The sequence below is a fragment of the Georgenia alba genome (assembly GCF_042665525.1).
GTDB classification, from domain to species: Bacteria; Actinomycetota; Actinomycetes; order Actinomycetales; family Actinomycetaceae; genus Allobogoriella; species Allobogoriella alba.
In genome coordinates, this window is the sequence record NZ_JBHTCQ010000001.1 from 1,067,422 (window position 1) to 1,180,127 (window position 112,706).

General features: G+C 72.6%; 102 protein-coding genes and 1 tRNA gene (2 of these 103 only partly in view). 52 read left to right on the forward strand and 51 right to left on the reverse strand.

Going from position 1 to position 112,706, the window contains the following annotated elements; translation table 11 throughout:
• Positions 1-329: the final stretch of a hypothetical protein gene (locus ACFQQL_RS05065; RefSeq protein ID WP_382391889.1), read on the forward strand. 541 nt of this gene lie to the left of the window's left edge; the window shows 329 of its 870 coding nt (coding positions 542-870); its start codon lies off the left edge, out of view; it ends in the stop codon at positions 327-329.
• A gap of 6 nt (positions 330-335) precedes the next feature.
• A complete protein-coding gene (locus tag ACFQQL_RS05070) occupies positions 336-1,226 on the forward strand; it encodes a sulfotransferase domain-containing protein (protein ID WP_382391891.1) in 891 nt (296 codons plus the stop codon).
• Positions 1,227-1,241: 15 nt separating this feature from the next.
• On the opposite strand, the gene ACFQQL_RS05075 is transcribed toward ACFQQL_RS05070, so the two are convergent.
• The 5 genes from ACFQQL_RS05075 to ACFQQL_RS05095 all read right to left on the reverse strand — a co-directional run bounded on the left by ACFQQL_RS05075 (position 1,242) and on the right by ACFQQL_RS05095 (position 8,702).
• A complete protein-coding gene (locus tag ACFQQL_RS05075) occupies positions 1,242-2,213 on the reverse strand; it encodes a hypothetical protein (RefSeq protein WP_382391893.1) in 972 nt (323 codons plus the stop codon).
• Between the two features lie 309 nt (positions 2,214-2,522).
• Positions 2,523-5,579 carry a glutamate-1-semialdehyde 2,1-aminomutase gene (locus ACFQQL_RS05080; protein WP_382391895.1) on the reverse strand — a complete coding sequence of 1,019 codons (3,057 nt, stop codon included), beginning with the start codon at positions 5,577-5,579 and terminating at the stop codon, positions 2,523-2,525.
• A gap of 18 nt (positions 5,580-5,597) precedes the next feature.
• Positions 5,598-6,623: an NAD-dependent epimerase/dehydratase family protein gene (locus ACFQQL_RS05085; RefSeq protein WP_382391897.1), complete on the reverse strand. Its 1,026-nt coding sequence runs from the start codon at positions 6,621-6,623 to the stop codon at positions 5,598-5,600.
• Between the two features lie 49 nt (positions 6,624-6,672).
• On the reverse strand, positions 6,673-7,455 hold the full coding sequence (locus ACFQQL_RS05090; protein ID WP_382391899.1) for a sugar phosphate nucleotidyltransferase: 783 nt from the start codon (positions 7,453-7,455) through the stop codon (positions 6,673-6,675).
• On the reverse strand, positions 7,452-8,702 hold the full coding sequence (locus tag ACFQQL_RS05095) for a methyltransferase domain-containing protein (RefSeq protein WP_465254022.1): 1,251 nt from the start codon (positions 8,700-8,702) through the stop codon (positions 7,452-7,454). Before ACFQQL_RS05095 ends, ACFQQL_RS05090 begins: the two co-directional genes overlap by 4 nt.
• A gap of 455 nt (positions 8,703-9,157) precedes the next feature.
• Here ACFQQL_RS05095 and ACFQQL_RS05100 point away from each other — a divergent pair, with 455 nt between their 5' ends.
• From ACFQQL_RS05100 to ACFQQL_RS05110, 3 genes are read left to right on the forward strand one after another with little or no spacing between them, the layout of a single operon-like run.
• Positions 9,158-9,832: a response regulator transcription factor gene (locus ACFQQL_RS05100; RefSeq protein ID WP_382391903.1), complete on the forward strand. Its 675-nt coding sequence runs from the start codon at positions 9,158-9,160 to the stop codon at positions 9,830-9,832.
• A gap of 11 nt (positions 9,833-9,843) precedes the next feature.
• Positions 9,844-11,208 (forward strand): sensor histidine kinase, encoded by a 1,365-nt coding sequence (locus ACFQQL_RS05105; protein ID WP_382391905.1) that lies wholly within the window; start codon positions 9,844-9,846, stop codon positions 11,206-11,208.
• On the forward strand, positions 11,205-12,170 hold the full coding sequence (locus ACFQQL_RS05110) for a TAXI family TRAP transporter solute-binding subunit (protein ID WP_382391907.1): 966 nt from the start codon (positions 11,205-11,207) through the stop codon (positions 12,168-12,170). The genes ACFQQL_RS05105 and ACFQQL_RS05110 overlap by 4 nt, the downstream gene beginning before the upstream one ends.
• A 14-nt stretch (positions 12,171-12,184) precedes the next feature.
• Here the strand turns inward: ACFQQL_RS05110 and ACFQQL_RS05115 are convergent, their stop codons facing one another.
• Positions 12,185-14,461: a S8 family peptidase gene (locus ACFQQL_RS05115; RefSeq protein WP_382391909.1), complete on the reverse strand. Its 2,277-nt coding sequence runs from the start codon at positions 14,459-14,461 to the stop codon at positions 12,185-12,187.
• Between the two features lie 104 nt (positions 14,462-14,565).
• Between ACFQQL_RS05115 and ACFQQL_RS05120 the strand changes: the two genes are divergently transcribed.
• Positions 14,566-14,958 carry a PPOX class F420-dependent oxidoreductase gene (locus tag ACFQQL_RS05120; protein ID WP_382391911.1) on the forward strand — a complete coding sequence of 131 codons (393 nt, stop codon included), beginning with the start codon at positions 14,566-14,568 and terminating at the stop codon, positions 14,956-14,958.
• A 6-nt stretch (positions 14,959-14,964) separates the two neighbouring features.
• Here the strand turns inward: ACFQQL_RS05120 and ACFQQL_RS05125 are convergent, their stop codons facing one another.
• From ACFQQL_RS05125 to ACFQQL_RS05145, 5 genes are all read right to left on the reverse strand, one after another.
• Positions 14,965-15,870, reverse strand: coding sequence for a phosphotransferase enzyme family protein (locus ACFQQL_RS05125; RefSeq protein ID WP_382391913.1), 906 nt, complete (start codon positions 15,868-15,870; stop codon positions 14,965-14,967).
• Positions 15,871-15,910: 40 nt separating this feature from the next.
• Positions 15,911-17,155 carry a DUF4032 domain-containing protein gene (locus ACFQQL_RS05130; protein WP_382391915.1) on the reverse strand — a complete coding sequence of 415 codons (1,245 nt, stop codon included), beginning with the start codon at positions 17,153-17,155 and terminating at the stop codon, positions 15,911-15,913.
• A 100-nt stretch (positions 17,156-17,255) separates the two neighbouring features.
• Positions 17,256-18,380, reverse strand: a complete 1,125-nt coding sequence (locus tag ACFQQL_RS05135; protein WP_382391917.1) for an ABC transporter ATP-binding protein — start codon at positions 18,378-18,380, stop codon at positions 17,256-17,258.
• 143 nt (positions 18,381-18,523) lie between these two features.
• On the reverse strand, positions 18,524-19,453 hold the full coding sequence (gene otsB / locus ACFQQL_RS05140; protein ID WP_382391919.1) for a trehalose-phosphatase: 930 nt from the start codon (positions 19,451-19,453) through the stop codon (positions 18,524-18,526).
• Positions 19,450-20,982, reverse strand: a complete 1,533-nt coding sequence (locus tag ACFQQL_RS05145) for an alpha,alpha-trehalose-phosphate synthase (UDP-forming) (protein ID WP_382391921.1) — start codon at positions 20,980-20,982, stop codon at positions 19,450-19,452. The genes otsB and ACFQQL_RS05145 overlap by 4 nt, the downstream gene beginning before the upstream one ends.
• Before the next feature lie 164 nt (positions 20,983-21,146).
• On the opposite strand from ACFQQL_RS05145, the gene ACFQQL_RS05150 reads away from it, so the two are divergent.
• The 3 genes from ACFQQL_RS05150 to ACFQQL_RS05160 all read left to right on the forward strand — a co-directional run bounded on the left by ACFQQL_RS05150 (position 21,147) and on the right by ACFQQL_RS05160 (position 23,845).
• Complete coding sequence (locus ACFQQL_RS05150) at positions 21,147-22,919, forward strand: protein kinase domain-containing protein (protein WP_382391923.1); 1,773 nt, start codon at positions 21,147-21,149, stop codon at positions 22,917-22,919.
• Positions 22,916-23,707 carry a DsbA family protein gene (locus ACFQQL_RS05155; protein ID WP_382391925.1) on the forward strand — a complete coding sequence of 264 codons (792 nt, stop codon included), beginning with the start codon at positions 22,916-22,918 and terminating at the stop codon, positions 23,705-23,707. The genes ACFQQL_RS05150 and ACFQQL_RS05155 overlap by 4 nt, the downstream gene beginning before the upstream one ends.
• A 65-nt stretch (positions 23,708-23,772) precedes the next feature.
• Positions 23,773-23,845: transfer RNA gene (locus ACFQQL_RS05160), tRNA-Thr, on the forward strand.
• Positions 23,846-23,893: 48 nt separating this feature from the next.
• Here the strand turns inward: ACFQQL_RS05160 and ACFQQL_RS05165 are convergent.
• From ACFQQL_RS05165 to ACFQQL_RS05180, 4 genes are all read right to left on the reverse strand, one after another.
• Positions 23,894-24,916: a GH25 family lysozyme gene (locus tag ACFQQL_RS05165; RefSeq protein WP_382391927.1), complete on the reverse strand. Its 1,023-nt coding sequence runs from the start codon at positions 24,914-24,916 to the stop codon at positions 23,894-23,896.
• 291 nt (positions 24,917-25,207) lie between these two features.
• Positions 25,208-26,509, reverse strand: a complete 1,302-nt coding sequence (locus ACFQQL_RS05170; RefSeq protein ID WP_382391929.1) for a D-arabinono-1,4-lactone oxidase — start codon at positions 26,507-26,509, stop codon at positions 25,208-25,210.
• Positions 26,510-26,588: 79 nt separating this feature from the next.
• Positions 26,589-26,843 (reverse strand): hypothetical protein, encoded by a 255-nt coding sequence (locus ACFQQL_RS05175; RefSeq protein ID WP_382391931.1) that lies wholly within the window; start codon positions 26,841-26,843, stop codon positions 26,589-26,591.
• A gap of 197 nt (positions 26,844-27,040) precedes the next feature.
• Positions 27,041-27,718, reverse strand: coding sequence for a uracil-DNA glycosylase (locus ACFQQL_RS05180; protein ID WP_382391933.1), 678 nt, complete (start codon positions 27,716-27,718; stop codon positions 27,041-27,043).
• Between the two features lie 84 nt (positions 27,719-27,802).
• Here ACFQQL_RS05180 and ACFQQL_RS05185 point away from each other — a divergent pair, with 84 nt between their 5' ends.
• The 3 genes from ACFQQL_RS05185 to ACFQQL_RS05195 are packed head-to-tail and all read left to right on the forward strand — an operon-like array spanning position 27,803 to position 30,273.
• Positions 27,803-28,093, forward strand: a complete 291-nt coding sequence (locus ACFQQL_RS05185) for a DUF3263 domain-containing protein (protein WP_382391935.1) — start codon at positions 27,803-27,805, stop codon at positions 28,091-28,093.
• 58 nt (positions 28,094-28,151) lie between these two features.
• A complete protein-coding gene (locus ACFQQL_RS05190; RefSeq protein WP_382391937.1) occupies positions 28,152-28,751 on the forward strand; it encodes a LytR C-terminal domain-containing protein in 600 nt (199 codons plus the stop codon).
• Between the two features lie 28 nt (positions 28,752-28,779).
• The gene (locus tag ACFQQL_RS05195; protein WP_382391939.1) at positions 28,780-30,273 is read left to right on the forward strand and encodes a phytoene desaturase family protein; all 1,494 of its coding nucleotides are present in this window, start codon (positions 28,780-28,782) and stop codon (positions 30,271-30,273) included.
• Here the strand turns inward: ACFQQL_RS05195 and ACFQQL_RS05200 are convergent.
• Positions 30,266-31,036, reverse strand: a complete 771-nt coding sequence (locus tag ACFQQL_RS05200) for an SGNH/GDSL hydrolase family protein (protein ID WP_382391941.1) — start codon at positions 31,034-31,036, stop codon at positions 30,266-30,268. The genes ACFQQL_RS05195 and ACFQQL_RS05200 overlap by 8 nt on opposite strands.
• On the reverse strand, positions 31,033-32,484 hold the full coding sequence (locus tag ACFQQL_RS05205; protein WP_382391943.1) for a glycoside hydrolase family 15 protein: 1,452 nt from the start codon (positions 32,482-32,484) through the stop codon (positions 31,033-31,035). Before ACFQQL_RS05205 ends, ACFQQL_RS05200 begins: the two co-directional genes overlap by 4 nt.
• Before the next feature lie 224 nt (positions 32,485-32,708).
• Between ACFQQL_RS05205 and groL the strand changes: the two genes are divergently transcribed.
• From groL to ACFQQL_RS05220, 3 genes are all read left to right on the forward strand, one after another.
• Positions 32,709-34,337, forward strand: a complete 1,629-nt coding sequence (groL, locus tag ACFQQL_RS05210; protein WP_382391945.1) for a chaperonin GroEL — start codon at positions 32,709-32,711, stop codon at positions 34,335-34,337.
• Between the two features lie 188 nt (positions 34,338-34,525).
• Positions 34,526-34,936: a HEAT repeat domain-containing protein gene (locus ACFQQL_RS05215; protein ID WP_382391947.1), complete on the forward strand. Its 411-nt coding sequence runs from the start codon at positions 34,526-34,528 to the stop codon at positions 34,934-34,936.
• Between the two features lie 95 nt (positions 34,937-35,031).
• Positions 35,032-37,038: a S9 family peptidase gene (locus tag ACFQQL_RS05220; protein ID WP_382391949.1), complete on the forward strand. Its 2,007-nt coding sequence runs from the start codon at positions 35,032-35,034 to the stop codon at positions 37,036-37,038.
• Positions 37,039-37,049: 11 nt separating this feature from the next.
• Here the strand turns inward: ACFQQL_RS05220 and ACFQQL_RS05225 are convergent, their stop codons facing one another.
• A complete protein-coding gene (locus tag ACFQQL_RS05225) occupies positions 37,050-38,528 on the reverse strand; it encodes a multicopper oxidase family protein (RefSeq protein ID WP_382391951.1) in 1,479 nt (492 codons plus the stop codon).
• Entirely contained in the window at positions 38,525-38,974 is a 450-nt protein-coding gene (locus ACFQQL_RS05230) for a hypothetical protein (RefSeq protein ID WP_382391953.1), read from the reverse strand. The genes ACFQQL_RS05225 and ACFQQL_RS05230 overlap by 4 nt, the downstream gene beginning before the upstream one ends.
• A 156-nt stretch (positions 38,975-39,130) precedes the next feature.
• On the opposite strand from ACFQQL_RS05230, the gene ACFQQL_RS05235 reads away from it, so the two are divergent.
• The 3 genes from ACFQQL_RS05235 to ACFQQL_RS05245 all read left to right on the forward strand — a co-directional run bounded on the left by ACFQQL_RS05235 (position 39,131) and on the right by ACFQQL_RS05245 (position 41,636).
• The gene (locus ACFQQL_RS05235) at positions 39,131-40,315 is read left to right on the forward strand and encodes a sensor histidine kinase (RefSeq protein WP_382391955.1); all 1,185 of its coding nucleotides are present in this window, start codon (positions 39,131-39,133) and stop codon (positions 40,313-40,315) included.
• A complete protein-coding gene (locus ACFQQL_RS05240) occupies positions 40,312-40,968 on the forward strand; it encodes a response regulator (protein WP_382391957.1) in 657 nt (218 codons plus the stop codon). The genes ACFQQL_RS05235 and ACFQQL_RS05240 overlap by 4 nt, the downstream gene beginning before the upstream one ends.
• 92 nt (positions 40,969-41,060) lie before the next feature.
• Complete coding sequence (locus ACFQQL_RS05245) at positions 41,061-41,636, forward strand: hypothetical protein (protein WP_382391959.1); 576 nt, start codon at positions 41,061-41,063, stop codon at positions 41,634-41,636.
• Positions 41,637-41,651: 15 nt separating this feature from the next.
• On the opposite strand, the gene ACFQQL_RS05250 is transcribed toward ACFQQL_RS05245, so the two are convergent.
• The 3 genes from ACFQQL_RS05250 to ACFQQL_RS05260 all read right to left on the reverse strand — a co-directional run bounded on the left by ACFQQL_RS05250 (position 41,652) and on the right by ACFQQL_RS05260 (position 44,457).
• On the reverse strand, positions 41,652-42,593 hold the full coding sequence (locus ACFQQL_RS05250) for a DUF4031 domain-containing protein (protein ID WP_382391961.1): 942 nt from the start codon (positions 42,591-42,593) through the stop codon (positions 41,652-41,654).
• Between the two features lie 41 nt (positions 42,594-42,634).
• Positions 42,635-42,925, reverse strand: coding sequence for a WXG100 family type VII secretion target (locus ACFQQL_RS05255; protein WP_382391963.1), 291 nt, complete (start codon positions 42,923-42,925; stop codon positions 42,635-42,637).
• Between the two features lie 155 nt (positions 42,926-43,080).
• Complete coding sequence (locus tag ACFQQL_RS05260; protein WP_382391965.1) at positions 43,081-44,457, reverse strand: HD domain-containing protein; 1,377 nt, start codon at positions 44,455-44,457, stop codon at positions 43,081-43,083.
• 160 nt (positions 44,458-44,617) lie between these two features.
• On the opposite strand from ACFQQL_RS05260, the gene ACFQQL_RS05265 reads away from it, so the two are divergent.
• The 4 genes from ACFQQL_RS05265 to ACFQQL_RS05280 all read left to right on the forward strand — a co-directional run bounded on the left by ACFQQL_RS05265 (position 44,618) and on the right by ACFQQL_RS05280 (position 50,214).
• A complete protein-coding gene (locus ACFQQL_RS05265) occupies positions 44,618-46,885 on the forward strand; it encodes an HAD-IB family hydrolase (RefSeq protein WP_382391967.1) in 2,268 nt (755 codons plus the stop codon).
• Complete coding sequence (locus tag ACFQQL_RS05270; RefSeq protein ID WP_382391969.1) at positions 46,882-47,694, forward strand: SDR family NAD(P)-dependent oxidoreductase; 813 nt, start codon at positions 46,882-46,884, stop codon at positions 47,692-47,694. Before ACFQQL_RS05265 ends, ACFQQL_RS05270 begins: the two co-directional genes overlap by 4 nt.
• Entirely contained in the window at positions 47,691-48,434 is a 744-nt protein-coding gene (locus ACFQQL_RS05275) for a lysophospholipid acyltransferase family protein (protein WP_382391971.1), read from the forward strand. Before ACFQQL_RS05270 ends, ACFQQL_RS05275 begins: the two co-directional genes overlap by 4 nt.
• Before the next feature lie 91 nt (positions 48,435-48,525).
• Positions 48,526-50,214, forward strand: a complete 1,689-nt coding sequence (locus ACFQQL_RS05280; protein WP_382391973.1) for an FAD-binding oxidoreductase — start codon at positions 48,526-48,528, stop codon at positions 50,212-50,214.
• On the opposite strand, the gene ACFQQL_RS05285 is transcribed toward ACFQQL_RS05280, so the two are convergent.
• Together ACFQQL_RS05285 and ACFQQL_RS05290 are read right to left on the reverse strand one after the other, a co-directional pair.
• Positions 50,174-51,709: a sensor histidine kinase gene (locus ACFQQL_RS05285; protein ID WP_382391975.1), complete on the reverse strand. Its 1,536-nt coding sequence runs from the start codon at positions 51,707-51,709 to the stop codon at positions 50,174-50,176. The two genes, ACFQQL_RS05280 and ACFQQL_RS05285, sit on opposite strands and share 41 nt — an antisense overlap.
• Entirely contained in the window at positions 51,706-52,464 is a 759-nt protein-coding gene (locus ACFQQL_RS05290; protein ID WP_382391977.1) for a response regulator transcription factor, read from the reverse strand. The genes ACFQQL_RS05285 and ACFQQL_RS05290 overlap by 4 nt, the downstream gene beginning before the upstream one ends.
• Positions 52,465-52,552: 88 nt before the next feature.
• On the opposite strand from ACFQQL_RS05290, the gene ACFQQL_RS05295 reads away from it, so the two are divergent.
• On the forward strand, positions 52,553-53,560 hold the full coding sequence (locus ACFQQL_RS05295; RefSeq protein WP_382391979.1) for a zinc-binding dehydrogenase: 1,008 nt from the start codon (positions 52,553-52,555) through the stop codon (positions 53,558-53,560).
• Here the strand turns inward: ACFQQL_RS05295 and ACFQQL_RS05300 are convergent.
• Positions 53,555-54,544 (reverse strand): NAD(P)/FAD-dependent oxidoreductase, encoded by a 990-nt coding sequence (locus ACFQQL_RS05300; RefSeq protein WP_382391981.1) that lies wholly within the window; start codon positions 54,542-54,544, stop codon positions 53,555-53,557. The genes ACFQQL_RS05295 and ACFQQL_RS05300 overlap by 6 nt on opposite strands.
• 81 nt (positions 54,545-54,625) lie before the next feature.
• Between ACFQQL_RS05300 and ACFQQL_RS05305 the strand changes: the two genes are divergently transcribed.
• The gene (locus tag ACFQQL_RS05305; protein ID WP_382391983.1) at positions 54,626-55,201 is read left to right on the forward strand and encodes a helix-turn-helix domain-containing protein; all 576 of its coding nucleotides are present in this window, start codon (positions 54,626-54,628) and stop codon (positions 55,199-55,201) included.
• Positions 55,202-55,212: 11 nt separating this feature from the next.
• On the opposite strand, the gene ACFQQL_RS05310 is transcribed toward ACFQQL_RS05305, so the two are convergent.
• Together ACFQQL_RS05310 and ACFQQL_RS05315 are read right to left on the reverse strand one after the other, a co-directional pair.
• A complete protein-coding gene (locus ACFQQL_RS05310) occupies positions 55,213-56,154 on the reverse strand; it encodes an NADP-dependent oxidoreductase (protein WP_382391985.1) in 942 nt (313 codons plus the stop codon).
• A 27-nt stretch (positions 56,155-56,181) separates the two neighbouring features.
• Positions 56,182-56,793 (reverse strand): carboxymuconolactone decarboxylase family protein, encoded by a 612-nt coding sequence (locus ACFQQL_RS05315; RefSeq protein WP_382391987.1) that lies wholly within the window; start codon positions 56,791-56,793, stop codon positions 56,182-56,184.
• A gap of 182 nt (positions 56,794-56,975) precedes the next feature.
• Between ACFQQL_RS05315 and ACFQQL_RS05320 the strand changes: the two genes are divergently transcribed.
• The 3 genes from ACFQQL_RS05320 to ACFQQL_RS05330 are packed head-to-tail and all read left to right on the forward strand — an operon-like array spanning position 56,976 to position 60,693.
• Complete coding sequence (locus tag ACFQQL_RS05320) at positions 56,976-58,511, forward strand: acyl-CoA synthetase (protein WP_382391989.1); 1,536 nt, start codon at positions 56,976-56,978, stop codon at positions 58,509-58,511.
• A 59-nt stretch (positions 58,512-58,570) separates the two neighbouring features.
• Entirely contained in the window at positions 58,571-60,163 is a 1,593-nt protein-coding gene (locus ACFQQL_RS05325) for an AlkA N-terminal domain-containing protein (RefSeq protein ID WP_382391991.1), read from the forward strand.
• Entirely contained in the window at positions 60,160-60,693 is a 534-nt protein-coding gene (locus ACFQQL_RS05330; protein ID WP_382391993.1) for a methylated-DNA--[protein]-cysteine S-methyltransferase, read from the forward strand. Before ACFQQL_RS05325 ends, ACFQQL_RS05330 begins: the two co-directional genes overlap by 4 nt.
• Positions 60,694-60,750: 57 nt before the next feature.
• Here ACFQQL_RS05330 and ACFQQL_RS05335 read toward each other — a convergent pair whose 3' ends face one another.
• Both ACFQQL_RS05335 and ACFQQL_RS05340 read right to left on the reverse strand, forming a co-directional pair.
• A complete protein-coding gene (locus ACFQQL_RS05335) occupies positions 60,751-62,865 on the reverse strand; it encodes a DUF6351 family protein (RefSeq protein ID WP_382391995.1) in 2,115 nt (704 codons plus the stop codon).
• A gap of 71 nt (positions 62,866-62,936) precedes the next feature.
• Positions 62,937-63,920 carry an ABC transporter substrate-binding protein gene (locus ACFQQL_RS05340; protein ID WP_382391997.1) on the reverse strand — a complete coding sequence of 328 codons (984 nt, stop codon included), beginning with the start codon at positions 63,918-63,920 and terminating at the stop codon, positions 62,937-62,939.
• Positions 63,921-64,202: 282 nt separating this feature from the next.
• Between ACFQQL_RS05340 and ACFQQL_RS05345 the strand changes: the two genes are divergently transcribed.
• Entirely contained in the window at positions 64,203-65,507 is a 1,305-nt protein-coding gene (locus ACFQQL_RS05345) for an MFS transporter (protein WP_382391999.1), read from the forward strand.
• Between the two features lie 6 nt (positions 65,508-65,513).
• Here the strand turns inward: ACFQQL_RS05345 and purU are convergent, their stop codons facing one another.
• Positions 65,514-66,344, reverse strand: a complete 831-nt coding sequence (gene purU / locus ACFQQL_RS05350; RefSeq protein ID WP_465254023.1) for a formyltetrahydrofolate deformylase — start codon at positions 66,342-66,344, stop codon at positions 65,514-65,516.
• Between the two features lie 321 nt (positions 66,345-66,665).
• Between purU and ACFQQL_RS05355 the strand changes: the two genes are divergently transcribed.
• The 6 genes from ACFQQL_RS05355 (at position 66,666) to ACFQQL_RS05380 (ending at position 73,079) form a co-directional block, all read left to right on the forward strand.
• Positions 66,666-67,433, forward strand: a complete 768-nt coding sequence (locus tag ACFQQL_RS05355; RefSeq protein ID WP_382392003.1) for an ABC transporter ATP-binding protein — start codon at positions 66,666-66,668, stop codon at positions 67,431-67,433.
• A 174-nt stretch (positions 67,434-67,607) separates the two neighbouring features.
• Positions 67,608-68,321 carry an ABC transporter ATP-binding protein gene (locus tag ACFQQL_RS05360; RefSeq protein ID WP_382392005.1) on the forward strand — a complete coding sequence of 238 codons (714 nt, stop codon included), beginning with the start codon at positions 67,608-67,610 and terminating at the stop codon, positions 68,319-68,321.
• Position 68,322: 1 nt separating this feature from the next.
• Entirely contained in the window at positions 68,323-69,204 is an 882-nt protein-coding gene (locus tag ACFQQL_RS05365; RefSeq protein WP_382392007.1) for a branched-chain amino acid ABC transporter permease, read from the forward strand.
• Positions 69,201-70,244 (forward strand): branched-chain amino acid ABC transporter permease, encoded by a 1,044-nt coding sequence (locus ACFQQL_RS05370; protein WP_382392009.1) that lies wholly within the window; start codon positions 69,201-69,203, stop codon positions 70,242-70,244. Before ACFQQL_RS05365 ends, ACFQQL_RS05370 begins: the two co-directional genes overlap by 4 nt.
• A 33-nt stretch (positions 70,245-70,277) precedes the next feature.
• Positions 70,278-71,543, forward strand: coding sequence for an ABC transporter substrate-binding protein (locus tag ACFQQL_RS05375; RefSeq protein ID WP_382392011.1), 1,266 nt, complete (start codon positions 70,278-70,280; stop codon positions 71,541-71,543).
• A 60-nt stretch (positions 71,544-71,603) separates the two neighbouring features.
• The gene (locus ACFQQL_RS05380) at positions 71,604-73,079 is read left to right on the forward strand and encodes an aldehyde dehydrogenase family protein (RefSeq protein WP_382392013.1); all 1,476 of its coding nucleotides are present in this window, start codon (positions 71,604-71,606) and stop codon (positions 73,077-73,079) included.
• Positions 73,080-73,159: 80 nt separating this feature from the next.
• Here the strand turns inward: ACFQQL_RS05380 and ACFQQL_RS05385 are convergent, their stop codons facing one another.
• Positions 73,160-73,996, reverse strand: a complete 837-nt coding sequence (locus ACFQQL_RS05385) for an NAD(P)-dependent oxidoreductase (protein WP_382392015.1) — start codon at positions 73,994-73,996, stop codon at positions 73,160-73,162.
• 103 nt (positions 73,997-74,099) lie between these two features.
• Between ACFQQL_RS05385 and ACFQQL_RS05390 the strand changes: the two genes are divergently transcribed.
• The gene (locus tag ACFQQL_RS05390) at positions 74,100-74,759 is read left to right on the forward strand and encodes a GntR family transcriptional regulator (protein WP_382392017.1); all 660 of its coding nucleotides are present in this window, start codon (positions 74,100-74,102) and stop codon (positions 74,757-74,759) included.
• A 145-nt stretch (positions 74,760-74,904) separates the two neighbouring features.
• Here the strand turns inward: ACFQQL_RS05390 and ACFQQL_RS05395 are convergent, their stop codons facing one another.
• The 4 genes from ACFQQL_RS05395 to ACFQQL_RS05410 are packed head-to-tail and all read right to left on the reverse strand — an operon-like array spanning position 74,905 to position 78,454.
• Positions 74,905-75,855 (reverse strand): VOC family protein, encoded by a 951-nt coding sequence (locus ACFQQL_RS05395; protein WP_382392019.1) that lies wholly within the window; start codon positions 75,853-75,855, stop codon positions 74,905-74,907.
• A gap of 31 nt (positions 75,856-75,886) precedes the next feature.
• Complete coding sequence (locus ACFQQL_RS05400; protein WP_465254024.1) at positions 75,887-76,939, reverse strand: 4-oxalomesaconate tautomerase; 1,053 nt, start codon at positions 76,937-76,939, stop codon at positions 75,887-75,889.
• Positions 76,940-76,970: 31 nt separating this feature from the next.
• Positions 76,971-77,711 carry a 4-carboxy-4-hydroxy-2-oxoadipate aldolase/oxaloacetate decarboxylase gene (locus ACFQQL_RS05405; protein ID WP_382392023.1) on the reverse strand — a complete coding sequence of 247 codons (741 nt, stop codon included), beginning with the start codon at positions 77,709-77,711 and terminating at the stop codon, positions 76,971-76,973.
• A gap of 8 nt (positions 77,712-77,719) precedes the next feature.
• Positions 77,720-78,454, reverse strand: a complete 735-nt coding sequence (locus tag ACFQQL_RS05410; protein ID WP_382392025.1) for a PIG-L deacetylase family protein — start codon at positions 78,452-78,454, stop codon at positions 77,720-77,722.
• Positions 78,455-78,720: 266 nt separating this feature from the next.
• Here ACFQQL_RS05410 and ACFQQL_RS05415 point away from each other — a divergent pair, with 266 nt between their 5' ends.
• Both ACFQQL_RS05415 and ligM read left to right on the forward strand, forming a co-directional pair.
• Entirely contained in the window at positions 78,721-79,587 is an 867-nt protein-coding gene (locus ACFQQL_RS05415) for a methylenetetrahydrofolate reductase (protein WP_382392027.1), read from the forward strand.
• A 67-nt stretch (positions 79,588-79,654) separates the two neighbouring features.
• Positions 79,655-81,067, forward strand: a complete 1,413-nt coding sequence (ligM, locus tag ACFQQL_RS05420; RefSeq protein WP_382392029.1) for a vanillate/3-O-methylgallate O-demethylase — start codon at positions 79,655-79,657, stop codon at positions 81,065-81,067.
• Positions 81,068-81,157: 90 nt separating this feature from the next.
• On the opposite strand, the gene ACFQQL_RS05425 is transcribed toward ligM, so the two are convergent.
• Positions 81,158-81,997 carry a PhzF family phenazine biosynthesis protein gene (locus ACFQQL_RS05425; protein ID WP_382392031.1) on the reverse strand — a complete coding sequence of 280 codons (840 nt, stop codon included), beginning with the start codon at positions 81,995-81,997 and terminating at the stop codon, positions 81,158-81,160.
• Positions 81,998-82,101: 104 nt separating this feature from the next.
• Between ACFQQL_RS05425 and ACFQQL_RS05430 the strand changes: the two genes are divergently transcribed.
• Positions 82,102-83,160: a hypothetical protein gene (locus ACFQQL_RS05430; protein ID WP_382392033.1), complete on the forward strand. Its 1,059-nt coding sequence runs from the start codon at positions 82,102-82,104 to the stop codon at positions 83,158-83,160.
• Here ACFQQL_RS05430 and ACFQQL_RS05435 read toward each other — a convergent pair.
• Positions 83,157-84,728: an amidohydrolase gene (locus ACFQQL_RS05435; protein WP_382392035.1), complete on the reverse strand. Its 1,572-nt coding sequence runs from the start codon at positions 84,726-84,728 to the stop codon at positions 83,157-83,159. The two genes, ACFQQL_RS05430 and ACFQQL_RS05435, sit on opposite strands and share 4 nt — an antisense overlap.
• Positions 84,729-84,809: 81 nt before the next feature.
• Here ACFQQL_RS05435 and ACFQQL_RS05440 point away from each other — a divergent pair, with 81 nt between their 5' ends.
• A complete protein-coding gene (locus ACFQQL_RS05440) occupies positions 84,810-85,304 on the forward strand; it encodes a heme-binding beta-barrel domain-containing protein (protein ID WP_382392037.1) in 495 nt (164 codons plus the stop codon).
• A 3-nt stretch (positions 85,305-85,307) separates the two neighbouring features.
• Here ACFQQL_RS05440 and ACFQQL_RS05445 read toward each other — a convergent pair whose 3' ends face one another.
• Entirely contained in the window at positions 85,308-85,886 is a 579-nt protein-coding gene (locus ACFQQL_RS05445) for an NYN domain-containing protein (RefSeq protein ID WP_382392039.1), read from the reverse strand.
• 93 nt (positions 85,887-85,979) lie between these two features.
• Between ACFQQL_RS05445 and cofD the strand changes: the two genes are divergently transcribed.
• Together cofD and cofC are read left to right on the forward strand one after the other, a co-directional pair.
• On the forward strand, positions 85,980-86,915 hold the full coding sequence (gene cofD / locus ACFQQL_RS05450; protein WP_382392041.1) for a 2-phospho-L-lactate transferase: 936 nt from the start codon (positions 85,980-85,982) through the stop codon (positions 86,913-86,915).
• Positions 86,912-87,574, forward strand: a complete 663-nt coding sequence (gene cofC / locus ACFQQL_RS05455; protein ID WP_382392043.1) for a 2-phospho-L-lactate guanylyltransferase — start codon at positions 86,912-86,914, stop codon at positions 87,572-87,574. Before cofD ends, cofC begins: the two co-directional genes overlap by 4 nt.
• A 30-nt stretch (positions 87,575-87,604) precedes the next feature.
• On the opposite strand, the gene ACFQQL_RS05460 is transcribed toward cofC, so the two are convergent.
• Positions 87,605-88,261: a nitroreductase family protein gene (locus ACFQQL_RS05460; protein ID WP_382392045.1), complete on the reverse strand. Its 657-nt coding sequence runs from the start codon at positions 88,259-88,261 to the stop codon at positions 87,605-87,607.
• Positions 88,262-88,372: 111 nt separating this feature from the next.
• On the opposite strand from ACFQQL_RS05460, the gene ACFQQL_RS05465 reads away from it, so the two are divergent.
• On the forward strand, positions 88,373-89,839 hold the full coding sequence (locus ACFQQL_RS05465; RefSeq protein ID WP_382392047.1) for an aldehyde dehydrogenase family protein: 1,467 nt from the start codon (positions 88,373-88,375) through the stop codon (positions 89,837-89,839).
• A 111-nt stretch (positions 89,840-89,950) separates the two neighbouring features.
• On the opposite strand, the gene ACFQQL_RS05470 is transcribed toward ACFQQL_RS05465, so the two are convergent.
• The 4 genes from ACFQQL_RS05470 to ACFQQL_RS05485 form a co-directional block, all read right to left on the reverse strand.
• Positions 89,951-90,742 carry a PspA/IM30 family protein gene (locus ACFQQL_RS05470; RefSeq protein WP_382392049.1) on the reverse strand — a complete coding sequence of 264 codons (792 nt, stop codon included), beginning with the start codon at positions 90,740-90,742 and terminating at the stop codon, positions 89,951-89,953.
• Between the two features lie 96 nt (positions 90,743-90,838).
• Complete coding sequence (locus ACFQQL_RS05475) at positions 90,839-92,851, reverse strand: TPM domain-containing protein (RefSeq protein ID WP_382392051.1); 2,013 nt, start codon at positions 92,849-92,851, stop codon at positions 90,839-90,841.
• A gap of 186 nt (positions 92,852-93,037) precedes the next feature.
• A complete protein-coding gene (locus ACFQQL_RS05480; protein WP_382392053.1) occupies positions 93,038-94,687 on the reverse strand; it encodes a DNA repair helicase XPB in 1,650 nt (549 codons plus the stop codon).
• A gap of 47 nt (positions 94,688-94,734) precedes the next feature.
• The gene (locus ACFQQL_RS05485) at positions 94,735-95,286 is read right to left on the reverse strand and encodes a DUF2231 domain-containing protein (RefSeq protein ID WP_382392055.1); all 552 of its coding nucleotides are present in this window, start codon (positions 95,284-95,286) and stop codon (positions 94,735-94,737) included.
• A 143-nt stretch (positions 95,287-95,429) separates the two neighbouring features.
• Between ACFQQL_RS05485 and ACFQQL_RS05490 the strand changes: the two genes are divergently transcribed.
• The 3 genes from ACFQQL_RS05490 (at position 95,430) to ACFQQL_RS05500 (ending at position 98,340) form a co-directional block, all read left to right on the forward strand.
• Positions 95,430-95,921, forward strand: a complete 492-nt coding sequence (locus tag ACFQQL_RS05490; protein ID WP_382392057.1) for a pyridoxamine 5'-phosphate oxidase family protein — start codon at positions 95,430-95,432, stop codon at positions 95,919-95,921.
• 64 nt (positions 95,922-95,985) lie between these two features.
• Positions 95,986-97,203: a pyridoxal phosphate-dependent aminotransferase gene (locus tag ACFQQL_RS05495; RefSeq protein WP_382392059.1), complete on the forward strand. Its 1,218-nt coding sequence runs from the start codon at positions 95,986-95,988 to the stop codon at positions 97,201-97,203.
• 213 nt (positions 97,204-97,416) lie between these two features.
• Complete coding sequence (locus ACFQQL_RS05500; protein ID WP_382392061.1) at positions 97,417-98,340, forward strand: RNA polymerase sigma-70 factor; 924 nt, start codon at positions 97,417-97,419, stop codon at positions 98,338-98,340.
• Positions 98,341-98,357: 17 nt separating this feature from the next.
• Here ACFQQL_RS05500 and ACFQQL_RS05505 read toward each other — a convergent pair whose 3' ends face one another.
• Genes ACFQQL_RS05505 through ACFQQL_RS05515 form a run of 3 tightly spaced genes read right to left on the reverse strand, consistent with a single transcriptional unit; the run spans position 98,358 to position 101,463 of the window.
• A complete protein-coding gene (locus tag ACFQQL_RS05505) occupies positions 98,358-98,774 on the reverse strand; it encodes an HIT family protein (protein WP_382392063.1) in 417 nt (138 codons plus the stop codon).
• Positions 98,771-99,160 (reverse strand): DUF2237 family protein, encoded by a 390-nt coding sequence (locus ACFQQL_RS05510; protein WP_382392065.1) that lies wholly within the window; start codon positions 99,158-99,160, stop codon positions 98,771-98,773. The genes ACFQQL_RS05505 and ACFQQL_RS05510 overlap by 4 nt, the downstream gene beginning before the upstream one ends.
• Positions 99,161-99,207: 47 nt before the next feature.
• Positions 99,208-101,463 carry a helicase-associated domain-containing protein gene (locus ACFQQL_RS05515; protein ID WP_382392067.1) on the reverse strand — a complete coding sequence of 752 codons (2,256 nt, stop codon included), beginning with the start codon at positions 101,461-101,463 and terminating at the stop codon, positions 99,208-99,210.
• A 161-nt stretch (positions 101,464-101,624) separates the two neighbouring features.
• Here ACFQQL_RS05515 and ACFQQL_RS05520 point away from each other — a divergent pair, with 161 nt between their 5' ends.
• Positions 101,625-101,999: a cold-shock protein gene (locus ACFQQL_RS05520; RefSeq protein ID WP_382392069.1), complete on the forward strand. Its 375-nt coding sequence runs from the start codon at positions 101,625-101,627 to the stop codon at positions 101,997-101,999.
• Between the two features lie 15 nt (positions 102,000-102,014).
• On the opposite strand, the gene ACFQQL_RS05525 is transcribed toward ACFQQL_RS05520, so the two are convergent.
• From ACFQQL_RS05525 to ACFQQL_RS05535, 3 genes are all read right to left on the reverse strand, one after another.
• Positions 102,015-102,752 (reverse strand): DinB family protein, encoded by a 738-nt coding sequence (locus ACFQQL_RS05525; RefSeq protein WP_382392071.1) that lies wholly within the window; start codon positions 102,750-102,752, stop codon positions 102,015-102,017.
• A gap of 78 nt (positions 102,753-102,830) precedes the next feature.
• Positions 102,831-103,169, reverse strand: coding sequence for a TraR/DksA family transcriptional regulator (locus ACFQQL_RS05530; protein WP_382392073.1), 339 nt, complete (start codon positions 103,167-103,169; stop codon positions 102,831-102,833).
• A 17-nt stretch (positions 103,170-103,186) separates the two neighbouring features.
• Positions 103,187-104,194 (reverse strand): ATP-grasp domain-containing protein, encoded by a 1,008-nt coding sequence (locus ACFQQL_RS05535; RefSeq protein WP_382392075.1) that lies wholly within the window; start codon positions 104,192-104,194, stop codon positions 103,187-103,189.
• A 195-nt stretch (positions 104,195-104,389) separates the two neighbouring features.
• Between ACFQQL_RS05535 and ACFQQL_RS05540 the strand changes: the two genes are divergently transcribed.
• Positions 104,390-104,758, forward strand: coding sequence for a VOC family protein (locus tag ACFQQL_RS05540; RefSeq protein WP_382392077.1), 369 nt, complete (start codon positions 104,390-104,392; stop codon positions 104,756-104,758).
• A 253-nt stretch (positions 104,759-105,011) separates the two neighbouring features.
• Here ACFQQL_RS05540 and ACFQQL_RS05545 read toward each other — a convergent pair whose 3' ends face one another.
• Positions 105,012-106,589: an AbgT family transporter gene (locus ACFQQL_RS05545; RefSeq protein ID WP_382392079.1), complete on the reverse strand. Its 1,578-nt coding sequence runs from the start codon at positions 106,587-106,589 to the stop codon at positions 105,012-105,014.
• Positions 106,590-106,778: 189 nt separating this feature from the next.
• On the opposite strand from ACFQQL_RS05545, the gene ACFQQL_RS05550 reads away from it, so the two are divergent.
• Entirely contained in the window at positions 106,779-108,122 is a 1,344-nt protein-coding gene (locus ACFQQL_RS05550) for a M20 family metallopeptidase (protein WP_382392081.1), read from the forward strand.
• A 12-nt stretch (positions 108,123-108,134) separates the two neighbouring features.
• On the opposite strand, the gene ACFQQL_RS05555 is transcribed toward ACFQQL_RS05550, so the two are convergent.
• Positions 108,135-108,893 (reverse strand): GntR family transcriptional regulator, encoded by a 759-nt coding sequence (locus ACFQQL_RS05555; RefSeq protein ID WP_382392083.1) that lies wholly within the window; start codon positions 108,891-108,893, stop codon positions 108,135-108,137.
• A gap of 164 nt (positions 108,894-109,057) precedes the next feature.
• On the opposite strand from ACFQQL_RS05555, the gene iolC reads away from it, so the two are divergent.
• From iolC to iolB, 4 genes are all read left to right on the forward strand, one after another.
• Positions 109,058-110,017, forward strand: coding sequence for a 5-dehydro-2-deoxygluconokinase (gene iolC, locus ACFQQL_RS05560; protein WP_382392085.1), 960 nt, complete (start codon positions 109,058-109,060; stop codon positions 110,015-110,017).
• Positions 110,014-110,919, forward strand: coding sequence for a Cgl0159 family (beta/alpha)8-fold protein (locus tag ACFQQL_RS05565; RefSeq protein ID WP_382392087.1), 906 nt, complete (start codon positions 110,014-110,016; stop codon positions 110,917-110,919). The genes iolC and ACFQQL_RS05565 overlap by 4 nt, the downstream gene beginning before the upstream one ends.
• A 31-nt stretch (positions 110,920-110,950) precedes the next feature.
• Positions 110,951-112,504: a CoA-acylating methylmalonate-semialdehyde dehydrogenase gene (locus tag ACFQQL_RS05570; protein WP_382392089.1), complete on the forward strand. Its 1,554-nt coding sequence runs from the start codon at positions 110,951-110,953 to the stop codon at positions 112,502-112,504.
• A gap of 70 nt (positions 112,505-112,574) precedes the next feature.
• Positions 112,575-112,706 carry the 5' portion of a 5-deoxy-glucuronate isomerase gene (gene iolB / locus ACFQQL_RS05575; RefSeq protein ID WP_382392091.1) on the forward strand. Its footprint extends 780 nt past the window's final position, so the window shows 132 of its 912 coding nt (coding positions 1-132); it begins with the start codon at positions 112,575-112,577; the stop codon falls past the right edge of the window.

Below are 112,706 nucleotides of genomic sequence, written 5' to 3' on the forward strand. Positions count from 1 at the left end.
CCGCCACGCTGAACGAGGTGTTCGGTATGGACCTCGGCCCCGAGATCGTCACGCATGCGGCGGAGCTGGTGCGGCCGTCCGACCGGGCCTCCAGCTCGAGCGCGACGGCCGTGGCGAACGCCCCGCTGGCACGGGAGCAGTCCGAGCTGGACGAGATCCTGACCGGACTGCGCGGTTACCACCGGCGCTTCGGTGGCGTGGTTCTCCCCGCACCCAGTTCCGTGGGGGTCCGTGCGCTCGAGCGTCGGCGTCGCCTCCTGCTCCTGGCGACATCCGTCGTCACTCTCGACCTCGACCGCTCGGCGCGGCTGGACCGCCGGGGGCGATGAGGAACGATGCTGCTGGAGTTCGAGCGGACGGCGAAGCGGATCCTCCAACCACTCACCTCGCCGGGCACCCGGCGCCGCATCATCGCCGCGCGTGACTCGGCGGTGGGTCTGGTCGCCGGGGGTCGAAGCCGGCTGCCGGGGGAGCGTCAGCTACCCGGCCTGCTCATCGCCGGCGCTCAGAAAGCTGGAACGACATATCTCGACCGGCAGCTCGCGCGGCACCCGGAGATCGGCGTCCCACTCACCAAGGAGCTCCACTTCTTCGACGATCGGCATCACCGTGGTCCGGCGTGGTACGGCGGGCACTTCGCGCGACGTGGGCGGTACCGGCTGACCATCGAGGCGAGCCCGGGGTACATGTTCCACCCGCACGCGCCCGGCCGGATCGCCGCGACGTTGCCGGAGGTCCGGGTGGTGCTCCTGCTGCGGGATCCCCTGCGGCGGGCGCACTCGCACTACCTCCATGAGCGCCGGCTCGGCTTCGAGACCGCGTCGACGTTCGAGGAGGCGATCGACCTCGAGCCGGCGCGGGTCGAGCCGGATCTGCGCCGCATCGAGCAGGACGAGTCGGCGGTCGGGTTCGCCTGGCGCCACTGCTCCTACCTCTCCCGCGGGCACTACCTCGATCAGGTGCGCCGCTGCCACCGGGCGCTCGGCCGGGACCGCGTCCTGGTGCTCAGATCCGAGGACATGTACGCCCGGCCCGCCCAGACGGTGGCACGGGTCGTCGAGTTCGCCGGGTTGGAGCCATGGGTTCCGGAACGGTTCGCTCCGAACGACATGGCGGCCACGGGTGGACCCAGGCTGGCCGGGGCCACCCGGGAACGCCTTGCCGAGTACTTCCGGCCGCACAACGAGGCGCTCGCCGAGTATCTCGGCACCGACGTGTGGTGGTGACCTCGCCGAGGTGACTCAGCGGCCGGCGCGCGTGATCCCCGACTCGCCGGCCACCAGCAGCAGGGCGAGCAGCGCGAGCCCGGCGACCCCGAGGCCGGAGTAGGCGACGTCACCGCCGCCGGGCGGTGCGACCGTGATCGGGTTCGCCGCGGGGCCGGTCGCGGAGACGTGGCCGTCGACGGCCGGCGCGGAGACCAGCTCGTCGAGGAGGTCGAAGTCTGCGACCCCGGTGACCTCGACGGTGTCGCCCGGGTGGGCGGCGGCCCTGCCCGTCGCGGCCGCCCACCCGCTCGCGGTCGCGGCGGTGTCATGGACGCAGTCCTGGACCTCTGCATGGCCTGGCGGCCCGTCGGTGGCGCCGGAGCCGGCCGCCGGGCGGCTGGACGCGCCGTCGTCCGTGCCGGGGGCGCTGCCTCCCCCGGGAGTGGGATCAGTGCCTCCCCCGGGGCCGGGTAGATCACCGGGCGGGGTCACACCCGGGTCCGGATCCGGCTCGCGCGGCGGCTCGTCCGGGGTGACCTCGCGCGGCGGCTCGTCCGGGATGACCGGGTCGACGATCTCCTCCGGGTCGGAGGCCGGGCCGTCGTCCCCCAGTACGTCATCCACGACGCCGCCCTCGCCGGCGACGTTCTCGACCGCACCTGCCGCGTCGCCGTCGGCGATGTTCTCCACGGCATCACCCACGTCCTCGGTGACGCCGTCCGTCACGCCGCCCGGCCCGACCAGCTTCTCGACCGCACCATCCTCCCCGGCAACACCCTCGACCGCTCCGCCGACGTCGCCGCTCGTGAGGCTCTCGACCGTGCGACGGACCCCTCCTTCGGGGCCGACCACGTTGTCCACCAGGCCGTTCTCCCCGGCCACGCCGGGGACGAGGTCCGAGGGTGCGGCGGCGTGCGCGGCGCCGCCCATGAGCAGCAGCGCGCCTGTGAGCAACACGGTCGAGAGCACCCGCGTGACCCGCGTGCGGTGTGTTCGCATGATCATGGGCTCCTGACTGGGGGGTGAACTCCGCCCAGGACGGACGGTGGGGGCAAGAACCGGGAGGGGTCGGCCGTCCACCCCTCAGTCAGGAGCGGCGGAGACCTCGGGCAGCGCCTCGAGGTGGCCCGGCGTGCGCGCCGGGATGGGCAGGCTGAACGGATGATGCCCGAGTGCCCCCGACCCGTTCATCTCGACCCCCTGCGTCCGATCTGGCCTGCCTTCGTCACGCTAGCCGCGGCCCGGGCGCGCGGTACTCGCAGTTGATGAAGTTCTGATCTTGGCGATCCGCCGCGAAACGGCACATTCCCACGGTCAGCCGCGGACGCGGCGCGGCGCCGCCAGCGACCGCAGGGCGGGTGCGACGGCACGCCCCGCCAGCACCGTCTCGGGGCCGTCCGAGAGCGCCCGGGCGTAGTCCGGCAGGGCCCGCGTGAAGGCACGGGCGGTATGGTCCACCTCGGCCGGGCCGTGCGCGGCCGAGGTGACGAGCGACTGTCCGAGCACCCCGTTCGTGAGAAGGCCGGCGAGCAGCACGGTGCGCATCGCCTGGCTGGGGCGGCCGTCCGCGTCGAGGGTGGCGAACATCAGGCACGCCGGGTGCCCGGTGATTCTGACGTGGTCCGTCAGCCCGGCATCCGCGACGACGGCGGTGAGGGCATTGCGAAGCTCCTCCCCGGTCCGGTGCAGCGCGGCCAGTGGCTCGTGGTCGCGGTGCTCGGCGAGCACCGCGCGAAGCGCAGCGAGACCCACCGACTCCGGCCCGTAGGTGGTGGACAGCAGGAAGGAGCGGGGCTGGTCGGTTCGCAGACCGCCGAGCTCCATGAGGTCGGCCCGCCCGGTCAGGGCGGAGATCGCGTAGCCGTTGCCGATGCCCTTGCCCCAGCAGGCCAGGTCGGGGGTGACGCCGCTGAGCGCCTGCACCCCGCCGGCGGCCCACCGGAAGCCGGTGATGATCTCGTCGAAGATCAGCACCACGCCGTGGCGCCGGCAGAGCGCGCGCACGCCCTCGAGGTACCCGGGCGGCGGTTCGGCGGTCGCGGTGGCGGGCTGCATGACGACCGCGGCGAGCTCCTCGCCGTGGGCGTCCAGCAGCTCCTCGAGCGCCTGCAGGTCTCCGTACGGGAACAGGGTCCCGGCCGCCCGGGACGCCGCCGGGACGCCGCGGTCCATCGGGGTGTGCGCGATGAACCAGTCGTCCACCGAGAAGAAGCTCTGGTCGCAGATCGCGATGCGGTCGCGCCCGGTCGCGGCCCGCGCCAGGCGCACCGCCGCGGTGGTGACGTCCGAGCCGTTCTTGGCGAACTTGACCTGGTCCGCACCGGGGACCTGGTCCAGGAACTCCTCGGCCGCGGCGAGCTCCAGGGTGGACGGGCGGGAGAAGTTGACCCCGTCGCCCAGCACTCGCGCGACGGCGGCGTCCACCCCGGGGTGTGCGTGACCGAGGGTCACCGCGCGCAGGCCGCTGCCGTACTCGACGTAGCAGTTGCCGTCCACGTCCCACACCAGCGCGCCCCGCCCACGCACCAGCACAGGCGCCATGCCGTCGGGGTACTGGTCCTCGCCGCGGGCATAGGTGTGCGCACCGCCCGGCACGAGCGTGTGCAGCCGCCGCTGGGCAGCGGTCGACCCGGTGAACCGGCGCACGTGCCGGCTCGGAGCGCCGATCGTCGGGGAGTCCGGCCGGTGGGCAACCAGCCGGCCGGCCAGCTCGGGGACGGTGTCCGTGAGCTCCTCGAGGAGGTCCTCGAGGAGGACGAGGACCTCGTCCGGGCGTCGCGCCACGAGCTCCTCAGGGCTGATCACCGGGATCTCGGTGCCGGGCAACAGCCTCCCCTGCTTGTCCGGCGAGGCGTCGGCGACGGCGGGAAGCAGGTCGGGACCGACGCCCGCGAGACGGAGCAACGTGATGGCCCGGGACGCTGCCGCATACCCGAGCACGGACGTCCCGCGGTCGCGGGCGGCGCGCAGATGGTCCGCCAGCGCACGCGCGCCGTCGCGTGCGGCGCGGTCCAGCACGCGCAGCCCGCCCGGCGTGGTGAGCCCCGCCCGCTCGTCGGCCGCCAGCAGGGCGGTCAGCTCGGACGGTGCCGGATGGTCCGCCGGGAGGTCGACGGCGCGCCGGGCCGCCAGCACCACCGTCTCGCCGTACAGCGGGTAGGACCGGGCCCACACCGCTGTCAGCCCCGTGCGGTGCAGGAGGCGCGTCAACGCCGTGGTGGACCAGTACGCGTAGTGGCCGTGGCGCAGGTCGTTCCACTGCCGACCCGCGACGATCCCGGCGAGGCTGTGGACCTGGAGCACCAGCAGCCCGCCCTGGCGCAGCGCGGCGGCGCGGGCGGCCAGCGCGGCGGCCTGGTCGGGCTCGTGCATGAGGCCGAACGAGTCGATCACCAGGTCCGCGGCAGCGTCGACGGCGCGCAGCCCGCGATCCTCCAGGAGAGGCAGCCAGGACCCGCCGTGCGGCGAGGGGAACTCGCGCACGGCCGGGTCGCCGTCGGCCGGGAGCAGCCCGTCGGCCGCGAGGTCGGCGACCACGCGCCGGGCCTGCTCGCGCAGCGCGCGCGGCTCGGCGCCCGGTGTCTCCTCACCCGCTGTGTCCTCGCCCGGCGGTTCGCCGCCGGCGTCCGCGAGCTGGGCGAGGCCGCAGCGGGTGCAGCACCACATGGCGAGCGGCGCCGTCGGGGGTGTCGGGGCGTCCGGCAGCGGGAAGGCCTTCGCGTCCGGCTGCGCGCCGAGGTCGAGGACCACGTCCGACGGGCCGCCGGGCGCGCCGCAGGCGCGGCAGGTCCGCGGCTCGGGCCGGACCGGGGACTCCGGGGACGCCGGGAGCGCCGCGACGAGCTCGGACCAGGACCCGGCGGCCGCGTCACGGGGACTGAGCCGGGCCGTGCCCGGCCGCCAGGGGATCGCGAGCTCCGGGTCGTCGTGGCACACGGCGACGTCCTCGCCCGGGTCGTGCGGGCGGTCGATGCGGTAGCAGACGTCGGCCGGGCCGTCGGAGAGCACCTGGAACCCGTGCAGCATCCCGGCGGGGATCCACAGCGCCCGCATCGAGACGTCGTCGAGCTCGACCGCGAGGTGCCGGCCGAAGGTCGCCGAGCCCGGCCGCGCGTCCACCACGACGTCGAGGATCCGGCCGCGGGCGCATCGGACCAGCTTGGCCTCGCCGTCGCCGCGGCGGCCGTGCAGTCCGCGGATGACGCCCGGTTCGCTGCGCGACTGCGAGTCCTGGCAGTCGGGTCCGGGGTGGATGCCGTGCTCGGCGGCTGCGGCGGCGTCGAAGGTCCGGGTGAAGAGGCCGCGGTCGTCCCGGTGCACGGCCGGGGTCAGCAGCAGCACCCCGTCCAGCTCGGTGGTGGTGATCTCCATCCCGTTGCCGTCCGGGGACTAGGCGGCGGGGCGGAAGGCGTCGTCGAGGCGTCCGGCACCACGCTGCCGCTGCAGCACGGCCAGCCGGACGAAGTCGTGGTCGAATCCCTCCGTGGTCAGGCCGTGGCGGGTGTACGCGTCCACCAGCTCGCGGGCGCCGTCGGCGGCGCTCCACCGGCAGCGGAACCCGGGCAGCGCCGCCCGGAGGGCCGAGAAGTCCACGCGGTACGAACGCGGGTCGGGTCCGGCTTCCCCGGTGATCTCGAGCGTCGCCCCGGGCACGGCGTCCACGACGATCTCGGCGATCTGCGCGACGGTGAGGTTGTTCGTCTCGTCGCCGACGTTGAAGGCGCGCGCCCCGACGACGGCCGGGTCGGCGTCGAGCATGCGGGTGAAGGCCTCGGCGACGTCGGCGGCGTGCACCAACGGCCGCCAGGGCGTGCCGTCAGACAGCACCCGCACGCGCGAGGTGAGCACGGCGTGGCCGACGAGGTTGTTCAGCACGATGTCTGCCCGTAGCCGCGGAGAGAACCCGAATGCCGTCGCGTTGCGTAGCGACGTCGGGACGAAGTCGGCGTCGGCGAGCCTCGCCAGCTCCGCCTCGACGCTCACCTTGCTGATGGCGTACGGGGTGAGCGGCGCGAGCGGGGCGTCCTCCGTGACCGGGACCGTGGTGTCGGCGGCGCCGTACACCGAGCAGGTCGAGGCGTAGAGGAACCTGCGGACGCCCGCCTGCTTGGCAAGCCGGGCGAGCCGGGTCGAGGCGTCCCGGTTGATCGCGTAGGTGCGTTCCGGCTCCAACGACCCGAGCGGGTCGTTGGACAGCGCGGCGAGGTGGATCGCGGCCTCGAAGCCGTCCAGGTCGGCCTCCTGCACGTCCCGGACGTCGCGGCGGCGCGTCGGCGGGTCGGCCGGGGCGGGCCCCAACACCTGCTCCGCGAACAGCCCGCTGTCCAGGCCGGTCACCTCGTGACCGGCGGCCTGCAGCGCCCCGCTCATCACGGTCCCGAGGTACCCCTGGTTCCCGGTCAGCAGCACACGCATGACAGTCCCTCCGTCCTCCCCGGCCGGCCGCGGTCCCCGCGCGGCGGCATCAGCGCTGTCCCGGCAGCGCCCACGGGCGCTCGCCCGAGCTCCACAGGCGGTCCAGCTCCGCGCGCTCCTTGAACGTGTCCGCGGGCTTCCAGAATCCGTCGTAGGGCTGGGCCATCAGCAGGCCTCGCTCCGCCAGCCGCGGGCAGGTGTCCTCCATCATGTCCTCCTCGGGCCGCAGCCAGTCGAAGATGCCGGGCCGCATGATCAGGTAGCCGCCGTTCTCCCGGAGCGGCATCTGCGACACCGGCGTCACGTCGGTGACCGTGGTCCCGTCCTCGCCGACGCCGAGCACGTGGAACGACTGCTGCGGCGGGACGGCGAGCATGGACAGCAGGGCGTCCGGGTGGGCCGCGAACCGCTCGAGCATCGGCTCCAGCGGCGCGTTGCACAGGACGTCGGCGTAGTTCGCCAGGAAGAGCTCCTCGCCGGCGAGGAGGTCGCGGACGGCCAGCAGCCGCTGGTTCAACGTGCTCTCCAGGCCGGTGTGCACGAAGTGGATCGTCCAGTCGGAGATGTCCGTCGAGGTGAGCTCGACCTCGCCCCGGCGCAGGACGAAGTCGTTCGACGTGGTCTCGTTGTGCTCGAGGAAGAACCGGGTGATGTGCTCGGCGCCGTAACCCAGGCACAGCACGAACTCCGTGTGCCCGTGATGGGCGTAGTAGCTCATCACGTGCCACAGCAGCGGCATCGGCCCGACGAGCTGCATCGGCTTCGGGATCCGGTCCTCGCTGCCACCCCGCATCCGCATCCCGTAGCCGCCGCAGAACAGGACGACCTTCATGCGGCCCCCTCGATCGCAGCCGCGCCCGGATCGATGACCGTGAGCCGCGGCTGGGCGAACACGAGGCGGCCGCCCCATCGCCCTACGCCGGACAGCTGGCCGGTGATCTCCTCGCGCAGGTTCCACGGCAGGACGAGGATGAGGTCCGGCCGCTCCTGCTCGATCCGGTCGACGTCCACGACCGGTATGCGGGTCCCCGGTGCGTAGCGGCCGTGCTTGTACGGGTTCTTGTCGGCGATCCAGGCGAGCAGATCGGGCCGCACGCCCGCGTAGTTCAGGAGTGTCTGGCCCTTGCCCGCCGCGCCGTACCCGACCACCCGCTGACCCGCGGCGCGGGCGTCCAGCAGCAGGCGGAGCAAGCCGTCCCGGATCTGCCCGACGGCTGGGGCGAGTCCCTGGTACCCGGCTGGTGTGTCGAGCCCGGCGGTCCGCTCCAGTTGCCTCACCCGGGCGACGGCGCCGCTCACCGGGACGTCGGAGGCCGCCGGGACGGCCCACAGCCGGATCGAGCCGCCGTGCGTGGGCAGCAGCTCGACGTCTACCAGGCGCAGCCCGGCGACGGCGAGGGCGCGCTCGGCCGCGAGCACCGTCCAGTACTGGAAGTGCTCGTGGTAGATGGTGTCGAACTGGGCGTCGCGGACCAGGCTCAGTGCGTGGTGCACCTCGATCGAGATCCTCCCGTGCTCCGCGACCAAGGTGGCGAGCGCGCGGGTGAAGCCGACCACGTCGGGTACGTGCGCCCAGACGTTGTTGGCGATCACGAGGTCGGCCGGCCCGTGCTCGGCGCGCACGCGCTCCGCCGTCGCCTTGTCCAGGAAGGCGGTGTGCACGGGCACGCCACGCCGGCGCGCGGCGTCGGAGCAGTTCTCGCTGGGCTCGATGCCGAGACACCGGATGCCGCGAGCGGCGACGTGCTGGAGCAGGTAGCCGTCATTGGCGGCGACCTCGACCACGAACGCGTCCGCCGGGAGAAGCTCGCGGGCGGCCCGCTCCACGAAGCGACGCGCGTGCGCGACCCACGATGAGGAGAAGGAGGAGTAATAGGCGTAGTCGGTGAAGTTGTCCGCGGGTGAGAGCAGCGGCGGGATCTGCAGCAGCAGGCAGTCGGCGCACAGCCGGAGGTGCAGCGGCAGGCCCGGCTCCGGCTCGTCGAGCTGGTCCGCCGTCATGAATCGCTGGCACGGCGGCGCTGCGCCGAGATCGAGAACGCTCCGCAGGTCCGCGCGCCCACAGAGGCGACACGTCAGGCCGGCAGGTGCAGGTGTCATGGTCGCGCCTTCCCCCCAGATGGCATGCACCACGGCGGCCGCGTTGCCGATCGGTTCGGCGCGGTCCGCCGGCCTCCCGGAGCCCGGGACGCACGACCACGATGCGGCCGAACTCCCCGAGCATCGGGTCCGCTGCGGCCGAGTTGAGCAAGTTCAGAGGCGTGATGTCGCGGCGCGGTGGGACCGTGAGTGCTCCTGTCACCAGGCAGACTGCGGCCCTCACGCCGGTGTGCGAGGAGGTCAGGTCTGTGAGATAGACCTCAAATCCACCTCAAGCGGTGATCAGGGGGGTGCCATTTCGCCCGAGATGTGTTCGGCTTCACTCACGGAGTGGGGGCACTCCGACCTGGATACCCTGGGAGTTGTGTAGGAGATGATGCGAACCGATCCACCAGGCCGCGAGCGTGCCCCTCACGAACTCGAGGAGTGCGCGCATGCAGTTGATGGTGGTCGAGGACGATGAGCAGGTATCGAAGGCTCTCGTCGCAGTACTGGACAGACAAGGCTTCGACGTGGTCAAGGCACGCGACGGAGCCAGCGCACTGGCAACCCTGACGCCCGCTACCGACCTGGTGCTGCTCGATCTCGGGCTGCCCGACATGGACGGTTTCGAGGTCTGTTGGCGGATCCGCAAGATGTCGGACGCGCCGGTCATCATGGCGACCGGCCGGAGCCCGGTCCACGCCCGGGTCAAGGGTTTCGAGCTTGGTGCCGACGACTACGTGACCAAGCCGTACGACCTTCGCGAGATCCTGGCGCGGGTCGAGGCGGTGCTGCGCCGTCGGCGCAGGGAGACCGACGAGGCTCTCGACGGCCCCGTGGTGGTCGACGGCGTCACGATCGACCTGGCGACGCGCCGGGTCCTCCGTCCGGACCGTAGCGAGGTCGCCCTGACCCGCAAGGAGTTCGACATCCTCGGCCTGCTCGCGCAGCGCCGCGGGTCGGTCGTGCGGCGCGAGCGGCTCCTGCGCAACGTGTGGGGATCCGGTTGGAAGGGTCTGGAGCGGACGCTCGAGGTGCACGTGGCGTCCCTCCGGCGCAAGCTCGGCGAGCACGCCCTGGTCGAGACGGTGCGTGGTGTCGGCTACCGGCTCGCCACCACCGAGTAGGCCGGCGCCGGATGCGTCGCCGACTCGCGCAGTTCCTCTATGTCCCGAGCGTGGCGCTTCTGGCCGTGCTGGGGCTCGCGTACGCCTGCAGCGTGGCGCAGGCGAACCAGCAGGAGGCCCACCTCGAGCGGCTGCGTGATGCGGCGTACCTGGCCCTCGTCGCGCGTCAGTCACTCGTGGACCGTGACACCTCGATCGTGTCCGACGACCTGGAGCGCTACCGCGAGGTGTACGGGATCGGCGCCGCGGTCCTGGACTCCTCGGGTGAGACGTGGGCGAGCAACGGGCTCGATGCCGCGGGCGTCGAGGAGGCCGAGGCCGCGCTCGCCGGTCGCCGGAGCCACCCGCACGGGCACGTGCTTCCGTGGCAGATCGAGCACGTCGTGGTCGCGGAGCCGGTCTTCGTCGGCGGTGACGTCGCCGGAGCGGTGGTCATCGTCGCCGACGCCGACGCACTCTCGCGCGATGCGTGGATCCACGTCGGCCTGCTGATCGCCGGTGCCGCCGGGGCCCTGCTGCTGGCGGGCTGGGTCGCCGGGCGCATCGCGGACTGGGTGCTGCGTCCGGTCCGGTCGGTGGAGGCCGCCATGTGGGAGATCGGCTCCGGGGACCTCGCGGCACGAATCCCGGCGTCCGTCGGGCCGCCCGAGATCGGCGGCGTCGTCGAGCGGTTCAACGAGATGGCGGACAAGGTGGAGACGCTGGTCCAGCGGCGTCAGGAGTTCGTCTCGAACGTCTCGCACGAGCTGCGCACTCCGCTGAGTGGCGCCTTGCTGCGTATCGACGAGCTGCAGGCGTCGCTGCCTTCCGAACACACCGTCGAGGTGGAGGAAGTCCGCTCGGAGGTGCTGCGGATCGCTCGCACCCTCGACGAGATGCTGCGGCTCGCCGACGATGCGATGCCGGACCACGAGACCGAGCAGGTCGACGTGCAGGAGCTGGTCCGACACCGTGCCGAGGACTGGCGTCGACTCGTCGGGGGACGTGAGATCACCGTCACCACGCCGACGTTGGAGCCCTCGTGGGCAATGATCAACCGGACGGCCGTGGAGGCGGCACTCGACGCGATCATCCACAACGCGGTCAAGTACTCGCCGGACAGCACCCCCGTGGAGATGGCGGTGGACACGGCCGGCGGCCTGATCGAGGTGACCGTGCGCGACCACGGCACCGGTGTCCCGCCGGACGAGCTCGAGAAGATCACCGAGCGCGCATGGCGCAGCCCGTCGCATGCCGACGTGCGCGGCACCGGTCTCGGGCTGTCGATCGCGGCCGAGCTTCTGGCGACGAACGGTGGATCGCTCGAGCTGAGACTGCCGCGCGACGGCGGCCTGCTCGCCTGTCTGCGCATTCCGACCTGGGAGGTGACGGCGTGAGCCGGCCACGCAGAATCGTCGTCGCGCTGCTTGCGTTGGCGGCGGTGGCGCCCATCCTCGGCTGTGACCGTGGCGAGAACGAGGAGCTTCCTGATCCGCTGGTCATCTCGGCCGGGAGCCCCTCCGGGATCTACCACGGCTACGGGGAGCGGCTCGGCGACGAGATGGCGTCGGCTCTCGATCTCGAGGTCGAGGTGCTGCCGACCGACGGGTCGGTGGACAACCTGCAGGATCTCGCCGACGGCAGGGCCGACATCGCCTTCAGTACGGTGGACGCCGCAGCGGACGCGGTTGCCGGCGTGGGCGACTTCGACGAGCCGCTCGAGGTCTCGGCACTGGCACGGATCTACGACGACTTCGTCCATCTCGTCGTTCTCGACGACTCGGCGGTGCGATCGGTCCGCGACCTGCGGAACCGGACGGTCTCGCTCGGTGCCTCCGGCTCGGGCACCGCGGTCATCGCGGACCGGCTGCTCGCCGCCGCCGAGCTGCCGCGCTCGCAGGTCGACGTGCGGATGCTCGGCCTGACCGAGTCCGTCGCGGCCCTGCGACGCGGCGAGGTCGATGCCTTCTTCTGGTCGGGCGGGCTCGGTACACCGGGGCTGTCCGAGCTGGCCGACGAGGTGCCGATCCGGCTGGTGCCGCTGGCCGGCGCCGTCCGGTCATTGCGTGCCGAGCACCGCAGCGGCTACCGCCACGGCAGGATCCCGGAAGGCACGTACGGACTCACCGAGGACGTCGCGACCGTCGCGGTCCCGAACGTCCTCATGGTTCGCAACGACCTTCCCGCGCCGGTGGCGGAACGGGTGCTGGCGACCGTGTTCGACGCCGGCGGGCGGATCGCGTCCGACGTGCCCGCAGCGACACTGCTGGATCCGGTGAAGGCGATCTTCACCGAGCCGGTGGACCTGCACCCCGGTGCGGTCACCTACTACCGGGACGCCCAGGGCCTGTCGGGCTGAACCCGGCCCGACGTTCAGCCGTCCGCGGCGGACCAGCGCTCGATCTCGACGGTGATGTCGCCGTCCTGCTGCACGGGGTCCGGGCCGTTGTTGGTGATGAGCTGGCCGCCGGTGGACCACAGGGTGATGCCGTCGACGCTCATCGGCGCGGAGTCGTAGAAGTACCCGGTCATCCGCTCGTTCGTCTCGAAGTGCTCCTGGAGGTAGCCCTCGGCGTCGGCGTATGAGCTGAACGGCGTGCCCCGGAACGGGTCGACGAGCGGCTGGTCGGCGTAGGCGTCGAACGCCCCGCGGCACAGGTCCATGCTGTTGCGCACGAAGGTCGGCGGTGGCATGTGCCCGGCCCGCTCGACGGTGGCCCCGAGCCCGGGTGAGAACGTCAGGCCGATCTCGGCCTGGTCCGCGCCGACCTCCACGGCCTCGACGCCGACGCGGACGGGACCTGGCCAGCCGTACACCCGGGCCGGGGTGAACCCGTCCGGGGCCGACCACGGGCAGAACTCGGCGTGACCGTGCGAGCTGCCGTCCTCCGCCGTCCCGAGCCAGATCTCGTCCGTCGTGGTGTAGTCGAACCGTCCGGTCGCCTGCAGGCTCCCGTCGTTCATGCCGTAGATCGCGCCGGTGATCTCGCCGAACGGGACCTGACCGTCCTGGCTCTCGTGCGGGGCGGGACGCGCCCAGCCCCAGTGGGTGCCGTGCAGGACGGTGTCGTTCGCGTGGGGCAGCAGCCCGGTGGCGATCGGGTGGTCGCCACCGAAGGAGAACGTGGCGCGGTACGGGTAGATCCAGTCCACGTCGAGGACGTCGACATCGCCCGGCCCGTCTCCGTAGTACCCGAGGGTGGCCAGGACCGCGACGACGTTGATGCTCCCGTCGGCCCACGTCCACTGGGGCAGCATGCGCCGGATGTCCTCCGGGGTGAGGTGCGGGTGCTCGGCGAGGATGACGGCGATGAGCCCGGAGATGAGGGGGGCCGCGTAGGACGTGCCCTCGACGACCTCGTAGCCGCCGCCGGACTGGGCGACGAGCAGCTGCATGGCCGGTGCGAGCACGTCGACGTCCCCGCGCCGTGGGCTGCAGTCGAACACGTCGCCCCACGGCGTGATGCCGCCGACGGAGATGACTCGGTCCACCACCGCGGGCCACTGCGGCGCATTCGTGGGGAACTCGTCGGGGCAGCGGTCGGCCGGTCCGTTGTTCCCGGCGCTCGTGACCACGACCACGCCGTTGGCCTCCGCGTAGTCGACAGCCGCCTCGAAGCCTTCCGGGCACGTCTCGATCGGCCCGAGCCCTCCGCACGCCCAGCCCCACGAGATGTTGATGATGTCGGCACCGTTGTCGACCGCCCACGTGATGCCCTCGATCGCGTTCTCGAGGTCCGCGTGGCCCTCGTTGTCGGAGATCTTGACGGGCATGACCGTGGCCCCGGGCGCGATCCCGGGGACCGCACCCTCCGGCTGGCCGACGATCAACGACGCGACGCCGGTGCCATGGCCGAACGCGTCGTAGGTGTCGGCACCCTCCTCGCCGAGCGAGATACCGGGGCCCAGCGCGCCCCCGATGGAGGAATGGATCCCGTTGACACCGCTGTCGAGGACCGCGATCCGCACGCCGTCGCCGCGTGGCTCACCGGGGAGCTCCTCGAACCCCATGTACTGGGTCTGCCACGTGGTCGACGAGGTCGGGAACGGCTCTCCGGGTTCGCCCTCGGTGTCATGCGGCCGACCGGGCAGGTTGAAACCGGCCTCGCGCACCGTGGTGCCGTCGGCGTTCTCCCGCGCCTCCTCGAGCACCTGCTCCGCCTCGCGCCGGTCGGCGACGGGCACGACCTCCGTGCGCGGGGGGTAGCCCTGCTCGACGAGCAGGACCTCGTCCGGGTCCCGCACCTGGTGCTCCGCCGGCTCGGTGGAGCCCCCCACGTCGGTCTCCGTGACCTCGGAGCGCACGTCTCCCTCGCCGATCGTGGCGATGCTCAGCGTCTCGCCGGCCGGGGCGCGGGCGGCGTCGACGCTGACGGCGCACTCGCCGTTCTGGCAGAGCTCGACGGGAAGGACCATGCCCTGGTCGCCGGCGAGGAGCTCGTAGCCGATCGCCTCGTCCACCGGGGACCAGGTGACCTCGACGCTCGGCCCCGTGCCGGTGGCGGAGAGGGTTTCCACCGCCGGTGGCGGGTCGGGGCGTGATCCGGCACCGCCCGCGCCGCCGCCGTCCGGCCGCTTGTCGTCGGTGCACGCCACGACGAACGCGGCCACCGTGAACACGGTGACGATCGCTGCCCCCCGGCGCCTCATGGGGCCGGAGCGTAGTCGAGGACGCCACACGGTCGTAAGGTCGCTGGTGGGTCGCGTGTCGCCCGCGCACCTGATCGATGCGCCGTCATCCAGGAGGAGGAGTCATGGCCCGTCCACCGATCCCCGAGCAGTTCGTCGCGGTGCTCGAACGAGCGAACCCGGCGGTCATGGCGACCGTCCGGCCCGACGGCAGCCCGGTGTCCGTGGCGACCTGGTACCTGTGGGACGACGGTCGGGTCCTGCTGAACATGGACGCCGGGCGCAAGCGGCTCGAGCACCTGCGCGCCGACCCGCGCGTCTCGCTCACCGTGCTCGACGACGAGAACTGGGGCCGTCACGTCAGCCTGCAGGGGACGGTCACGTTGTCGGACGACCCGGACCTGAACGGCATCGACCGCCTCGCGCGGCAGTACGGGCTGGAGGAGTACCCCGTCCGTGACCGTCCGCGGATGGACGCCTGGATGAGCGTGGACGCGTACCACGCCTGGGGCTTCTGAGCGGTCTCAGCCGTACGGCCCCCACCGGGTTGCGTCGTCGCCGTCCTGGAGGGTCCGCAGCCGGTGGAACGCCTGGTCGCGGAACCTCGGCGCGTGGCCGGCCTTGAGCAGTCCGTAGGTGGTCGTGCTGAGCTCGCGGACCCGGCGTAGCACCGGCCACGCCTCGTGCCGGGTGACGTCGAGACCGTAGGCATGAACCAGAGCCCGCTGCCGTCGCTTGAAGCCGAAGCGCGCCGCGTTGACCGCCGTCGGCACCAGGTCCTGCAGCTGCGGACCACGTGCCACCTGGTCGAGGTCGCACAGCACCGGCCGGCCGTCGACTGACCTCAGCAGGTTCCCGATGTGCGCATCACCGTGGAGAACGCCGAGGCGCAGCGTCGGAGCAACCTCCGCGTACGACTGTTCCAGCGTGGCGACCTCCCGGGCCAGCCAGCGCCGGTCACCCGCCGTCAGCCCGGCCGGCAGGTCCGGGCGGCCGATGCGGGTGCGGAGCGTGGTGAACGGTGCCCACTCGGGCAGGTCCTCGTGGTCGCCGAGCGCGTGCAGATCGCGGAGGGCCACGCCCAGGTGCTCCACGCGCCAGTCGACCTCCGGCGCGTCTGCCGACTCCCAGAACGTCGCGACGTACCCCCGTGCGGTGACCGGCTGGGCCGTCTCCAGCAGCCGGCTCACCGGAGCTCCGGCGTCGGCGAGCCAGCGGGCGAGGGTCACCTGCCGGGTGACCGCCGCGCGGGCGGTGTCCCGGCGCAGCCGGACCACGACCGGGGCCGTGGTGAGGCGGTAGACCACGTTGATCGAGTCGTTGAGGAGCTCGGCGCCGGCGGGGTCGAGCCCGGCGCTCCGGCAGACGGCCGCCAGGGCGGCCCGGCGCCGCAACTTCGTCAGACCGAGGCTCGCACGTGCTCTGATCACCCGACCACCCCTCCCACCCCTCCGCATCCGGTCTCCGGCGCTACCCGTCGACGGCCGGCATCTCCACGGAGTCCCGGTCCAGGAAGGATCGCTCGTCCGGCCGGTGCCTCAGGACGTTCTCGACGTAGGACTCGATGGCCTCGGCCAGCGGCACGTCTCGTTCCTGCTGCTGGGAGACGAACCACCGGTGCTCGAGCACCTCGTGGAAGATCTCAGCGGGTTCGAGCTTGCGGCGCAGCTCCCGCGGGACCGCACGGACGGTGGGCGTGAACACCTCGTCCAGCCAGTCGTGCGCCACGATCACCGGGTCGTCGTTCTGGCGGTCCGTCTCGGCCCGGTAGGAGTCGAGGTCGTTGAGCATGCGGCGAGCCTGGTTCTCCTGCACGTCGAGCCCGGTCAGCCGCATGATCTGCCGGTGGTAGTGGCCGGCGTCGACCACCTTGGGCTGGATGGAGACGGTGGTTCCGCCAACGTCCGTGGTGAGCGTCAGCTCCCCGACGTCGAAGCCGAGGTCGTTGAGCCGGTTGATCCGCTCCGTGACCCGCCACCGCTCGGCGGTGTCGAAGGACTCCTCCTGGGTGAGCTCGGACCACAGCGACTCGTACCGCTCGACGATCTGGTTGCCGACGTCGACCACGTCGACGTCCTCGTCGAGGACCTCACCGGCCTGGAGGTCCATCAGCTCGCCGATGATGTTGGTGCGGGCGAGGTCCACGTCGTAGCCGCGCTGGCCGTGCGTCAGCGACGGATGCAGCTCACCGGTCTCCGCGTCCACCAGGTACGCCGCGAACGCACCGGCGTCGCGGCGGAAGAGCGTGTTCGACAGCGAGACGTCGCCCCAGTAGAAGCCGAGCAGGTGGAGTCGCACCAGCAGGACGCTGAGGGCGTCGATGAGGCGGCCGGCGGTCTCGGGCCGCATGTACTGGCTGAACAGGGCGCGGTAGGGGAGGGAGTACTGGAGGTGCTCGGTGACGAGCACGGAGTTCAGCTCCTCGCCGTCGGGCGCGGTCCGGCCCGTGATGACGGCGAGCGGCTGGACGGCAGGCGCCTCGAGCCTGCCCAGCGCCCGCAGGAGCTCGTACTCCTGGTAGGCGACCCGCTCGCCGATCTCCTTGAGCGCGATGACGCGCCCGGAGAGCCGGACGAATCGGACCACGTGGCGGGAGATGCCTCGCGGGAGTGCGGCCAGGACGTCCGTCGGCCACTCCTCGAGGGGGACCTCCCACGGCAGGTCGAGCAGGGCAGGGTCCACCCGAGCGGCGGTGATCTGCAGCTGCTGGGCCATCGTCGTTCTCCTGGGCGAGCCGGGAAGGGCTCGGGTGAAACGCCAGGGGCGGGTCCGGTGGGACCCGCCCCTGGTCGGTGTCGCGCTCGCGACGCGGGAACTATGCGGGCAGACGCTCGCCGGTCGCGTTGGAGAACACGTGCTCCTCGCCCTCACGGATCTGGACGTGGATCGTGTCGCCCTTCATCGGCACGTCGCGCGGGTCGACGCGGACGATGATCTGGCTGGAGTCCTCGCCGGAACCGAGGTGCTCGGCGAGCTCCTTGTCGCCGGCCAGCGATCCGTAGACGAACGCGTCGGAGCCGAGCTCCTCGACGAGGTTCACCTTGACGGGGATGCCGCCGTTGCCCTCCGGGACCTGGTTCAGCGACTCGGGACGGAAGCCGAGGACCACCTTGCCGTCGTCCTCCGCCGAGATCGCGTCGAGGGTGGCCCGGGTGAGCGGCACGGTCGCGGAGCCGAGCACCGCCTTGCCGTCCTGGACCTGGAAGTCGCCCAGGTTCATGGCCGGGGAGCCGATGAAGCCCGCCACGAAGACGTTCGCCGGCTTCTCGTACATCTCCCGCGGGGTGCCGACCTGCTGCAGCAGGCCGTCCTTGAGGACCGCGATGCGGTCACCCATGGTCAGCGCCTCGGTCTGGTCGTGCGTGACGTAGACCGTGGTGACGCCGAGCCGGCGCTGCAGCGACGCGATCTGCGTGCGGGTCTGCACGCGGAGCTTCGCGTCGAGGTTGGACAGCGGCTCGTCCATGAGGAACACGCGCGGCTGACGCACGATCGCGCGGCCCATAGCCACACGCTGACGCTGACCACCGGAGAGCGCCTTCGGCTTGCGACCGAGGTACTCGGTGAGGTCGAGGATCTTCGCCGCCTCCTCGACGCGCTGCCGGATCTCCGCCTTCGGAGTGCCGGCGATCTTCAGCGCGAAGCCCATGTTGTCGGCGACCGACATGTGCGGGTACAGCGCGTAGTTCTGGAAGACCATGGCGATGTCACGGTCCTTGGGCTGGACGTCGGTGACGTCCCGGTCCCCGATGAAGATCCGCCCGGAGTTGACGTCCTCGAGACCCGCCAGCATGCGCAGCGAGGTCGACTTGCCGCAGCCGGAGGGGCCGACGAGGACGAGGAACTCGCCGTCGGCGATCTCGATGTCGAGCGCGTCGACAGCGGGGCGCTCCGACCCGGGGTAGATCCTGGTGGCCTTGTCGAAGGTGACAGTTGCCATGGTGGTGCACATCCCTTCACCGGCAGGTACGTGCCGGACGATCCGTTGTGAAAGGTGCCAGGTCGCGTGTCCGCACTGACACAGCGTGCTGCCGCGAACCCATGCCCGCGACAGCTGCCGGGGACATACTGTCACATGTCGGGTTACGGGAAGGTGTCGGTCTCCTGGGAAATCGCTGGGCGGACCCGCTCGCGCAGCTCGGCGAGGCGGAGCAGCACCGCTGAGAGCTCGTCGGGGTCCGCCACCCGGTACGCGGCCCGCGTCGCGCCGTCGCCGACCTTGAGCGGGACGTCCCCCGTGGCCGCGTCGAGCACCGTGAAGGCGTCCTCGTCGGTGGTGTCGTCCCCCGCGTAGAGCGCGGCGTCGGCCCCGACGGCGGAGCGCAGCTCGAGGAGCGCGTCCCCCTTGGTCACCGCCACGACCGCCAGCTCGATGACCTCCTTGCCGAGGATGACGCGCACGCCCTCGCGGGCACCGGGGCCGTCGAGGACCTGGCGCGTCAGCGTCTCCGCCTGCTCCTGCCCGGCCGGCCGGGTGTGCACCACGATCGCGGTCGGCTTGGCCTGCACCCAGGCGCCGTCGACCGGGGCGGCCAGCGCCTCGGTCTCCCGGAGCAGCTCGGCCCGGAGCACGGCCTGATCCTCCGTGAGGTCGACCGGGTCGGCGGCCAGTCGAGCCGCGCCGTCGGGCCCGACGGCGGAACGTCCCCACTGGGCGCCGTGCGACCCGATGACGCGGGTCTTGTCCGGCAGGTCGGCGAGCGCGACGAGGTCCTCGGCGTCGCGGCCGGAGACAACCGCCACCTCGACGTCCGGCAGCCCCGCGAGGCGCACGACGGCCTCGGCGGACGCGGGCAGCACCCGGGACGTGGTCGGGTCGAGCACGAGCGGCGCCAGCACCCCGTCGAAGTCCAGTCCGACGACGATCCGCGGGTGGGCGACGAAACGGTGCAGGGCCTCGTCGAGCCCGGGATCGAGCTGGGCGGTGAAGAGTGGTGCGCTCACTCCCGGTCCCGGGACGCCGGCGTCGCCGTCGATGGTGCCGTCCGCGGTCTCGGGATCGGGGTGAGTCACGGAGCCTCCTGCTTCCTGGTCCGGGTGGCGGTCCTGCCGTCCGTGCCGGACGCAGCCTCCGTGGACTGCTCCGGCGTCGTCGGCTGCGCGGCCACGGTACCCATCTCGGGCGGTGTGGGCACGGACATGGCGAGGTAGCCGAGGAAGTCGTCGGCCCAGCGTTGGACGTCGTGCTCGAGCACCCGCCGGCGCAGCCCGCGCATCCGCCGCCTGGCTTCCTTCTTCTCCATGCCGACGGCACGCATGATGGTGGCCTTGGTGCCGTCGATGTCGTGCGGGTTGACGGTCAGCGCGTGCGTGAGCTCGTCCGCCGCGCCGGTGAACTCCGAGAGCACCAGCACGCCGCCGAGGTCGGAGCGTGCGGCCACGTACTCCTTGGCGACGAGGTTCATCCCGTCCCGGAGTGAGGTGACGAGCATGATGTCCGCGGCCACGTACAGGGCCGCCATCTCCTCCACCGGGTAGGAGTGGTGCAGGTAGTGCACGGCGGCCCGGCCGAGGGTGCCGTAGTCACCGTTGATCCGCCCGACGGTGACCTCGACCTCGTCGCGCAGCTGCCGGTACTGGTCCACGCGCTCCCGCGACGGGCTGGCCACCTGCACCATGCACGCCTCCGGGATGCGCAGCTGGCCGTCCTCGAGGAGCTCGCCGAAGGCCTTGAGCCGGTGCCGGATCCCCTTGGTGTAGTCGAGCCTGTCCACGCCGAGGAGCAGCACGTCCGGGTTGCCGAGCTCGGCCCGGATGCGCTTCGCCCGCTCGACCACCTCCGGTGTCCGGGCGAGCTGGTCGAAGGACTCGGCGTCGATGGAGATGGGGAACGCCTGGGCACGGACCGTGCGGTCGGGACGGGACCACCGGCCGGGGATCGTCACCTGCGGCCCGCGGACCTGCAGGTCAGTCAGCCGGCGCACCGCGCGCAGGAAGTTCGCGGCATCACCGGGCCGCTGGAACCCGACGAGGTCCGCGCCGAGCAGCCCCTCGACCACCTGCTGCCGCCACGGCAGCTGGGTGAAGATCTCCAGCGGCGGGAACGGGATGTGGTTGAAGAAGCCGATCTTCACGTCCGGCCGCAGCAGGCGCAGGACGGACGGGACCAGCTGGAGCTGGTAGTCGTGCACCCATACGGTTCCGCCCGGCGCGACGGCCTCCGCGGCCGCCGCGGCGAACCGCCGGTTCACCGAGGCGTACGTGTTCCACCAGGTGCGGTGGAACTCCGGCGGCACGATGACGTCGTGGTAGAGGGGCCACAGGGTGGCGTTGGAGAAGCCCTCGTAGTAGCGGGCGACCTCGTCCCCGCTGAGGGTGACGGGCCACAGCCGCATGCCCTCGGCGTCGAACGGCTCGTGCTCGAGGTCCACCTTGCCGGACCAGCCGACCCACGCGCCGTCGTTCTTCTGCATGATCGGCGCGAGCGCGGTGACCAGGCCGCCGGGGGACCGTTCCCAGTCCAGCGACCCGTCCTCCGCGACGGTGATGTCGACGGGTAGACGGTTGGCGACGACGACGAACTCGTGTTCTCCGGCTGGCACGGGTCATCAGCTCCTTCGATCTCGCTCAAACCGTACTGGCAGCCCGACGAGGTTCGCCCGCCGGCGGCCCGGAGGTGGCACGGCGGACGGGGTCCGCACGGCCCGGAGGGCATGGCGAGCGTGGCCCGCCCGCGGCGCGCCGGTGTGCTGGGTACGTTGTGGGCATGACCGAGCCGGTGGACCCGACGCCCGACGGGCAGCGTGAGGTCGGCGGCTACCGGCTGCTGCGACGACTCGGCGCCGGCGGGATGGGCACCGTCCACGAGGCGGTCGACGCCGACGGCCGGCACGTCGCGCTGAAGCTCCTCCACCCGCACATCGCCACCGACCCTCAGGCGCGCCGGCGGCTCGCCCGGGAGGTGGCGCTGCTGCACCGCGTCAAGGACGCGGGAGTGGCCCGGGTGCTCGACGCGGAGGTGGAGGACGCGGAGGCGTTCGTCGTGACCGAGCTGGTCGACGGGCCCACGCTCGAGGACGACGTCACCGACGGCGGGGCGTTCACGCTCGACGAGCTCGCCGGGCTCGCGCACGGCCTCGCCGCGTCCCTGCGGGCCATCCACGCGCAGGGCATCGTGCACCGTGACCTCAAGCCCGGGAACGTCATGCTCTCCGACGACGGCCCGGTCCTCATCGACTTCGGCATCGCCCAGGTGGCCGACGACGTCCGGCTGACGCAGACCGGCCTGGTCACCGGCACGCCCGGCTACCTCGACCCCGAGGTGATCGCCGGTGGCGACCCCGGCACGGCGGGGGACTGGTGGGCGTGGGCGGCGGTGCTGCTCTTCTCGGCCACCGCCCGCCCGCCGTTCGGTCGCGGTGCCATCGAGGCCGTGCTGGCCCGGGTCGCGACCGGCCGGGCCGACACGACCGGCCTGCCCGCCACCGTGGGACGGGCGCTGCGCGGCGCGCTCGACCCGGATCCCGACCGCCGGCTGCCGCCGGAGCAGGTCCTCGAGGTGCTCGACGTCGCCGCGGACGATCCCGAGGCCGCGGGGGACCCGGAGGGTACGGACACGCAGGACGGCGTCGACCGGGCCGCCGCCACGACGCCACTGGGGATGGGCGCGGCGCCGACGGCGCCGGTGATCCCGCCCACCATGCCGGTCGCGCGGCCCGGAACGGCGGCCTCGTCCGGGGCGGAGCCGCCGACGGGGCGGACGCCCGAGGACCTCGACCCGGCGCCGCTGACCGACGTCCAGCCGGTGCACGGCGCCGGCCCCGCCACGAAGGTCTTGCCGGCGATGGGCGGGCACCCCGGACCGGTGCCCGACGAGACCGCCGGCCCGTCGCCGTCGCCCTACCCGCTCGGACCGCCCGAGACGATGCCGCCGCCGGGGGCGTACGCCACCCCCCGCTGGGCCGTGCCCGCCCGACGGCGCAGCGCCACCGTGCTCGCCGTCGGGGTGGGGGTGAGCGCCGCCGCGGCGTCGTTCCCCGGCATCTTCATCGTCGTGGCCGTCGCCCTGCTGGTGCTCACGGCGACCACCGGCTGGGCCGGCCGGTCCCGGCGCTCCTCCCGGCTGCGCCGGGGCCTGCGGCGGGGCGACGACGCACGGATGGTGGCCGGACTGCCGTGGCACCTGCTCCGAGGGGTCGGGGTGCTGCTGCCCGGTGTCGCCGTCGGGGCGGTGCTGGGCGGCGTGCTGTGGTGGTTCGGGGGGCAGGTCGCCCTCCCCGTCGCCGCGAACATCCAGGAGCCGGTCGCGCTCTGGGCCGCCGGGTTCCTGGCGCTCTTCGCCGCGTGGCTCACCCCGACCTCGAGCGCCGCCCGGGACGGCGCACGGGCATGGCTCGACGTGCTGACCCCCGGCCCCGGCTACCGTGCGCTGCTGGTCACGGTGTTCCTGGGGTATGCGGCGGTGGTGGCCGTCCAGGTGGCCCTCGGCGAGGCCCCGGCTGCCACCTGGGTCCCGCTGCCTATTACGCTGGTGCGGTGACGAAAGCGGACTCCTCCAGCTCCAGCAAGGCGCAGCGCCGCGAGGCGGCGCGTCTGCAGGCCAAGAAGCTTCGCGAGGCGCAGGCTCGGCGCGAGCGACGCAACCGCAGTCTCCTCATCGGCGGAGTGGTCGTGCTCGTGCTCGCCGTGGCTGCCGCGCTGTTCTTCATCATCCGCGAGGGCACACGCTCGGTCATCACCGATGTGGAGGCCATCCCGCAGCAGACATCCGTCGACGACGGCGGGATCTCGCTCGGTCAGGATCTCGTGGCTGGCTCGGAGAACGCAGGCGCCCCGGTCCTGGACGTCTACCTCGACTTCCAGTGCCCCCACTGCGCGGACTTCGAGGAGGTCAACGCCGGTGACATCGACGAGCTCGTCGGCGCCGGAGACGTGACGGTCCGGTACCACCCGGTCTCGATCCTCTCTGAGGGTGACCGGCAGAGCTGGTCCTACCGCGCGGCAGAGGCCGCGGCCGTCGTCGCGGACGGGGCGCCGGAGGCGTACAACGACTTCCAGACGGGCCTCTTCGGTCTCGTGGGTCAGGCGCAGGCCGAGCCGGGCGACGAGGAGATCATCCAGCTAGCCCGGGAGGTCGGTGTCCCGCAGGACGTCGCCGACCAGATCTCCGGCACCCGGTTCAACCCGTGGGTCGACGCCACGACCCGGCAGATGAGCCGTGACGGGTTCGGCGGGACACCGACCGTGCTCATCGACGGCGAGGAGTTCGAGGAGTGGGGGACCCCCGGTGCGCTCGCGGAGGCGATCCGGGGCCAGTCCGGCGAGTGAACCGGTGTGTCGGCCCGCAGACCGGCGGGCTGGCAGACTGAGGACCCGACGGCGCACGCCGTCAAGCCGCCTTAGCTCAGTTGGTAGAGCATCCGCCTTGTAAGCGGACGGCCGTCGGTTCGAGTCCGACAGGCGGCTCCGCCTGACGCCCAGGTGGTCCCTACGTGCCCACCTGGGCGGCCGGCGTCAGCCGATCCGGTGGGCGGCGTTCTCGTTCTTCAGCGTGGCGTTCAGGTTGGCGCGCACGCCCGGCGCGAACGACTGGCGGGGACCGGCGTAGCCGCTGTTGTAGAAGACGGTCACCGTCTCACCGGTGCGGTTCCACACCGACGCCGTGTCGTTCTTGACGCACCGGTACTGGCCGTTCCCCGGGCCTCGGAACTCGTAGCACGTCGGCTGCTCGTCGCCGTAGTCCTCGATCGAGGTGTTGAAGTCGGACACCGACCCCTCGTTGTCACTGTTGTAGTACAGGCAGAACTCGCCTCGTTCGCACACGCCGTTGCGTGCCTCCGGGTCCGGATCCGGTGCTGATCCGCCCCCGGCGAGCTCGCGCAGCTCCGCCTCCGTGCCGGCGAAGTAGTTGCGGTCGGTGTCGGCCGGGATGCCGTCGACCTGGGCGGTGGAGGTGTACTGCCACATCACCCAGTCGTTCCACCCGCCGGGGATGTCGGGGGCGGAGACGTCGTAGTGCGCGATCCACAGCGGGTACTCCGCGAAATCGTTGGTAGCCATGTTCGACTCCCAGAAGCTGGGGTACGTGTAGATGATCGGCGTGCGCCCGAAGAGGCGCTCGGTCTCGGTCAGGAACGTCGAGACCCAGGTCTGCAGCTGCGCCGGGCTCAGGCCCTTGGCGTCCTCGATGTCGAGGATCGGGGGCAGGGTGCCCTCGCCGTTCCTGCCCTCGGTGACCTCGAAGTAGTGCTGGGCCTCGCCGAGCGCGTCCTGCCTGACCGGCGTGCCGACGTCGGCGAAGTGGTAGGAACCGACGACCATGCCGTTGGCCTCCGCGGCGTCGAAGTCGTCGGCGAAGTACTCGTTGTCGTAGTTGCCGGTCATCCCCTCGGTCGCCTTGACGATGGCGAAGTCCTCGGCCGCCGCCACGGCGCCCCAGTCGATCGCGGCGCCCGACGGATGCTGGAAGGACGAGACGTCGACCCCCGTGACGTCGGAGGCCTCGGCATCGACGGCCTGCGACGAGGTGGAATTCATGCCCATGATGGTTGTGGCCAGGAGGACCGCTCCTGCGACGGAGCCGGTCAGCTGCCGCGAACGACGCACGATGAATCTCCTTCGATACAGGGATGGAGACGACGCGACCGGCTGGTGTCTGCCCGGCCGTGGACGCCATTGCCCCCACCATCGAGGGCCCCCACGGGTGTCCGACACCCGTCTGACACAGCTCGTGACACCTGACAGCCGGCGCGTGACAGATGCGGGCCGGTAGAGGGCGCCGCCGGGACGACCCTGAGACGCCCCACGAACCAGCGACGACGTCGCGCGTCAGCCCACCCAGCGGCGCACGAAGTCGTTGCGGAACTTGCCGTCCGGGTCCAGCCGAGCTGCCAGCTCGAGGAAGTCCTCCCGGCGCGGGTAGAGGGCGCGGACGCGCGCCGGGTCGGCCGCGGTGACCTTGCCCCAGTGGGGGCGGCCGTCGTATGGGGCGAACGCGGCGTCCACGGCGGGCAGCACGGCCGCCACCCGCGCGGTGTCACGCACCAGTGTGAAGTGGAAGGCGACGCAGTCCTGCCGGTGCATCGGGCTCAACCATGCGGTGTCGGCGGCCACGGAGCGGACCTCGGCCACCTGCACCAGGCCGGCCAGCGGCTCGGCCAGCCCGCGCAGTGCCCGGAGTGCCTCGGCGGCGTGCTGCCGGGGCACGAGGTACTCGCACTGGATCTCCTCGCCGGCGCTGGGCATGTGGTCCGCGCGGAAGTGGGGGAGCCGGTCCCAGGAGGGGCCGGCCTCGCCCAGCTGCGCCGTCGCGTTGGCCGGGTCGACGCCGGGGATCGGGTGGAACGGCTCGTCCATCGCCGGCGTCCCGGCCACCTCGGACGGCCACGGCGCGTCCAGCTCCGTGCCGGCACGCTTGACCCACACCGACTCGAAGACGTCCTCGCGGAGCGTGGTGAAGCAGCTGACCGAGTAGCCCAGGCGGCTGATCTCCTCGAACCCCTCGACGACGGCGTCGAACGGCACCGGGCCGTACACGGTCTGCGCGACCTCGAACGCGGAGACCGTCTCCAGCGCCATGGACGTCACGAGGCCGAGCGCGCCGAGCGAGACTCGCGCGCCGTCGAGCTCCTCGTCCTCGAGCAGGCGCGTCCCGCCGTCGGCGTCGATGAGCTCGACGGCGGAGAGCTGGGCAGCGAGGATCGGGTTGCCGACGCCGCTGCCGTGGGTCGCCGTCGCGAGGCTGCCGGCCACCGAGATGTGGGGCAGGGAGGCGAAGTTGGGCAGCGAGCGGCCGCGGTCGTGCAGGTACAGCGCCAGGTCCGCGTAGCGCGTCGACGAGCTGACGCGCACCCGGCCGGTGGCTTCGTCGAGCTCCGGCTCGACGGCGGGGGGCGGGACGTCCTCCCCGGAGGTGGCCGTGAGGCGGGGGTGCCGGTAGGCGAGGTGACGGAGGCTGATCAGCGTCTCTGCGGAGTCGGTGACGTCGTTGAAGCTGTGCCGGCTTCCCGTCGCGCGCACGTGACGGGAGCGGGCGACGGCCTCGGCGGCGTCGGCGAGGCTCGTGGGTTCGACGAGGGCTCCGGCGATCGTCCGGCTGCCGGACCAGTTGCTGAGGGCGACGGTGCTCACGCCCTGAGGGTGCCACAGGCGGCGGTGCGCCCCCGCGTGGGTCCGTCACACGGAGACGTCAGATCCTCGCCGTGGCGCGTCAGGCGGCCGAGCCGCCCGTGCCGCCGCCGGTGGTCCGGCCGTAGACGAAGTCCTCCTCCTCGTCCGGCCCGGCACCGACGAGCTCGTCGTCGGAGGCAAAACGCTCGGCGTCCGTGCGTGGCGCGCCTGCGGCGCGTCCGCCGCTGAGGACGTCCCGCGAGCGGTCGTCCTCCTCGTCCGGGCGCACGAGCCCGCGGTGGACCAGTGCCTCGGTGACGAGGTCGGGCCGCCTGCCGGGGTCGTGACGGGTCATCGCTCACCAGCTCCTCTGTCCTTGGTGGGACGGGCCCGACCGGGACGGGGTGGGTCCCGACCGGTCCTCAGGGTGATGATGCCCACATCCGGGGCGCGCGCGCGAGCGCGACCCGCATATGTCTCGCGGGTTTCACGCGCGCGAAACGTGGCGTTGACCTCGGCAGGACCTTCGCGTGACGGCTCGGGGACACCGCCTCAGGTCAGGGACCAGTCCACCGGCTCGGCGCCGGCCTCGGCGAGCAGGGCGTTGGCCCGGGAGAACGGACGCGACCCGAAGAACCCGCGGGAGGCCGACAGCGGGCTCGGGTGCGCGGAGGCGATGATCGGCGTCGGGCCGAGCATCGGGCGCAACGTGCCCGCGTCGCGGCCCCAGAGGATCGCGACGAAGGGCGCCTCCCGCGCGACGAGGGTGCGGATGGCGTGCTCGGTGATCGCCTCCCAGCCTTTGCCACGGTGCGAGGCGGGGGCGCCTGGTCGCACCGTCAGGACCCGGTTGAGCAGCATGACGCCGCTGCGCGCCCACGGGGTGAGGTCGCCGCTCTGGGGCACGGGCAGGCCGAGGTCGTCCCACAGCTCGGCGTAGATGTTCTGCAGCGACCGCGGGACCGGACGTACGTGCGGCTGGACGGAGAAGGACAGCCCCATCGGGTGGCCGGGCGTGGGGTAGGGGTCCTGGCCGACGATGAGGACCCGGACGTTCTGCAGCGGATAGGTGAAGGCGCGCAGCACGTCCGTCCCCGCGGGGAGGTAGCCGTGGCCGGCACGGTTCTCCTCCCGCAGGAAGTCGCCCATGGTGTGGATCTGGTCCTCCACGGGTGCCAGGGCACGTGCCCAGCCGGCGTCGATCAGGTTCTCCAGGCCGGTCGCAGTCACGTCCGGGAGACTATCCGTCGGCCGGGGAATGACACGACTGTCATTCCCCCCTAGCATGGGCCGAGCGAGCGAGAGGAGGCAGAGATGGCACATGCCGAAGCCGAGGCGAGGAGTACCCACGCGACCGGCCTGAGCGAGTCCGAGGCCGCCATCCTCGCCTTCGAGCGGCAGTGGTGGAAGTACGCGGGCGCCAAGGAGACGGCGATCCGCGAGCTCTTCGACATGACGGCCACCCGGTACTACCAGGTGCTCAACCAGCTCATCGACTCCGAGGCGGCGCTCGCCGCCGACCCCATGCTCGTCAAGCGGCTGCGCCGCATGCGGGCGAATCGGCAGCGTGAGCGCTCGGCGCGTCGGCTCGGCGCCGACCTGTGACGCCGCCGCGCCCGCGACGACGAAGCCAGCGAGGCCACTGAACGGTTAACCTCGCCTCGTGACCACCCCAGACGAGGAATACCCCGACGACGAGTTCGACGCCGCGGGTCGGGACCGTAGCCCCCAGGGTGTCCACCGGGGTCCGCGGCCGCTGTGGCGCGCGTTGCTCCCCGTCCTCGGCGTGGTCGTCGCCGCCCTGCTGCTGGCGTGGGGGGCGATCGCGCTGCTCGGTGGCGGCGGAGGTCCCGAGCCGACGGCCGGCCCGACGTCGCCGCCCGCATCCGAGGAGACCACCGAGGAACCGACGGACTCCGAGACGACCGAGCCCACCGACGAGCCGACCACTGACGAGCCGACGACGGAGGAGCCGACGGAGGAGATCGACTACGACACCACGATCACCGTGCTCAACGGTGCAGGTGTCGCAGGGCTCGCCGCGCAGACCAGCGACCAGCTCTCCGGTGAGGGCTTCACGGACCTCGTCCCCGAGGACTACGCCTTCGAGGAGCCGACGAGCACGACGCTCTACTACAACAACGCGGAGCTCCAGCCCACGGCGGAGGCGGTGGCCGAGATCCTCGGCATCGAGAACGTGGTCGAGAGCTCGGACGCCACCGTCTCGATCGCGGTCGTCCTGCGCCCCGACTTCACCGGCTGATGACCAGCGCAAGGCCGGGGCCGGTGCCATGAGCCGTGAGGTGCGTGACGCCGTCGTCGTCGGCAGCGGGCCGGGCGGCCTGGCCGCCGCGGTGACGCTGGCCCGGGCGGGCCTGGACGTCCTCGTCCTGGAGGCCCAGCCCACGGCCGGCGGCGGCGCCCGCACTCTCGACCTCGGCCTTGCGCCGGACCTCACGCACGACCTGTGCTCCGCAGTCCATCCGCTGGCCCTCGCGAGCCCGTTCCTGCGGGCCTTCGACCTGCCCGCCCGCGGCGTCGAGCTCGCGGTCCCCGAGCTGTCCTACGCCCAGCCGTTCGAGGGGCGGGACGCGGGCCTGGCCTACCGCGACCTGGACCGCACGGCCGAGGGGCTGGGCGCCGACGGGCCGGCCTGGCGGCGGCTCATGGCGCCCCTCGTCGAGCACAACGACGCGGTGGTGGCCCTCGGCCTGGGCGACCACCGTTCGGTACCGGGTGAGCTGCTCTCGCCCGGCGGCGTGCAGGCCGCGATCGCGTTCGGCACCGCCATGCTCGAGCAGGGCACGCCCCTGTGGGGCGCACGGTTCACCGACGACGTCGCACCGGCCCTGCTGACCGGGGTCGCCGCCCACACCATCAGCGCGCTGCCCTCGCTGCCGTCCTCCGGCACGGCCCTGCTGCTGGGGTCCCTCGCGCACGCCGTCGGGTGGGCGATCCCGGTGGGGGGCAGCCAGCGCATCACCGACGCGCTCGTCGCCGACCTGCGCGCCCACCGCGGCGAGCTGCGCCTGGACACCCCGGTCACCACCTGGCGGGCGCTGCCGCGGGCCCGTGCCTACCTCTTCGACACGACGCCCGGCACGCTCGCCCGGGTCTGGGGCGAGCGGATGACTCCGACGGCGAGGCGCGCACTGGAGCGCCACCGGCACGGCCAGGCCGCCGCGAAGGTCGACTTCGTCCTGTCCGGTCCCGTCCCGTGGTCCGACCCGCGCGTCGGCGGCGCCGCGACGGTGCACCTGGGCGGCAGCCGGGAGGAGATGGCGGCCGCCGAGAACACCGTCCAGGCCGGCCGGCACGCGGACCGGCCCCTGGTGCTGCTCTCGGACCCGACCGTCGCCGACCCGTCCCGGGCCGTCGGGGGACTGCGGCCGTTGTGGACCTATGCGCACGTCCCGGCGGGCTCCCCGCGCGACGTCACCGAGACGGTCACCGCCCAGATCGAGAGGTTCGCGCCGGGCTTCCGGGACCTCGTGGTCGCCGCGCGGTGCATCCCCGCCGCGCGGATGGCCGAGCACAACGCCAACTATCCCGGCGGTGACATCGCCGCGGGCGCCATCACGATGCGGCGGATGGCACTCGGCCCGCGGCTCGCCTGGGACCCGTACCGCGCGGGCGTCCCCGGCGTGTACCTGTGCTCGCAGGTCGTCCCGCCGGGCCCCGGCGTGCACGGGCTGACCGGGTGGTTCGCCGGCCGGCGCGCGCTCCGCGAGCGGTTCGGTATCCGGCGCGCGCCGGACCTGGCCCCTGACGGCGTGGTCACCTGACGACCTGCGGCACCGGGCGCTTCGGCGGCCGGCCGTCACCCGTGGACGTCCCGCGCAGCCGGCGAGCGACCCACGGGCCGAGGTAGGTGCGTGCCCAGGTGAGCTCACCCCGCAGCCGCTCCGAGCGTGCCCGCGGCGGCAGCGGCTCGAGCGGGTCGTCCCAGGAGGCGGTCCGTGGCTCGAGGCCGAGCGCGACCAGTGCGGCCTGTGCCACGCGCTCGTGCCCCGCCGTCGACAGGTGGACCCGGTCTGACGCCCACATCCTCGGGTCGCGCAGGCTCCGCATGCCCCACAGGTCGAGCACGTGGGCGCCGTGGCGGCGGGCGATGGACCACACGTGCGTGTTGAAGACGGCCACCTTGGGCCGGATGGCGCGCAGCAGCCCCACGGACGGATCGGTCCCGCTGGCCATGAGGACGTCGACGCCACGCCGCCGGACCTGTGCCACCGCGGCGTCGAGCCGGCCGGCCAGCGCGTCCGGGTCCGAACCGGGGCGCAGCAGGTCGTTCCCGCCGCCGACCACGGAGACCAGGTCCGGCTCCAGCTCCAGGGCCGCCGGGAGCTGCTCGCCCAGGATCTGTCCCAGGAGCCGTCCGCGCACGGCGAGGTTGGCGTACTCCACCGTGGCCGGCGGCGCCAGGTCGGCGAGCTGACGCGCGAGGAGGTCCGCCCAGCCCCGGGTGACCTCAGGCTCCGCGGGGTCGGTGTCCCACAGTCCTTCGGTCATGGAGTCGCCGGTCGCGACGTATCGACGCCACCTCACAGCTCGCCTGCCTCCTCCAGCGCCGCGACGGCGAGCACCACGTTCGCGCACGACCACGCCAACGGGGCGACGGCGGCCGGCGAGCCGTCGGCCAGGACCTTCTCCGGGATCGCGCCCGAGGCGGTGCGGTGCGCGGCGACCCAGTCGAGGTAGGCGAACGCCCGGTCCGGATGACCGTTCTCGGCCGCGGTCAGGGCGTAGAGCGTCGTCTGCGGCGTCCAGGTGATGCCGTCCCGCTTCCAGCCGGCGCCCGGCGCCACACCACCGGCGGGACGTGCCATCTCCTCGGTCGAGCGCAGCCACGCCTCCGGTGAGCCGGCGAGGGGCTGGACGGTGAAGGGCGGCAGCAGCATCGCCGTCGCCGCGTCCCGGCCGTCCGTGCCGAGCAGCGCCGAGAGCAGGTCGGTCTCGGCGTACCGCTGGTAGCCGCCCGGGCCGAACGTCGCCTCGACGGCGGTGCGGACCTGGGCGGCGCGCTCCGCCGTCGTCTCGGCGCGGGCGGTCTCGCCGTGGGTCGCGTACAGCTCGGAGACGTGCTCGAGCCCCGCGAGCAGGGGCGCGACCGTACCGAGCGTGAGCTCCTCCTCCGCCACCTCCCAGTAGTCCGCTGACGCCGGCGGCAGGTGCGGCGGGGCGGCCGTCGCGTCCAGCACGTGGTCCGTGGTGGCGTCGAGCATCGGGCGAAGTCGCTCGAACGCGGCCGACCGTGCGTCGTCGTCGATCTGCGTCAGCACCGTCGCGGCGGACCACAGGACCCAGCCGTTGCCGTCGAGCTGAGGGCCGCGGTCGTCGGGGACGCCGGAGCCGTCGGGCAGGTAACGGGCCTGGAAGCCGCCGTCCTCGTCCTGCAGCGAGCCGACGAAGTCGAGGATCTCGAGCGAGTCACCGGGGTGGCCCGCCGTCGCCAGGGCCGCCGCCACGAAGGAGGCGTCCCGGGGCCAGACGTACCGCCACCGGTCGGTCCAGGCGGCGACGGCGGCCCCGGGCGCGGCCCGGGTGAGCGAACCGTCCTCGGGGAACGTGCCGCCGACCAGGGTGTGCATGTCCAGCAACGCGTCGGTGACGAGTCCCTCGTAGCGGGTGCCGGCGCCCGGCACGGTGCCGGAGGCGAGCCAGTCTCGATGCGCGTCGGCCAGCGACCAGGCCTGGGGGTCGTCCGCCGAACGCGCGAGCACGCGGCTGCCGGGCAGGTACAGCGCGGGCCGGTGCGCGGCGACGTCGGCGACGGTGCCGTCGGCCCGCACGTGCACGCCGTCGAGGTAGAGGTCGACGAACGCCTCGGTGGGCTCGGTGGCCCGGTGGTGCACGACCCACAGCGCCGGCCCGGTGAGCAACAGGATCCCGAGCGCGGCGGAAAGGGCCCGGCGGCGCCGCGGCACCGCGGGACCGGGCGGGCGCGGTTCCGCGCGCGGCGGTGCGGACCGCTCGCGCAGCTCCGCCAAGGTCATCCCGGCAGGTTAGTCGTTCGCTCCGGCGGTCCGGTCGGGTTGCCTCGCGAATCTTGCACTCGCCCCGTGAGAGTGCCAGTATCGAGTTAGCACTCTCGTGACGAGAGTGACAACACCCAGGTTGGTCGGTGAGGCCAGGGCGACGGCGGGACGTGACCGTCGGAGTCGTGGCCGTCCGTCGCGGGCGCCGCCAGCCGTACCACCACCCAGTGGAGGATCCAAGCATGGCCAAGACCATCGCTTTCGACGAGGATGCCCGGCGCGGCATGGAGCGGGGTCTGAACACCCTCGCTGACACCGTCAAGGTCACCCTCGGGCCCAAGGGCCGCAACGTCGTCCTGGAGAAGAAGTGGGGTGCCCCCACCATCACCAACGACGGCGTGTCCATCGCCAAGGAGATCGAGCTCGAGGAGCCGTACGAGAAGATCGGCGCCGAGCTCGTCAAGGAGGTCGCCAAGAAGACGGACGACGTCGCGGGTGACGGCACCACCACCGCCACCGTGCTCGCCCAGGCTCTCGTCCGCGAGGGCCTGCGCAACGTCGCCGCCGGCGCCAACCCCATCGCCCTGAAGCGCGGCATCGAGAAGGCCGTCGAGGCCGTCACCGAGAAGCTCTTCGCGCAGGCGAAGGAGGTCGAGACCAAGGAGCAGATCGCGGCGACCGCCGCCATCTCCGCCGGCGACCCGGCCATCGGTGAGCTCATCGCCGAGGCTCTCGACAAGGTCGGCAAGGAGGGCGTCGTCACGGTCGAGGAGTCGCAGACCTTCGGTCTGGAGCTCGAGCTCACCGAGGGCATGCGCTTCGACAAGGGCTACCTCTCGCCGTACTTCGTGACCGACCCGGAGCGCCAGGAGGTCGTCCTCGAGGACGCCTACGTCCTGCTCGTCGAGTCCAAGATCTCGAACGTCAAGGACCTGCTGCCGCTGCTGGAGAAGGTCATCCAGTCCGGCAAGCCGCTCGCGATCATCGCCGAGGACGTCGAGGGCGAGGCCCTCGCGACCCTGATCGTCAACAAGATCCGCGGCACCTTCAAGTCGGCCGCCGTCAAGGCTCCCGGCTTCGGTGACCGTCGCAAGGCGATGCTGCAGGACATGGCCATCCTCACCGGCGGCCAGGTCATCTCCGAGACCATCGGTCTCAAGCTCGAGAACGCCGACCTCGACATGCTCGGCAAGGCTCGCAAGGTCGTCATGACCAAGGACGAGACCACCATCGTCGAGGGTGCCGGCGACGCCGCGCAGATCGAGGGCCGGGTCTCCCAGATCCGCACCGAGATCGAGAACTCCGACAGCGACTACGACCGTGAGAAGCTGCAGGAGCGTCTGGCGAAGCTGGCCGGCGGCGTGGCCGTCATCAAGGCTGGTGCCGCCACCGAGGTCGAGCTCAAGGAGCGCAAGCACCGCATCGAGGACGCCGTGCGCAACGCCAAGGCGGCCGTCGAGGAGGGCATCGTCGCCGGTGGTGGCGTCGCCCTCATCCAGGCCGGCAAGGAGGCGTTCGCCGCGCTCGAGATCAGCGGCGACGAGTCGACCGGCGCGAGCATCGTCAAGGTTGCGCTGGACGCTCCGCTCAAGCAGATCGCGATCAACGCGGGTCTGGAGGGCGGCGTCGTGGCCGAGAAGGTGCGCGGCCTCCCCGCCGGTCAGGGCCTGAACGCCGCGACCGGCGAGTACGAGGACCTGCTCGGTGCCGGCGTGTCCGACCCGGTGAAGGTGACCCGCTCTGCCCTGCAGAACGCGGCCTCCATCGCCGGTCTGTTCCTCACCACCGAGGCCGTCGTGGCCGACAAGCCGGAGAAGCAGCCGGCGCCGGCCGGTGGCGGCGAGCCCGACATGGGCGGCATGGGCTTCTGAGCCTGACCGCCTAGCCCGGAACCCAGGGCCCGAGACCCGCCGCACAGGCGGGCTCGGAGAACGGCTGGAGGGCGGCACCCCCGTTGCGGGGGTGCCGCCCTTCCGCGTGTACGGAGACGCCTGAGTTGCGAGGCTTGGGTACATCAAGCGCGGGCTACCTCTGGGACTCGGCTCGGTACCGTGCCCTCATGAGTGGAGCTCCCCCACGGGGGGCGCACCCGCGGGTGCTGCTCGCGGCGGCGTCCGAGCTGCTCGGCGAGCGGGAGGTCGTCGCCTGGTGTCGCCGGCTGCTGAGCGGTCAGGAGCGCGACGACGACCCGGACCTGGCCTGGCTCGGCGGCACCGAGGACTGGGCCCTGTACTGGCGCCGGGTGTGGGGCGCCCGTGGCCTGCTGTACGTCTGGGACGACGACGCGGCGACGGTTGACGCCGTGGCCAACGGTCTCGACGACGAGCACTGGCGGGTGCGGGAGATGGCCTGCAAGGTCGTCCGTGCGCGTCGGCTCTCGGTGCTGGCCGGCGAGGTCTCCGCGCTGCGCGACGACGGGAACGACCGGGTGCGGGCCGCCGCGGACCGGGCGCTGGCAACCCTCGCCTGACGGTCCGCCGGACCGGACGCTCCACGGACGGCCGACGGAGGTTCGCCGGGCGGACATCTGCGCCGGGCCGACCGGCCGCGCTCTAGGTTGGTCCTGTGTCCGAGCTCTTCACCGACTTCACCGACATCGACGGCTTCGTCCGCATCCCCCGCCTCACCGCCGTGACCACCGGTCCCACCGGGCGTGTGGTCGCCGCGATCCAGGAGGCCGACGAGCACGGCTCGCGCTTCGTCTCCGCACTCTGGGAGCTCGACCCGACCGGCGGGGGTGACGCCCGCCGACTCACCTTCTCCGAGAAGGGGGAGAGCGGGCCGGTCCTCACCCGGGACGGGTCGTTGCTGTTCACCTCCGCACGGCCGGACCCGCAGGGCTCCGACGGCGAGGAGGACGTGTCCGCCATCTGGCGCCTGCCCGAGCGCGGCGAGGCGAGCGTCCTCGCCTCGACCCCGGGCGGGCTCGAGATCCTCGCGGTGGCCGACGACGGCGCCGTCCTCGCAGCCACCTCCGTGCTGCCCGGCGGCACCCTCGAGGACGACGCCGAGCGACGCAAGGAACGCAAGGACGCGAAGCGCACGGCCATCTGGCACACCGGCATGCCGATCCGGTTCTGGGACCGCGAGCTCGGCGACGTCAGCCCGCGCCTGGTCCTCGTCACGCCCGACGGCGAGGTCACCGACCTGATTCCCGACGCCGACACGGTCAACCTCCGCAACGCCGCCGCGGACATCTCGCCCGACGGCGGCACCGTCGCCACGACCTGGACCGTGCGCACCCGCGGGGCCGAGACCGCGACGTCGGTGCTCCTGGTCGACGTCGCCACGGGCGAGCGCACCACCTTCCTCGCGGCCACCGAGCACGAGCACTACGGCGCCCCGCGGTTCTCCCGCGACGGGAGCAGGATCGCGGTGACCCGCTCGACCGTCTCCAGCAACACCGACACGAGCTACGCGTTCCTCGAGATCCACCCCGTGGACGGCGGGGAGCCGACCCGCGTCGACGTCGGCGACGTCACCGTGGATGAGTACACCTGGAGCGACGACGGCACGCTCGTCGTCGCCGGCGACCTGCACTCCCGCGGCGCGATCCTCGCGGTCGACGGCGCGACCGGCGCGGTGCGCACCCTCGCCGACGACGCCGTCTACGTGAGCGTGGCGCCGACCGCGGACGGTTCCGCCGTCGTGGCGCTGCGCTCCGACGTCGCCACGCCGGCGCGGGCGGTCGTCGTGGCACGCGCGGGCGGTCAGGCGCGCGAGCTGGCCGCCCCGGGCGGCGTCGGCGAGCTGCCCGGCACCCTGGAGTGGGTCGAGACCGAGATCGACGGCGTGCGGGTCGGCGGTTGGCTGTGCCTCCCGGCGGGCGCGTCCACCGAGCGGCCCGCGCCGGTGATGCTGTGGATCCACGGCGGACCGCACGCGTCCTACAACGCGTGGAGCTGGCGATGGTGCCCGTGGCTTGCCGTCGCACGCGGGTACGCCGTCCTCATGCCGGACCCCGCGATGTCCACCGGGTACGGCCACGCCGGGCTCAACCGCGGCTGGCCGCGCCGTGCCGACGTCGTCTACCGCGAGTGCGAGACGCTTCTCGACCAGGTGCTGGGGTGCGCGGAGCTCGACGGCACGCGAACCGCGATGCTGGGTGCGTCGTTCGGCGGGTTCATGGCGAACTGGATCGCCGGTCACACGGACCGGTTCGACGCGATCGTCTCCCACGCCGGCCTGTGGGCCCTGGAGCAGCAGCACCGCACCACCGATGCGGCCGCGTCGAAGATGCGGGTGCACGGCCACGAGGACGACGAGCCCGACTGGTACCGGACCTACTCCCCGGACCGCGCCGTCGCCGACATCAGCACACCGGTGCTCCTGACGCACGGCAACCGGGACTACCGCGTGCCGGTCAGCGAGGGCATCCGGCTGTGGTGGGAGCTGGTCTCCCGCTGGCCCGGAGACCCGGCGGACCTACCGCACCGGTTCCTGCAGATGACGTCGGAGAACCACTGGGTCCTGACCCCGTCGAACCAGGTGACGTGGAACCGCACGGTCCTGGCGTTCTGCGACCAGCACGTGCTCGGGGGCGACCCGGTCCCGGACGTCCTGCCCTGGTGAGCGGGCCGCGGTCAGTGGCCGTGGTGGGCAGGCGGTGACCCGGCCTCCTGGCCCGGCTCGACCACGACGAACTGGCCCATCATCCCCTCGTCCTCGTGCAGCAGCATGTGGCAGTGATACATGTACGGCACGTCCGGGTCGGCGTAGTCCTCGAAGCGCATGACCAACCGGTAGGTGCGGTTCGGCTCCAGGTAGATGGTGTCCTTGCGGCCGGCCAGCTCCGGCGGAGGCTGGGCACCGTCGATCGAGGCGACCTCGAACTGCACGTCGTGCACGTGGAAGCTGTGCGGCACCGGGTGACGATTGCGGACCTCCCAGATCTCGGTCTCACCGACGGTGACCGTCTCGTCGATCCGGCTCATGTCCATCCGGCGGCCGTTGATCTCCCGGTCCTGCAGCTCGAACGTCCGGGTGACCGTCGCCGCCGCCTCGTCCGGACCGGTGTCGTGGTGCGCCCACCGCGGTTCCGGCGACGGAGCCAGCTCCGCCGCGGCACGCAGCTCGAGCACGTCGAACGCGTCGTTGCCGCCGAACGCGAACGGCGCCGCGACGCCGCCGAGGTCGGGGTCTGCCGAACGCAGCCGCACCGTCTCGCCGGGCCGCATCTCCACCACGATCTCCGCCCGTTCCCCCGGCGAGAGCCGCACGCCGTCCGTGCGTACCGGGCGCGCGAGGAGGCCGCCGTCCGTACCGACGAGGTCGAACGTCCGGTCCTCGAACCCGAAGGCATACGTCCGCGCGGTCGAGCCGTTCAGCAGCCGGAGCCGGACGCGCTCGGTGGTGACCGCGTGGTACGCGCCCACGGTGCCGTTGGCCATGACGAGGTCGCCGTGCAGGCCCACCGCGTTGCCGTCCGAGTCGAGGTCCAGCTCGCCGTCCTCATCGAGCGTCTTGTCCTGGACGATCACCGGGACGTCGTCCACGCCGTACTCGCTCGGCAGCGAGGCGGCGCGGGAGGCGTCGTCGTCGAGGAGGAACAGGCCGGCCAGGCCCCGGTAGACGTGCTCCTCGGTCTGCCCGTGCGGGTGCGGGTGGTACCAGAGCGTGGCGGCCGGCTGGTCGATCTCCCAGCTGGGCCGCCAGGTCGCGCCGGGCTCGACCGGCTGGTGCGGCCCGCCGTCCATCTCGGCCGGCAGGTGCATGCCGTGCCAGTGCACGCTCGTGGCCTCCGTGAGGCCGTTCGTGACCTCGACCGCCACCCGCTCACCGCGCTCGGCCCGCAACGTGGGGCCGAGGTAGCTCCCGTCGAATCCCCACGTGGTGGTCATGGTGCCGGGGAGGAAGGACGTCCTGCCCTGCTGCGCGGTGAGCTCGAAGACCCGGACGCCGTCCTCGACGCGGGACTCGGCGAGCGGCGGGACGGTCAGCTCGGCCGAGAAGTCCTGGTCACGGACCGGCGAGGTGCTCGGGATCGCGCCGCACGCGGCGGCCGCGACCGCCGTGACCGCGGCGAGGACCGCCGCACGCCGCGCACGGGCGGTCGTCCTCACGGGCGGGTTCCACGCAGCCGCTGCACCAGCAGCGCCAGGACACCCGCGACGGCGCCCCAGATCGCGTTCGTGGCCAGCATCGGCACGATGGCGACCGGCGTGGCGAGCGGGCCCTGCAGCGTGCCGGTCATCACGGGGGAGAGGACCGCGCTGAGCGCGATGCTGCAGGCCGCGTACGCCAGACCGGCCAGCGTCAGCGTCAGCACCGGCCGCGGGGCACGGCCGATCCCGACGACCGCGACCCACACGAGCGTGATGAGCATGGTCAGGCCGAGAGCGACCACCGGGGTGGGCAGGGCGTCGGCCACCCCGGTGATGCGCACCAGCGGGCGGGCGAGGGCCAGCGCGCCCAGGCCGATGACGAGCGACCAGCGCAGGTGCGGACCGGCCTGCCCGTGGAAGGCGGCAGGGTCGGGATGGGGGATCGGAGAGGGGTGGTGTGTCATGCTCAGAACGCTAGAAATCGGCGGCCTGGCGCCACATCGGCCCGCAGGCGTCTCCTGCCGCCGCGCGGGCTCGACATCGGGTGTCGCTTCCGGGCGACATCACCCTGACGCCTGCGGACGGTGTCTCGGGGTCGCCCCGATTCCTAGGCTGTCCCCGTGCCCACCGGACGGCAGCCCACCGCGCATCGCGACGACGTCGACCCACGCCTGGTCGACGGCGTGCTCGCGCTCGCGATGGCCGTTGCCGTCGCGGTGCTCGTCGCGGCCGACTTCGAGAGCTCGGGCCGGTCGGGACCGCTCGCGTACGCCTTCGCCGCCGGCTTCGGTGCACTCGTGCTGCTGCGGCGGGTCGCCCCGCGCACGATGCTGGTGCTCACCGTGCTCGGTGTCTTCGCGCACTACGCGCTCGGTCTCCCGGTGATCGGGATCGCGCTGCCCGCGGTCGCGGCCCTGTACTCGGCCGCCGAGCTGGGCAGGACCCGTTGGGCCGCCGGGGCCGGCGTCGTGCTGATCGGGGTCTCCGCGTACTTCCGGGTGGTCGAGGGCCAGCCCACCTCCTACCTGTACGGCTACGAGCTGCTGACCAACGTGGCGCTCGTGGCCGCGGCGGTGGCGCTCGGCGTCGCGGTGCGGCTCACGCGTGAGGCCCGCGAGCACGCCGAGCGCATCGCGGCGTTGACCGCGGCCGAGCAGGAGCGCGCGGCCGACCAGCGGCTCCAGGCCGAGCGTGTGCGGATCGCGCGGGACCTGCACGACGTCGTCGGGCACACCATGTCCGTGATCGCGGTCCACTCCGGCGTGGCGTCCGAGGCGGTCGGCCGGGACGACGACGCCGCCCGGGAGGCGCTGGACCGCGTCCGCGAGGCGACGTCGGCGACGATGCGTGACCTGCGGGCGACCGTGAAGGTGCTGCGCACGCCCGGCACCGAGGACGCGCCGCGCGGCACCTTGGGACTTCGGGACCTCGAGCCGCTGCTGTACCCGGCCGAGGCGGCCGGCCTGGAGGTCGACGTCGAGATCGACGTCCCGGACGGGAGCATCGACGCGGCCGTCGACGCGGCGGCGTACCGGATCGTGCAGGAGTCGCTGACCAACGTGCTCCGGCATGCCGGCGCCGGCCGTGCGTCGGTCCGGGCGGTGCTCGAGGGCGAGACGGTGCATCTGCGGGTCGAGGACGACGGCACCGGCTCGCGCGGTCAGGACCTCGGCGCCGCCGACGGACAGGGCATCGCCGGCATGCGGGAACGGGCCGCTCTGCTCGGCGGACGGCTCGAGGCGGGCGACCGGCCGGGCGGTGGCTTCGTGGTCACCGCCGCGCTACCCGCGAGACTGCTCCCATGATCCGCATCGTGCTCGTCGACGACCAGGAGCTGGTCCGCACCGGCCTGCGCACCCTGGCGGAGCGCGACGGCGACATCTCCGTGGTGGCGGAGGCTGGGACCGGGCGCTCGGGCTTGTCCCGGGTCCGCGAGCTTCGCCCGGACGTGGTGCTCATGGACATCCGGATGCCGGAGATGGACGGCCTGGAGGCGACGCGCGCGATCGTCGCCGATCCGGCGCTCACGGGCGTGCGGGTTCTCGTACTGACCACGTTCGACGAGGACGAGCACGTCTTCGAGGCGATCAGGTCAGGCGCTGCCGGCTATCTGCTCAAGGACATCTCCCCGGACGAGCTGCGCCACGCCATCCGTGTGGTGGCCGCCGGGGAGTCGCTGCTGAGCCCGCAGGTCACCGCACGGGTCATGCGGGCACTGGTCGCCGGGCCGCCGCGGCAGGATGCGCGCCGGCTCGAGGGCCTGACGGACCGCGAACGGGAGGTCCTCGAGCAGGTCGGCAGAGGGCTGACGAACGACGAGATCGCCCGCGAGCTCTATCTCAGCCCGGCGACGGCCCGCACGTACGTCTCCCGCCTGCTCGCCAAGCTCGACGCCCGGGACCGGGCGGCGTTGATCGTGCTGGCCTACGAGACCGGCCTGGTCCGGCCGGGAGCCTGAACGACCTGGCAGTCGGGAATGTCCCGCGCACTCTTGTCATATACCCCTTGGGGGTATTCAATACCCCCAAGGGGTATATGAGGGAGGGTGGCATGGACGACCGGACGGCGGTGCGGACGGACGCACGGGCGGACCTTCCCGCCCCGTGGCCAGGACGCAGGTTCGTGGTGCCGATCGGCATCGGGGTCGTGAGCGGTGGGGTGCTGATGCTCGGGGGCGTCTCGGCCGACTCGCCCGCGGTGCCGGTCGGTGTCGCGGTGCTCGCCTACCTAGCCGCGGGCGCCACGGGGATGCGGTGGATGGCGTGGGCCTGGGTGGTCATCGCCTCGCTGATCATGACCGTCACCACGGTGCTCGACGTCAGCTGGTGGCCGTGGTTCGCCGTCGCCGGTGCGCTGATCGCCCTGGTGGGCCTCCTGCGACGACCGCGCGCGACTGCTGCCCAGGTCGCTGCGATGCTGGGGTACTTCGGCGTCGCGGTCCTCGCGCTGTACCTGGAGCCCAGGATCGGTCTTGCGCTCGCAGGCCTGGCGCTGGCGGCCCACGCCGGGTGGGACTACGTCCACTACCGCAAGGACGTCGTGGTCCACCGCGTGCTCGCGGTGTGGTGCATGGGGCTCGACCTCACCGCCGGCCTCGCCTCGCTGGTGATCGCGGCCCTCGGCTGACGGTCGGCCGTCAGGTCAGCTTCCTCGCGGCGTCGTCCCCGCCTCGAGGTCGGCCAGCTCCGCCGCCATGTTGGCCCGGGCGGGGGCTTCCCACCGGGACCTGCCGGACGCCGTGCGGAACAGCTCCGTGTGCCCGAGCAGGCCCCGGAGCACCGTGGCGCGCCCGCTGCGGAAGTCGGCCTCGGGAACATGGCCGTACTCGGCGCGCACCGCTCGCGCGTACCTGCCGTAGCGGTGCGGGGAGGCGCCGAGGATGCCGAGGTCCGCATCGCACAGCACGGCTCCGGCGACGTCGTCCCGCTGCGGGTCGTGCCCGGCGGTGAGCCGGACCAGACGGGACACCTCGGCGGCGGTGCGTTCCTCGACGCCGACGGATGCCAACCGCTTCGCCGCCAGGTCCGCCGACCGGTCCTCGTCGTCCGGCCCGCCGTCGTACACGGCGTCGTGGAACCACGCCGCAAGACGCACCGACGGGGTGACCGGCTCGCCGTCGTCGCCGAGGTCGTCCAGCCGGGTGAGGACCTCCTCGAGATGGATGAGGTCGTGGTACCGGCGGTGGGGCTCGCTCCACCGGTCGAGGAGCTCCCCGCCCAGGTCGCGCCACGGGGCCTCGAGACCGTCGTCGACCACGACCCGCCCGAGATCCGCCCAGCGCCCGGCGAGGCGGCGGCGCAGCCGGCGGCCCCGCTCCCGACGGCGGTCGGCGCCCCGCACCCGCAGTCCGGACCGGCGCAGGCGGACCAGCAGCTCCTTCCCGCTCACCGGCGTGGCGCCTGCGGCCAGCAGCGCCTCGACGCGCTCGGCCGGCACGTCGTAGTGGTCGAGGTCGAAGGACCGGTCCGGCACCCCGTTCGTACGGGCGAAGTCGTGCAGCTCCTCCAGCGACACGTCCGAGACCAGGTGGGCCCAGACCGTCCCGTGGGCCTCCCACCGCGGTGGGTCGAGCAGGATGGCCATCCCGTGATGCTACGGCGGCGGGGCGCCCGACGGGCCGCGACTCAGACCGCGAACAGGCTCTGGGCGTTGGACTCGGCGTCCTCATAGGTCCGTGCCGCGGTGTCCAGGGCCAGGGTGATCTGCTCCAGCGCGGCCTCGACCGTGGTCTGCGTGGCGCGCCACTGGTCCGCGCAGGCGCCGAAGGCCTGGGACGCGGTCCCCGTCCACGACTGCTGCAGGGTGACCAGGTGCGCCATCATGTTGCTCACCTCGGTGCGGACGTTGGCCGTGGTCGCGCGGGTCTGCTGCGCGGCGATGACGATGTCGCCGCTGTCGACCGTGAACTGTGCCATCGTGAGCTCCTCCCATCCGCACCCCGGTGGTGCGGTCGGAGTCACGCTAGGAAGGGCGCCAGGCCCAGCGCTCCGGCCGCTCGCCGCCCTGTGGAGGAGGCGTCAGAAGAGTGCCCGTTGTGGACAGGCCCAGGGCCTAGAGGCCTGGCGCCGGACTAACGGTCGCGGCGGCCGTCCTTCCGCTTCTTCTTGCGCGGACGGTCCAGCAGGTCCGGCTCTCGCTCGATCCCGTGCTGCGGGGCGGCGGGCTGCTCACCCGTCGGGGGCTCGTCGAGGTCCGAGCGCTCCGGCCCGCGTGGTCCGTCCGGCCGGGTGACGGAGTCCGGGGTCGGCGCGCTCGCCGGGCTCGGCGGGGTCAGGGTGGACGCGCGGCTGACCGCGCGGGGCTCGTGCTCGTGCAGGGCCCGAGTGACGTCACGCCGCCGCGGGCGCTCCGCGCGGTCGCGGCCGGCGCGGCGGACGGCCTGCTCGACGAGGTCGCGAGAGGTCCGCGCCACGGCGGCCCGATCCTCCTCGTGCGACTCACCCCGTCCACGGGGGCTCAGGTCGGCGGGCAGGGACTCGAGCGAGGACTGCAGGACGCGGTCCTCGTCAGCCGGCGGGCCGGCGAAGGCGGTGCCGTCCGCTTCGGCGTCGGTGCCGGCGCCGGTCGGCCGCGGCTCTGCCGGTGCGGTTCGCGTCCGGGGGTCCTCCGGCCCAGGCCACGGCGCCCCGGCGGGAACCGCCGGACGGCCGACGGCCGCCTCGAAGACGTGCGGGCTCGGGTCATCCGGCGCCGGCGCGTCTGCGACCACGTCGTGCGCGGCCTCGGCCGCCGCCACGGTGCCCTCGGGCCCGGCCTCGCCGAGGCTCTCGAGCTCCTTACGGAGCCGGCCGAGCTCCGCGGTGAGGTTCTCTCGCGCGGCGTCCTCCCACTGCTGACCCATCGGCGAGACGAAGATGTTCCGCCGCGCGAGCAGCTTGGAGACGATGGCGGAGCGCGCCTCGACGTAGTGCCGAAGGGGGATGTGGGTGTACTCGGCCCGCACCGCCTTGCGGTACGCCTGGTACTTCTGCGGATCGGCGGCCAGGATGCCTAGGTCCGCGTCGGACAGGGCCAGGCAGTCGATGTCCTTGCTCTTGATCTCGTGCCGCTTGAGCCCCAGGATCAGCTCAGCGATCCGGTCCAGCGCCGGCTCCGGGACGCCGAGCGCCCCGAGCTCCTCGCGGGCCAGCGCCGCGGACGCCACCTCGTCCTCGCCCCCGCTGCGGGCGTACGTCTTCGTCGCGACGGAGCTGAACACGGCGCCGTGGTACCAGGCCGCCAGTCGCACCATGTCGGGGTTGTGCGTCTCCTCGGCGAGCTCGTCGACGCGGGCGAGCATGTCGATGAGGTGCTTGCAGTTGTGGAAGTGCCGGTCGGGCTCCTGCCAGCGTTCCAGGAGCCGGTGGCAGGTGCCTTCGATCTCGTCGCGGCTCGCGGTGGCCCCGACGGCGAGAGCGCTGCGGACGAACGCTGCGGGCAACCATTGGGGTACGTCGGTGACGCCCATGGTGACTCAGATCCTCGGGTGGGTGCTCTCTCGTTCGGTCGACCGATCGTAGAACAGCCCGCGACCCCCGCGCGCCCCGACGAGCATGAGTCCAGTCACAACCCCCGGCAGGCCCCGCCGAGGGCGGGAGGTGGCGCCCGAGGCCTGTAGCATGCGCGGGATGTCCACATCCTTGGAGAAGGCGCACGTGCTGCTCACGGGCGCGACCGGCTTCGTGGGCCAGGCCGTCCTCGAGAGGCTCCTCTCCTCCTATCCCGACACGCGGATCAGCGTGCTCGTGCGCCCGCGCGGCGAGATCGGCGCCGAGCAGCGCGTCGAGAAGCTCCTGCGCAAGCCGGTCTTCGGGCCCTGGCGGGAGCGGCTCGGCGAAGAGGCCGCCGCGCAGGCCGTCCAGGAGCGCGTGAGCGTCCTGTCCGGCGACCTGGGCGCGCTCCCGCCGCTGCCGCGGGACGTCGACGTCGTGATCCACTCGGCGTCCACCGTCTCCTTCGACCTGCCGATCGACGAGGCGTTCGCCGCCAACGTCGCCGGGCCCGCCTCCCTGTACGAGGCGCTCCTTGCGGCCGGTGCCGACCCCCACGTCGTGCACGTGTCGACCGCGTACGTCGCCGGCCTGCGCAAGGGGGTGGCCGAGGAGCGTTCGCTGGACCACACCATCGACCGCGACGTCGAGCTCGCGTCCGCGACCGCCGCCCGTCAGGTGGCGGAGAAGGACTCCCGCACGACCGAGGTGCTTCAGCCCCTGCTCGCCCGGGCCCGGGCCGAGCACCGGCGCGCCGGGCCGCAGGCCGTCGCGCAGGCCGCGGAGGCGCTGCGCGTCGAGTGGGTGAAGAACACCCTCGTCGAGCAGGGCCGCACGCGTGCGCTGTCCCTCGGCTGGCCGGACGTCTACACCTTCACCAAGGCGATGGGGGAGCGGGTCGCCGAGGACCTGTGGGCCGGGAACGGGCACCGGCTCTCGGTCGTGCGCCCGACGATCATCGAGTCGGCGCTGCGCCACCCCTACCCCGGCTGGATCGACGGCTTCAAGGTCGCCGACCCGCTCATCGCCGCCTATGGCCGCGGCCTCCTGCCCGAGTTCCCCGCCCTGGCCGACACGGTGCTGGACGTGATCCCCGTCGACTTCGTCGTCGGCGCCATCCTCGCCGCCGCGGCCGCACCTCCCGAGCCCGGTGGGTCGTCGTACTACCAGGTCAGCTCGGGCATCTCGAACCCGCTGCGGCTCGGCCCGCTCGTGCAGACCGTCCGCGAGTACTTCTCTGCGAACCCGCTCAAGGACGCCGACGGCTCCCATGTCGCTGTTCCGGCGTGGTCCTTCCCGCACCCCGGGGCCGTCGAGCGGGCGCTGCGGCGCCGGGAGATCGCCGTCGAGCTCGCGGACAAGGCGGTGAACCGGCTCCCCGCGAACGACCGCACCCGGGGCTGGCTCTCCACCCTGTACAAGGCGCGCAGGGACCTGAAGACCCTGCGGAAGTTCACCTCGCTGTACCAGCCGTACACGCAGACCGAGGTGATCTTCGACGACGCCCGGACCAGGGCCCTGCACCAGGCGCTCCCCGAGGAGCGGAAGGCGGAGCACGGGTTCGACGTCACGGAGATCGACTGGCGGCACTACCTCCAGTCGGTCCACATCCCTGGCGTGCCGGGGCTGATGAAGGACCGTTCGTCCACAGGCGAGCCGACCCCGACGTCGCGGTCCGCGCTGCCGCGCCGCGACGACGTCCTCGCAGTCTTCGACCTCCAGCGCACCGTCGCCGCAGCCACGCTCGTCGAGCAGTACCTGTGGGTCGAGCTGGCCGCCCGCCCGCCGTCGCGGTGGCCCGTCTCCTTCGCGAACCTCGTGGCCCTGGCGCCGCGCTACCTCCAGGCCGAGCGCCGCGACCGCGCCGACTTCATCCGGACCTTCATGCGGCGCTACGCCGGCGTCGACGAGGAGGAGCTGCGCGGCGTCATCGCCCGCAAGGTCACCCCGTCGCTGCGGCGCGACCTGCTCACCGAGGCCGTCGAGCAGATCCGCGCGCACCGCGAGGCCGGGCACCGCACCGTGCTGGTGACCGGAGAGATCGACGTCTTCGTCGAGCCGCTCGCCCCGATGTTCGACGAGATCGTCGCCGGGAAGATGGAGACCGACGACGACGGTCGGTGGACCGGGCACCTCGAGACCTCCCCGCTGGTCGGCGAGGCTCGTGCCGCCTGGCTGCGCCGCTACGCGCGGGAGCGCGGGATGGACCTGTCCGCGTCCTATGCTTACGGCGACAGCTACGCGGACCGGCCGTGGCTGGAGGTCGTCGGACACCCCAACGCCGTCAACCCCGACGCCAGCCTCTACCGGTACGCCCGAGCGCGGAGGTGGCCCGTCCACACCTGGACCCAGACCGCCGAGGGCCGGCTGAGCCCGGTGCTGCGCAGCATCAGGGGAGCGACGTGAGGGCACGAGCAGCGGGTGCGGAGACCGCGGTGAGCCTCCTGCGCGGCAGGGCGCTCGTCACCGGTGGTACCTCCGGCATCGGGCTCGCGTTCGCCCGCGCGCTCGCCTCCCGCGGCTGCGACCTCGTACTGGTGGCTCGGGACGAGGCGCGGCTGCGCAAGACGTCCGACCAGCTGCGCTGGCGGTACGGCGTCGCGGTGGAGACCCTGGTCGCCGATCTCTCCCGCCGTGAGGACGTCTCCGCCGTTGCCGAGCGTCTCATCGACCCCGACACGCCGGTCGAGATCCTCGTCAACAACGCCGGCAAGGGCGTCCATGTGCCCCTCCTGGCGGAGGACACCGGCGAGCTCGAGCACGCGAACGACCTGATGATCCGGGCCGTCCTGGTGCTCGGCGGGGCCGCCGGCCGGGCCATGAAGGACCGCGGCCACGGGGTGGTGATCAATGTCGCATCGGTGGCCAGCCTGATACCGATGGGGGCATACTCCGCCATCAAGGCGTGGGTACGGACGTACTCGGACTCGCTGGCCCTGGAGCTGGCAGGGACGGGGGTGCAGGTGACGACCCTGCTCCCCGGGTGGGTACGGACGGAGTTCCACGACCGGGCCGGGATCCGCACCGGTTCGATCCCCGACGCCCTGTGGCTCGACGCGGACCGGGTCGTCGAGGAATGCCTCGCGGACGTCGAGAACGGGAGGGTGCGTTCAGTGCCGTCGAAACGGTTCGCCACGCTCGCCTTCCTGGCCCAGCACGCCCCGCGGCCGCTCGTCCGGCGAGCCACCGCGATGATCAAGGGGGGACGCTCATGAACGCCTCGGGCACCGGCCGCTATCACGCCGGCTGGCACCGGGCGGTGCGCTACGTCGCGCAGCGTCTCCTGCTCCGGCCGGTCGTCAACACGGTCACCCGCACCACCGTCGAGGGCCTGGACAACCTCGAGGGCCTCACCCGACCGTTCGTCGTCGTCGCGAACCACTCCAGCCACCTCGACACCGCCGTGATGATCTCCTCGCTGCCGCGCGAGATCACCCGCAACCTCGCGGTCGGCGCCGCGGCGGACTACTTCTACGCGAAGTGGTGGACGAAGCTGGCCACCTCGGTCTTCTTCAACACCTACCCGATCCACCGGACTGCCGGCACCTCCCGCCGCCGCGGCCGGAAGGGACTCACGCAACGTCTGGTCTCCGAGGACGTGCCGGTGCTCATCTTCCCGGAGGGCACCCGCTCGCGCGACGGCGTCATGCGCGCCTTCAAGCCGGGGGCCGCCGCCATCTGCGTCTCCAAGAACGTGCCGTGCGTGCCGATCGCGCTGCTCGGCGCCTACGAGGCCATGCCGCCCGGCCGGAACTGGCCGGTGGAGGGGCGCCCGCGGGTACGGATGCTCGTCGGGCGTCCGATGCGTCCCCGGCCAGGGGAGAAGTCCCGCGAGTTCAACGACCGCGTCGCCGCCCGCGTGCGCACGATGCTCGACATGCAGACGCCGTACGTCGTCGCCGACTCCGCGGCGCCGCCCACCGAGACCCGCCAGGCCCGCGAGGAGGCCTCGTGAGCCGGAGTCCTCGCGCACGGAGGGCGGGGCCCGACCAGCACGAGGTGTGCCCGAGCGACGCACCGCAGGACTCAGGAGAAGGGGCTGCACAGTGACGGGTGTCCCGCACCAGAAGTGGTGGGGCTGGGGCGTCGAGGGGGTCGCGTTCAACCACCGCGACAAGCCCAAGATGGCGCCGTTCGTCCTCGAGCGCGTCGGCATCGACCTCGACGCGCCCGGCAGCCCGCCGCCGCGGTTCGAGGACGTCGACGTCCCCGCGTCGCGGCTGGGTGAGGACCTCGCCGCCACCCTCGGCTCCGCCGTCGGGGAGGACCACGTGTCCACCGACGACCTCGAGCGCGTCGTACACACCTACGGCAAGGGCCTGGTGGACCTGGTCCGCGTGCGCGCCGGCATGCTTCCCCGCGTGCCCGACGTCGTCGTCTACCCCGGCGACGAGGACGAGGTCCGGGCGGTCCTCGACGCGGTCGTGGCCGCGGACGCCGTGCTCATCCCGTTCGGCGGGGGCTCGAACATCGCCGGGTCGCTCACCCCGCCCCCCGAGGAGGAGCGCGTCGTCGTCTCCCTGGACCTCGGCCGGCTGAACCGCGTCCTGGAGATCGACGAGGCGGCCGGGCTGGCCCGGATCCAGGCGGGTGTCCAGGGGCCTGACATGGAGGAGCAGCTGCAGGCCCGTGGCTGGACGATGGGGCACCAGCCGGACAGCTTCCGCCACTCCACCCTCGGCGGCTGGATCGCCACGCGTTCCTCCGGCATGCAGTCGGACAAGTACGGCGACATCGCCGACATCACCCGCGGCCTGCGCATGGTCCAGCCGGGCAAGGTCGTCGTGCTGCGGCCGCTGCCGTCCACCTCCTCGGGGCCCAGCGTCCGGGAGATGATCCTCGGCTCCGAAGGACGCCTCGGGGTCATCACGGAAGCCTGGGTGCAGGTGCACCGGGTCCCGGAGAACCGCGACATCATCGCCTACCTGTACCCCTCCTGGGCGGCCGCCCTGGCCGCCATGCAGGAGATCTCCACCTCGGACGCAGCCCCGACGGTCACGCGCGTCTCGGACGCGAACGAGACGGCGTTCTCCTTCTCCACGCAGAAGGAGTCCCAGGGCGTCTCGCGGAAGGTCCAGACCGTCCTGTTCGACGTGCTCGAGCGGCGCGGCTGGGACCTGGACGCCGTCTGCCTGTCCTACGTGGGCTACGAGGGCGGTGCCGGGAAGGTCAAGGCCGAGAAGGCGATCGTCGGGAAGATCGTGCGCAAGCACGGCGGCATCAAGCTCGGCCGGGGGCCCGGCGCGCTGTACGACCAGAAGAAGTTCGACACCCCCTACATCCGCGACTTCCTGCTGGACATCGGCGGGCTGGCGGACGTCTCCGAGACGGCGACGCCGTGGTCGAAGCTGCTGGACATCTACAACGGCACCGTCCGGGCGGCCCACGAGGCGTTCGACGGGATCGGGGTGCGCGGCTTCATCATGTGCCACCTCTCGCACAGCTACCACTCCGGCGCGTGCCTGTACTTCACGTTCGCCTTCGCCCCGGGTGTGCAGGACCCCGAGCAGCAGATCGAGCGCTACTGGGTGGTCAAGCGGGCGATCCAGCAGACGTTCGTGGACATGGACGGGACGATCTCCCACCACCACGGCGTGGGCACGGACCACGCGCACTGGCTCGAGCAGGACATCTCTTCCGCCGGCACCGACATCATGGTCTCCCTGCTGCACGGCGTTGACCCGGGCCGCAACCTCAACCCGGGGAAGGTCCTGCCGGCGAACCGGGAGCGGTGAGCGGGCCGGAGACGGGCAGTGCCACCTGGACGGTCGCTCCGCCACCCGGTGTCTGCGTGACGCGCACGGCGCCGCCGTGCGCGCCGACGACGCTGGCCACGATGGCCAGGCCGAGGCCCGAGCCGCCCGAGACGCGGGCGCGGGAGGGGTCGGACCGGTAGAACCGCTCGAACACCCGGGCAGCGTCCCCCTCCGGGATCCCGGGGCCGTGGTCGCGTACCTCCAGCTGCGCCCACCCCGGGTCGATCATCCCGACGGCGAGCTCCAGCGGGCTGCCCGCCGGGGTGTGCCGCAGCACGTTCCCGGCGAGGTTCGCCACGATCTGCCGGACGCGGTCAGCGTCGGCCCGCACGACGACCGGCGTCCCGCTGTCGGGCCCGGCGCCGTCGAGGGTGACCACGGAGACGGCGCGATCGGGCGCCTGCGCGCGGGTGTCGGACGCCGCGTCCTCGGCGACGGTGCGCAGGTCGACGTCGGTGAGGTTCAGGGGTCTGCCCTCGTCCAGCCGGGCGAGCTGCAGCAGGTCCTCCACGAGGTTCCCCATCCGGGTGGCCTCCGCCTCGACGCGACCCAGGGCGCGGGGGACGTCGTCGGGCGGCACGCCGCCCATCCGGTACAGCTCGCCGTACCCGCGGATGGTCGACAGCGGCGTGCGCAGCTCGTGCGAGGCGTCCGAGACGAACCGGCGCATCCGTTCCTCGGAGGCGGCACGCGCGTCGAAGGACCGTTCGATCTGGGACAGCATCGTGTTGAGGGACCCTGCCAGGGAGCCCACCTCGGTCGACGGCGGGAGCGCGGGCACGCGCCGGGAGAGGTCGCCCGCCGCGATCGCGCCCGCCGTCGCCTCGATCTCGCGCAGCGGCCGCAGCGAGCGGCGCACCGCGCCCCAGGCCAGCAGCGCCCCGACGCCGACGATCACCACGGCGGACAGCAGCACCAGCCGCGTGGTCGCCTTCATGGTCTGCTCGACCCCGCTGAGGGGCAGCGCCACCGTCACGCCGCCCACCACGGGACCGCCGCGGACCTCGTTGAGAGGGAGGGTGACCGCGCGCCAGGCGGTGGGGCCGTCACCGGGCACGGTCTCCGGCCCGATCGGGCCGGTCGAGGCGAGCTGGTCGACGTCGACGTCCCCGACGACCGGCCGACCGGCCCGGGCGGCGGTCACGTCGCTGACGATCTCGTGCGCCGCCACGCCTTCGACCTGCACCCGGACGTAGTACTGCGACGGCAGCACGCTCGCGCCCGGTCGGCTGTCGGTCAGCTGGTCCACGGTGCGCTGGCCGAGCTCCTGGGCGGAGGCGGCGAGCTGGTCGTCGACCTGACGCACCAGGTTGGCCCGGAGCAGGGTCGTCGTGGCGGTCCCGGCGGCAGCGACGCCCACCAGCAGCAGCACCGTGATGATCGCGACGAGCCGGACGCTCAGCGGGACGGTGCGCCAGCGCGCGTGCAGGCGCGCGAGCGGGCCGGGCCGCCGCTCCGCCGTCGGGCTGGTCATCGTCCGGGCGGCCGCCGCAGGACGTAACCCACGCCGCGGCGGGTGTGCACCAGCGGCACCAGCTCCTCGGCCGCGGCACCGGTCAGGCCGAGGTGCTCGGCCGAGTCGATCTTGCGGCGGAGGTAGGAGATGTAGGACTCCACGATCGCCGGCTCGCCGGTGAAGTCGTAGTCCCACACGTGGTCGAGGATCTGCGCCTTCGAGACGACCCGCTCGGCGTTGATCATGAGGTAGCGCAGGAGCTTGAACTCGGTGGGGGAGAGGTCCACGGGCTGCCCCGCGCGGCGGACCTCGTGGGCGTCCTCGTCGAGCTCGAGGTCGGCGTAGGTGAGCGTGCCGTCGTCCTCGGCGGGGGGCCTGCTGCGGCGCAGCACGGCGCGGATCCGGGCGACGACCTCCTCGAGGCTGAACGGTTTGGTGACGTAGTCGTCGCCGCCCACCGTGAGGCCCTGGACCTTGTCGTTCATGTCGTCGCGGGCGGTGAGGAAGAGCACGGGGACGTCCGCCTGGTGTGCGCGCAGCCGCCGCAGCACCGTGAAGCCGTCCATGTCCGGCAGCATGATGTCCAGGACCACCAGGTCCGGCGGCGTCTCGGCCGCGGCCCGGAGCGCGGCGTTGCCGTCCTCGGCCGTGACCACCTCGAACCCGGCGAACTTCAGGGATGCGGAGAGCAGCTCGCGGATGGACGGTTCGTCGTCCACCACGAGCAGGCGGCCCTCCGCCGCGGTGGCAGTGGCGCGCGTGCTGGCGTTCATGCCTCCAGTGTCACGCCGCAGGCTGGAGGTTTCCTGGGAAGGTCCTGACGTCCGCTCGGGTCCGGACCACTGGATAGGGTCGTGCCTCATGCGTGCTGCTTCGCTGAGGGCGCCCGGCGTCGTCGAGGTCGACGACGCCCCCGAGCCCGCCGCCACCGCACCGGGTGAGGTCGTGGTGCGGATGCACCGCACGTCCATCTGCGGCTCGGACGTGCACGTGATCCTGCACGGGTTCCACGAGGACGGCTGCCTCGGCATGCCGGGCTATCCCGGCCACGAGGGCCTCGGCACTGTGGTGGAGTCCCGCTCGTCCTCCGTGCGGGAGGGCGAGCTGGTGCTCACCGTGCCCCGACCTGCCGAGGGCCGCTGCTTCGCCCAGTACCAGCTGGTCGCCGACACCCAGGTGGTCCCGGTGCCCGCCGGGGACGCGGAGGAGCGGCTGCTCATGGCGCAGCAGTACGGCACGACGCTGTACGCGATGCGCAGCTTCTGGCCCGACGGCGGAACGCTGCGTGAGCCGGGCACGGTGGCGATCGCCGGTGCGGGCTCAGCCGGCCTGTTCTTCGTCCAGCTGGCCCGCCGCGCCGGCTTCGAGCACATCCTCGTCTCCGACCTCGACCCACGCCGCCTCGAGGTGGCGGAGCGGCTCGGTGCGGCGACCACGGTGCACGCACCGTCCGGGTCGCTGACGGACGCCGTCATGGACGTCACCCGTGGTGAGGGCGCGGACCTCGTCATCGAAGCGGCCGGCTACGACCTCACCCGCGCCCAGGCGGTCGCCGCGGTGGCGACGCGTGGCACGATCGGCCTCTTCGGGTTTCCCGAACGACGCGGTGACGCACCCTTCCCGATGTACGCGGCGTTCCGCAAGGTCGCGCGGATCCAGTGGGCCGGCAGCACCCAGTCCGAGCCCGGCCTCGTCGCGTTCCGTGACGCGGTGCGGCACATCCACGACGGCGAGATCGACGTCGAGCACTGCCTGGGCGACCTGCGCGGGCTCGACGACCTCCCGGAGGCCGTCGAGGTGGCGTCCGAGCCCGGCCGCGGGCCGGTCAAGCTCGTCATCGACCCGTGGAACGGGGCCGGGCCGTCATAGCGAGACCGTGGCCGCCACTGCGCCGCCAGGCGCCGTCGTCGCCCGGACCGCCGCCGCGGTCTCCTCGGCCACCAGGTCCGCGTTGATGACGGCGCCGGCCATCGCACCGGCCGCGGCGGACGCGCCGACCTGCGCGGAGAGGTCCGTGACGTTGCCGGCCACCCACACCCCGGGCACCTCCGTGCGGCCCGTGGGGTCGGCCGGGACGTGCACCCCGACGCCGGACGGGTGGGGCACCGGCGCGAGCCCGAGCTGGTCCAGGAACTCGGCGCGCGCCACCATCCCGGTCCCGACCGCGACGACCTCACGCGGGACCACTGTCCCGTCGGCGAGCCGTACCCCCGTGATGCGGTCCCCGGTGACCTCGAGCGACTCGACCGCCCCGTCGACGACCCGGATCCCACGAGCCGCCAGCTCCTCGGCCTGGTGGTCCTCCAGCTGCGGAGACAGGTGGCGGAAGTACACGACGTCGTCGCTCAACTGGCGGAAGAGCTGTGCGGCGTGCAGCGACATCGGCCCGGTGGCGAGCACTCCGATCGGGCGGTCGCGCACCTCCCAGCCGTGGCAGTACGGGCAGTGCACGACGTCGCGACCCCACCGCTCCCGCAGCCCGTCGATGGCCGGCAGGTCGTCGACCAGCCCGGTCGTGACGAGCAGCCGCCGGGCGTGGACGGTCCGCAGGCCGGCGACGGTGACCGCGAAGCCGTCGACCTCGCGGGTCACGGCCGTAACGGTGCCGGTGAGCACGTGTCCGCCGTAGCGGCGCACCTCGGCCCGACCGGTGGCGAGCAGCTCGGCCGGCGGGACGCCGTCGTGGCCGAGCATGCCGTGCACTGCCGCGGCCGAGGCATTGCGCGGCTCTCCCGCGTCGATCACCACCACGGCCCGGCGGCTCCGCGCCAGCATCAGCGCCCCGTTCAGGCCGGCGGCACCACCACCGACCACCACCACGTCATACCTGTCCTGCAGCGCGTCGTTCGTCATGTGTCTCGCACCTCCGAGAGGAGAATGCTTCTCAACAGGGCGTCATCGCAAGTAGTGTTGCGGAAGTGGCAAACTGGTCGCATGTCGGACCTGGAACAGGCACTCTCCGCCGTCGGCCCGCGGCTGCGCGCCCTGCGGCAGGATCGCGGCACGACCCTGGCGGCCCTGTCACAGGAGACGGGAATCTCCGTCAGCACGCTCTCCCGGCTGGAGTCAGGTGCCCGGCGCCCGAGCCTGGAGCTGCTCCTGCCGATCGCCCGCGCGCATCGCGTCTCCCTCGACGACCTGGTCGACGCACCACCCGTCGGCGACCCGCGAGTGGACCTGCGCCCGGTGACCCGGCACGGGGTGGTCCACGTCCCGCTCTCGCGCCGGTCCGAGGGCATCCAGGCCTACAAGCTGATCATCCCGCCGCGTCCGGGGCCCGCGGAGCCGCAGGCCCACGAGGGTTACGAGTGGTTCTACGTGCTCGACGGCCGTCTCCGGCTCGTGCTGGCCGACCGGGATCTGGTGCTCGAGCCCGGCGAGGCGGCCGAGTTCGACACCCGGGTGCCGCACTGGTTCGGTCCCGCCGACGGCGAACCCGTCGAGCTCCTCAGCCTGTTCGGCCGGCAGGGCGAGCGCGCCCATCTGCGTGCCCGCCCACGTGGACGTTAGGCGGCCGGACGCTAGAACGTCAGCACCGGCCGCCCGCGCAGGCCGCCGGCCTCCAGCAGTCGGTGCGCCTCGGCGGCCTGCGCGGCCGGGAAGGTGCGTGCGACCCGCGGCGTGAGGCGGCCGTCCTCGACCAGCCCGGTCAGCTCCCGCAGCAGGTCGGCGCGGTGCACGTAGTCGCCGACCATCACCGGATGGACCGTGACGCCCCGCCCGACGTCCTCGTGCCAGCCGCGCACCGAGACGAAGCCGCCGCCGTCGCGCACGGCCGGGACCAGCTCCGCATGGAGCAGCGCGGCGTCGACGGCACCGTCCACGCCCTCCGGCACCACCGCCCGCACCCGAGCCGCGACGTCCGGACCGGCCGGGACGAAGTCGTGCGGAGCCAGGCTGCTGAGCAGCTCCCGGTCGTGCTCCCGGGCGATCGCGATCGTCCGCAGCCCGCGGAGGGCGGCGAGCTGCAGCAGGTAGCCGCCGAGCGCCCCGGCCGCGCCGCTGACCGCCAGCACGCCGCCGTCCGGCAGGTCGAGGAGGTCGAGCGCGCGCAGCGCGGTCAGGCCGTTCATCGGCACCGTCGCGGCGTGCACCAGGTCTGTCCCGGCGGGTGCCGGCGCCACCTGGTCGGCGTCGACGACGAGCTTCTCCACGTACGCTCCGCCCTCCGGGCGGAAGGGCGGGACGACGGCGATGACGGCGTCGCCGACCGTCAGATCCGCAACGCCCCGCGTCACGTCCGCCGCCACCTCGTCCAGCACGCCGGCGGCGTCCCACCCGGGGATCACCGGAGCGGCGTCGACCCCCGGCCGCAGACCGGCACGTGTGGCCACGTCCGACGGGTTGACGGTCGCGGCGGCAACGTGCAGCCGCACCTGCCCGGGCCCGGCGTGCGGCTCGGGGAGCTCCAGCACCTCGAGCGCCTCGGGCCCACCGAACTCTCGTACTCCGACGGCGCGCACGCGGTGACGGTACCGCGGTGCGTGTACCTAGGTCCGCGGTGCTTCCGCCACGTGGCGCCCGTGACCGGGCAGCGGCGCCGCCAGCAGCGCGTCCCGCAGCTCCGCCGGCAGGTCCGGGGGCTCGTCGACCGGCACCGCGAGGCCGTGCAACGTCCTCGCGTAGTAGTTCCGCAACGACGCGGCGAGGACGACGTCGACGATCTGCCGGTCCGTCAGGCCGGCATCGCGCAGCCGTGCGCTGTCCGAATCGGTGATCGACGCGGAGTCGCGGCTGACCTGCACGGCCAGGTCCATGGCGGCGACCTCCGCATCGCTCAACCCGGCCTCGTGGTAGTCCTGCACGATCCGGGCGAGCTGGTCGTCTCCGAACAGCGAGCGAGCCCGGCGACCGTGTGCGAGCAGGCACGACCCGGACCCGACCGCCTTGGCCACTGCGAGCGTGACCAGCTCGTACAGGCGCAGCCCCAGGCTGGGCAGGATCGCCCCGACGATCGCCTCGAACGCCCGCAGTGCCTCCGGGTTCACCGCCATCACGCGGGTGTGGATCGGCACGTAGCCCAGGTTCTCGAGGTCCTCCGCGTAGATCGCGGCGACCTCGTCGCTCGCGTCCTCGGGGTCCGCCGTCCGGATGATCGTCATGGCCGCTCCACCTCTCCGTGGCCCCCCGCGCCACCATGGTGACGCAGGCCGGGGAGGTGCGGAAGGCTTTCGGATCCCGCTGCCGCGGTCGCTGACGATGGCAACCGTTGACATCTATAACGAATCGTCGTCACCATGCATCCGGCGTCGCCGTCGCGACGACCTCGACGTGGAGGACGTGGATGCACAACCAGGGAATCGGGTCCTGGCCGCACCGTCGGCGTATGAAGTCCGCCGACCGGACCGTGCTGGTCAGCGCAGAGAGGCGGCTGAGCTACGCCGAGCTCGCCGACCGGGTGGATCGGCTCGCCGACGCGCTCGCGGAACGCGGCGTGCGTCGTGGCGACCGCGTCGCCTACCTGGGCGAGAACGACCCCGCCTTCCTCGAGACGCTGTTCGCGTGCGGCTGCCTCGGCGCGGTGTTCGTCCCGCTCAACACCCGCTGGGCGGTGCCGGAGATCAGCTACGGCCTGTCCGACTCCGGCAGCCGGACGCTCGTGGTGGCCGAGAACCTCGCCGATGCCGGAACCCGTGGTGCCGACGGGACCGAGGTGTCCGACGTCGTCGTCGTGCGGGCGACGCCGGACGGCGACCTCCCCGCCGGGACGACGAGCTACGAGGAGGTGCTGGCCGCGGGCCGTCCGGTGCACCGGGACGAGCCGGTGGCGCTGGAGGACCCGGCCATCATCCTCTACACCTCGGGCACCACCGGGCGCCCGAAGGGTGCCGTACTCACCCACGGGAACCTCACTTGGAACGCGGTGAACGTCGTCATCGACTACGACGTGCACGCCGACGAGGTCGCGTTGATGATCTCGCCGATGTTCCACGTCGCCGCCCTCGGCCAGGGCGTGCTGCCCACCATCCTCAAGGGCGGCACCCTCGTGCTGGAGGCGAAGTTCGACCCCGGCCGCGTCCTGGAGCTCGTCGAGCGGCACCGCATCTCCTACCTCAGCGGCGTCCCGACCACGTACCAGATGCTCGCCGAGCACCCGGCCTGGGACAGCACCGACATCAGCTCGCTCCAGCGCCTCACCTGCGGCGGATCGACGGTGCCGCTGCGAGTGCTGGAGGCCTACGAGGCGCGCGGACTGTCCTTCTCCCAGGGCTATGGGATGACCGAGACCTCGCCCGGCGCCACCGGACTCATGGCCACCCACACCCGCAGCAAGATGGGCTCGGTCGGCCTTCCGCAGTTCTTCACCGACGTCCGCGTCAGCCGCCCCGACGGCACCCCCGCCGGGCCGGGTGAGGTCGGCGAGATCCAGATCTCCGGGCCGAACGTCATCCGGGAGTACTGGCACAAGCCCGAGGCCTCGGCGGAGGCGCGCACGCAGGACGGCTGGTTCCGCTCCGGCGACCTCGGCCACCTCGACGAGGAGGGCTTCCTCTACGTCTCGGACCGGCTCAAGGACATGATCATCTCCGGCGGGGAGAACATCTACCCCGCCGAGGTGGAGCAGGTCATCGCCGAGCTGGAGGCGGTGGGCAGCGTCGCCGTCATCGGCCAGCCGGACGAGAAGTGGGGCGAGGTGCCGGTCGCCGTCGTCACGGTGCGCGAGGGATACTCCCTGAGCGCCGAGGACGTGATTGGCCAGGTGGACGGCCGGCTGGCCCGGTACAAGATCCCCAAGCGCGTGATCTTCGTCGACGACATGCCCCGCACCGCCAGCGGCAAGATCCGCAAGACCGACCTGCGGCAGCGCCACACCACCTGAGCGCCGCGATGTCCGAAACCCGCTAGCACGGTGCCGGGCGCCGGGTGAGGATGGACGGCATGAGCGCCCCCGCCCGCCTCGCGACGGCGGACCCCGCCCGCCTCGAGGACCCCGTCTTCGCGGAGCGGTACCGCGCCATCACAGCCCGGGACACCCGCTTCGACGGCCAGTTCGTCACCGCCGTGCGCAGCACCGGCATCTACTGCCGGCCCTCCTGCCCCGCGCGGACGCCGAAGCCGGCGAACGTCTCCTTCTACCTCACCTCCGCCGCCGCCCACGAGGCCGGCTACCGCGCCTGCCGGCGCTGTCTGCCCGAGGCCGCGCCCGGCAGCCCGGAGTGGAACCTGCGCGGCGACCTCGCCGGACGAGCCATGCGCCTGCTGGCCGACGGCGTGGTCGACCGCGAAGGGGTCGGCGGCCTGGCCGCGCGGCTCGGCTACAGCCCTCGCCAGCTCCAGCGGCTGCTGACCGCCGAGCTCGGCGCCGGGCCGCGCGCTCTTGCCCGCGCCCAGCGTGCCCAGACCGCCCGCGCCCTGCTCGTCGGTTCCGACCTGCGCATGGCGGACGTCGCCTTCGCGGCGGGCTTCGGCAGCATTCGCCAGTTCAACGACACGATCGGTGAGGTCTTCGGAACCACCCCGAGCGAGCTGCGGCGCCGCAGCAGGCGGCCCGCCACCGACCGGACCCGGTCCGCGCGCGGCCCGGCTGTCCGCCTCTCCCTGCTGCTACCGGTCCGGGCGCCGTTCGACGCACGGGGCGTCATCGGCTTCCTCGCCGCCCGCGCGGTGGACGGGGTCGAGGTCGCCGACGCGGACGGGCCGGTGCTGACCTACGCCCGGACCCTCGCCCTCCCGCACGGCCCGGCTGCCGCCGAGGTCACCTGCACACCGGCGGACGGGCCCGGCGTGTGGCGGGTGGAGCTCGCCCTCGAGCTCGCCGCGCTGGGTGACGTCGGCGTCGCCGTCGCGCGTCTGCGCCGGCTGCTCGACCTCGACGCGGACCCAGCTGCGGTCGACGCCGCGCTCGCTGCCGACGCGGCCCTCGCTGCCCGGGTCGCGGCCACCCCCGGCGTCCGGGTTCCGGGCGCCGCGGACCCGGCCGAGATCGTCGTGCGCGCGATCGTGGGGCAGCAGGTCAGCGTTGCCGCGGCGCGCACCCACCTGAGCCGGCTCGCGACGGCGGGCACGCCTTACGCCTCCTCCGTCCCGGGTCTCACGCGCCTGTTCCCGACGGCGGAGCAGGTCGCCCAGCACGGGGCGACGTACCTGCGGCTGCCCGCACGCACCCGCGCCACCGTGCTGGACACGGCCCGGGCGCTCGCCGACGGTGACCTGACCGTCGACGTCGGGCAGGACCCCGACGCCCTGCGCGCGGAGCTCCGGAGCCGGCCGGGCATCGGACCGTGGACCGCCGCCTACGTCGCGATGCGGGTGCTCGGCGACCCGGACGCGTGGCTCGACGGCGACGTCGCCCTGCTCGCCGGCGCCCGGCACCTCGGACTGCTCGGCGACGGCCCGCGGTCCCGCCTGTCGCGGGAGCTCGCCGCCCGCGCGCAGGTCTGGGCGCCGTGGCGCTCGTACGCGCAGATGCACCTCTGGGCGGCACAGCACACGCGCCGCCCCAGCAGCACCCGAATGGGAGACGAGACATGACTACTGCCACCGCCACCACGGCCGCCGCCACCACCCTGGAGACCCCCGACGGGCCCTTCAGCATCGTCGTCGCCGACGGCGCGGTGCTGGCCTCCGGCTGGACCGCCGAGGTCGGCGAGCTGGTCGCGCTCATCCACCCCGGCCTGCGGCCCGCCGACGTCCGGTCCGGCAGCCGGTCGGACGGGCTGGGCGAGGCGAGCGACGCCGTCGCCGCGTACTACGACGGCGATCACGCGGCCCCCGGCCGTGTGACCGTGCGCCAGCGCTCGGGCTCGTACCGCGAGCTGGCGTGGGAGGCGCTGCGCGGCGTGCCGGCGGGAGAGCGCGTGACGTACACCGAGCTGGCGCGCCGCTCGGGGCGCCCGGCCGCCGTGCGCGCCGCCGCCGGGGCGTGCGCCCGGAACGCCGCCGCCCTGTTCGTCCCGTGCCACCGTGTCCTGCGCACCGACGGCACCCTCGGCGGCTTCCGCTACGGGACGGAGCTCAAGGAGCGGTTGCTGGGCCGGGAGCGGGCGGCGGCCACGCCGTGAGGCGCCGGCCCGCGCTGAGCTCGGTACATGACAGCTTCATCCCGTCGGTCGCCGTGCCTACCCGCCGAAGTCGAGCCACGTCCCGGCCAGCGGCACCTGCCCCACACCCGGTGCGGACCAGTCGCACACGCCCGTCGGGAACGCCTGCTCGAGCCGAGCCCACTGGGCGTCCGTGAATTCCACCGGGTAGGCGTCCCGGTCCAGCGGCTGCAGCGCGCACTTGAGCACGTCCGAGGCGAGCGGCCCGCCGGCCACCACCCGAGGGTCGGCGTGGTAGGGGAACGCCTCGTTGCACACGCCCTCGTCGGAGTAGCTGATCGTCTCTGAGACGAACGAACCGTCCGCGAGGTAGCAGCCGTCGGTGAGGTCACGGGGCCGCGCCGCCACCGTCTCCGCCCGGCTCGGCTCGCCTCCGCCGGTCAGCGCCAGGCGCTCGGTGAGCCACGCGTCCATCGCGGCCAGCGCGTCCGCGGCCATCTGCGCGCCCACCGCCGGGTCGTCCGGTGAGGTCCACGAGACGTGGGTGTCGGCATTGCCGTGCGCGGCGAGCACCCGCTCCCGCATCACCCACGAGCGATACCGGTCGTGGAAGTCTCCGACGTCGTCGCGGTAGCGCCGGATCTCGAGCACCGGTGTGTGCACCAGTCCGCCGGTGAACTGGTTGAGCCGGCCGGTCGCATACGCGGCCGTCAGCGCCTCGGGGCTGGCCTCGGAGCGCGTGGCCGTCCGGTTGCCGTTCAGGTCCATCCCGCCGACCTCGGCGTTCAGGTCCACGAACTGCTCCGCACTGATCGTCCCGTCCGCGAGCGCGCGGAGCCCGTACTGGACGCCGACGTTGTCGGGCGCGGTCCGCCGTCCGTAGCCGTTCTCGTCGACGCCGTAGACGTTGCGATTCAGGTCGGAGACCGTGCAACGCAACCCGTCGGGGTTCTCCTCGCTCCAGAGGTCCTCGGCCGGGATCGACGGGTGGCAGCCGGTCTGCGGGTTGTCGACGCCGTCGAACAGGCTGTACCCGAAGCACGCGTCCGCGGTGCCGTATCCCGTGACCGCCTGCCGTGCGGCGTCGGACCACTCGAGGTCTGTGCTCTGCCAGTAGTTGAGGAACCCGCGGCAGTCGTGCCCGTTCGGTGTGACGGACCGTTCGTCGGAGTAGCCGATGTCGCCGATGACGCCGTCCAGGATGCCCGGGTAGGCGTTCGAGATCAGCAGCTGCTGCATCGTTCCCGCCGAACCGCCCCAGCCCATCGTGAGGTCCACCGGGCCGAGGGTCTCGACGAGATGCTCCTTGACCATCATGGCGGTCTCCGCAGAGGTCACGTCGTCGCAGTTCTGCTGGTACACGTTCAGCGTCGAGGAGGCGACGGCGTATCCCTGGGACAGCATCAAGTCCTGCTCGACACCGCCGGTCGCCTCGCCCTGGTGGTGGCCGACGCCGCACCCGCCGCCGAAGGTGTAGACGAGACGTTCGTTCCAGCCCGGGGTGTCCGTCCAGGCGTCCGGGGCCGGGTTCCCCGGCACATGCAGCACGGCCGTCTCGTAGACGGCCCGGTTGAGCGTGCCGCGCTCGATCCGGACGACGTACGGGACTTCCTCGCCCTCCGTCGTCGTGGTGGTGGCCACGTCGTCCGGAAGCCCGCCGTCGGGCAGGTCGGCGAACGTCCCGCCGGTCGTTCGGTAACGGTAGGTCACCTGGGTGCCGTCGACGTGGCAGAAGTCGTCCACGTCGCCCAGGTTCCACGGCGCACCGTCGGCGCTGCAGTACAGCGAGGTCTGCGGGCCCGAGAAGACCGGACCGGTCGCGGGATGGTTCGTCAGCTCGAGCTCCGCCACCGGGCGGCCGCGCCCGGCGCCGTTGCTCTCCACCCGGAGGGTGTTGACGCCGTGGTCCAGGCCGTCCACCAGTCCGACCAGCACCCGTGGCTCCGTGGGCGCGAAGGCGGAGGTGACGTCGACGTCGTCGACGGTGACCTCGACGTGGTGGACCGGGACGTTGCGCGGCACGGTCACCGCCACCAGCGCGTCACCTCCGGTGACGGTGTCCGGCCGGCCGGAGAGCACCTCGACGGTGAACCCGGGCGGCGGCGCGGAGGCAGCCGGCGCCGCGACGACCACGCCGCACAGCAGTGCGACGCCACCCAAGACCGCCGCCGTCAGTCGACCCGTGCGAGTCATCTCGGACCTCCTTGTCCGGTCATCGACGAAAGAGCGGGGACGGGGACGCCGTTGTCCCCGCCCTCGCTGCTCTACGGCAGGAACTCGTCGAGGTCGATCGGCTCGCCGTAGATCCCGTCGCGCACGGCCATCTCGTTGACCGCCTCGATCGAGGGCCGGTCGATCTCCGCGCTGAGGCCCTCCAGCCGGATGGACTCGGCGAGCGCGGCGTCCATCTCGAGGATCTCCGGAAGCACCTCCCGCTGCAGGTCCGGGTTCTCGTCCGCGAGCGCCAGCGCCTCGGTCGCCGCGGCGGTGAACGCCTCGACCACCTCGGGACTCTCCTCGGCGTACTGGCCGGAGGTGAACAGCACCATCGTCGACAGCCCCGGTGCGACCAGCTGGTTCTGGTACTCCACGAGCCGGGCGTCGTCCCCCGCGATGGAGATGAACGGCTCCGGCAGCCACGCCCCGTCGACGTCGCCGTTGGCCAGCGCGGCCGGGATGTCCGGGAACGGCAGCTCGACGAAGTCGATCGTGTCGGGGTCGCCACCGGCCTGCCGGACCATCTCGCGGATCGTGAGGTCGCCCAGGCCCCCCAGGGTGTTCACCGCGATGGACGCCCCCTCGAGATCGGTGATCTCTCGGATGTCGGTCTGCGCGCCGACGTAGGTGCCGTTGATGTCGTCACCCTCGGCGAAGGAGTGCGAGTAGCCGGACACGACCTCGACGTCGAGTCCCTGGGACTCGGCCTGCATGAGGCTCAGCGGGTTGGAGGTCGCGAACTGGTACTCACCCGCCATCACGGACGGCAGCAGGGCGGCGCCGCCCTGGCCCTGGGTGATCGTCACATCCAGCCCGTGCTCCTCGAAGATGCCCTCGCGGACGCCGATCTCCAGGCCGACCGCAGCCGAGACCGGGAGGGTCGCGACGGTGATCGGGGTCAGCTCGTCGCCGCCACCGCCACCGCCGCCGTTCCCGCCCTCACCGCCGGGCGGCTCCTCGCCGCCCCCGCCGCTGCACGCGGCGAGCGCCAACGACACGGCCAGCGCCAGCACACACGTCTTCGTGCGCATCGATAGGTCCTTCCTGGTGAGGGGTCCCACGTCGACCTCATCGGCGAGGTGGCCGCAACCTAGCATGCAGCCACTTAGCGTCGTCAATGATTGACATCGTCATTGATCAAGTCGTGATCTCCGGGTGGTCCCGACTCTTGACAGCGACGGACGGCACCGTCCGCAAAGTGGACACGACGTGCGTCGGCCGCTGCGAGTCGTAGGGTGCCCGAACGGGACCGGACATGTGTTCGCCAGGCGCACTGCGCCACGCCCCCAGCAGCGTCCAGAGGAGTACGCACCATGTCAGCACCGGCGCCGCGCATCTCCAGAGCACGGCTGTTCACCGCCAGCCTCGTCGGCACCTCGATCGAGTGGTACGACTACTACATCTTCGGCTCCGCGGCCGCGCTGGTCTTCGGGTCCATCTACTACTCGCCCGAGGCCTCGCCCCTCGCCGCCCAGCTCGCCGCCTACGCGACCTTCGCCGTCGGGTTCGTGGCCCGCCCGCTCGGCGCGGCGGTGTTCGGTCACCTCGGCGACCGGTTCGGCCGCAAGGCCACGCTCGTCGCGACCCTGCTGCTGACCGGCGGCTCGACGTTCCTCGTCGGCCTGCTGCCCACGTACGCGGCGATCGGTCTTACGGCGCCGATCGTGCTGCTCCTGCTGCGGCTCCTCCAGGGCTTCGGCGTCGGCGGGGAGTGGGGCGGCGCCGTCCTCATCGCGACCGAGCACGCATCGCCGCGGCGCCGGGCGATCTATGGCAGCTTCGCCCAGTTCGGCGTCCCGATCGGCGTGCTGACCTCGAACCTCGCCTTCCTGGCGGTCGGTGGCCTGGGGGAGGAGGACTTCATGTCCTGGGGCTGGCGCATCCCGTTCCTCCTGAGCATCCTGCTCGTCGGCGTCGGCTTCTTCGTGCGCACGCGGCTGGAGGACGCCCCGGAGTTCAAGAAGCTCCGGGAGAAGCGGCAGGTGCACCGGGCCCCGTTCGCCGAGCTGGTCCGACGGCAGCCGCGGAACCTCATCCTGGGCAGCCTCGCCGCCATCGCCCCGCCTGCGGTCGGCTACACCGTGATGGTGTACATGCTCGACTACGGCACCAGCGTGGTCGGCTTCGAGCGGACCACCCTGCAGTGGCTGATCCTCACCTCGGCGTTCGTCTGGATGGCCGCGATCGCGCTCGCCGCCGTGGCCGCCGACCGCTTCGGCGCCAAGAAGGTCTACGCGATCGGCGCGGTCACCGCCGTGCTGTGGCCCTACCCGCTCTTCCCCATGGTCAACACCGAGAGCGCCGGTCTCGCCTTCACCGCGTTCGCCGTGGCGGCCGTCGTCCAGGGCATCATGGCGGGCGCGCAGGGCGGCCTGTTCACGGAGATCTTCGACGTCGACGTCCGCTACAGCGGCATCTCCATCGCCTATCAGCTCGGTGGCATGGTCGGCGGTGCGCTCACCCCGATCGTCCTCAGCACGCTGTGGGGCACCTACCAGTCGGCCACCCCGTTGGCGCTGTGGGTCGCGGGACTCAGCCTGGTCAGCCTGATCACCGTGTTCGGGCTGCGCACGCCGGAGCGTGCCTCGGCCGAGCCGGAGTCCGCGACCACCCGCTGAGTTGCCTCAGCCGAAGACGACCGTCGAGTTCCCGTCCCGGAAGACCCGGTCCTCGCAGTGCCAGCCCACGGCGCGGGCGAGCACCCGGCGCTCGACGTCGGCGCCGGTGCGCACGTGGTCGGCGACGGTGTCGGCATGGCTCACCCGGGCGACGTCCTGCTCGATGATCGGGCCCTCGTCGAGGTCCTCGGTGACGTAGTGCGCCGTCGCGCCGATGAGCTTCACGCCCCGCTCCTTCGCGCGCTGGTAGGGCCCCGCGCCCATGAACGCCGGCAGGAACGAGTGGTGGATGTTGATGATCGGGACGCCGACCTGCTCGAGGAAGTCTCCGGAGAGGATCTGCATGTAGCGGGCGAGCACGACGAAGTCGACGTTGCCCCGAACCAGCTCGAGCTGCCGGCGCTCGGCGTCGGCCTTGTCCTTGCCGACCGGCACATGGAAGTACGGCACGTCGAACGGGCGGACCGCGTCGGCGAGGTCGGGGTGGTTGTCGACCACCATCGTGGTGGTCATCGAGAGCTCTCCCCGACGTTCCCGCCACAGCAGGTCCAGCAGGCAGTGGTCCATCCGCGAGGCGAAGATCGCGACCCGCTTGCGCCGCGACGCCTCGCTCAGCCGCCAGCTCATCCGTAGCGGCTCGAGCGCCTCGGCGAGTCGTGCCTCGAGCTCGGCGCGGCGGGCCGCGAAGCCGGGCAGGTGGAACTCGGTGCGCTGGAAGAACCGCCCGCCCGCCGGGTCGGTCGAGTGCTGGTCGAGCGAGACGATGTTGGCTCCGTGCTCGCTGAGCAGGCCCGAGACCGCGGAGACGATGCCCGGGCGGTCCTCACCCTGCACCATGAGGCGACCTCGGTCCGCCAGGCTCTCGCCGTTCCGGTCGGTCGTGGTCGGCGCTGCGGTCACGGCTGGTCCCTCTTCCTCGTCGAGGCGCGAGCCGCCATGGTCGCAATGCCCGACAGTTTCGTCAACAATTCTTCCGACAGTTGGACCGACATCTGGTCAAGGACAGGTCAGGTCACAGTGTTGACACGATTGTTGACGGCTTGTCGCGGCGGCCATACTCTCGCGGCACGGTTCCGGCGATGACGCGGGCACGGCTGCCAGGAGAAGCAATGACGCAGGTGGACGCACAGGTGGACGCACGAGGCACGTCGGTCAGCCATGGCCACTAGGTTGACGCTGCGCGATGTCAGTCTGAGCTTCGGCGGCATCCACGTCCTGCAGGACGTCAGTCTCGAGGCCGAGCCCGGCACGGTGCTCGGCCTCGTGGGCCCGAACGGGGCCGGGAAGACCTCATTGTTCAACTGCATCAGCGGCCACTACCGGCCCACCGCCGGCTCCGTCCGGCTCGACGACGTGGACGCGCTGCGGCTGCATCCCTCACGCCTCGCCGGGGTCGGGCTGGCACGGACGTTCCAGCACCCCGCCCTGCAGCTGAACGCCACGGTGCTGGAGAACGTCCTGCTGGGCGCGCACTCCCGGCTGCCCGGCGGACCGGTGTCCTGGTCGTTGCGGCTGCCGGCCACGGCACGCGCGGAGCGGGAGGTGCGCACGGACGCCCGTGAGCTGCTGGAGCGGTTCGGTCTCGGCTGGGCCGTCTCGCTGCGCGCGGACGAGCTCTCCCACGGCCTGCACAAGGGCGTCGAGCTGTGCCGGGCCATGCTCTCCCGCCCCAGCCTGCTGTTGCTGGACGAGCCGGCGGCCGGTCTCTCGCACGGCGAGGTCGAGCAGTTCATCGCCTCCATCCGTGACCTGCGTCAGGATCACGATGTCACGATCGTCGTGGTCGAGCACCACATGGGCGTCATCGCGGCTCTGACGGACAAGGTCGTGGTCCTCGACCACGGCCGCAAGCTCATGGAGGGCACGGCCGAGGAGGCACGCAAGGATCCGCGCGTCGTGGAGGCATACCTCGGGGTGTCAGCATGAGCGCGAGGAGCCCCCGCGGAGGGACGCCGAGGGACGAGGTGTACCGGAGCGAGGCACCGCAGCGCTCATGCAGATGGAGCACAGCATGAGCGCGAGGAGCCCCCGCGGAGGGACGCCGAGGGACGAGGTGTACCGGAGCGAGGCACCGCAGCGCTCATGCAGATGGAGCACAGCATGAGCGCCCTGCTGGAGCTGGACGACGTGACCGCCTCCTACGGGCACGTCCAGGTCCTCTACGGCGTCTCGCTCGCCGTCGAGGACGGGGGCGCCGTCGGGATCCTCGGCGCCAACGGCGCCGGGAAGACGACGACGCTCAGGGCCATCAGCGGGATGGTGCGCACCGGCGGGTCCATCACCTTCGACGGGATGAGCCTCGTGGGGCTCCGGCCCGATCAGGTCGCCCGGCTCGGCATCGCCCACGTGCCCGAGGGGCGCGGCACGCTCGGGCACCTCACCGTCAAGGAGAACCTCCTCGTCGGCGCCTACCAACGCAAGAACCGGGCGGAGATCGCGCAGGACGTCGAGCGCTGCCTCGACCTCTTCCCGAACCTCGCGGACCGCATCTCCGCCAGCGCCGCCTCGCTCTCCGGCGGTGAGCAGCAGATGCTCGCCGTGGCCCGCGGGATCATGGCCCGCCCCCGACTGCTCCTGCTGGACGAGGCGTCGCTCGGCCTCGCTCCCAGCACGGCCGCCAACGTCTACGGGGCGATCGGGCGCCTGCGGCGCGAATCGTCCCTGTCGATGCTCGTCGTCGAGCAGAACGCGGCCCTCGCCTTCACCCTCGTCGAGTCCGCCACCGTGCTCGAGACCGGACGCAGCGTGCTGTCCGGCCCGAAGGAGGAGCTGATGGGCAAGGACGAGATCCGACGCGCGTACCTGGGGAGCTGAGATGGCCCGCTTCGTCCAGCTCGTCGTCGACGGTCTCGCGACCGGCTCCATCTACGCGGCCCTCGCCCTGGCGATCGTCCTGGTCAACCGGGCCACCGGGCTCATCAACTTCGCCCAGGGCTCGATGGCGGTCTTCTCCACCTACATCGCGTTCTCCTTCGTCCAGACCGGTCTGCCCGTCGCGGTCGCCATCCTGCTCGCCGTCGTGGTCTCCTTCTTCTTCGGCGCGTTCATCGAGCGGGTCGTCATCCGCCGATTCGAAGGTGGCTCGCACGACGTCGCCGTCGTGGTGACGGTGGGCCTGTTCGTCCTGCTCGCCGGCATCTCCGGCTGGCTCTGGAGCTACAACCACCGGGAGTTCCCCTCGCTGTTCCCGCTGGACTCGGTGCCGGTGGCGGGCGCGGCCGTCGGGTTGCGGAACATCGGGACGATCGTGACGGTCGTCGCCGTCATGGGTCTCCTGCAGCTGCTGTTCCTCAAGACGAAGCTCGGCCTGGCGCTGCGTGCGGTCTCCGGCAACCAGACCTCCTCGGCACTGTCCGGGCTGCCCGTCGGCCGGCTCCTCATGATCGGCTGGGGCCTGGCCGCCGCGCTCGGCGCGATCGGCGGGGCGCTCGTGGCGCCCAAGCTGTTCCTCACGCCCTCGATGCTGGACTTCGCACTCGTCTACGCCCTGGCGGCCGCCATCCTGGGGGGCCTCGACTCACCGGTCGGCGCCGTCGTCGCGGCGTGGTTCATCGGCGTGGCGGAGAACCTCGCCGGCGGCTACATCTCGTTCATCGGCGACGACCTCAAGATCGCCGTGCCGATGGCCCTCATGTTCCTGATCCTCGTCGTGCGGCCGCAGGGCCTGTTCGGGCACCGCGAGGTGGTGAGGGTATGAGCGGATCTCCACGTCCCGGCGCCGCCACGGCCGCTCCGGCAGGCACCGGCGGCAGACTCACCTCCGTGCTGGCGAACCGCTGGGTGCGGGTGGGCCTGGCCCTGGTGCTCGTGGCCCTCGTGCTCGGCGCGCCGCTCAACATGACGCCCTACGCCGTCTACCAGATGACGATGGTGGCGGTCTTCGCCGTCGCGGTGCTCGGCCTCAACATCGTCATGGGGTACACCGGCCAGGTCTCCCTCGGCCAGTCCGCGTTCCTCGGGCTCGGGGCGTACGTCACCGCCTACGGCGTCACTCACGGCTGGAACCTCGTGCTGACGTTCGTGGCCGCCTGCGCGCTGCCGGCCGTGATCGGGTGGCTCGTCGCGCTCGCCGCGGCCCGGCTGCGCGGCCTGGCCATCGCGATGGTCACCATCACGCTGCCCATCGTCGGGATCCCGCTCGCCCGGCGGTTCGACGAGATCACCGGCGGCTCCGGTGGCATGACCGTCGCCTTCCTCGAGGCGCCCTCGTGGTCCGGGCTCGACAACGACCAGTGGCGCTACTACGTCGTCGTGCTGGTGGCCGCGGCCTTCTTCCTGCTCGCCAGCAACCTGCTGCGCGGGCGCATCGGCCGGGCGTTCGCGATCGTGCGGGACAACGAGTCCGTCGCGATGGCCATGGGCGTCTCGCCCTACCGGTACAAGGTCCTCGCGTTCACGGTCTCGGCGCTCTTCGGCGGGTGCGCCGGCTTCCTCTACCTCGCCGGCGTCCAGTACGTCTCCCCGGAGACGCTCAGCTTCCACACCGCGATCAACATCCTGGCGGCCATGGTCATCGGCGGCAGCGCCACCATCGTCGGGTCGCTGCTCGGGGGCCTGTACTACGTGTTCGTCCCGTTCGTCGCAGCCCAGGTCAACCCGAACCGCGCGGCGATGATCTCCGGCATCATCCTTCTCGTCATCCTCTTCGTCCTGCCGGGCGGCCTCGCGACGCTGCCGCGCACCGTGCGCCGGCTCCGGCGGGGCGGCAGCTCGTCCCGGGCCGCAGCAGACGGCTGACGATCCTTCGGTTACGACAGAGAGGTACGAACCATGAGGAAGACCGCAGTCCAGGTCCTGGCGCTCACCGGCGCGGCCGTGCTCGCCCTGTCCGCGTGCGGACGCGACTCCGGCGGCGGAGGTGGGGGAGGTGGAGGCGGCGAGGACGGCGGTGCGGTGGAGAGCTCGCCGGGAATCACGGAGGACCAGATCACCTTCGGCATCACGACGCCGATGTCCGGGCCCACGGCCGGGCCCGGCACCTGCACCGTCGCAGGCGTGACCGCCTACATGGGGCGCCGCAACGCCGAGGGCGGCATCGAGTTCGGCGACGGCCGGACCCGCACCGTGGAGATCCGCTCCTACGACGACGCCTACGACCCCGCCCGCGCCGTCAGCAACTTCCGCCAGATGATCAACGACGGCGTCTTCGGCAACATCCAGAGCCTCGGCACCCCCACCAACCTCGCGGTCATGCCGCTCGCCAACGAGCAGCAGGTTCCGCAGGTCTTCCTCACCACGGGCGCGAGCCAGTTCTCCGCGGACCCGGAGGCGAACCCGTACACCCTCGGGTTCGTGCCCACCTACGTCTCCGAGGGCGAGGCGTTCGGGCAGCTGCTGGTGGACGCGGGCGAGCCGATCACCGTCGCGGTGCTCGCCCAGAACGACGACTTCGGCAACGACTACGTCGAGGGCCTGGAGTCCGCGATCGAGGGCAGCGACGTCGAGATCGTCGCCCGCGCCACCTACGAGCCCGCCGACACCGCCGTGGACGCCCAGATCACCGACCTCGCGGACAGCGGCGCGGACGTGTTCTTCAACGCCAACTCCCAGCACAACCTCGCGGTCCAGTCGCTGCTCCAGGCGCAGCAGCTCGGCTGGACGCCGCGGGTCTTCCTGCCCTCGAACACCTCGAGCGTCACCGACGTCCTGGAGCCGGGCAACGGCGGCGCCTTCCCGGGCGTGTTCACGACCGCGTCCTCGAAGGACCCCAACGACCCCGTCTACGCCGAGGACGAGGACGTGGTCCAGTTCCAGGAGGACATGGCGGAGTACTCCTCGGACATCACCACGACCTTCGTGCCGCACTGCGCGTGGAGCTACGCGGCCGGCGCCGCCCTCGAGGAGGCGTTCACCATGATGGAGGAGCCGACCCGCGACAGCTTCATGGAGGCCGTCCGCAGCATCGAGGGGCTCGACGCCCCGATGCTCCTGGACGGCGTCACCATCAACACCACCGAGCCCGGCGTGCCCCCGATCAACGAGGTCGTGGTGACCGAGTTCAACGGAGAGAAGTACGTCGAGTCCGAGGGATACTGAGCAGCGGGGGAAACCGGTTCTGGGAGACCCCGGAGCTCTCGTCGACGAAGGGAGAGCAGCATGACCCTGCAGGAGGCGCCGGCGACGGCGCAGGAGTCAGGGCCGGTCACCACCGGCATCTACATCGGAGGCACCGCCCGCGAGACGAGCGACCACCTCGAGATCCGCGACCCGGCGGACCCGAGCGTCGTCGTCGGCCGGGCCGCGGCCGCGACGACGGCGGACGCGGAGGAGGCGGTCGCCGCCGCCAAGGCGGCCTTCCCGGAGTGGTCCGCACGCTCCCCGCAGGACCGGGCCGCCGCGATCCTCGAGGCGATCTCCGGGCTCGAGGAGCACCGGGACGCGGACGCCCGGGTGCTCGCGCAGGAGAACGGCAAGATCCTGCCGGAGGCGAGCGTCGACCTGCTGGTCTTCAGCATCCGCACCGAGCTGGCCGCGGCGCTCGCGGACGAGGTCGAGGCCACCGTCGAGCTGCCCGGGCCGCCGGTGACCACCACGGTCGGCTACCAGCCGCTCGGCGTGGTCACCATCATCGTGCCGTTCAACTGGCCGGTCGCCATTCTCGGCGCGTCCCTGCCGCACGCCCTCATGGCCGGGAACACCGTCATCGTCAAGCCGCCGCCGACCTGCCCGCTGGGGACCACGCGGGTGGTCCAGCGGGTAGCCGAGAAGCTGCCGCCCGGCGTCCTCAACGTCATCACCGGGCGCGACGCCGACATGGCACCGCTCATCCAGAGCCCGGACGTGGCGAAGGTGTGCTTCACCGGAAGCGTCGGCGGTGGCGCGAAGATCATGGAGCTCGCGGCGCCCTCGCTGACCCGGGTGACGCTCGAGCTCGGCGGCAACGACCCCGCGATCGTCCTCGACGACGCGGTCCTCGACGACGACGCGTTCGACAGGCTCTTCGCGGCGGTGTACGACACCACCGGCCAGATCTGCATGAACGCCAAGCGGATCTACGTCCACCGGTCCCGGTACGAGGAGGTCGTCGCGGGCCTGGAGGCTCGGCTGGGCCGGACGGTGCTCGGTCACGCCCTCGAGGAGGGCACCACCATGGGCCCGCTGCACTCGCCGAAGCAGAAGGAGTTCGTCGAGTCGCTGGTGGCCGAGGCCAAGGAGTCGGGCGCCGAGGTGCGCGAGTTCGGCGAGCTGCCCGCCGGGTACCCGGACGGCAACTTCGTCCGGCCCTCGCTGGTGCTCGATCCGAAGCCTGACCTGCGAGTGGTCACCGAGGAGCAGTTCGGCCCGACCGTCCCGATCCTCCCGTTCGAGACGGAGGAGGAGGCCGTCGCCGCGGCGAACGACACCTGGGGCGGGCTGTGCGGCTCGGTCTGGACGGCGGACAAGGAGCGTGCGAACCGCGTCGGCTCCCAGCTGGTCTGCGGCTTCGTCTTCGTCAACGACCACGGCGCCACGCGGCTGGACCTGCGGGCGCCGTTCGGCGGCATGAAGAGCAGCGGCGTGGGGCGTGAGCAGGGCATCGAGGGCGTCCGGGACTTCCAGGACACCCGCTCCATCGGGCACCTGCAGCTCTGATCCAGGTCGCGGGTCGTCAGCGGTGCGCGCGTGCCGTTGACGACTCGCGAGCCCGCGGGTCTGCGGTGGTCCGCAGGCTCTCACGGCCGCGGACAGTCGACCTCGCCGTCGGCGACGGCGTGGAGCCAGGCGCGGGTGCCGTCGGTCATCCAGGCCGGGACGCCCAGCGTGCCGAGGTAGGCCGCGGCGTCGTCCATCTCGTGCGCGCGGCGGGCGGCGTGCGCCCGCGTGCTCGCCGCCAGGTGGTCGACGAAAGCGGCGCCGTCGTCGGCCGTGAGCTCGCGCGCCATCTGGTCGTGCAGCCACGCGACGGCCTCCGGGCCTGCTCGGCCGGCCGCGGTGAGGCCCTCGAGGACGAGCCCGGCGAGTCCCTTCATGAACACGCTCCGCAGCAGCTTCAGCCGCGCGGAGGCGCCGGCCTCCGGCCCGGCCTGGGAGACGGGCACGCCCAGCGGCGTCAGCAGGTGGGCCAGGGGCTTCGCGCCGGTCCCGGACAGCAGCAGCGGCGTCAGCAGTCCGGCGCGCGCGGTGGGCGCGAGCACGGCGACGTCGGCGAACAGGACACCGGCGTCCGCGGCGGAGCTGGCGAGCTCGGCCTTGAGGTCCGGGGAGGCGGTGTTGAGGTCGGCGTACACCGCCGCGACGCCGTCGCGTCCGGTCTCGCGTCCGGCCAGTGCCGGAAGTGCGGCCTCGAGCGCCTCCCGGGCGCAGTGCGCGGTGACGAGCGAGAGGACGACGTCGGCGCCGCGGGCGGCCTCGGCGTCGCCCTCGGCGAGGCGAAGGTCGGGTGTCCGGGCGGCCGCGGCCTCCGCGGCCGCCGGATCGGGGTCGTACGCCGTCACGACGACGCCGCGCGCCACGAGGCCGTGGGCGTAGATCTGCCCGGCCTCACCGAGCCCCAGGACGGCGACGTGCATCGTTCACTCTCCTTCGCCCGCGCGCATGATTGTCAACAAAATTGTCGGGGTTGTATGGTCGCCACGATGCCGGACGACGGCGACGGCGAGAGTGGGGGAGCAGATGGCCGCGGGAGCGACGGACGAGGCGGGTGACGGCGTCACGTCCGGCACCGGGCACCTCGCGCAGGCGATCCGGGAAGCGATCATCAGCGGTGAGTTCGCGCCCCACCAGCGCCTCATCGAGACCGACCTGTCGACGACGTACGGCGCCAGCCGCGCCGCGGTGCGCACCGCGCTGCTCGAGCTCGCCGGCGAGGGACTCGTGGACCGCATGCCGCACCGCGGGTCCCGGGTCCGGGCGATCACCGTCGAGGACGCCATCGAGATCCTCGAGGTCCGGATCGGCGTCGAGAGCCTGTGTGCGGCCAAGGCGGCCGAGCGCATCGAGGCGGCCGAGATCGAGGAGTTCCGGCAGCTCCGCGAAGACCTCCTGGCGTCGGTCTCCGCCGGCGATCTCATGCGGTACTCCGAGCTGAACCGGCACCTCGACAAGCGGATCCGCGAGGTCAGCCGCCACCAGGTGGCGTCCGACGTGCTCTCCCGGCTCCACGCGCAGAGCATCCGGCACCAGTTCCGGCTCTCCTTCCAGCCCGCCCGTGCCGCGCGCTCGGCTCCCGAGCACGCCGCCATCATCGACGCGATCGTCGCGCGCGACCCCGACGCCGCCGCCGAGGCGACCCGCGCGCACCTGGAGAGCGTCATCGAGGCCCTCCGCGCCTGACGGCCAGCCAGCCGGACCGGCGGGAGTGTCGCGGGGCTGGTTGGGTCTGGCGGGTGCCCCAGGGCGGGCGGCGCCCCGCCGCCGTCCGCCCGTAAGGCGACCCGCCCGCGTAAGGCGACCCGCCCGTAAGGCGACCAGTCAGGCGTCACGACACGATCGGCGTGCCGTGCGTGTGGAACGTCTCGATGGTCTTCATCCCCCACGCCTGCCCCTTCTTCCGCTCCTCCTCGGACCACTCGACCACCGGCTGGTCGGGGTCCAGCAGCAGCCGCGCGCCGGCCTGGGCGAACTCGATGCGGTTGCCGCCGGGCTCCCAGACGTAGAGGAAGAACGTCTGGTTGATGGCGTGCTTGTGCGGCCCGGACTCGATGTGGATGCCGTTCTCCAGGAAGATGTCGGCCGCCTTGAGCACGTCCTCGCGGGTGTCGGGAGCGAACGCGACGTGGTGCAGGCGGTTGCCGTGCTTCGTCCAGTCGTCGGAGTACACGACGTCGTAGGACTTCAGTCCGAAGTGGAACCACCAGGCCGCGAACTTCCCGCTGTCCAGGCGGATGCGCTCGGACTCACGCATCCCGAGCGCCTTCGCGAGGAACTCACCGTTGGCCTCGACGTCCTTCGCGAGGTAGTTGATGTGGTCCAGCCGGCGGGCGTTGACCCCACGGCCGGGGAACGCGGACGCCTGGTTCTTCAGCGCCGGCTTGTCGTCGGTGGCGATGTAGCGCTCGGTCTCGTAGTAGATCGCCATGTCGTGCTCGTCGGGGTCGCGGAAGAGGTAGGTCGGGCCGGTGCCGACCTCCCCGTCGGTCCAGCCCACACCCAGACCCATCTCCTCGATGGCGGCCACGCGGCGCTCGAGCGCCTCCTGGCTGGCGGCCCGGAAGGACGTCCGCCCCACCCCGGCGGCGTCGCGGGCGGTGAGCTTGATCGTGTACAGCTCGTACTCGTCCCAGGTGCGCAGGTACACGGAGTCGCCCTCCTCGGCGACCACCCGCATGGCGAGCAGGTCGCGGAAGAACCACAGGCTCTTGTCGAACACCGGCGTGAAGATCTCCACGTTCGCCAGGTGTGCGACGTCGAACGACGTGTAGTGGGTCATGGCGGCAGTCCTCTCTGCGGGCGGGACGGGGTCAGGGGCGGGGGAAAACCACGCCGTCGAACAGCTTCCGAGCGGTGCGCAGCACGCTCGAGGACGCGGTGGTCAGCCGACCGCCGACCTCGGTGAGGTCGGCGGTGACGTCGAGGTGCCCGGTCGGGTGCTCGACGGGCATGTGTGCGCCCGGCGCGCGGGCGTCGTCGAGGTCGGCCAGCTCGTGCGCGACCGAGCCGGGCACCCGGACGGCGGCGGCGACCGTGAGGGCGCCGAGCACGCCGATCGAGGTGTGCACCGTGACGGGCAGGAAGCTCCGCGTCCCGATCACGCCGCCGTGGCGGGGCGGGGAGAGCAGGACGACCTTGGGGACGGTGGTGCGGGAGACGTCGCCCATGCCCATGAGCCCTGCCGCCTCGGCACGGATCTCGGCGACCCGGGCGCCGAGGGACTCGTCGGCCTCGAGGTCGGCGGGTTCCTCGGTGCCGTGCACGTCGAGGTCGGCGGCGTTCAGCAGCACGGACGGCATCCCGTTGTCCACGCAGGTGACCCGGGTGCCGTCGGCGAGGACGTCGACCGCGCGGCCGGTCGGCAGCAGCGCACCGGTGGCCGACCCGGCGGTGTCGGCGAACTCGAGCGAGACCGGTGCCGCGGTTCCGGGGACCCCGTCGATGGCGAGGTCCCCGGCGTAGTCGACCCGCCTTCCGGGGGTCGCGAACGTGGCCGTCGCGTAGCTGTCGGAGTTGACCATCCGGATCCGGACCGACGTCGACTCCTGGCCGGCCGCGTGCAGCCCACGCTCGACGGCGAACGGGCCGATCCCGGCGAGGATGTTGCCGCAGTTCTGCCGGTCGGTGACCTCGGCGCGGTCGACCATGACCTGCAGGAACAGGTAGTCGACGTCGGCGCGCTCGTCCTGGGACGGAGCCACCACGGCCACCTTCGAGGTCAGCGGGTGCGCGCCGCCGATGCCGTCGATCTGCCGCGGGTCCGGGCTGCCCATGACGCGCAGCAGCAGGTCGTCGCGGGCGGCGGTGTCGGCGGGCAGGTCCTCGGCGAGGAAGTAGGCACCCTTGGAGGTGCCGCCCCGCATGAGGAGGCAGCGGACGCCGTCGAGCTCGGGGTCAGGCACCGGGCGCGTCGCTCCCGTCAGAGCCGGCACCGAGGTCGTGCGAGCCGTCGTGCGAGCCGTCGACGTAGGTGACACCGAGGTCGGCGAGCACCTGCCGCAGGCCGTACCGGTCCAGCCCCAGCTCGCCCTCGAGGAACGCGGCCCGGGTGGCGGCCTCCTTGGCCTCCCGGGCCCGGGACGCCTCGATCGCCGAGCCGGCCTCGCCGCGCGGGACGCACAGCACGCCGTCGTCGTCGGCGAGGATCACGTCACCCGGGCGCACGAGGGTCCGGCCGATCGTCACCGGCACGTTCACCGACCCCGCGGTCGCCTTCACGGTGCCCTGGGCGTGCACCGCGGCAGACCAGGCGGGGAAGCCCATCTCGCGCAGCTCGGCGGTGTCCCGCACGCCCGTGGTGGTCACGAGCCCACGGACCCCGCGGTGGGCCAGCGCGGTGGCGAACAGCTCGCCGAACGCGCCGTCGAGCGACTCCGAGGTCGTGGTGACCACCAGCACGTCACCGGGCCGGCACTGCTCCACGGCCGCGTGGATCATGAGGTTGTCACCCGGCCACGACAGCACCGTCACCGCGGTTCCGGCGATGCGGGTGCCCGACTGGATCGGCCGTAGGTGCGGACCGAGCAGCCCGGTCCGTCCCATGGCCTCGTGGACGGTGGCGACGCCGAAGCCGGCGAGCTCGTCGACCTCCGCGAGCGCCGCCCGTGGCGGGTTGGTGACGATGACGTGCTGCACCGGTGCCCTCACTCCAGACGGTCGGTGACCTGCGGGTAGTAGCGCATGAACGCCTCCGCCTTCGTCTCGGTGGGGAGACCGAGGTTGGGGCCGGCGTTGCGCTTGAGCTGAACACCGCGCCGGGTGGCCAGGTCCGTGTAGTAGTCCCACATGTGCTGCTGGGCCCCCATCTGCTCCATCGCCCGGCGCTTGGCGTCGAAGGCGTCGGTGATGTCCAGCAGCACCTCGGGCTTGAAGTCGCACTGCTCGGGCTGGTGCGGCTCGAAGAGGTAGACCGGGGGAGCGCCGAGCGGCTCGCCGGGGGCGTCGTAGCCGATCGCCTGGGCGAGGACCCGGGCGCGCAGCGCGAGCCGCGCGGCCTCGGGATGGTCCTCGTTGTACGGGTCGTGGAGGGTGTGGGTCAGCACCACGGTCGGCACGACCTCCCGGTAGACGCGCACGAGCTGGTCGAGCAGCTCGCGGGTGCCGATCAGCGGGTAGTCGCCCGCGTCGAGGAACCGGGTCTCGGCGCCGAGCGCCGCGGCGGCCCGCTCGGCCTCGTCCCGGCGGATCGCCTTGATCTCCTCCAGGCCCTTGCCCTCTCGCCAGGCCTTGGCGGACTCGCCGCGCTCGCCGTAGGAGACGCACACGACGACGGCACGTTCTCCGCGTGCCGTCGCCGAGGCGATCGCGCCGCCGGCCCGCCAGACGAAGTCACCCGCGTGGGCGCTCACGACGAGGAGGGTGGGCGACACGGTGGCCATGGGCGAAGGACTCCTTGGACTCGACGTCGTCGGCGGCTCGGTGGGCCGGCCCCGGGATCAACTCACCGGGCCCGACCCACGCGGTCAGCGAACCACCGGGCGCGGCTGATTGTCAACAATCGTGTCAGCAATGACGCACACACCGTCCGATGCGCGACAAGATTGCTGACAATCCTGTTGACCCGTATGGTCGCCGGTTGTAGGTTCGCCATCGGCTGTGCAGCGCGCAGTCGCCAGACGACGAGGTCGAAGAGGTAGACACGACGATGAGTTCCGCCGAGAAGATCGACGCCGCGGCCCACCGGCCCACGATGCGCTCGTTCTTCGAAGGGCTGCGGTACGAGGTGATGCCGTTCAAGGGCGTGGACGAGAAGGTCCTCCAGCACGTCCCGAAGGACGTCAAGGTCACCGTGACCGCCTCACCGGGCAAGGGCATCTGGCGGACGATCGACTTCGCGACCCGCCTCGCGGGCGAGGGGTACGCCGTCGTGCCGCACCTGTCCTCCCGCATGATCAAGGACGAGGCGGAGCTCGCGGACATCATCGCCAAGACCACCGAGGCGGGGATCACCGAGGTCTTCGTCGTCGGCGGTGACGCGCCCGAGCCGGCCGGCAAGTTCACCGGGTCGCCGCAGCTCATCCGCGCGCTGAAGGAGCTCGACCACCCCTTCGCCGAGGTCGGCATCACCGGCTACCCGGAGGGTCACGCCGACGTCCCCGACGACAAGCTCGACGCCGACCTGCGGGAGAAGGCCCAGGTGGGCACGTACATCGCCACGCAGATCTGCTTCGACGCGCCGACCATCCTGGGCTGGGCGCGGGGCCTGAAGACGAGCGGGATCGACCAGCCGATCTGGGTGGGCATGCCGGGCGAAGTGAACCGGGAGAAGCTCGTGCGGATCTCCGCGAGCATCGGCCTGGGTGCCTCGGCGCGGTTCCTCAAGAAGCAGCAGGGGATGCTCTGGCGCTTCCTGCTGCCGGGCGGCTACAGCCCGAACAAGATCGTGCGCGGGCTCGCCCCGCACGTCGGCGCCGCCGACCACGCCATCGCCGGCTTCCACATCTTCACCTTCAACGAGATCGAGGGCACCGAGAAGTGGCGGCAGCGGATGCTCGAGAAGTACCCCGCCTGACCGGTCGCACCAGCACCTGACACCAGCCGCAACACGAGGCCAGCAGCCACGGAGAGGTAAGGAAGAGATGACCGCGAAGAACCTGCAGGAAGTCCTGGACGCTTCCGGCAACATCGTCGAGCTGCTCAGGAGCTCGCAGATCGGCGCCTACGTCTACCCGGTGGTGGCGTCCGAGTTCACCAACTGGCAGCGTGAGCAGCAGGCCTGGCGCAAGACCGCCGTGCTGTTCGACCAGTCCCACCACATGGTGAACCTGTTCATCGAGGGGCCCGATGCGCTCAAGCTGATCTCGGACACGGCGATCAACACCGTCGCGAACTTCGAGGTGAACCTCGCCAAGCAGTACGTGCCGACCACGGCGGCCGGGAACGTCATCGGTGACGGCATCCTGTTCCGCGAGGAGGAGGAGCGGTTCGTCTTCGTGGGCCGCGCCCCCGCCGCGAACTGGCTCATGTTCCACGGGGAGACGGGTGGCTACAACGTCTCCATCGAGAAGGACGACCGTTCCCCGTCCCGCCCGAACGGCAAGCTCGTGACCCGCAAGTACTGGCGCCTGCAGATCCAGGGCCCCAACGCCTGGCAGGTCATCGAGAAGGTCAACGGCGGCCCGGTCGAGCGGCTGAAGTTCTTCCGCATGGGCCACATGAACGTGGCCGGCGAGCAGGTCCGCACCCTGCGGCACGGCATGGCCGGGGCGCCGGGCCTGGAGCTGTGGGGCCCGTACGAGACCTACGACAAGGTCCGCGACACCATCCTCGAGCAGGGCGCCGAGTTCGGCATCGAGCCGGTCGGTTCCCGCGCCTACTCCTCCAACACGCTGGAGTCGGGCTGGATCCCCTCCCCGCTCCCGGCGATCTACACCGGCGAGGAGGAGCGCGCCTACCGTGAGTGGCTGCCGGCGAACGGGTACGAGGCCACCAACGCGCTGGCCGGGTCCTACGTGACGGACAGCATCGAGGACTACTACACCAACCCGTGGGAGCTCGGTTACGGCTCCTTCGTGAAGTTCGACCACGACTTCATCGGCCGGGACGCCCTGGAGAAGATCGACCCCGCAGCCCAGCGGAAGAAGGTCACCTTCCAGTGGGACGCCAAGGACCTCGCGGACATCATGACGTCGCTGCTCGACGTCGAGGGCCCGGGCTACCAGTTCTTCAACCTGCCGAACGCCAACTACGGCTCCTCGAACTTCGACGAGGTCAAGGACGCCGCCGGCAAGGTGGTCGGGCTGTCGATGTTCACCGGCTACAGTGCGAACGAGCGCCGGGGCCTGTCGCTGGGCACCGTGGACCCGGACGTCGAGGTCGGCACCGAGCTCACCCTCACCTGGGGCGAGCCCGACGGCGGGTCGTCGAAGTCCTCGGTCCAGCCGCACAAGCAGAAGGACGTCAAGGTTGTCGTCAGCCCGGTGCCGTACGCCGTCACCGCGCGAACGGAGTACCGCGAGGGCGGCGGCTGGCGCTCCAAGGCCGCCGGCTGACGGTCTCCCGGCCGGCCGAGGCCGCACATGACGCCCGGGGCTGCACGTGCCGCGTGCCGCCCCGGGCGTTCTGTGCTGCCGGGGGCACGCTCAGAGGTCGATGGTCCCCGTGATCACGGTGGTCGTCTCACCGGCGACCCAGATCTCGCCGTCGCGCTCGCTGACGTGGGCGCGGCCGGACCGACCGAGGACCGTGCCCTGCGCAGCCACGTACGACGACGGCGCGACGCCGCTGTCCCGCAGCCACCGGCCCAGGCCGGCGTTGAGGCTGCCGGTGACCGGGTCCTCGTCGCCGGTGTCCATGAACGCCCGCACCTCGAACGTCACCTCGCCACCGGGAGGGTGCGGTCCCACCACGCCGACGTCGAGCCCGCCCAGCATGCCGTAGTCCGGTTCGACCGAGAGCACGCGCTCGGCCGAGCCGAGGCGCAGCGCGAGCCATTCGGGGCCGTTGACCAGCCAGGACGCGTCCACGACGTCGTCCGGTGCCATACCGAGCGCGCGCGTGGCCCGGGCGAGGACCTCCGGCTCGGGGCGCTCGTACCGGACGAGGGGAGGCCCGGCGAAGGCCCGCCGGCCGCCGTCGTCCACGACCCGGACCAGGCCCGCACCGCACTCCTGGACCAGTCCGTCGGACGATGTGGGCGTCCCCCCGGAGGCAAGCCACGCGTGCGCCGAGCCCAGCGTCGGGTGCCCCGCGAACGGCAGCTCGACCGAGGGGGTGAAGATCCGCACCCGGTAGTCCGCCTCCGGCACGGTGGGCGGCAGCAGGAACGTGGTCTCGGACAGGTTGGTCCACGACGCGAGCCGGCGCATCGTCTCCTCGGACAGGCCTTCGGCGTCCGCCACGACGGCGACCGGGTTGCCACCCAGTGCCTCGCCGGAGAAGACGTTCACCTGGAGGAAGCGGCGTGCGGTCGGCTCAGCCATCGGCCCACAGTAGCCGCGACGGGGCGGACGGGCGGAGTGGTCGGGGCGAGCGGTTGTCTAGGCTGCCGGTGTTCCGCGACCACGTCGAGACTGGGAGGTGAACGGTGCCCGAGCTGCCGCGGCCCGCGTTCCGCCGCAAGGACAACGGCACGGTCGACCCCGTGGCCGCGACGGACCGCTGGTTCCTCTCGCACGGGCTCGCCTACTTCGTGCCCGAGCAGCGCCAGGGCGCCCGCGAGGCGCTCCGGCTGCGGCGGACCTTCCCCTTCCTCGTCCTCGCGTTCGTGGTGGCGGGCGCCGCCGGGGCGACGCTGGCCTATCTCACGCGTCAGGTCGCCGCAGCACCGGCGCTGCTGATCTCGGCCGGGCTGCTGGCGGCGCTCTGGTATGCGCTCACGGCACTGCGCGCCCGCCCGATCATCACCTGGGCGCTGACCCGCGGATTCGCCGGCCTGCGCACCCTGCTGCCGATGATGAGCCGCGCGTTGCCCCTGCTCCTGCTGTTCGTCACGTTCCTGTTCATCAACGCCGAGGTCTGGGAGATGTCGGCCTCGCTGCGCTGGGGCACGATGTGGCTGACCTGTCTGCTGTTCGTCCTCCTGTCGGTGGGGTTCCTCCTGGTCCGCCTGCCGGAGGAGGTCGACACCGTCGACGACGTCGTCGACGCCGAGTTCCTTCGCCGCGGCAGTCGCGGCACCCCCCTCGAGAGCAGCTGCCGCAGCCTCCTGGAGGCCGACGAGGTCGACCTCGTCGGCTACGCCCAGGTCCGCGGGTACGAGCGGGCGAACCTCGTTGCCGTCCTGGTCATCATCCAGGCGGTCCAGGTCTTCCTGCTCGCGATGACCGTGTTCTTCTTCTTCCTCATCTTCGGCCTGCTCGTGATGAATGTGGGGACTCAGGAGAACTGGACCGGGCTCGATCCCAGCCAGTTCAGCGAACATGCACAGGTCTTCGGCGCGTTCTCGGTGCCGTTGATCAAGGTCTCCCTCTTCCTCTCGGCGTTCTCCGCCCTGCACCTGGCGGTCTCCTCCGTGACGGACGAGACCTACCGCAACCAGTTCTTCGGTGCCGTGCTGCGCGAGATGCAGCAGGCCGTGGCGCTGCGCGCGATCTACCGCGCCGTCCGCGAGCGCCGCGAGCCGCAGACCGACTCCCCGAGCTAGAGCGCGAGGTAGGTCGCCCGCCCCGCGAGGATCGTCGCGGCGACCGGCATGTCCCGCAGCCGCGCCGCCACCGCCGCGGTCCCGGCACCGGCCGGCAGGTCGCGCGCCAGCGGGTCCGCGTCGAGCAGGACGACGTCGCCCCGCGAGCCGACCCCGACCGTCCCCTGACCGTCGGTGGAGGCCGCGAGCGCCTCCGCGGCGGTCACGTGCTGCTCCGGGTGCCACGGCTCACGCTCGTCGGCGCTGCGGTGCACCGCAGCGGCCATCGCGAGCCACGGGTGCAGCCGCGCGACCGGGGCGTCGGACCCGAAGACCACCTCCGCGCCCGCGTCGAGCAGCGTGCGCAGCGGGAAGGAGTCGGCGGCCCGGCCCGGCCAGCGCTCCTCGGTCACGTCACGGTCGTCAAGCAGGTGCGCCGGCTGGACGGAGGCCCGTACCCCGAGCGTGGCGAACCGCTCGGCCTGCCCGGGCGCGAGCAGCTGCGCGTGCTCGACCGAGCCCCGGGCGCCGGCCGCCTCGACGGCGTCGAGCGCGATCCCGACGGCGGCGTCCCCGATGGCGTGCACCGCGACCTCGAGCCCGTGCCGGGCGGCCCGGCGCAGCAGCGCCGTCAGCTCCTCGGGCGGCACGTTCTGCACGCCGTGCGGGCTCGCCGCGTCGATGGGCTCCGGGTACGCGGTCGAGGTGTGCGCCGTCGCGGTGTTCAGCGAGCCGTCGGAGATGACCTTCAGCGGCCCCATGGTCACCAGGCCACGTCCGCCGGGCAGCGGCACGCCGGTTCGCAGACCCGCGGCGAGCACCTCCTCGAGCCGGTCCGGGTAGGTAGCGGTCCGGACCCGGAGCCGGTCCGTGCCGGCGGCCACCCGCGCCGGCCACTCGGTCCGGTTGTCCGCCCACTCCATGTCGGTGACCCCGACCACCCCGCGTGCGGCCGCCGTCGCCTGCGCCTTGGGGTAGCCGTCGGTCGGACGGACACCGGGCAGCTCCGCCATCCGGGTGAGGGCCTCGAACCACGGGTTCTCGCGGACCAGGCCGTCGGCGTCCCCGTCCCCGGGCAGCTCCAGCATCCGGCGGGCACGGGTGGAGACCCAGCCGCAGTGCACGTCGTTGGAGACGAGCACGACGGCGCGCTCGCCCGCCACGGCGTCGAGCGCGGCCAGGGACGGCTCGTCCGGCCAGCCGGCCTGGAAGAACCCGAACCCGACGGCGGGTGCGTCGGCCGGCGGCGCCTCCGGTCCGGCGAGGTAGTCACGCAGCAGCGTCAGGGCCTCGGCCGCCGATCCGGCCGAGGTGAGGTCCAGCCGCTGGAACGTCTGGGCCGCCTGCCTGAAGTGGACGTGCTGGTCCCACAGCCCGGGGATCGCCCACCGGCCGTCCGCGTCGAGCTGCTCCTCGCCGGGCGCACGCTCCAGCGACGACGCGACGGCGGTGACGGACCCGGCCGCGATACGGACGTCCACCGGGCCGTCCGGGGGCAGGAGGTGGTTCCCGGCCGGGTCCGCCGTCGTGCGGGCCCGGACGGGCACGAGCCGGACGCGTCGCAGCAGCAGCGACTCCCGCGTTGCCATGGCCTACGTCTACCAGCAGCGACCCGCCGCGGGTCCGAACGTCTCCCGCTGTGGGCGAGGCAGGCGCCTAGACTCGGTGACGTGCCGTCCGAACTGGCGTCGAAGCTGCATCCTGACTGCACACCGGTCGCCTGGATGCTGGGGAGCTGGCGCGGCAACGGGCACGGGCACTACCCGACGATCGAGAAGTTCCACCACACCGAGGAGCTGGTCGTCAGCCACGACGGACGGCCTTTCCTCAGCTACGTCTCCCGGGCCTGGCTCATCGACGACCACGCGGAGAAGATCCGGCCCGCGGCGTCCGAGTCGGGGTTTCTGCGCTGCCGGCCCGGTGGGGAGATCGAGATGGTGCTCGCCCACAGCACGGGCGTGGTCGAGGTCTGGTCCGGCCGCATGGACGGGCGGCGGCTCGAGCTCGTCACCGACTCCGTGGCCCGGACCGGCTCCGCGAAGGAGTACGTGGGGGGCCGCCGGCACTACGAGCTCCTCGACGGAGACCTCGTCTGGAGCATGGACATGGCGGCGGTGGGGGAGCCCATCCAGCCCCACCTGTGGACCAGGCTGAAGCCGGACTGACCGTTACAGGTAGCGCGTCGGGTCGAACTGCTCGAGCGGGATGATGCGGACCCGGGGCAGCACAGAGGTGAACGCCCCCAGGTCGTCCTCGAGGTCGTAGACCCGCAGCCCCTGGTCCTTCAGTGCCGCGACGTCCGCGTTGAGGAACTCCCGGAAGCACAGCACGCCGACGTTGCGGCCCGCCGCGAGCAGGTCCTCCAGCTGCGGGATGTAGTCCCCGTCGTGCGAGGCGAGGAGCACGTCGCCGCTGTCCCGCTCGAGGATCGCCTGGATCGTGCGCTGGATACCGATGTCGACGACCTTCTCGTGCCCGGTTCCGGACAGCGGGATGGGGTGGAAGTCCATGGCGAGCAAGGCCTGGACGAAGCTCATCGGCATCTGGCCGCTGGTCGCGTTGAGGAAGAAGAGCGCACGGGCGTTGGTGTCCCAGACGTCCGCGGCGAACTGCCGCACGCGGTCCCAGCGCGGCCGTTCCTCCGGGGCCGGGCGCCGGCCCAGGACGCTCATCCCGAGGGTGGCGTCGATGTTCTCGCCGTCGACCAGCAGATACGTGCTCGGGGCGGCGGGCGACGGTTCGGCCATGGAGGGCAGCCTACCCAGCAGGCATCCGGCACCGTGCTCGTTGCCGCTGCTGCGGCTCGCCGCGCTCCCAGGTGTCCGTCGTAGGCTTCCCGGGTGCACTTCAGCCCGAGCGTGACGCTGCTGGCGGGCGGGGTCGGCGGCGCGAAGCTCGCGCAGGGGCTGGCCGGCGCCCTCCAGCGGCCCGAGGACCTGACCGTCGTGGTCAACACCGGCGACGACGACGTCATCTACGGCCTCGACGTCAGTCCCGACCTCGACACCGTCATGTACACCCTCGCCGGCCTCGCCAACCCGGAGACCGGGTGGGGCGTCGCCGACGACACCTTCACCACCCTGGACGCCATGGCCGCCCTCGGGGAGGACACGTGGTTCCGCATCGGCGACCGCGACCTCGCCACCAACGTGCTGCGGACGGCACGACGGCGCAGCGGCGCCACGCTCAGCGAGGTCACCGCCGAGCTGTGCCGCGGCCTCGGGGTGCGGCCACGGCTGCTGCCGATGACCGACCAACGGGTCGCCACGGTGGTGACGACGCCGGACGGGCGGCTGGACTTCCAGGAGTACTTCGTCGCTCGCCGGCACGCCGACCGGGTGCTCGGCGTGAGCTACGACGGGGTGAGCGAGTCTCGACCCGCACCGGGCGTCCTCGAGACGCTCGGCGAGGCCGACGTCGTCGTGCTCGCGCCGTCCAACCCCTACCTCTCGATCGGTCCCATCCTCGCCGTCCCAGGGGTGCGCGAGGCGCTCGCGGCGACGACGGCCCGCAAGACCGCGGTGAGCCCGATCGTCGGCGGACGTGCCCTGAAGGGCCCGGCCGCGGCGATCCTGGAGGCGATGGGGCACGAGGTCTCCGCGCTCGGCGTCGCGCGGATGTGGGCCGGGGTCGTCGACGAGCTCGTCCTCGACGTCGCCGACGCCGCACTCGCGCCCGCCGTCGAGGAGGTCGGGCTGTCCGTCGTCGTCACCCGCACCGTGATGTCCGGCGCCGAGGACCGGGTACGCCTGGCCCGGGAGCTGCTCGAACGATGACGAGGAACCTGTCACCCGCCGGGGACGCCGACGTGCTCGCCGGACGTGTCATCGCCGTCGTCCCGTTGCGTGGCGGCGGCAACGGCAAGACGCGGCTGGCGGAGGACCTGGCGCCCGAGCAACGGACCCGGCTCGTCGGCGCACTCGCCCGGCACGTGGTCACCACCCTCGTCGGCGTGGTCGACCGGGTGGTCGTCGTCACCGGAGACGTCGGCTACGCCACCCGCGCCATCGGCCGCCCGTGCGCCCGGATCGACGCCGTCGAGCAGGTCCGGTCAGGGCTCAACGGCGCGGTCGCCGACGGTGTCGAGTTCGCGTTCGCGGGCCGTGCCGAGCGCGTCGTCGTCATGCACGCTGACCTTCCGCTGCTGACCACGGACGACGTCCTGGCGCTGCTGGCACCCTCGGCGCCCGTGGTCCTGGCACCGGACCGGGCGGAGGAGGGGACGAACGCGGTCGTGGTGCACCGATCCGCCGCCGCATGGCGGTTCCGGTTCGGTCCCGGCAGCGCGGCCGCCCACCGCGCCGAGGCCGAGCGGCTCGGCCTCACGCCGCACGTCCTGCGCCGTCCCGGGCTCGGCACCGACCTGGACACCCCCGCCGACTGGGCGCGGCTGCCCGACGGCGTGCGGGCGGAGCTGCTCCGGACGGCGGGCTGAGACCGTCACGGCCCGACGGCGGAGCCGGCCTCACCACCGGCCGCGGTGGAGGACGTCCGCGGTCGGCCGGCGCGAGCGCCGGGACGGCGAGCCGCCGGGCGTTGAGTCCGGATGCGGATGCCCGACGGTGATCGCGCCCACCGGCTCGTGTCCCTCGGGGACGCCGAATGCAGTCCGGAGCTCGTCCACGCGCTGCGCCGGGATCCCCAACAGGCAGGCGCCGAGCCCTTCGTCGACGGCGGTCTGCAGGATGAGCAGCACCGCCATGCCGGTGTCCACGAACCAGTACGGCACCGACCAAGGCAGGCCGTCGACCGGTGCGCCTGCCGGCGCCCGCCCGCCGGCCCGCCCGCCCGACCGCCTGGCAGCCCCCGACTTGTCGGGCTCGGCGTAACGACGCCGGTACGCGGCCTCGGACGCCAGCGGCACGATCACCACGGGCGCGGTCCGCATGCCACGCAGCCACCGGTCCGGCGACCCCGCCCGGTCCGGCGGGGTCGCCGCTGACCAGAAGCGCGCGACGTCCTCGGCCGAGTCGAGCACGAGGAAGTCCCAGCCCTGGGTGAAGCCGGCGTTCGGTGCCCGGGTGGCGTTCTCGATCATGCGGTGCACCGCCGCGGGGTCCACCGGGTCCGCCGTGTAGCGCCGCACCATCCGCCGTCGCCGGACCACCTCCTGGAAGTCCATGACCACGATCCTGCCGTGCGCGCCGGCGCGGAGCGAGGATGTGCCGGGTGCAGGACGAGGACGGCATGGCGCAGGATGGGGCGATCACCGAGCGTCGACGAAGGAGTTCACATGAGCACGACCGAGACGACCGCGCAGCCGTGGGACGGGCGCATCTTCACCGGTGAGTGGAGCGTCGGCGGCGGCGAGCCGCTCGAGGTGCGGGCGCCCGCGACGGGCCGGCCCATCGCCCGCGTCGGCACCGCCACCACGACCGACCTCGACGTCGCGGTCGCCGCCGCGTCAGCCGCCCAACGGCACTGGGCGGCCCTGACCTACGAGAAGCGGGCGAAGGTCTTCCTCGACGCCGCGAGGCTGCTCGAGGAGGACCCGACGCGGCTCACCCGCTGGATCGTGCCGGAGTCGGGATCCGGCCAGGGGAAGGCCGCCTTCGAGGTCGGCCTCGTCGTCTCGGAGCTGACCGAGGCCGCCGCGTTGGCGGCCGCGCCCTACGGCGAGCTGCTGCGCAGCACCAAGCCGCGCCTGTCGGTCGCGCGGCGGGTGCCGATCGGCGTCGTCGGTGTCATCTCGCCGTTCAACTTCCCCGCGATCCTGTCCATGCGGTCGGTGGCGCCCGCGCTGGCGCTCGGCAACGCCGTCGTCCTCAAGCCGGACCCGCGCACCACCATCTCCGGGGGCTTCGCGCTCGCCCAGCTGCTCTCTGACGCCGGGTTGCCGGCCGGCCTGCTGCAGGTGCTGCCGGGCGGCGCCGACCTGGGGCAGGCGCTCGTCACGCATCCGCGGGTGCCGTGCCTGTCCTTCACCGGGTCCACCGCCGCCGGCCGGAAGATCGGGGAGGCGGCCGCGCCGCTGCTGAAGAAGGTCCACCTCGAGCTCGGCGGCAACAACGCACTGCTCGTGCTGCCGGACGTCGACGTGGCCGCGGCCGCGTCCGCCGGCGCCTGGGGCTCGTTCCTGCACCAGGGCCAGATCTGCATGACCACGGGCCGGCACCTGGTCCATGCCGACATCGCCGAGGAGTACGGCGAGGCCCTCGCCGAGAAGGCGAACCACCTGCCGGTCGGCGACCCGACCGACCCGAACAACGCGCTCGGACCCATCATCGACGAGCGGCAGCGCGACAAGGTCCACGGGCTCGTCACCTCGACCGTCGAGGCCGGCGCCGGCCTCGCCGCGGGCGGCACCTACGACGGGCTGTTCTACCGGCCCACGGTGCTGACCCAGGTGCCGCTGGACGCTCCCGGCTTCACCGAGGAGATCTTCGGTCCCGTGGCGCCGGTGACCACGTACTCCACGATCGACGAGGCGATCGAGATCATCAACGCCTCCGAGTACGGCCTCTCGGTCGGCATCCTCACCCGCGACGCGTTCGGGGCGTACGAGCTGGCGGACCGCATCGCCTCCGGCGCGGTGCACATCAACGACCAGACCGTCGACGACGAGGCGGTCATCCCGTTCGGCGGGATCAAGGCCTCCGGCGTCGGCGGGCGGTTCGGCGGGCACAGCGCCAACCTGGAGACCTTCACCGAGACCCAGTGGATCACCGTGCAGTCACGGATCGAGCGCTACCCGTTCTGACGTCGTCGGACTCGCGAGCCTCGACGTCGCCAGCCGGCCCGGGCAGGCCGCGCCACGCAGGAACGACTCGGCGCCGGGCGGAGAGCCCGGCGCCGAGTCGTCACTGTCGCGTCAGTAGGTCGTGCGGTCCTCCTCGGGCGCCGGAGCGGCGGCACCCTCCTGCGCGTTGCCGGTGATCTGACCGGCCGGGCCCCCGGAACGGAGCGCGGCCAGACGCGCCTCGATCTCGGCGTCGTGGCTGTGGTCCTCCAGCTCGGCGAACTGCGACTCCAGGCTGGCGCCCTGGATCTCGGCCTGGCCGGCCACGCGCGCCTCCTCCCGGCGCACCGACTCCTCGAAGCGGGAGATCTCGGTGGTGGGGTCCATGACGTTGATCGAGGAGATCGCGCTCTGCACCTTCGACTGCGCCTCGGCGCTCTTGGAGCGGGCCACGAGCTGGTCACGCTTGGACTTCAGCTCGTCCAGCTTGAGGCGCATCTGGGTCAGGCCGTCCTTGAGCTTGTCGACCACCTGGTTCTGGGAGTCGATCATCGGCTCGGCCTGCTTGGCCTCGTTCTCGGCGTTGATCTGCTTGCTGACCGCGATCTTGGCGAGGTTGTCGAAGCGGGCGGCCTCGGACTCGTCGCCGGCGGCCCGCAGCTCGGACGCCTTGTTCGTCGCGGCGAGCGCCTTCTGGCCCCAGTCACGTGCCTCCGCCAGGTCGGCGGCGTGGTCCTGCTCGGCCAGGCGCAGGTTGCCGATCGTCACCGCGACGGCGTCCTCCGCCTCGGCGATCGAGGAGGTGTAGTCGCGCACGAGCTGGTCGAGCATCTTCTGCGGGTCCTCGGCGCGGTCGAGGATCGCGTTGATGTTCGCGCGGGTGAGCTGGGCGATACGGCCCAGGATGCTCTGCTTCTCTGCCATGGTGCTGCCCTTCTTGGTCGGTGGGCTGATTCTCACTGTCTCGGACGGGGTGTGCCAGTGGCTTGTCACGACGTCGGCGGCCGGGCCGCCGGGGCGTCAGAAGCGACCACCGCCTCCACCGAAGCCACCGCCGCCGAAGCCTCCTCCGCCGCCGCCGAAGCCGCCGCCTCCGCCCCAGCCACCGCCGAAGCCGCCCCCGCGGCCACCGCCCAGGACGCTGCCGATGATGCCGCCCAGGACGAGTGATCCGACGTCCACGCCGCCGCGGCGACCGCCGCCGTAACCGCCTCCTCCGAAGCCGCCTCCGCCGAAGCCGCCCCAGTCGTCGTCCCAGCGGCTCGCGTCCCGCTGGGCGAGGTTCTGCGCGTCTGCGGCGCGGCGCTCGGCCTCGGCCAGGTGTCTCATGGCCGCGACGGGGTCCTGGCCCGCGAGCCGGTGCGCCTCGCCCGCCAACCGCTCTGCCTCCGACAGGCGGGTGCGAGCCTCGGGCCCGACCGAGCCGCGGTGGGTCGAGATGTAGGCGGAGACGCTGCGGAGGCGCGCGTCGAACCGGCCGAGCCGGTCATGGAGCTGCGCCCCGGCGCGACGACGGTTCTCGTCCTCGGACCGCACGCCGGCCAGGGCGGCGTCGATCGCGGTCTCCGCGGACTCCAGGCGCTGCAGCGCGGCGAGCGGGTCGCCGCCCGTCCGTGCCTCGTGCCCCTGGGCGATGGCTGCCTCGGCCTCCTTGCGGCGGGCGTTGATGTCCAGGTCGTCAGGGGCGAGCCGGCGGGCGTCCTGCACATCGGCGGTGATCGAGGCGATGGCGACGTCGAGCCGCTCCGCGGCGTCCTCGAGGGTGGCGCCCGCGCCCTGCACCTCCTGCAGGAGCGTCGCGGCCTGCCCGATCGCCTCCTCGGCGATCCGCACGTGCGTGACGGCGGTCTGCCGGTCGCCGCCCGCGACCTTCTCCCGTCCCTCCTGCACGGACTCCCGCGCCGAGGTGAGCAGTGCCTTGGCCTGGTCAGGGTTCTTCGAGACCGACGTCAGGGCACCGGTGGGATAGCGGTTGGCGAGCTGGGCCAGCTGGGCGCGTGCGCCCTCGATCTGCCGCTCGACCTCGGTGGCGCGCTGCTCCATCTCGTCGAGTGCCTGTGGCGCACGGGCCTGGATGTCGCGCAGCTTCGCGAAGTGCTCCGCCTGGGCCGAGAGCGCGTCGTCGATCTCGCTGGTGAGCTGGATGATGTCGGCGTACATCTGCCGCTGCTGCGGCTCGGTCTCCGGGATGTGGTCGTCCAGCTTCTGGCGGATGCTGAACGCCTTGCGGGACGCCTCCTTGGCCTGCTCGAGCGCTGCGGTGAACCGGTCCGTCGCCTGCAGCCCGAACTGCGCCTTGGCGAACCCGAGCTCCTCCTCGGAGCTGCGGATGGCGTCGTCCGCGGCGAGCAGGGCGTGGCCGGCGCGCGCCGAGAGTTGCTCGGTGGGCAGGTTGAGCGGGTGGTCCGGCGGCAGCTTCGGCTTGGACTCGCGGGGTGCCTGCTGCTGCTCGCCCTGGCCGCGGCGGCTGCGCCGTCGTACCGCGACGACGACGCCGATCACCCCGACGACAACGACGATCGCCACGAGAACGCCCAAGAAGCCGATCGCGCCGCCCAGGCCGCCGCCGGTGGCGAGGTCCTGGACTCCCTCGGCGTAGGCGACGCCGGCTCCGGACCAGTCGCCGTCGCTGAGCTCGGGCAGGACCTGATCCTCGATCATCGCGTCCAGATCGTCCTGGCTGTAAGCGGCGTCGTTGCTGGCCGACGCGCCCCATGCGCTGTCATCGATGGCGACGACGAGCAGCGGGTTGTTGTTCCCGAAGTTGGACATCTCGGCGGTCTCGCGAGACCACGTGCCGGCGTCAGCACCGTCGAACGTGGAGATGAACGCGACGAACGGGACTTCGCCTTCCACCTCGTCGAACGCCTGCTGGATCTCGTCGACATCACCCGGGCTGAGCGTCCCGGTCGTGTCATTGACCTGCTCGGGCAGGTTCATCGGGTCCTCGGCGGCGGCCGGCGAGGCAAGGGTGAGCGCTGGCACGACGGCGAGGGCGGCGGCAGCCAGCGTCGAGGCAGCACGGAGTCTCACACGGTGATCCTTGCCTGGCAGGACCGGACCACGCAACGCGTTGAGGTCCCCATTCGCTGACGGAGGAGGTGGGAACTCCCGAGCCCTGACCTGCGTTGACCCTCGGAACCCCCTGCGCCCAGTCGTCAATCGTGTGCTGAGTCGTCCGCTGTGTACGACAAGTCGGCACAGCACGCCGGGGGTGGGTCATGCGTCGCTGGGGGCGAGGTCCTCGGCGTCGACGATCGTGTAGCTGTACCCCTGCTCCGCGAGGAAGCGCTGGCGGTGCGCGGCGAAGTCCTGGTCCACGGTGTCCCGCGCGACGACGGCGTAGAAGTGCGCGGTGCGCCCGTCCTGCTTCGGCCGCATGAGCCGGCCCAGCCGCTGCGCCTCCTCCTGCCGGGACCCGAACGAGCCGGAGACCTGCACGGCGAGCGACGCCTCGGGCAGGTCGATGGAGAAGTTCGCGACCTTCGAGACCACCAGGAGCGGGATCTCCCCGGTGCGGAAGCCCGCGAAGAGGCGCTGCCGCTCCGCGACCGTCGTCTGCCCGGTGATGAGCGGTGCCTCCAGGGACTCGGCGAGCTCCTCGAGCTGGTCGATGTACTGGCCGATGATGAGCGTCTGCTCGCCGGGATGCCTGGCCAGGATCTGCTTGACCACGCCGGTCTTGCCCGGCGCGGAGGCGGCCAGCCGGTACCGCTCCTCGGGCTCCGCCGTCGCGTACACGAGGCGGTCCGACTCCGGCAGGGTCAGCCGGACCTCGACGCACTCCGCCGGCGCGATGTAGCCCTGCGCCTCGATGTCCTTCCACGGCGCGTCGTACCGCTTCGGTCCGATGAGGGAGAACACCTCGTCCTCCCGGCCGTCCTCCCGCACCAGCGTGGCCGTCAGGCCCAGGCGACGGCGCGCCTGCAGGTCAGCTGTCATCCGGAAGATGGGCGCCGGCAGCAGGTGCACCTCGTCGTAGACGATGAGGCCCCAGTCGTGCGCGTCGAGCAGCTCCAGGTGGGTGTAGACGCCCTTGCGCCTGTTCGTGAGCACCTGGTACGTCGCGATCGTCACCGGCCGGACGTCCTTGCGGGCGCCGGAGTACTCGCCGATCTCGTCGTCGGTCAGCGTGGTGCGCCGGACCAGCTCCTCCCGCCACTGCCGCGCTGCCACGGTGTTCGTCACCAGGATCAGCGTGGTCGTCGACGAGCGGGCCATCGCACCGGCGCCGACGAGCGTCTTGCCCGCCCCGCACGGCAGCACCACGACGCCGGAGCCGCCGTGCCAGAAGGTCTCCACGGCTTCCTCCTGGTACGGCCGGAGGTGCCAGTCCGCCTGGTCGAGCGCGATGGCGTGGGACTCGCCGTCGACGTAGCCGGCGAGGTCCTCCGCCGGCCAGCCGAGCTTGACCAGCGCCTGCTTGAGCCGCCCGCGCTCCGAGGGATGGACGACGACGTCCTCCTCGTCGATCCGTGCGCCGAGCATGCCCTTGGTGCGCCTGGACCGCAGGACCTCCTCCAGCACCGGCTTGTCCAGCGCGTGCAGCACCAGCCCGTGGGTCGGGTGCTTGACGAGCTGCAGCCGCCCGTACCGGTCCATGGTCTCGGCGACGTCGACCAGCAGCGGGTGCGGCACGGGGTAGCGCGAGTAACGCACCAGGGCGTCCACGACCTGCTCGGCGTCGTGGCCCGCGGCGCGGGCGTTCCACAGACCCAGCGGCGTGAGCCGGTAGGTGTGCACGTGCTCCGGGGCGCGCTCGAGCTCGGCGAACGGCGCGATGGCGCGGCGTGCGTCCTTCGCCTCGGGATGGTCGACCTCGAGGAGCAGGGACTTGTCGGACTGGACGATCAGCGGGCCGTCGGGCATCACGACATTGTCGCGCCTCGCCGGCCCGCGCGGCGAGCGGGCGTTCGTCACATGCTGGCGACCCGGGCACCCTCGCCGCGGGTGACCCCCACACCGAGGTTGTAGCTCAGGTGTCCGCCGAGGTACCCACCGACGGCGACGCCGGTGAGGCCCAGCATGCTGAGGAACGTGCCGGTGCGGTGGTGCTCCCGGCGCCGGGCGAGCCAGCTGCCGAGGAAGCACACGGACGCGACGGCGTTCGCCCCTGCGTGCGCGACGGCGACCCGCTGGGGCTGGCGGTCCCGCCGGCCGAGCCCGGCGAAGTCGGACAGGCCGGACGCCACCGTCGGCAGGGTGCTCACCAGAGCGGCGCCGACCAGGCGCCGGGCGGCCGTGCGGTCCTGCTCGTCACCGGTCAGGTCCAGGACGGTCGCGCCGAGGTTCAGACCGATCGGTGCGACGACGAGAAGGGGATGCAGGGCGTGCCCGAGCTGTTTGCCGTGGAGGGCGTCTCGGAGCGCCCCCTGCGGAACCAGCGTCTCGGCGGCGTGCGTGACCCTGTCCGCGAGCTCGTCCAGCACCGTCGAGCGTTCGAGCGTGCGGACCGCGTGCGTCAACATCGACTACCTCCGTCTCGCTGTGCGTCGGTGGGCCGAGCGTAGGTCCGATCCGGCCGGCCCGCCCGTCGAGCGCGAGCGCGCCCGCGAGACCGCGTTCGCGGACCTTGCGTCGGACGTGGGTGGGCGCCCGTACCGTGCCTCGGGTGAAGGAGACCGAGAAGGAGATGGCGGCGCTGCAGCGGCTCATGGATGCCTCGCATGCCGGCGGCACGCCGCACCTGAAGGAGATCGTCAGCGGTGAGCATCGGCTGACTGCCCAGCAGGTCGTCGACCTCATGACGGGCATGAAGGTCCTCAGCCTTGCCACCGTCACCGCCCGCGGCGAGCCGCGCGTCAGCGCCGTCGACGGGCACTTCCTGCACGGCAGGTGGACCTTCGGTACCGACGGCCGGTCGGCGAAGGCGCGGCACCTGGCGGCGCGGCCCGCGGTCAGCGCGGCACATGTCGACGGTGAACGGGTCGGGGTCTTCGTGCACGGCCACGCTCGCATGCTCACTGCAGGCGATGCCGATCTCGAGGAGACGGTCGCGCACTGGGCCGCGCACTACGGCTCCGACCCGCGGACCTGGGGTGAGGACGTCCGCCTCTACGTCCTGGAGCCCACCTGGATGGTCGGGTACGGGAACCCGGAGTGACGGCGCGCCCACCCTGCCGAGCACGTACGCTTCCGCGGAAGCGCCCGCTCGTCGCAGGAGGACCATGGACGTCTCACAGCGGTCCGCCGTTCCCGCCTTCGAGGTGATGCGGATCCTCGACCGGGTCGCCGAGCTGCGCGCCCAGGGCCGCGACGTGGTCTCCCTGTGCGCGGGCGAGCCCTCCGGCGGCGCTCCCGCGGCCGTGCACGCCCGCGCCGAGCGGATCCACGCGGAGCGTGCCGACCTCGGCTACACCCCCGCGCTCGGGGTCCGGCAGCTGCGGGAGGCCGTCGCCGCGCACTACGGCCGCTGGTACGGCCTGGACGTCGACCCGTCCCGGGTTGCCATCACCACCGGATCCTCCGGAGCCTTCCTGCTCGCCTTCCTCGCCGCCTTCGACGTCGGCGACCGGGTGGCCCTCGCCCGTCCCGGCTACCCCGCCTACCGCAACATCCTGCGTGCGCTGGGCTGCGAGGTGGTCGAGATCGACTGCGGCCCGGCCGAGCGCTTCCAGCCCACCCCCGAGGCGCTCGAGGCGGCGGCACGGTCCGGGCCCCTGGCCGGGCTGGTCCTCGCCTCACCGGCGAACCCGACCGGCACCATGGTCCGCCGCCCCGACCTGGAGCGGCTCTCCACCTGGTGCCACGAGCACGGCGTACGCCTCGTCAGCGACGAGATCTACCACGGCATCACCTACCCGGAGGACCCGGCCGACCCGGACGCGCGCGGGGTGTGCGCATGGGAGGTCGGGGACGCGGCGGGCGACGGACCGGGGCGCTCCGCCGTCGTGGTGTCCTCGTTCTCGAAGTACTGGGGCATGACCGGGTGGCGGCTGGGCTGGGCGCTCGTCCCGGACGACCTCGTCGACGCGGTCGACGCGCTCGCCGGGAATGTCGCCCTGTGCCCGCCGACGCCCGCTCAGCTCGCCGCCGTCGCGGCCTTCACCGAGGAGTCCTACACCGAGGCCGACGCGCGCGTGGCCGAGTTCGCCGCCACCCGATCCCTCCTGCTGGACCGGCTTGACCGGCTCGGTTGGGGCAACGTGGCACCGGCAGACGGCGCTTTCTACCTGTACGCGGACCTCGGTGACCGGCTCGGCGCCGCATCGGACTCCAGCGCGTGGTGCGCCGACCTGCTGGAGGAGGAAGGGGTCGCCGTCGTCCCGGGCGCGGACTTCGACGGCGTCAACGGCGGGCGGTACGTGCGGCTCTCGCTGGCCGCCGGCCGGGCGGCGGTGGCCGAGGCGGTGGAGCGGATCGTGGCCTTCCAGGCGCGTCGGTGACTGCCGCCTCGGGCAGCTGCCGGTAGGTCCGGCACACCACCGGTCGTGCGCGGGCCCGCTCCGAGGGGCCGAGTCACACCGAGCGCCGCTGCACCGTCTCGGGGGCATGAGTACCAGCACACCCGGCGGTGCCGCACGCCCGCCGCGCCCCGTCCCGCCGCGGCCCCGCCGGTTGGCGCGCCGGCCCGCCGGATCGGTGGCAGGCTGAGGAGGGTGACTCGCACCGAGGAGTTCACCGAGCTGCGGCCGATGCTGTTTGCGATCGCCTACCGGATCCTGGGCTCCGTGAGCGAGGCCGAGGACGCGGTGCAGGAGACCTGGCTGCGCTACGTCGGCACGGACACGGTGCCGCAGAACCCGAAGGCGTTCCTCTCCGCCGTGGTCACCCGCATCTCGATCGACGTCCTGCGCTCGGCACGCGTGCGACGCGAGCAGTACACGGGGGAGTGGTTCCCGGAGCCGATCCTCGAGGATCCCTACGACGACCCCGAGCGCGCGGCGGAGCTCGCCGACTCGGTCTCCATGGCCGCGCTGCTCCTGCTCGAGCGCCTCAGCCCGCTGGAGCGGGCGGTGTTCGTGCTGCACGAGGTGTTCGGCTTCCGCTTCGCCGAGGTGGCGGCCGCCGTCGACCGGTCCGAGGCCGCGTGCCGTCAGCTCGCCGTGCGCGCCCGCCGCCACATGGAGGCGGGCCGGCCGCGGTTCGAGGCCGACCGGCGGGAGCGTGAGGAGCTCGCCGCCCGCTTCGTCGACGCCTTCCGGGAAGGCGACGTGGACGCCTTGCGCGAGCTGCTGGCCGCCGACGTGTCGGTCTCCGGCGACGGCGGCGGCAAGGCGCCCGCCTTCCGGCGGCCGGTGGTGGGCGTGGAGAAGGTCTGCCGCGTCTTCGCCGCGTTCGCGGAGGCGCTCGGGACCACCGGAGCGGTGGTGGAACCGCACGAGGTCAACCACCAGCCCGGCGTGGTCGTGCGCGACCGGGAGGGCCTAGTGGCGGCGATCATGGTCCTCGACGTCCTCGACGGACGCATCCAGGCGGTCCGCGCGGTCGCCAACCCCGACAAGCTCGCCCACCTGGGGCCGGTGGCGGACGTCTGGGCGCTGCACCGGGAGGGGATCCAGGCGCGCCGTCGGCGCACCTGAACGGTGTCCGCGGCCGCTCAGCCGAGCGCCTCCCGCAGGCGCTGCGCGTACCCGGCCGCCTCGGCGTCGTCGGCGTACTTGGTGCGCGGCCAGAAGAACCCGCGCAGCCCGTCGCCCTTCGTCCGGGGCACCACGTGGGTGTGGAGGTGCGCCACGGACTGGCTGACGGTGTTGTTCACGGCCACGAACGAGCCCTGCGCGCCGAGCCCTTCGACCATCGCCGTGGCGAGCCGCTGCACCGCGCCGAGGTAGGGCGCGAGCTGCTCCGCCGGGAGGTCCGGCAGCGTGACGACGTGAGCGCGGGGCACCAGCAGCACATGCCCCTTGAAGACCGGGCGCACGTCGAGGAACCCGACCACGTCCTCCGTCTCCAGGACGCGGTGGGCCGGGCCGCCGTCGACGACGCCGCAGAAGACGCAGGGCTTGCCGCTCACGTGAGCGATCCCGGGTCGTCCGGCACGTCGACGGCGTAGTGTCGCAGCAGCTCCAGCGGAATCACCTCGAGGGCCCGCTCGTGGGTGCAGGCCAGCACCACGGGGGCCGCAACACCGTCCGCGTGGGCCTGCAGCCACCGGGCGGCGACCACGCACCAGCGGTCGCCTGGGTCGAGCCCCGGGAACTGCCACTCCGGACGCGGCGTCATCAGGTCGTTCCCGACCCGGCGCTGCTGGTCGAGGAACGCCTGGGTCATGACGGCGCAGACGCTGTGGTTGCCGAGGTCGGTCTCGTCGGCGAGGCAGCGGCCGGTGCGGTAGTAGCCGGTGACGGGATCGGTCCCGCACTCCTCCAGCTCACCGCCCAGCACGTTCCGGTCCGCCATGGCGGCATCATCGCAGGCCGTGTCGCCGCGTCACACCGGCTCCGCCCTCAGCCGCCCTCGGCGGGCGCGGTCGAGGCGGTCCGGACCGCCGAGATGCGATGGATGGCCACGGTCAGCTCGGTCTCGCGGTCCAGGTCGGCGACCCGCACCCGTCCGCCCTCGACGCTGAGCGGCCGCACCCGGCGGCGTTCCGGTGTGCCGAGAGACCCGACGACGACGATCTCGACCTCCTCGCCGGCCCGGCTGGAGGCCCGCAGCAGCTCCAGCGCGTGCACGGGATCCGTCGCGACCGGTCCGTCGACCGATCGGTCCGCCACGTCCCGCCGCACCTGCGCCTCCCCGGTTCGCATGCGGGCGACGGCACGGGTGAGGTCCTCCCGGTCGGGCCTTCGCGCGTACACCCCGACGGCGGCACCCGGGTAGGCGGGCACTGCGCGCGAACCGGCACGGGGGCGTGCGACGACGCCGTTCGCGCCCTCCGCCACCGGCGCGTGGCCGGCGTCGCGCAGCACACGCAGCACGTCGCCCGGGGCGGCGTCGGAGACCAGGACGGTGGGCGCCAGTGCGCGCAACCCGAGCGAGGAGAGCGACGGGTCGCCGACCAGCTCCGCACCGACCGCCTCGCCCGGCACCCGCAGGAACGATGCCGCGGCGCCGATCCGTACCTGCCCGTGGCGGCGGGCGGCGTCCCGCAGCAGGTACTCCAGGGCCTGGGGGAGGGGCGTGCGAGAGTAGCCGGCCAGTCGCTCCAGGACCTGCGCAGCATCCATGCCCGCGTCGAGGGCGCGCCGCACAGAGCTGGCGGTGAACCGCACTGTCAGGCCCGAGCCGCGCGACTCGACGTCCGCCGTGTGCTCGAGCAGCTCCGCCAGCTCCGGCTCCGGGCGGCCGGGCACCACCGCGGTGAGGTCGCCTTGCACGAGCAGCTCTCCGACCGCCTCGGGCAGCGCCTGTTCCAGCGCCTCGGCCACGGCAGACTCCTGTCTCGTCTCGAGCAGGGCGCGGCCGGCGGCGGTGAGTGCGCCGGCCCCGGTCAGGCCGAGAGCCTCGAGCTCCGAGAGGATCGCGCCGCCGGTGGCTGCAGCGGTACCGCCGCGCGGCCTCTCCCAGGTCAGCAGCGCGTGCACCTGCTCGCCGTCCGGCGCCGATCCCTCAGGCAGGGCGGCGAGAGCGCCGAGCGTGCGACGGCGCAGCTCTACCGCCCAGCCCCGCTCCAGCGTGGGCTCCAGGACGGACCGGAGGGAGCCCTCCTCGCGCGTGCCCACCAACCACGGCACGCGTGCCGAGTCGAGCCAGGCCAGGCACAGCTGTGCCCACTGCAGCGGCAGCGGGTCGGCGAGCCAGTCCTCGGCCGTCCGTGCCGGGATCCAGGACTCCTGCTCCTCGCCGTCCCGGGAGAGCAGTCCGGTCATCGCCGTGAGCTCGACGACGAACGCCGCCCGTTCCTCCGAGACGTCCAGCGCGGTGGCCACGCGCCGGAGCTCGCGCACCCCGACGCCGCCGGAGCGCAGCACCCGGCCGCCCTCGGTGCGCCAGGTCTCCAGGAGCAGCGTCACCAGGCGCACGACCTCCTCGGCATTGCGTGCTCCCTCGGCGTCGACGACGGTCGCCGCAACCGTGCGGTACGCGGGGTGCGGCGGGTGCGGGGTCTCGCGGTGCGTGCGGGAGTCGCGCGCCGCCAGCCCGACCTCGCGGGGCAGCACGAGCTGGGTGGGGGAGACGCGGTGCAGCAACCCGTGCTCCAGGAGCCAGCCGGCCCCCTCGGGCAGCGTCCCGGCCGTCACCGTGCCGACCGGCGGCCCCCAGGTCAGGGCCTCGAGCGTCCCGATGGCCGAGCCGGGGGCTTCGGCGAGCACCTCCCGCAGCTCCTCGGCGCTCGTCGGTGCCGCGTCGGCCGGCGCGTCGAGCTCGGCCAGCGTGGGCCCCAGACCGGCCGGGTGTGGCCCGAGCGCCTCGGCGAGGGCTGCGACCGGTGCGCCGTCGACGACGAGGGCGAGCTCCGCCAGGCGCGCCAGGGCGGGTGCGGCGTCGGCCCCGACGGCCGTGGTGAGGTCCGCAGCCGTGCTGCGGCCCAGCGGAGCGAGCGCGACGACGGCCTCGGCGATCGCCAGCTCCAGCCCGTCCAGGGCCGCCAGCGCACGGTCGACGCTCGGCCGAGACCCTGCGCGGGCCGCGAGGGACGTGAGCGAGGACGGCGCAGGGGTGGCCAGGTCAGGGCGGGTGGCGAGCAGGGCGACGAGGCCGTCGTCGTCGCGGTGTGCGAGCGCGGCCGCGAGCTCAGGGGTCCCGGCTGTCGATCCCATCCGCACCACAGTACGGCGGGTGCGGCGGATACGGCCCGGTCGTGTCCGCTCCCGGCACAACGACGCACCCGCGCGGGCACGCGTCGGTATCCTTGGAGGTCAGGACGTGGCGCCGGCACCGGCCGGCGCCTCATCGCGTAGAGAGAGCAAGAGGTCATCCCGTGCCTACCGGCAAGGTCAAGTGGTACGACGCCGACAAGGGCTTCGGCTTCATCGCCGACGACGAAGGCGGTGAGGTCTTTCTGCACGCCTCCGCGGTGCCCGAAGGCGCCACCCTGAAGTCCGGCAGCCGCGTCGAGTTCGGCATCGCCGACGGGCGCAAGGGTCCCTCCGCGCTCTCCGTCCGCGTGCTCGAGGCTCCGCCGTCGGTGTCGAAGGGACACCGGCGCAAGCCGGAGGACATGGTCCCGATCATCGAGGACCTCATCAAGGCGCTGGACCGCGCCTCGAACTCGCTGCACCGGGGCAAGTACCCGGAGAACGGTCAGCGGCTCGCGCAGGTGCTGCGCCACGTGGCCGACCAGTTCGAGGCCTGAGGCCGGCAGGCGCCCTCAGGCCCGGCCGGCCTCGATGGCGTCGAGGTCCCGCACCGCGAAGCGGTGGTGCAGCCACTCCTCGTTGATGATCACGCCCAGGCACTGCCGGACGGTCGGTACCTGGCTCGCCCACGGGGGCCGGCCGCGCCGCTCCTCGAGCTCGTCCGCGGTGACCGCGGCGAGGTAGTCGCGCACCATCGCCACCCTGCCCGCCCGCATCTCGAGCACCTCGGCGTACGACGGCGTCGCCTCGGCGTCCAGGCCGAGCTCCGCCAGGTCGCCCTCCCACTCGGTGAACACGACCCCGAGCGGATGGAACGGTTTGTCGCGCCGCAGGACGGCCATCCCGAGCCAGGCGTCGGTGGCGAGGACGAGGTGGCGGAGCGTCTGGGAGAACGACCACTCGTCGTCGACCGAGATCTCGGTCGTCTCGGGCGGCATGCGGTCGACCCGCTCCAGGGTGCGCTCCCACATCTCCTCGAGCATGGCCCAGCCGGACCGCAGCTCGTCCGGCGTGGTGGCGCGCAGCGCTGCCCGCTCGGGGTGCCTGCGGTCCAGCTCGGCCTCGATCAACGGCTGGACCTCGACGCCGTTGACCACGAGGTTGCCGAGCTCGCCGTCGATGTCTGCATCGGCGAGGTAGACGCCGCGCAGGCGGGAGCCGCGGAGGTCGGAGTCATGGATCCGGGTGCCGCGCAGGTTCACGCGTTCGAACCGGGAGTTCCGCAGGTCCACGTCGGTGTGCTCGAGCATGACTGGACGGTAGACCGGCCCACTGACACCGGGCAGAGGCCGACACGTCGTGGTGGCGACGTCGGATGGGCCGCCGCTTCACCCGGCGTGCCGGACGCACCGGGTGGCCGCCGGCCGGACCTCCAGGCGCGCCGCCGGGATCGGCTCGTGGCACACCTCGCACCGGCCGTAGGTCCCGGCGGCGAGCCGGTCGAGTGCCGCCAGAAGACCCTCGCGCTCGGACTCCGCGTGCGCCACCAGGGTCGCCGTCTGCTGGCGCTCCCAGGCAAGGGTCGCCCCCTCCGGGTCGTGCTCGTCGTCGACGTTCGCGTCGCGGGCGGCGTCCACGAGGCCGTCGAGCTCCCGGCGTTGCCGCGCCAGCCGGGCCTCGACCTCGGCGAGCCGGGCTCGCAAGCGGGCGCCGGCGTCGTCGCTCACCGTTGCGCCGAGTGGGCTCAGCGACCGGCCGCCACGGCGGCGGTCTGCGGGTAGGCCTCGTGCAGCAACCCCCCGAGGTAGCGGGCGATCTGCCGCGGTCCGGACCGCGGTGCCACGGCCTCGACGTCGGAGTTGTAGTTCGTGTTCGTGTTGACGTCGTAGGTCAGGGTGCGCCCGTCGAACGTGCGGATGTTCTCGATGCCGGTCACCTCCAGGCCCAGGCGGCGGGTGAAGTCGATGTACTTGCCGACGATCGGGTCGTCCGCATACCCCTCGCGGAGCGAGAAGAGCCCGACCGCCTCGTCCGGCGCCATCGAGATGGTGGCCCCGGGCGGCATGATCGGCCGGCCCGTCGCCGGGTCGATGGCGCACGCGTCGGCCGGGCAGAGCTGGAAGCCGCCGCGCTCGGTGTCCCCGCGGACGGCGTAGACGAGCTCGTGGCCGACGATCTCGACCCGGGTGATGCCGCCGTCGGCGGCGACGACGTACTCCTGGATGAGGGTGATCCCGTCGACCGGCTCCTCGTACTCCTCGCCGCGGACGTACTCCTCGAGGTCCGCGTAACTGTCGAACCGGCGCACGCCCAGGCCCTTGCCGCCCTGGTTGTGCTTGGTGACGAACGGCGTCGGAAAGTCCTCGGCGGCCTGCAGGACCTGCTCACGGCCCACGGCGGCGACGGTGCGTGGCGTGTCGATGCCGGCGGCGCGCAGCGCGGTGAGCTGGTCGACCTTGCTCATCTCCAGCTCGAGGACGCGGCGGCCGTTGACCACCCGGCGTCCGTGCGCCTCGAGCCACGACAGGACGGCACGCGCGTAGTCCTTGGACAACCCGTGCTCGCGGGTATGGGACGAGGCGGAGATCCGCGACCAGAAGATGCCCTCGGGCGGGCTCGCGTCGAGGTCGAGCGTTCCCTCGGTGAGCAGCCACTCCTCCATCGGGAGTCCCTCCGCCGCGAACGCGTCGGCGAACGGCGGGAACCACTCGGGGTTCTCGTGCAGGGCGTAGATCTTCGGTGCAGCGGTCACGGTGGATCCTTCGGTTGAGGCGACAACCATTCCAGCAGACCGGGCGCCGGAGGTATTCCTGCCGTCGCGCCGGTCCCACGTGCCGGACGGGCGCGGGGGGATCCGACACGGCACCGACTCCACACCACATCCCGGCGGCACATCCGGGTGTCATTGCGGCCATCATCTGGCCGCGGTGGTCCGTACCTTGACGCCATGGACATGAGACTCGAGCTGGTCTGCGTACCGGTGAGCGACGTCGACCGGGCCAAGGAGTTCTACGAGCGCGTCGGGTTCGTGCTCGACCACGACCACACGGTCAGCGACGAGGTCCGGTTCGTGCAGCTGACCCCGCCCGGGTCCGCCTGCTCGATCGCGATCGGCGACGGGCTGACCGACATGCCGCCGGGGTCGGTGCGCGGGCTGCAGATGGTGATCGACGACGCCGACGCCGCGCGGGCGGACCTCCTCGCGCGCGGGGTCGAGGTGAGTGAGGTGGACGAGCAGCCGTGGGGCAGGTTCGTCCACTTCTCCGACCCGGACGGCAACGCCTGGGCGCTGCAGCAGATGCCCGCCTGGACCTGACGGCCGCCCGCCCGGCAGGACCCGGCAAGATGGCCCCATGCCCGAGGTCGCCCCGCCCCGCCGGCGTGTGGCAGCGCACGGTGCCGGCGGAGCAGGACGCCCTCGCCGCGGACGGTTCGGTCGATGGTCGCTGCTGGCCTGGAAAGAAGGTCTTGGTTACCGAGACGAAGTTTCCGCGTGAACCGTTTGGACTCAGCCCTCGAGCCCCCTGGTCGGGCTTCCTCGCACCCCACTCGTTCCTCGCTCGTGCTCGTCAGCCCTGGAGGAAGATGCCGTTGCCCGGGCCGATCGGCAGGTCGAGGAAGAAGAACACGGTGAGGATCGCGGCCCAGACCAGCCAGAAGCACACGGTGAACGGCAGCAGCCGCGCCATCACGCTGCCGAGACCCGCCTCCGGCTCGTAGCGGCGCAGGAACGTCAGCAGCACCACCATGTACGGGTTCAGCGGCGTGATGATCTGCGTGGCAGAGTCGCCCACCCGGAACGCCGCCTGCGTGAACGCGGGCTCGTAGCCGATGAGCGCGAACATCGGCACGAACACGGCGGCCATCAGGGTCCACAGCGACGAGCCCGAGATGATGAAGAGGTTGAGCAGTGACGCGACCACCAGGAAGCCGAGGATCGCGCCGTAGCCGGTGAGCCCGATCTGCTCGAGCGCGGTGGCGCCCGTGACGGCGATCCACGAGCCGACGCCGGACCACTCGAAGACGGCGATGAACTGGCCGAGGATGAAGGCGACCACGAGGAACGGGAGCATGTCCTTCAGGGCCTGGCCGAACATCGCCGGCACGTCCTCGAACCGCCTGATCGACCGGCTGACCATGCCGTAGACCACGCCGGGGACGATGAACAGCGTGAAGACGATGAACACGATCGAGTCGAGCAGCGGGGACTCGGGGAGGAACCCGCCGTCCTCGTTCCGCCACGGCGATCCGGGGACCGTGAAGGCCACCGCCAGGGCGACGACGGTGATGAGCGCGGCGACGCCCGTGCCCACCAGCGCGCGACGCTCCTGCGGCGTGAGCTCGGCGGTGAGCGCCGTGTCCGCCGGCTCGCCGTCCGCGTCCTCCTCGAGAGTCATCTCGACCGGGACGCCCTGGCGGGTCACCCGCGGCTCGAGGACCTTGTCGATGAGGAACCCGGCGAGGCACGCGAGGATGATCGCGGCGACGATGTTGAAGTACCAGTTCGAGACCGGGTTCACCGGGGCGCCCGGGTTGGGCAGGATCCCGACCACGGAGCTCGTGATCCCGGCGAAGAGGGCGTCGATGCTGGTGACGAGCACGTTCGTGGAGTAGCCCGCGCCGGCGGCCGCGAAGCCGCCCAGCAGACCGGCCACCGGGTGGCGGCCGGCGGCTCGGAAGACCATGGCCGCGAGCGGCGGGATGACGATGAACGCGGTGTCGGACATGACGTTGCCGCAGACGCCGACGAACCCGACGGCGTACGGCAGCGCCCACCGGGGGGCCGAGCCGAACGCCGCCCTGATGCCCGCACCGAGCAGCCCGGACTTCTCCGCGACGCCGACGGCGAGCAGGATCGGCAGCACGGTGACCAGCGGCGGGAAGCCGACGTAGTTGACGCCGAGGTTCGCCGTGAGCCAGGTCAGTCCCGCCGCGGTGAACAGCCCCTGGATCTCGATGACCTCGTCGCTGCCGGGGATCTGCACGCTCACGCCGGCCCAGGCCATGGCGGTGGATGCCACGGCGATGACGCCGAAGAGGATGAGGAAGAGCGCGAACGGTTCCGGGAGCTTGTTGCCGACCCGTTCGATCCCGGCGAGGAACCGGTCGGTGCGCGTCGTGGTCGCAGGCGTCGGTGAGGTGCTCACGCGATCTCTCCCTGTGCGGGCCCGCCGCGGCGGGCATCTGGGTCGGGTCGTCGGTCGGCTGCCCCCGGCCGTCCGCCCGTGCCCGGTGAGCCTAGAGGCGGCCGACGGACGTGCACACCCCGTCCGCATCCCGGAAGTGGCGCGGCGAAGCCAGGGCCGCGGAGTGGCGGACCGGTGCCACTCCTTACGATGACCTGCATGACGACCCCTGCGCCGAGCACGGCCTACCTCGACCACCTGGTCGACGAGACCCAGGAACGCATGCGCACGCTGGCCGGTCGCCCGGCGAGCGAGCCCGACGGCGGGGCCCCGGAGGCCCTCGGCGCGGCGGTCGAGGCGGCCGCCGACGGTCTCCGCGAGGAGCTCGGCGGCATCGTCGAGACGCTCCACGCCCAGCCGGAGACGGCCTTCCAGGAGCACGAGAGCGCCCGGCTGCTGGTGGAGACCGTGCGGCGCCACGGCATCGAGGCGGAGCTCGGCGCCCACGGCGTCCCGACGGCGTTCCGCGCCGAGCTCGGCACGGCGGGCAGCGGGCCCACCATCGCGATCTGCGCCGAGTACGACGCCCTGCCCGGCATCGGTCACGCCTGCGGCCACAACGTCATCGCCGCCGCCGGCGTCGGCGCGTTCCTCGCCCTGCGCGCGACCATGACCGGTGACCACGCACCCGCTGGCCGCGTCGTGCTGCTCGGCACACCGGCCGAGGAGGGGCACAGCGGCAAGGAGGTCCTCGCGCGCAACGGCGCCCTGGACGGGATCGACGCCGCCGTCATGGTCCACCCCTACCCGCACGACGTCGCCGACCAGGTGTGGCTCGGCCGCCGGCTGCTGACCTGGACGTTCACAGGTCGCTCAGCGCACGCCTCCGCCCAGCCGTTCATGGGCCGCAACGCGCTCGACGCCGCCAACCTCGCGTACCAGGGCATCGGTCTGCTGCGCCAGCAGATGCCTCCGGTCGACCGCATCCACGCCACCGTCGTCGAGGGCGGCACGAGCCCGAACATCGTCCCCGACCGTGCCGTCATGCGGCTGTACGCCCGCTCCAAGTACCCGGACACGCTCAAGGACCTCTCCCGGCGGCTGGACGACGTCGCACGCGGCGCCGCCCTCATGACCGGCACCGAGGTCGAGATCAGCTGGGACGACGGCGCGCTGCCCTCCCTGCCCGTCCGCACCAGCACCACGCTCACCGAGCGATGGGTCGCCGCCCAGCGGCGCCGCGGCCGCGAGCCCCTGCCCGCCGGGGTGCTGTCGGAGACCATCGCCGCCTCGACCGACTTCGGTAACGTCTCCTACCGCCTCCCCGGCATCCACCCGCTCATCCAGATCTCCGACCCGGGCGTCGCCCTGCACACCCCGGCGTTCGCCGAGGCCGCCGCGAGCCCGGCGGCGCGCGACGCCGCCGTCGACGGCGCCGTCGGACTGGCCCGGACCGCGCTGGACTACCTGTGCGACGCCGACCTGCGCCGCGCGGTGGCGGAGGAGTTCGCCGCCCAGGGCGGCCCGATCGACGTCGAGACCTACTTCGGCTGACGGGCCGGCGGCCTACTTGGCGATGAGCGTCGTCTCGAAGGTGTAGGTGTCCGGGCGGTAGCAGTGCTGCCCGAACTCGACGGCCCGGCCGGTGGCGTCGTAGGCCACTCGCTCCATCGTCAGCACCGGGCTGCCCTTGTCGACCTCGAGCAGGTCGGCCTCGTCGCGCTCCTCCCGCCGGGCGCCGATCCGCTGCTTGGCCACTCGGATCGTCACTCCGCGGGCGCGCAGGATCTGGTAGAGGCCGCGGCTCTCCAGCTGGTCCGTGGTGATGTCGGCGTACGCCGAGGGCAGGTAGTTCTCCATGATCGCGACGGGCACGCCGTCGCTGCTGCGCCGGCGGCGCACGAAGAGGACGTCCGTGCCCGGGTCCACGCCCAGGCTCTCGGCGACCTTCTCGGGGGCCGGCACCACCTCGTGGGCGAGCACCGTCGTACCGGGCTCGTGCTGCGAGCTCTGCAGGTCCTCGTACAGGCTCGTCAGCTCGACCTGGCGCGTGACCTGCCCGTGGACGACCTGCGTCCCGACACCCCGCCGGCGGACCAGCAGGCCCTTGCCCACCAGCTCCTGGATGGCCCGCCGCACGGTCGGACGGGAGAGCCCGAGCCGTTGGCCGATCCCGATCTCCGTCTCCAGGCGGGAGCCGGCGGGGATCCGTCCGTCCCGGATCGCCGCCTCCAGGCGGTTCGAGATCTGGAAGTAGAGCGGTACCGGTCCTGTGCGGTCGAGGTCGGCGAACAGGTCGTCGGGCCACACGACGTCGTCGTTCACTCGTGCCCTCCGTGCCCGAACGGGTTCAACCTGATGTCGCGACAATCCTACCTAGGCCCGGTTTTGCCGGTCAGGATGGAGGGATCTCGACCCGGGGGATGACGCTCGTCACGCTCGAGCGATATTGTCACGACATTCGATCAAGTCGACGGAACGGCTGGAACATGACCGACGCGCCACCCCTCCTGGACCTGCTGGCGATCGGGCGTCTCGGCGTCGACCTGTACCCCCTGCAGGACGGGGTCGGGCTCGAGGACGTGCAGACGTTCGGGAAGTACCTCGGCGGCAGCGCCGCCAACGTCACCGTCGCCGCCGCACGGCACGGACTGCGTGCCGGGCTCGTCTCCCGGGTCGGCGACGATCCCTTCGGCCGCTACCTCCACCGCGAGCTCGACACCCTGGGCGTCGACCGCCGCCACGTGCCGGTCGACCCCCACCTGAAGACGCCGGTCACCTTCTGCGAGATCTTCCCGCCGGACCACTTCCCCATCTACTTCTACCGGGAGCCGAAGGCCCCGGACCTCAACGTCGAGCCGGACGACCTGGACCTGACCGCGGTCCGTTCCTCCCGGATCTTCTGGGTCACCGTCACCGGGCTCAGCCAGGAGCCCAGCCGGGAGTCCCACCACGTCGCCCTCGCCGCACGGGGCCGCACCAGCCACACCGTGGTCGACCTCGACTACCGCCCGACGTTCTGGCCGGAGCCCGGCGAGGCGACCGCGCAGATCGCCCGGGTGCTCGAGCACGCGACCGTGGCCGTCGGCAACCGCGAGGAGTGCGAGGTCGCCGTCGGCGAGACCGAGCCGGTCCGCGCGGCCGACGCCCTGCTGGATCGTGGCGTCGAGCTCGCCGTCGTCAAGCAGGGACCGAAGGGCGTCCTGGCCCGGACCGCCGATGAGACCGTCGAGGTGCCCCCGTACCCGGTCGACGTCGTCAACGGCCTCGGCGCAGGGGACGCCTTCGGCGGCGCCCTGTGCCACGGGCTCCTGTCCGGGTGGGGCCTCGAGCGGATGCTCCGCTTCGCCAACGTGGCCGGCGCCATCGTGGCGGGACGGCGAGAGTGCTCGACCGCGATGCCGGTCACCGCCGAGGTCGAGGCGATCCTGCAGGAGGTGCGCGGATGACCGCACACCTGAGTGACGCCACCTTCGCCCGGCTGCGCGACATCCGCGCCCGCCGGCCCGAGGCCGTCGGCGAAGCCCTCGCGGCCCGGGCCCGCCGGGAGATCCTCCACGACGACGGACGGCTGCTCGTCGTCGCGGCCGACCACCCGGCACGCGGCGCCCTGGCGGTGGGGCCGGACCCCACCGCCATGGCGGACCGCTACGACCTGCTGAACCGGCTCGCGACCGCTCTCTCCCGGCCCGGCGTGGACGGCGTGCTCGGGACCCCTGACATCATCGACGACCTCGCCGTCCTCGGACTGCTCGAGGACAAGGTCGTGGTCGGGTCGATGAACCGTGGCGGGCTGCGCGGCGCGGCCTTCGAGATCGACGACCGCTACACCGGCTACGACGTCGCCTCGATGGTCGCTGCCGGCGTCGACGTCGCCAAGGTGCTGATCCGCGTCAGCCGCGAGGACCCCGCGACCGCGCCGACGCTCGAGGCCACCGCACGCGCCGTGACGGCGGCCGCCGCCGCGCGCCTGCCGATCATGCTGGAGCCCTTCATGAGCCGGTGGGAGAACGGCCGGGTGGTCAACGACCTGACCACCGACGCGGTGATCGAGTCCGTCGCGATCGCCGCCGGCCTGGGTGCCAGCAGCGCCTACACGTGGATGAAGCTGCCGGTCGTGGAGAACATGGAACGTGTGCTCGCGGCCACCACGCTGCCGACCCTGCTGCTGGGCGGCGACTCCGGCGCCGACCCGGGCGAGAGGTTCGCCGCCTGGGAGCGTGCCCTCGACCTTCCCGGCGTCCGGGGGCTGACCGTCGGACGCACCCTGCTGTACCCGCCGGACGGCGACGTCGCCGCCGCCGTCGACCACGCGGCCAGGCTGGTCCACCCCGCCCTGGCCGCCGCCTGAACCTGCCCGACCCGTCAACGAGGAGCCCCAGATGAGCACCACCGACGCCGCACCCGCCACCCAGGCCGCCCCGGTCGACCTGCCGATCGTGCCGCACTGGATCGACGGCGCCGAGCGTGCCCCGGCCGGCGGACGAACGGCTGAGGTCTACAACCCGGCGACCGGAGCCGTCTCCGCGCACGTCGCGCTCGCGGACGAGGCGGACGTCGCCGCCGCGATCGCCTCCGCGTCCCGCGGGTTCGAGACCTGGCGGGAGTACTCGATCGCCAAGCGCCAGTCCGTGCTCTTCGCCTTCCGGGAGCTGCTCAACGCGCGCAAGGCAGAGCTCGCCGAGATCATCACCGCCGAGCACGGCAAGGTCCTCTCCGACGCCATGGGCGAGATCCTGCGCGGCCTGGAGGTCGTCGAGCTGGCCTGCGGCTTCCCGAGCTTGCTCAAGGGTGGCTTCTCCGAGAACGCGTCGACCGGCATCGACGTGTACTCCCTCAGGCAGCCGCTCGGTGTCACGGGCATCATCAGTCCGTTCAACTTCCCGGCCATGGTGCCGATGTGGTTCTTCCCGATCGCCATCGCGGCCGGGAACGCCGTGGTCCTCAAGCCCAGCGAGAAGGACCCGTCCGCCTCGATCTGGATGGCGCGGCTCTGGCAGGAGGCCGGGCTGCCCGACGGCGCCTTCACGGTGCTGCAGGGCGACAAGACTGCCGTCGACGGCCTGCTGACCAGCCCCGACGTGCAGTCGATCTCGTTCGTCGGGTCCACGCCGATCGCGCAGTACATCTACGAGACCGCCTCCCGCCACGGCAAGCGGGTCCAGGCGCTGGGCGGTGCGAAGAACCACATGCTGGTGCTGCCCGACGCCGACCTCGACCTCGCCGCCGACCAGGCCGTCAACGCCGGCTACGGCGCCGCCGGCGAGCGATGCATGGCCATCTCGGTGGTGCTCGCCGTCGAGCCGGTCGCCGACGAGCTCGTCGGCAAGATCAAGGAGCGGATCGCCCGGCTCAGGATCGGCAACGGCGCCGGCGGTCCCGACGGCGAGCCGGACATGGGTCCGCTCATCACCAGCCAGCACCGCGAGAGGGTCGCCGGCTACGTCGACATCGCCGAGGCCGACGGCGCGCGGATCGTCGTCGACGGCCGCGGCTGCTCGGTCGAGGGGCACGAGGACGGCTTCTTCTTCGGGCCCACCCTGATCGACGACGTCCCCACGACCTCGCGCGCCTACCAGGAGGAGATCTTCGGGCCGGTCCTCGAGGTCGTGAGGGTGCCCTCCTTCCGGGACGGCGTCGACCTGATCAACTCCGGCGCCTTCGGCAACGGCACGGCGATCTTCACCAACGACGGCGGCGCCGCCCGGCGGTTCCAGCACGAGGTCCAGGTGGGGATGATCGGCATCAACGTGCCGATCCCGGTGCCCGTGGCCTACCACTCCTTCGGCGGCTGGAAGTCCTCGCTGTTCGGCGACGCGAAGGCCTATGGCGAGCACGGCTTCGACTTCTTCACCCGCGAGAAGGCGATCACGAGCCGGTGGCTCGACCCGGCCCAGCACGGTGGCATCAACCTCGGGTTCCCGCAGAACCACTGAGCCCTCGCGCCCGCCGTCCGCTCCGGACCGCGGCAGCGCGCGGCCCGGCCCCACGTCCGAAGGAGAAGAGATGAGCCAGGAGCGCTGGTTCCACCGGCGCGGGACGCTCGCCCGCGAAGGGTGGGAGTCCGTCGTGGACACCGCCACCCCCGGGTGGGAGCACACCGGCCTGAAGGTCGCCGAGCTGGCCGACGGGGCCGAG

Coding starts and splice junctions, on each gene's coding strand:
- ACFQQL_RS05335 (WP_382391995.1), bottom strand. CDS start 62,865: ATGACTCGCACGGGTCGACTGACGGCGGCGGTCTTGGGTGGCGTCGCA.
- ACFQQL_RS05525 (WP_382392071.1), bottom strand. CDS start 102,752: ATGCTCGAGCACACCGACGTGGACCTGCGGAACTCCCGGTTCGAACGC.
- ACFQQL_RS05100 (WP_382391903.1), top strand. CDS start 9,158: ATGCAGTTGATGGTGGTCGAGGACGATGAGCAGGTATCGAAGGCTCTC.
- ACFQQL_RS05320 (WP_382391989.1), top strand. CDS start 56,976: ATGCACAACCAGGGAATCGGGTCCTGGCCGCACCGTCGGCGTATGAAG.
- ACFQQL_RS05315 (WP_382391987.1), bottom strand. CDS start 56,793: ATGACGATCATCCGGACGGCGGACCCCGAGGACGCGAGCGACGAGGTC.
- ACFQQL_RS05150 (WP_382391923.1), top strand. CDS start 21,147: ATGACCGAGCCGGTGGACCCGACGCCCGACGGGCAGCGTGAGGTCGGC.
- ACFQQL_RS05395 (WP_382392019.1), bottom strand. CDS start 75,855: ATGACCCACTACACGTCGTTCGACGTCGCACACCTGGCGAACGTGGAG.
- ACFQQL_RS05275 (WP_382391971.1), top strand. CDS start 47,691: ATGAACGCCTCGGGCACCGGCCGCTATCACGCCGGCTGGCACCGGGCG.
- ACFQQL_RS05445 (WP_382392039.1), bottom strand. CDS start 85,886: ATGGCCGAACCGTCGCCCGCCGCCCCGAGCACGTATCTGCTGGTCGAC.
- ACFQQL_RS05360 (WP_382392005.1), top strand. CDS start 67,608: ATGAGCGCCCTGCTGGAGCTGGACGACGTGACCGCCTCCTACGGGCAC.
- ACFQQL_RS05255 (WP_382391963.1), bottom strand. CDS start 42,925: ATGGCACAGTTCACGGTCGACAGCGGCGACATCGTCATCGCCGCGCAG.
- ACFQQL_RS05070 (WP_382391891.1), top strand. CDS start 336: ATGCTGCTGGAGTTCGAGCGGACGGCGAAGCGGATCCTCCAACCACTC.
- cofC (WP_382392043.1), top strand. CDS start 86,912: ATGACGAGGAACCTGTCACCCGCCGGGGACGCCGACGTGCTCGCCGGA.
- ACFQQL_RS05250 (WP_382391961.1), bottom strand. CDS start 42,593: ATGGCCATCCTGCTCGACCCACCGCGGTGGGAGGCCCACGGGACGGTC.
- ACFQQL_RS05570 (WP_382392089.1), top strand. CDS start 110,951: ATGAGCACCACCGACGCCGCACCCGCCACCCAGGCCGCCCCGGTCGAC.
- ACFQQL_RS05400 (WP_465254024.1), bottom strand. CDS start 76,939: ATGCGGGGCGGCACCTCCAAGGGTGCCTACTTCCTCGCCGAGGACCTG.
- ACFQQL_RS05105 (WP_382391905.1), top strand. CDS start 9,844: ATGCGTCGCCGACTCGCGCAGTTCCTCTATGTCCCGAGCGTGGCGCTT.
- ACFQQL_RS05245 (WP_382391959.1), top strand. CDS start 41,061: ATGGACGACCGGACGGCGGTGCGGACGGACGCACGGGCGGACCTTCCC.
- ACFQQL_RS05540 (WP_382392077.1), top strand. CDS start 104,390: ATGGACATGAGACTCGAGCTGGTCTGCGTACCGGTGAGCGACGTCGAC.
- ACFQQL_RS05485 (WP_382392055.1), bottom strand. CDS start 95,286: ATGTTGACGCACGCGGTCCGCACGCTCGAACGCTCGACGGTGCTGGAC.
- ACFQQL_RS05380 (WP_382392013.1), top strand. CDS start 71,604: ATGACCCTGCAGGAGGCGCCGGCGACGGCGCAGGAGTCAGGGCCGGTC.
- ACFQQL_RS05515 (WP_382392067.1), bottom strand. CDS start 101,463: ATGGGATCGACAGCCGGGACCCCTGAGCTCGCGGCCGCGCTCGCACAC.
- ACFQQL_RS05415 (WP_382392027.1), top strand. CDS start 78,721: ATGAGTTCCGCCGAGAAGATCGACGCCGCGGCCCACCGGCCCACGATG.
- ACFQQL_RS05230 (WP_382391953.1), bottom strand. CDS start 38,974: ATGACACACCACCCCTCTCCGATCCCCCATCCCGACCCTGCCGCCTTC.
- ACFQQL_RS05295 (WP_382391979.1), top strand. CDS start 52,553: ATGCGTGCTGCTTCGCTGAGGGCGCCCGGCGTCGTCGAGGTCGACGAC.
- ACFQQL_RS05425 (WP_382392031.1), bottom strand. CDS start 81,997: ATGGCTGAGCCGACCGCACGCCGCTTCCTCCAGGTGAACGTCTTCTCC.
- ACFQQL_RS05130 (WP_382391915.1), bottom strand. CDS start 17,155: ATGGCCCAGCAGCTGCAGATCACCGCCGCTCGGGTGGACCCTGCCCTG.
- ACFQQL_RS05265 (WP_382391967.1), top strand. CDS start 44,618: ATGTCCACATCCTTGGAGAAGGCGCACGTGCTGCTCACGGGCGCGACC.
- ACFQQL_RS05205 (WP_382391943.1), bottom strand. CDS start 32,484: ATGACCTTGGCGGAGCTGCGCGAGCGGTCCGCACCGCCGCGCGCGGAA.
- ACFQQL_RS05340 (WP_382391997.1), bottom strand. CDS start 63,920: ATGCGCACGAAGACGTGTGTGCTGGCGCTGGCCGTGTCGTTGGCGCTC.
- iolC (WP_382392085.1), top strand. CDS start 109,058: ATGACCGACGCGCCACCCCTCCTGGACCTGCTGGCGATCGGGCGTCTC.
- ACFQQL_RS05510 (WP_382392065.1), bottom strand. CDS start 99,160: ATGGCGGACCGGAACGTGCTGGGCGGTGAGCTGGAGGAGTGCGGGACC.
- ACFQQL_RS05175 (WP_382391931.1), bottom strand. CDS start 26,843: ATGACCCGTCACGACCCCGGCAGGCGGCCCGACCTCGTCACCGAGGCA.
- ACFQQL_RS05085 (WP_382391897.1), bottom strand. CDS start 6,623: ATGCGTGTGCTGCTGACCGGGAACCAGGGGTACCTCGGGACCGTGATG.
- ACFQQL_RS05120 (WP_382391911.1), top strand. CDS start 14,566: ATGGCCCGTCCACCGATCCCCGAGCAGTTCGTCGCGGTGCTCGAACGA.
- ACFQQL_RS05215 (WP_382391947.1), top strand. CDS start 34,526: ATGAGTGGAGCTCCCCCACGGGGGGCGCACCCGCGGGTGCTGCTCGCG.
- ACFQQL_RS05565 (WP_382392087.1), top strand. CDS start 110,014: ATGACCGCACACCTGAGTGACGCCACCTTCGCCCGGCTGCGCGACATC.
- ACFQQL_RS05385 (WP_382392015.1), bottom strand. CDS start 73,996: ATGCACGTCGCCGTCCTGGGGCTCGGTGAGGCCGGGCAGATCTACGCC.
- ACFQQL_RS05330 (WP_382391993.1), top strand. CDS start 60,160: ATGACTACTGCCACCGCCACCACGGCCGCCGCCACCACCCTGGAGACC.
- ACFQQL_RS05480 (WP_382392053.1), bottom strand. CDS start 94,687: ATGCCCGACGGCCCGCTGATCGTCCAGTCCGACAAGTCCCTGCTCCTC.
- ACFQQL_RS05460 (WP_382392045.1), bottom strand. CDS start 88,261: ATGGACTTCCAGGAGGTGGTCCGGCGACGGCGGATGGTGCGGCGCTAC.
- ACFQQL_RS05185 (WP_382391935.1), top strand. CDS start 27,803: ATGGCACATGCCGAAGCCGAGGCGAGGAGTACCCACGCGACCGGCCTG.
- ACFQQL_RS05325 (WP_382391991.1), top strand. CDS start 58,571: ATGAGCGCCCCCGCCCGCCTCGCGACGGCGGACCCCGCCCGCCTCGAG.
- ligM (WP_382392029.1), top strand. CDS start 79,655: ATGACCGCGAAGAACCTGCAGGAAGTCCTGGACGCTTCCGGCAACATC.
- ACFQQL_RS05115 (WP_382391909.1), bottom strand. CDS start 14,461: ATGAGGCGCCGGGGGGCAGCGATCGTCACCGTGTTCACGGTGGCCGCG.
- ACFQQL_RS05080 (WP_382391895.1), bottom strand. CDS start 5,579: ATGGAGATCACCACCACCGAGCTGGACGGGGTGCTGCTGCTGACCCCG.
- ACFQQL_RS05370 (WP_382392009.1), top strand. CDS start 69,201: ATGAGCGGATCTCCACGTCCCGGCGCCGCCACGGCCGCTCCGGCAGGC.
- groL (WP_382391945.1), top strand. CDS start 32,709: ATGGCCAAGACCATCGCTTTCGACGAGGATGCCCGGCGCGGCATGGAG.
- ACFQQL_RS05470 (WP_382392049.1), bottom strand. CDS start 90,742: ATGGCAGAGAAGCAGAGCATCCTGGGCCGTATCGCCCAGCTCACCCGC.
- ACFQQL_RS05465 (WP_382392047.1), top strand. CDS start 88,373: ATGAGCACGACCGAGACGACCGCGCAGCCGTGGGACGGGCGCATCTTC.
- ACFQQL_RS05285 (WP_382391975.1), bottom strand. CDS start 51,709: ATGACCAGCCCGACGGCGGAGCGGCGGCCCGGCCCGCTCGCGCGCCTG.
- ACFQQL_RS05165 (WP_382391927.1), bottom strand. CDS start 24,916: ATGAATTCCACCTCGTCGCAGGCCGTCGATGCCGAGGCCTCCGACGTC.
- ACFQQL_RS05240 (WP_382391957.1), top strand. CDS start 40,312: ATGATCCGCATCGTGCTCGTCGACGACCAGGAGCTGGTCCGCACCGGC.
- ACFQQL_RS05195 (WP_382391939.1), top strand. CDS start 28,780: ATGAGCCGTGAGGTGCGTGACGCCGTCGTCGTCGGCAGCGGGCCGGGC.
- ACFQQL_RS05075 (WP_382391893.1), bottom strand. CDS start 2,213: ATGATCATGCGAACACACCGCACGCGGGTCACGCGGGTGCTCTCGACC.
- ACFQQL_RS05550 (WP_382392081.1), top strand. CDS start 106,779: ATGACCTGCATGACGACCCCTGCGCCGAGCACGGCCTACCTCGACCAC.
- ACFQQL_RS05410 (WP_382392025.1), bottom strand. CDS start 78,454: ATGGCCACCGTGTCGCCCACCCTCCTCGTCGTGAGCGCCCACGCGGGT.
- ACFQQL_RS05305 (WP_382391983.1), top strand. CDS start 54,626: ATGTCGGACCTGGAACAGGCACTCTCCGCCGTCGGCCCGCGGCTGCGC.
- ACFQQL_RS05290 (WP_382391977.1), bottom strand. CDS start 52,464: ATGAACGCCAGCACGCGCGCCACTGCCACCGCGGCGGAGGGCCGCCTG.
- ACFQQL_RS05375 (WP_382392011.1), top strand. CDS start 70,278: ATGAGGAAGACCGCAGTCCAGGTCCTGGCGCTCACCGGCGCGGCCGTG.
- ACFQQL_RS05345 (WP_382391999.1), top strand. CDS start 64,203: ATGTCAGCACCGGCGCCGCGCATCTCCAGAGCACGGCTGTTCACCGCC.
- ACFQQL_RS05390 (WP_382392017.1), top strand. CDS start 74,100: ATGGCCGCGGGAGCGACGGACGAGGCGGGTGACGGCGTCACGTCCGGC.
- purU (WP_465254023.1), bottom strand. CDS start 66,344: ATGGTGCAGGGTGAGGACCGCCCGGGCATCGTCTCCGCGGTCTCGGGC.
- ACFQQL_RS05355 (WP_382392003.1), top strand. CDS start 66,666: ATGGCCACTAGGTTGACGCTGCGCGATGTCAGTCTGAGCTTCGGCGGC.
- ACFQQL_RS05260 (WP_382391965.1), bottom strand. CDS start 44,457: ATGGGCGTCACCGACGTACCCCAATGGTTGCCCGCAGCGTTCGTCCGC.
- ACFQQL_RS05090 (WP_382391899.1), bottom strand. CDS start 7,455: ATGAAGGTCGTCCTGTTCTGCGGCGGCTACGGGATGCGGATGCGGGGT.
- ACFQQL_RS05435 (WP_382392035.1), bottom strand. CDS start 84,728: ATGGCAACGCGGGAGTCGCTGCTGCTGCGACGCGTCCGGCTCGTGCCC.
- ACFQQL_RS05495 (WP_382392059.1), top strand. CDS start 95,986: ATGGACGTCTCACAGCGGTCCGCCGTTCCCGCCTTCGAGGTGATGCGG.
- ACFQQL_RS05135 (WP_382391917.1), bottom strand. CDS start 18,380: ATGGCAACTGTCACCTTCGACAAGGCCACCAGGATCTACCCCGGGTCG.
- ACFQQL_RS05365 (WP_382392007.1), top strand. CDS start 68,323: ATGGCCCGCTTCGTCCAGCTCGTCGTCGACGGTCTCGCGACCGGCTCC.
- ACFQQL_RS05300 (WP_382391981.1), bottom strand. CDS start 54,544: ATGACGAACGACGCGCTGCAGGACAGGTATGACGTGGTGGTGGTCGGT.